This is a genomic window from Nesterenkonia sp. HG001 (genome assembly GCF_034438835.1).
GTDB lineage: Bacteria > Actinomycetota > Actinomycetes > Actinomycetales > Micrococcaceae > Nesterenkonia > Nesterenkonia xinjiangensis.
The window spans coordinates 113,759-200,903 of sequence record NZ_JAOSZD010000007.1; the positions used below are offsets into that span (position 1 = coordinate 113,759).

Annotated in this window: 75 protein-coding genes, 1 tRNA gene and 1 pseudogene (1 of these 77 only partly in view); 33 read left to right on the forward strand and 44 right to left on the reverse strand. The window is 68.4% G+C overall.

The window, feature by feature from the left end; all coding sequences use genetic code 11:
* Positions 1 to 161: the beginning of a M3 family metallopeptidase gene (locus tag ODE13_RS12705; RefSeq protein ID WP_322479613.1), read on the reverse strand. 1,990 nt of this gene lie to the left of the window's left edge; only the first 161 of its 2,151 coding nucleotides appear in the window; it begins with the start codon at positions 159 to 161; its stop codon lies off the left edge, out of view.
* 109 nt (positions 162 to 270) lie between these two features.
* Between ODE13_RS12705 and ODE13_RS12710 the strand changes: the two genes are divergently transcribed.
* From ODE13_RS12710 to ODE13_RS12745, 8 genes and pseudogenes are all read left to right on the forward strand, one after another.
* On the forward strand, positions 271 to 1,029 hold the full coding sequence (locus tag ODE13_RS12710) for a YebC/PmpR family DNA-binding transcriptional regulator (RefSeq protein WP_322479614.1): 759 nt from the start codon (positions 271 to 273) through the stop codon (positions 1,027 to 1,029).
* Between the two features lie 13 nt (positions 1,030 to 1,042).
* On the forward strand, positions 1,043 to 1,756 hold the full coding sequence (gene ruvC / locus ODE13_RS12715) for a crossover junction endodeoxyribonuclease RuvC (protein ID WP_179542788.1): 714 nt from the start codon (positions 1,043 to 1,045) through the stop codon (positions 1,754 to 1,756).
* 97 nt (positions 1,757 to 1,853) lie between these two features.
* Positions 1,854 to 2,483: a Holliday junction branch migration protein RuvA gene (gene ruvA, locus ODE13_RS12720; protein ID WP_322479615.1), complete on the forward strand. Its 630-nt coding sequence runs from the start codon at positions 1,854 to 1,856 to the stop codon at positions 2,481 to 2,483.
* Complete coding sequence (gene ruvB / locus ODE13_RS12725) at positions 2,480 to 3,553, forward strand: Holliday junction branch migration DNA helicase RuvB (protein ID WP_322479616.1); 1,074 nt, start codon at positions 2,480 to 2,482, stop codon at positions 3,551 to 3,553. The genes ruvA and ruvB overlap by 4 nt, the downstream gene beginning before the upstream one ends.
* Positions 3,554 to 3,712: 159 nt before the next feature.
* Complete coding sequence (locus ODE13_RS12730) at positions 3,713 to 4,048, forward strand: preprotein translocase subunit YajC (protein WP_179542785.1); 336 nt, start codon at positions 3,713 to 3,715, stop codon at positions 4,046 to 4,048.
* Positions 4,049 to 4,173: 125 nt separating this feature from the next.
* Positions 4,174 to 6,225: a protein translocase subunit SecD gene (gene secD, locus ODE13_RS12735; RefSeq protein ID WP_322479617.1), complete on the forward strand. Its 2,052-nt coding sequence runs from the start codon at positions 4,174 to 4,176 to the stop codon at positions 6,223 to 6,225.
* A pseudogene (gene secF / locus ODE13_RS12740) lies at positions 6,225 to 7,199 on the forward strand (protein translocase subunit SecF); the annotation flags it as partial. The gene secD and the pseudogene secF, both read left to right, overlap by 1 nt.
* Before the next feature lie 407 nt (positions 7,200 to 7,606).
* Complete coding sequence (locus ODE13_RS12745; protein WP_322479680.1) at positions 7,607 to 9,850, forward strand: bifunctional (p)ppGpp synthetase/guanosine-3',5'-bis(diphosphate) 3'-pyrophosphohydrolase; 2,244 nt, start codon at positions 7,607 to 7,609, stop codon at positions 9,848 to 9,850.
* On the opposite strand, the gene ODE13_RS12750 is transcribed toward ODE13_RS12745, so the two are convergent.
* The 7 genes from ODE13_RS12750 to lipB form a co-directional block, all read right to left on the reverse strand.
* Complete coding sequence (locus ODE13_RS12750; RefSeq protein WP_322479619.1) at positions 9,814 to 10,593, reverse strand: hypothetical protein; 780 nt, start codon at positions 10,591 to 10,593, stop codon at positions 9,814 to 9,816. The two genes, ODE13_RS12745 and ODE13_RS12750, sit on opposite strands and share 37 nt — an antisense overlap.
* 78 nt (positions 10,594 to 10,671) lie before the next feature.
* Complete coding sequence (ruvX, locus tag ODE13_RS12755) at positions 10,672 to 11,181, reverse strand: Holliday junction resolvase RuvX (protein WP_322479620.1); 510 nt, start codon at positions 11,179 to 11,181, stop codon at positions 10,672 to 10,674.
* Positions 11,174 to 13,885, reverse strand: a complete 2,712-nt coding sequence (gene alaS / locus ODE13_RS12760; protein ID WP_179542781.1) for an alanine--tRNA ligase — start codon at positions 13,883 to 13,885, stop codon at positions 11,174 to 11,176. Before alaS ends, ruvX begins: the two co-directional genes overlap by 8 nt.
* 235 nt (positions 13,886 to 14,120) lie before the next feature.
* Positions 14,121 to 14,750, reverse strand: coding sequence for a 30S ribosomal protein S4 (gene rpsD, locus ODE13_RS12765; protein ID WP_179542780.1), 630 nt, complete (start codon positions 14,748 to 14,750; stop codon positions 14,121 to 14,123).
* A gap of 363 nt (positions 14,751 to 15,113) precedes the next feature.
* On the reverse strand, positions 15,114 to 15,914 hold the full coding sequence (locus ODE13_RS12770; protein WP_179542779.1) for a DUF4191 domain-containing protein: 801 nt from the start codon (positions 15,912 to 15,914) through the stop codon (positions 15,114 to 15,116).
* A gap of 134 nt (positions 15,915 to 16,048) precedes the next feature.
* Positions 16,049 to 17,056: a lipoyl synthase gene (gene lipA, locus ODE13_RS12775; RefSeq protein WP_322479621.1), complete on the reverse strand. Its 1,008-nt coding sequence runs from the start codon at positions 17,054 to 17,056 to the stop codon at positions 16,049 to 16,051.
* A complete protein-coding gene (lipB, locus tag ODE13_RS12780; RefSeq protein WP_416210697.1) occupies positions 17,053 to 17,757 on the reverse strand; it encodes a lipoyl(octanoyl) transferase LipB in 705 nt (234 codons plus the stop codon). The genes lipA and lipB overlap by 4 nt, the downstream gene beginning before the upstream one ends.
* 72 nt (positions 17,758 to 17,829) lie before the next feature.
* Here lipB and ODE13_RS12785 point away from each other — a divergent pair, with 72 nt between their 5' ends.
* Positions 17,830 to 19,611, forward strand: a complete 1,782-nt coding sequence (locus ODE13_RS12785) for a serine/threonine-protein kinase (protein WP_322479623.1) — start codon at positions 17,830 to 17,832, stop codon at positions 19,609 to 19,611.
* A gap of 127 nt (positions 19,612 to 19,738) precedes the next feature.
* Here the strand turns inward: ODE13_RS12785 and sucB are convergent, their stop codons facing one another.
* The 3 genes from sucB to ODE13_RS12800 form a co-directional block, all read right to left on the reverse strand.
* Positions 19,739 to 21,541 carry a 2-oxoglutarate dehydrogenase, E2 component, dihydrolipoamide succinyltransferase gene (gene sucB, locus ODE13_RS12790; protein WP_322479624.1) on the reverse strand — a complete coding sequence of 601 codons (1,803 nt, stop codon included), beginning with the start codon at positions 21,539 to 21,541 and terminating at the stop codon, positions 19,739 to 19,741.
* Between the two features lie 95 nt (positions 21,542 to 21,636).
* On the reverse strand, positions 21,637 to 23,016 hold the full coding sequence (gene lpdA / locus ODE13_RS12795) for a dihydrolipoyl dehydrogenase (protein ID WP_322479625.1): 1,380 nt from the start codon (positions 23,014 to 23,016) through the stop codon (positions 21,637 to 21,639).
* A gap of 250 nt (positions 23,017 to 23,266) precedes the next feature.
* Positions 23,267 to 24,856, reverse strand: coding sequence for a leucyl aminopeptidase (locus ODE13_RS12800; RefSeq protein WP_322479626.1), 1,590 nt, complete (start codon positions 24,854 to 24,856; stop codon positions 23,267 to 23,269).
* Between the two features lie 393 nt (positions 24,857 to 25,249).
* Between ODE13_RS12800 and ODE13_RS12805 the strand changes: the two genes are divergently transcribed.
* From ODE13_RS12805 to ODE13_RS12815, 3 genes are all read left to right on the forward strand, one after another.
* Entirely contained in the window at positions 25,250 to 26,362 is a 1,113-nt protein-coding gene (locus tag ODE13_RS12805) for a PAC2 family protein (RefSeq protein WP_322479627.1), read from the forward strand.
* Positions 26,363 to 26,461: 99 nt separating this feature from the next.
* Positions 26,462 to 27,916, forward strand: a complete 1,455-nt coding sequence (locus tag ODE13_RS12810; RefSeq protein WP_322479628.1) for a DUF4192 family protein — start codon at positions 26,462 to 26,464, stop codon at positions 27,914 to 27,916.
* Between the two features lie 350 nt (positions 27,917 to 28,266).
* Positions 28,267 to 29,676: an RNA polymerase sigma factor gene (locus tag ODE13_RS12815; protein WP_179542770.1), complete on the forward strand. Its 1,410-nt coding sequence runs from the start codon at positions 28,267 to 28,269 to the stop codon at positions 29,674 to 29,676.
* Between the two features lie 271 nt (positions 29,677 to 29,947).
* Here ODE13_RS12815 and ODE13_RS12820 read toward each other — a convergent pair whose 3' ends face one another.
* Positions 29,948 to 30,169 carry a hypothetical protein gene (locus tag ODE13_RS12820; RefSeq protein WP_246348888.1) on the reverse strand — a complete coding sequence of 74 codons (222 nt, stop codon included), beginning with the start codon at positions 30,167 to 30,169 and terminating at the stop codon, positions 29,948 to 29,950.
* Positions 30,170 to 30,453: 284 nt separating this feature from the next.
* On the opposite strand from ODE13_RS12820, the gene ODE13_RS12825 reads away from it, so the two are divergent.
* The 5 genes from ODE13_RS12825 to ODE13_RS12845 all read left to right on the forward strand — a co-directional run bounded on the left by ODE13_RS12825 (position 30,454) and on the right by ODE13_RS12845 (position 36,527).
* Entirely contained in the window at positions 30,454 to 32,535 is a 2,082-nt protein-coding gene (locus tag ODE13_RS12825; RefSeq protein WP_322479629.1) for a DNA topoisomerase IV subunit B, read from the forward strand.
* Positions 32,536 to 32,695: 160 nt separating this feature from the next.
* On the forward strand, positions 32,696 to 33,685 hold the full coding sequence (locus ODE13_RS12830) for a heme o synthase (RefSeq protein WP_322479630.1): 990 nt from the start codon (positions 32,696 to 32,698) through the stop codon (positions 33,683 to 33,685).
* Between the two features lie 85 nt (positions 33,686 to 33,770).
* Entirely contained in the window at positions 33,771 to 34,169 is a 399-nt protein-coding gene (locus tag ODE13_RS12835; RefSeq protein WP_322479631.1) for a VOC family protein, read from the forward strand.
* A 70-nt stretch (positions 34,170 to 34,239) separates the two neighbouring features.
* Positions 34,240 to 34,875 (forward strand): ABC transporter ATP-binding protein, encoded by a 636-nt coding sequence (locus tag ODE13_RS12840; RefSeq protein WP_322479632.1) that lies wholly within the window; start codon positions 34,240 to 34,242, stop codon positions 34,873 to 34,875.
* Positions 34,876 to 34,892: 17 nt separating this feature from the next.
* Positions 34,893 to 36,527 (forward strand): hypothetical protein, encoded by a 1,635-nt coding sequence (locus ODE13_RS12845; RefSeq protein ID WP_322479633.1) that lies wholly within the window; start codon positions 34,893 to 34,895, stop codon positions 36,525 to 36,527.
* A 5-nt stretch (positions 36,528 to 36,532) separates the two neighbouring features.
* Here ODE13_RS12845 and adhP read toward each other — a convergent pair whose 3' ends face one another.
* Together adhP and ODE13_RS12855 are read right to left on the reverse strand one after the other, a co-directional pair.
* A complete protein-coding gene (gene adhP / locus ODE13_RS12850; protein ID WP_322479634.1) occupies positions 36,533 to 37,564 on the reverse strand; it encodes an alcohol dehydrogenase AdhP in 1,032 nt (343 codons plus the stop codon).
* A 103-nt stretch (positions 37,565 to 37,667) separates the two neighbouring features.
* Positions 37,668 to 38,879 carry a transcriptional regulator gene (locus ODE13_RS12855; RefSeq protein ID WP_322479635.1) on the reverse strand — a complete coding sequence of 404 codons (1,212 nt, stop codon included), beginning with the start codon at positions 38,877 to 38,879 and terminating at the stop codon, positions 37,668 to 37,670.
* Between the two features lie 320 nt (positions 38,880 to 39,199).
* Here ODE13_RS12855 and adh point away from each other — a divergent pair, with 320 nt between their 5' ends.
* Complete coding sequence (adh, locus tag ODE13_RS12860) at positions 39,200 to 40,723, forward strand: aldehyde dehydrogenase (protein WP_322479636.1); 1,524 nt, start codon at positions 39,200 to 39,202, stop codon at positions 40,721 to 40,723.
* Between the two features lie 97 nt (positions 40,724 to 40,820).
* Positions 40,821 to 41,219 (forward strand): DUF779 domain-containing protein, encoded by a 399-nt coding sequence (locus ODE13_RS12865; protein ID WP_416210694.1) that lies wholly within the window; start codon positions 40,821 to 40,823, stop codon positions 41,217 to 41,219.
* On the opposite strand, the gene ODE13_RS12870 is transcribed toward ODE13_RS12865, so the two are convergent.
* From ODE13_RS12870 to ODE13_RS12895, 6 genes are all read right to left on the reverse strand, one after another.
* A complete protein-coding gene (locus ODE13_RS12870; RefSeq protein ID WP_322479638.1) occupies positions 41,144 to 44,572 on the reverse strand; it encodes a DNA polymerase III subunit alpha in 3,429 nt (1,142 codons plus the stop codon). The two genes, ODE13_RS12865 and ODE13_RS12870, sit on opposite strands and share 76 nt — an antisense overlap.
* A 45-nt stretch (positions 44,573 to 44,617) precedes the next feature.
* Positions 44,618 to 45,145 (reverse strand): DUF6504 family protein, encoded by a 528-nt coding sequence (locus ODE13_RS12875; RefSeq protein ID WP_322479639.1) that lies wholly within the window; start codon positions 45,143 to 45,145, stop codon positions 44,618 to 44,620.
* A 246-nt stretch (positions 45,146 to 45,391) separates the two neighbouring features.
* Complete coding sequence (locus ODE13_RS12880) at positions 45,392 to 47,329, reverse strand: glycoside hydrolase family 13 protein (RefSeq protein WP_322479640.1); 1,938 nt, start codon at positions 47,327 to 47,329, stop codon at positions 45,392 to 45,394.
* Positions 47,330 to 47,337: 8 nt separating this feature from the next.
* Complete coding sequence (locus ODE13_RS12885) at positions 47,338 to 48,237, reverse strand: sugar ABC transporter permease (protein WP_322479641.1); 900 nt, start codon at positions 48,235 to 48,237, stop codon at positions 47,338 to 47,340.
* 1 nt (position 48,238) lies between these two features.
* The gene (locus ODE13_RS12890; protein WP_322479642.1) at positions 48,239 to 49,882 is read right to left on the reverse strand and encodes an ABC transporter permease subunit; all 1,644 of its coding nucleotides are present in this window, start codon (positions 49,880 to 49,882) and stop codon (positions 48,239 to 48,241) included.
* 6 nt (positions 49,883 to 49,888) lie between these two features.
* On the reverse strand, positions 49,889 to 51,139 hold the full coding sequence (locus tag ODE13_RS12895; protein ID WP_322479643.1) for a maltose ABC transporter substrate-binding protein: 1,251 nt from the start codon (positions 51,137 to 51,139) through the stop codon (positions 49,889 to 49,891).
* 193 nt (positions 51,140 to 51,332) lie between these two features.
* Between ODE13_RS12895 and ODE13_RS12900 the strand changes: the two genes are divergently transcribed.
* Together ODE13_RS12900 and ODE13_RS12905 are read left to right on the forward strand one after the other, a co-directional pair.
* Entirely contained in the window at positions 51,333 to 53,090 is a 1,758-nt protein-coding gene (locus tag ODE13_RS12900) for a glycoside hydrolase family 13 protein (RefSeq protein ID WP_322479644.1), read from the forward strand.
* Between the two features lie 12 nt (positions 53,091 to 53,102).
* Complete coding sequence (locus ODE13_RS12905; RefSeq protein WP_322479645.1) at positions 53,103 to 54,206, forward strand: LacI family DNA-binding transcriptional regulator; 1,104 nt, start codon at positions 53,103 to 53,105, stop codon at positions 54,204 to 54,206.
* A 75-nt stretch (positions 54,207 to 54,281) separates the two neighbouring features.
* On the opposite strand, the gene ODE13_RS12910 is transcribed toward ODE13_RS12905, so the two are convergent.
* Positions 54,282 to 55,568: an MFS transporter gene (locus ODE13_RS12910; protein WP_322479646.1), complete on the reverse strand. Its 1,287-nt coding sequence runs from the start codon at positions 55,566 to 55,568 to the stop codon at positions 54,282 to 54,284.
* Positions 55,569 to 55,653: 85 nt separating this feature from the next.
* Between ODE13_RS12910 and ODE13_RS12915 the strand changes: the two genes are divergently transcribed.
* The 3 genes from ODE13_RS12915 to ODE13_RS12925 all read left to right on the forward strand — a co-directional run bounded on the left by ODE13_RS12915 (position 55,654) and on the right by ODE13_RS12925 (position 60,926).
* The gene (locus tag ODE13_RS12915; RefSeq protein WP_322479647.1) at positions 55,654 to 58,695 is read left to right on the forward strand and encodes a DEAD/DEAH box helicase; all 3,042 of its coding nucleotides are present in this window, start codon (positions 55,654 to 55,656) and stop codon (positions 58,693 to 58,695) included.
* Between the two features lie 16 nt (positions 58,696 to 58,711).
* Positions 58,712 to 60,076, forward strand: coding sequence for a hypothetical protein (locus ODE13_RS12920; protein ID WP_322479648.1), 1,365 nt, complete (start codon positions 58,712 to 58,714; stop codon positions 60,074 to 60,076).
* Positions 60,077 to 60,191: 115 nt separating this feature from the next.
* On the forward strand, positions 60,192 to 60,926 hold the full coding sequence (locus ODE13_RS12925; protein WP_322479649.1) for a polyprenol monophosphomannose synthase: 735 nt from the start codon (positions 60,192 to 60,194) through the stop codon (positions 60,924 to 60,926).
* A gap of 125 nt (positions 60,927 to 61,051) precedes the next feature.
* Here the strand turns inward: ODE13_RS12925 and ODE13_RS12930 are convergent, their stop codons facing one another.
* The 8 genes from ODE13_RS12930 to ODE13_RS12965 all read right to left on the reverse strand — a co-directional run bounded on the left by ODE13_RS12930 (position 61,052) and on the right by ODE13_RS12965 (position 67,105).
* Entirely contained in the window at positions 61,052 to 61,396 is a 345-nt protein-coding gene (locus tag ODE13_RS12930) for an RNA polymerase-binding protein RbpA (RefSeq protein WP_179542753.1), read from the reverse strand.
* A gap of 138 nt (positions 61,397 to 61,534) precedes the next feature.
* Complete coding sequence (locus ODE13_RS12935) at positions 61,535 to 62,959, reverse strand: SPFH domain-containing protein (RefSeq protein ID WP_322479650.1); 1,425 nt, start codon at positions 62,957 to 62,959, stop codon at positions 61,535 to 61,537.
* 65 nt (positions 62,960 to 63,024) lie between these two features.
* Complete coding sequence (locus ODE13_RS12940) at positions 63,025 to 63,510, reverse strand: NfeD family protein (RefSeq protein WP_322479651.1); 486 nt, start codon at positions 63,508 to 63,510, stop codon at positions 63,025 to 63,027.
* Positions 63,511 to 63,610: 100 nt separating this feature from the next.
* A complete protein-coding gene (locus tag ODE13_RS12945) occupies positions 63,611 to 64,603 on the reverse strand; it encodes a putative RNA methyltransferase (RefSeq protein ID WP_322479652.1) in 993 nt (330 codons plus the stop codon).
* A 310-nt stretch (positions 64,604 to 64,913) separates the two neighbouring features.
* On the reverse strand, positions 64,914 to 65,240 hold the full coding sequence (locus ODE13_RS12950; protein ID WP_322479653.1) for an ArsR/SmtB family transcription factor: 327 nt from the start codon (positions 65,238 to 65,240) through the stop codon (positions 64,914 to 64,916).
* 32 nt (positions 65,241 to 65,272) lie between these two features.
* Positions 65,273 to 65,791, reverse strand: coding sequence for an SRPBCC domain-containing protein (locus ODE13_RS12955; RefSeq protein WP_322479654.1), 519 nt, complete (start codon positions 65,789 to 65,791; stop codon positions 65,273 to 65,275).
* Positions 65,792 to 65,936: 145 nt separating this feature from the next.
* A complete protein-coding gene (locus ODE13_RS12960; protein WP_322479655.1) occupies positions 65,937 to 66,476 on the reverse strand; it encodes a hypothetical protein in 540 nt (179 codons plus the stop codon).
* Entirely contained in the window at positions 66,473 to 67,105 is a 633-nt protein-coding gene (locus tag ODE13_RS12965) for a hypothetical protein (RefSeq protein WP_322479656.1), read from the reverse strand. The genes ODE13_RS12960 and ODE13_RS12965 overlap by 4 nt, the downstream gene beginning before the upstream one ends.
* Positions 67,106 to 67,199: 94 nt before the next feature.
* Here ODE13_RS12965 and ODE13_RS12970 point away from each other — a divergent pair, with 94 nt between their 5' ends.
* The 3 genes from ODE13_RS12970 to ODE13_RS12980 all read left to right on the forward strand — a co-directional run bounded on the left by ODE13_RS12970 (position 67,200) and on the right by ODE13_RS12980 (position 68,912).
* Positions 67,200 to 67,625, forward strand: coding sequence for a DUF3054 domain-containing protein (locus ODE13_RS12970; RefSeq protein ID WP_322479657.1), 426 nt, complete (start codon positions 67,200 to 67,202; stop codon positions 67,623 to 67,625).
* Positions 67,626 to 67,759: 134 nt separating this feature from the next.
* A complete protein-coding gene (locus tag ODE13_RS12975; RefSeq protein ID WP_322479658.1) occupies positions 67,760 to 68,653 on the forward strand; it encodes an SDR family oxidoreductase in 894 nt (297 codons plus the stop codon).
* A 1-nt stretch (position 68,654) separates the two neighbouring features.
* Positions 68,655 to 68,912, forward strand: coding sequence for a Rho termination factor N-terminal domain-containing protein (locus tag ODE13_RS12980; protein ID WP_322479659.1), 258 nt, complete (start codon positions 68,655 to 68,657; stop codon positions 68,910 to 68,912).
* A gap of 21 nt (positions 68,913 to 68,933) precedes the next feature.
* Here the strand turns inward: ODE13_RS12980 and ODE13_RS12985 are convergent, their stop codons facing one another.
* Both ODE13_RS12985 and ODE13_RS12990 read right to left on the reverse strand, forming a co-directional pair.
* Entirely contained in the window at positions 68,934 to 69,341 is a 408-nt protein-coding gene (locus tag ODE13_RS12985) for a sensory rhodopsin transducer (RefSeq protein ID WP_322479660.1), read from the reverse strand.
* A complete protein-coding gene (locus tag ODE13_RS12990) occupies positions 69,338 to 70,489 on the reverse strand; it encodes a D-arabinono-1,4-lactone oxidase (protein WP_322479661.1) in 1,152 nt (383 codons plus the stop codon). The genes ODE13_RS12985 and ODE13_RS12990 overlap by 4 nt, the downstream gene beginning before the upstream one ends.
* On the opposite strand from ODE13_RS12990, the gene ODE13_RS12995 reads away from it, so the two are divergent.
* The 3 genes from ODE13_RS12995 to ODE13_RS13005 all read left to right on the forward strand — a co-directional run bounded on the left by ODE13_RS12995 (position 70,479) and on the right by ODE13_RS13005 (position 72,204).
* Positions 70,479 to 70,694 carry a hypothetical protein gene (locus tag ODE13_RS12995; RefSeq protein ID WP_322479662.1) on the forward strand — a complete coding sequence of 72 codons (216 nt, stop codon included), beginning with the start codon at positions 70,479 to 70,481 and terminating at the stop codon, positions 70,692 to 70,694. The genes ODE13_RS12990 and ODE13_RS12995 overlap by 11 nt on opposite strands.
* A 68-nt stretch (positions 70,695 to 70,762) precedes the next feature.
* Positions 70,763 to 71,242 (forward strand): transporter substrate-binding domain-containing protein, encoded by a 480-nt coding sequence (locus ODE13_RS13000; RefSeq protein ID WP_322479663.1) that lies wholly within the window; start codon positions 70,763 to 70,765, stop codon positions 71,240 to 71,242.
* Positions 71,239 to 72,204 (forward strand): cation diffusion facilitator family transporter, encoded by a 966-nt coding sequence (locus ODE13_RS13005; protein ID WP_322479664.1) that lies wholly within the window; start codon positions 71,239 to 71,241, stop codon positions 72,202 to 72,204. Before ODE13_RS13000 ends, ODE13_RS13005 begins: the two co-directional genes overlap by 4 nt.
* 58 nt (positions 72,205 to 72,262) lie before the next feature.
* Here ODE13_RS13005 and ODE13_RS13010 read toward each other — a convergent pair whose 3' ends face one another.
* The 7 genes from ODE13_RS13010 to ODE13_RS13040 form a co-directional block, all read right to left on the reverse strand.
* Entirely contained in the window at positions 72,263 to 73,252 is a 990-nt protein-coding gene (locus tag ODE13_RS13010) for an aldo/keto reductase (protein WP_322479665.1), read from the reverse strand.
* A gap of 178 nt (positions 73,253 to 73,430) precedes the next feature.
* A tRNA-Ala gene (locus tag ODE13_RS13015) sits at positions 73,431 to 73,506 on the reverse strand.
* A 119-nt stretch (positions 73,507 to 73,625) separates the two neighbouring features.
* Positions 73,626 to 74,015: a ribosome silencing factor gene (gene rsfS / locus ODE13_RS13020; RefSeq protein ID WP_322479666.1), complete on the reverse strand. Its 390-nt coding sequence runs from the start codon at positions 74,013 to 74,015 to the stop codon at positions 73,626 to 73,628.
* A gap of 65 nt (positions 74,016 to 74,080) precedes the next feature.
* The gene (locus ODE13_RS13025; protein WP_322479667.1) at positions 74,081 to 75,436 is read right to left on the reverse strand and encodes a hypothetical protein; all 1,356 of its coding nucleotides are present in this window, start codon (positions 75,434 to 75,436) and stop codon (positions 74,081 to 74,083) included.
* Positions 75,433 to 76,119 carry a nicotinate-nucleotide adenylyltransferase gene (gene nadD, locus ODE13_RS13030; RefSeq protein ID WP_416210699.1) on the reverse strand — a complete coding sequence of 229 codons (687 nt, stop codon included), beginning with the start codon at positions 76,117 to 76,119 and terminating at the stop codon, positions 75,433 to 75,435. Before nadD ends, ODE13_RS13025 begins: the two co-directional genes overlap by 4 nt.
* A 65-nt stretch (positions 76,120 to 76,184) precedes the next feature.
* Complete coding sequence (locus ODE13_RS13035; RefSeq protein ID WP_179542736.1) at positions 76,185 to 76,370, reverse strand: hypothetical protein; 186 nt, start codon at positions 76,368 to 76,370, stop codon at positions 76,185 to 76,187.
* Between the two features lie 117 nt (positions 76,371 to 76,487).
* Positions 76,488 to 76,685 carry a hypothetical protein gene (locus ODE13_RS13040; RefSeq protein ID WP_322479668.1) on the reverse strand — a complete coding sequence of 66 codons (198 nt, stop codon included), beginning with the start codon at positions 76,683 to 76,685 and terminating at the stop codon, positions 76,488 to 76,490.
* A 9-nt stretch (positions 76,686 to 76,694) separates the two neighbouring features.
* Here ODE13_RS13040 and ODE13_RS13045 point away from each other — a divergent pair, with 9 nt between their 5' ends.
* Positions 76,695 to 76,826: a hypothetical protein gene (locus ODE13_RS13045; RefSeq protein WP_322479669.1), complete on the forward strand. Its 132-nt coding sequence runs from the start codon at positions 76,695 to 76,697 to the stop codon at positions 76,824 to 76,826.
* A 97-nt stretch (positions 76,827 to 76,923) separates the two neighbouring features.
* Here the strand turns inward: ODE13_RS13045 and ODE13_RS13050 are convergent, their stop codons facing one another.
* The 6 genes from ODE13_RS13050 to ODE13_RS13075 form a co-directional block, all read right to left on the reverse strand.
* Positions 76,924 to 78,267 carry a glutamate-5-semialdehyde dehydrogenase gene (locus ODE13_RS13050; protein WP_322479670.1) on the reverse strand — a complete coding sequence of 448 codons (1,344 nt, stop codon included), beginning with the start codon at positions 78,265 to 78,267 and terminating at the stop codon, positions 76,924 to 76,926.
* A 92-nt stretch (positions 78,268 to 78,359) separates the two neighbouring features.
* Complete coding sequence (gene proB, locus ODE13_RS13055; RefSeq protein ID WP_322479671.1) at positions 78,360 to 79,511, reverse strand: glutamate 5-kinase; 1,152 nt, start codon at positions 79,509 to 79,511, stop codon at positions 78,360 to 78,362.
* Complete coding sequence (gene obgE, locus ODE13_RS13060) at positions 79,508 to 81,199, reverse strand: GTPase ObgE (protein WP_322479672.1); 1,692 nt, start codon at positions 81,197 to 81,199, stop codon at positions 79,508 to 79,510. The genes proB and obgE overlap by 4 nt, the downstream gene beginning before the upstream one ends.
* Before the next feature lie 150 nt (positions 81,200 to 81,349).
* Positions 81,350 to 81,607 carry a 50S ribosomal protein L27 gene (gene rpmA / locus ODE13_RS13065; RefSeq protein ID WP_179542732.1) on the reverse strand — a complete coding sequence of 86 codons (258 nt, stop codon included), beginning with the start codon at positions 81,605 to 81,607 and terminating at the stop codon, positions 81,350 to 81,352.
* 69 nt (positions 81,608 to 81,676) lie between these two features.
* The gene (gene rplU, locus ODE13_RS13070) at positions 81,677 to 81,985 is read right to left on the reverse strand and encodes a 50S ribosomal protein L21 (protein ID WP_179542731.1); all 309 of its coding nucleotides are present in this window, start codon (positions 81,983 to 81,985) and stop codon (positions 81,677 to 81,679) included.
* Positions 81,986 to 82,228: 243 nt separating this feature from the next.
* Positions 82,229 to 85,438 (reverse strand): Rne/Rng family ribonuclease, encoded by a 3,210-nt coding sequence (locus ODE13_RS13075; RefSeq protein WP_322479673.1) that lies wholly within the window; start codon positions 85,436 to 85,438, stop codon positions 82,229 to 82,231.
* Positions 85,439 to 85,967: 529 nt separating this feature from the next.
* Between ODE13_RS13075 and ODE13_RS13080 the strand changes: the two genes are divergently transcribed.
* Together ODE13_RS13080 and ODE13_RS13085 are read left to right on the forward strand one after the other, a co-directional pair.
* Positions 85,968 to 86,621: a vitamin K epoxide reductase family protein gene (locus ODE13_RS13080; RefSeq protein WP_322479674.1), complete on the forward strand. Its 654-nt coding sequence runs from the start codon at positions 85,968 to 85,970 to the stop codon at positions 86,619 to 86,621.
* A 151-nt stretch (positions 86,622 to 86,772) separates the two neighbouring features.
* The coding region (locus tag ODE13_RS13085; protein WP_322479675.1) for an alcohol dehydrogenase catalytic domain-containing protein at positions 86,773 to 87,145 on the forward strand (373 nt) is incomplete at its 3' end.

An 87,145-nucleotide genomic window follows, 5' to 3' on the forward strand; every position in this document is an offset into this window, starting at 1 on the left:
AGCGCCGGCAGCCAGTCGGTCGAAGAGACCCGGCGCAGGTCCGGGTGCTGGTGTTCCAGGAGGAATCCCTCCCCGAAGGGATCCCCGGAGGAGGACGCCTGGGGCGCCGCGTCCGCGGTTCGTTCGGTGGGGGGTGAGCCGGGGGAGGCGGTGTGACTCAAGGCGACTGCTTTCCGATCGTGTCGACGGTAGGCTGATCCCCAGAGTACTTGTCGCATGTCACCTCGACATGCCATACCCGGAAACCGTGACTGACGAGATCGGAGAACTATGGCCGGCCACTCCAAATGGGCCAACACCAAGCACCGCAAGGCTGCTGTGGACGCCAAGCGCGCCAAGATCAACGCTCGCTACATCAAGCAGATCGAGGTCGCCGCGCGCAACGGCGGCCCTGACCCTGCCGGCAACCCGGCGTTGGATCTGGCGGTCTCCAAGGCCAAGAAGAACTCGGTCCCCAATGACAACATCGACCGTGCCATCAAGCGTGGGGCCGGCCTGACCGGCGACGCCGTCGAGTATGAGGAGATCATGTACGAGGTGCGTGGGCCGCAGGGTTCTGCGCTGCTCGTCGAGTGCCTCACCGACAACCGCAACCGCGCGGCTTCCGAGGTGCGGGTGGCGGTGACCCGCTCCGGCGGCACCGTGGCGGACCCGGGTTCCGTGGCCTACATGTTCCAGCGCAAGGGCGTCGTCACCGTTCCCAAGGAGGGCCTCACCGAGGATGACGTGCTCGCCGCGGTCCTCGAGGCCGGCGTCGAGGAGGTCCTGGAGCACGAGGACACCTTCGAGGTGCAGTCCGAGCCGCAGGATCTCCAAGAGGTCGTCACGGCGCTCGAGGGGGCCGGGATCACCTACGACTCCGATGAGGTGGAGTTCGTCTCCGAGGTCAAGGTCGATCTGGACCTCGCTGCGGCCAAGAAGTTCCTCAAGCTCCACGACGCGCTCGAGGACCTCGACGATGTGCAGAACATCCACACCAACGCCGACCTCAGCGCGGACACCATGGCCGCGCTCGACGCCGAGAGCTGACCTGGGTCCGGCGATGGCGGCATCGGCGCGCGTCGGCGGCACGGCAGGCGACTCACGGGTCGCCCAGCGGATCCTGGGAGTGGATCCGGGGCTGACCCGCTGCGGCTTCGCGATCGTGGAGATGAACCGAGACCGCACCGGCGAGTCAGTGCATGTGGAGGTCACCGGGACCCGCTCGGATCAGGAGCTGGCCGAGCGGATCCTCGCGATCCAGCGCGCGGCTGAGCGGCTGCTCGACGTCCATGCCCCTGATGTGCTCGCCATCGAGCGCGTCTTCGCGCAGAACAACGCGCCCACGGTGATCGGCACCGCCCAGGCCTCGGGAGTTGTCATCGCGGCGGCCGCCGCCCGGGGGATCCCGGTCGCGTGGCACACGCCGTCGGAGGTCAAGGCGGCGGTGACCGACGACGGAGCCGCAGACAAGGCGGCCGTCGCCCGGATGGTCCAGCGGATCCTGCGGCTGCCCACGCTGCCGAAGCCGGTGGACGCCACTGATGCCTACGCCGTCGCGATCTGCCACGCCTGGCGCTCCGGGATCGGGACGCGGCAGGACATGTCCGCCGGCACCCGGACCCATCAGGGCGCCCGAACAGCTCTCCAGAAGGCGACCGAGAGCAGAACCGGCGGCCTCACCGCCGCCCAGCAGGCCTGGAAGGACGCTGAGCGGCGAGCGGCAGGTGGCCGCGCCGGGCGCGTCGGGCGCGGGGATCCCCGCCTCGGACGGTAGTCTCTTCGAAGATGTGTACTAACGCGGCGCCGTGGCGATCGTCGGCCGAATCGGCCGCTCCTGACGGCGCACCCGCTCAAGACAGGACTGGTGGACGATGATCTCTTCTATCCGGGGCGAGGTGCTCCATGTGGGGTTGGACCATGCTGTCGTGGAGGTCTCCGGCTTCGGACTCCAGGTGACGGCCACACCGCAGACGCTCGCCGAGCTTCGCCCCGGCCAGGAGACCAGGCTGCAGACCTCGTTCGTGCCCAGGCAGGACGACGCTCCGCTGCTGTTCGGCTTCGCCGACGTCGGCGAGCGGGAGATCTTCACGACGCTGCTCGGGATCTCGGGAGTGGGGCCGCGGCTGGCACTGGCGGTGCTGAGCGTGCATGTCCCCGCCGAGGTGCGTCAGGCGATCGCCGACTCCGATACCGCCGCCTTCACCAAGGTTCCCGGGATCGGCAAGAAGACGGCCCAACGGATCCTGCTGGAGCTGGCCGGCAAGCTCGTCATCGATCAGCCCGCGGCCGAACCTGCCACGACGGTGCCCTCTCGGCTCGAGGAGACCGGCGCCCAGGTGCAGGAGGCTCTGAGCTCCCTGGGCTGGACGGAGAAGGATGCGCGGTCAGCCGTCGAGCGGGTGCTCCGGGATGAGCCTGAACTCGCCGACGCCGAGGTGGCCGTGGTGCTGCGGCACACCCTGAGGATGCTCGGCTCCACCCCCGCCGGGATCGGCCGATGAGCGATCAGGATCCGCGTGAGCTCGTCGGCTCCGCGCCGGCCGCTGAGGAGAAGGTCCTCGAAGCCGCTCTGCGTCCGAAGTCGCTGGAGGACTTCGTCGGGCAGACGACCGTCCGCGGTCAGCTCTCGCTGGTGCTGGAGTCCTCGCGTCTCCGTGAGGCGGCCTCCGACCACGTGCTCCTCTCCGGGCCGCCCGGCTTGGGGAAGACCACCTTGGCGATGATCATCGCCGCCGAGATGAACGCCCACCTGCGCATCACCTCGGGGCCCGCCATCCAGCACGCCGGGGATCTCGCGGCCATCCTCTCCTCGCTCACCGAGGGAGAGGTGCTCTTCATCGATGAGATCCATCGGATGTCTCGCCCCGCCGAGGAGATGCTCTACATGGCGATGGAGGACTTCCGCGTCGACATCATCGTCGGCAAGGGGGCGGGTGCCACCTCTATCCCGCTCGAGCTTCCTCCGTTCACCCTCGTGGGTGCCACCACCCGTGCCGGCCTGCTGCCCGGCCCGCTGCGGGACAGGTTCGGGTTCACCGGGCATCTCGAGTATTACTCGGCCGAGGAGTTGGAGCGGGTGCTCCGGCGGTCTGCGGGGATGCTGGACATCAGGGTCGACGACGCCGGATTCGCCGAGATCGCCACACGCTCCCGAGGGACCCCCCGCATCGCCAACCGGCTGCTGCGCCGGGTCCGCGACTGGGCGCTGGTGCACGGGGTCGCGGTGGTGGACAGCGGCGCCGCAGGAGAGGCCCTGGACACCTATGAGGTGGATCGGCGCGGGCTGGACCGCCTCGACCGAGCTGTGTTGGAGGCGCTGTGCGTGAAGTTCCGCGGCGGACCGGTGGGACTCTCGACACTGGCCATCCTGGTGGGTGAGGAGACGGAGACGGTCGAGACCGTGGCGGAGCCGTACCTCGTCCGGGAAGGCCTGCTGGCCCGCACCCCACGCGGGCGCATCGCCACGGACGACGCCTGGCGCCACCTGGGGCTCCACCCTCCTGACTCCGCTCAGAGCGGACGGATCCCGGGCGACGCGCCGAGTGGGCCCTGGAACGGCCGGGACAGCTGATAGTCTGTCCGGTTGAACGGCACCGTACGGTGCCTGGCATCCAGTGCGCGTCATCCAGTCGTGACCTGCCCTCCGAGCGAACAGATTGGCCCAACCGGTGAACGAACCTCAAGTCTTCGCAATGCACCCGGCAGACGTGGCGGACGGGGGTGCGCTCTGATGGATCCCTTTCTTCTGATCATGATCGCCATCCTCGCGCTCTTCATGCTGATGACCTTCCGGCGCGGGAAGAAGATGCGTGACGCGCAGTCGGCCGCCGTCAGCGGCGCCGTCCCGGGCGCCGAGGTGGTCACCGCTGGGGGGATCGTCGGGACCGTGGTGGCTCGCGACGAGGAGCGTCAGCGCGTCACCCTGGAGTTCTCCGGAGGCGACCGCGTGGACTTTCAGCTTCCGGCGGTCCAGCACGTGCTGACCCCGGCGACCTCCCCCGAGGAACCGTCCGAGGAGCCTTCTGAGGACCCCTCCGAGGAGACCTCGGAGCACGAGGACCGCTGACCCCGTGCACCCCTGCACAGCCCGCCACCTGACCGGTGCGCGGGCTGTGGCGTCTGGGAGCCATGACGGCGCGACCGCGCCCGGCCCTCGGAACATCCGACGAGCGGAAGGTTGATCAGAGCCTGATGGCGAAAAGCACACCGGTGGCCCGCGCACGCGCGGCCCTGATCGGACTGTTGGTGCTCATCCTGGGGATGGGCGGCCTGCTGGCCTACGGAGTCTCCCAGGACCGTGCGCAGTGGGCCCCGCTGCTGGCTCTGGACCTCTCGGGAGGCACACAGATGGTGCTCTCCCCGCATGTGGACGGTGACGAGCAGCTCGACAGTGAGCAGCTGGAGCAGGCGGTGGAGATCATCCGCCAGCGTGTGGACGGATCAGGTGTGTCCGAGGCCGAGATCGCCACCCAGGGTGCCGAGAACGTCGTGGTCGGGATGCCCGGAACTCCTGACCCCGAGACCCGTGAGCTCATCCAGGCATCCGCGGACATGGAGTTCCGCCCGGTGCTCCAGGCTGAGATGGACCCCACCTACGTCGACCAGCTGGTCGAGGAGGGGCTGTCCGAAGAGGAGGCCGAAGAGCTGGAGGAGGCCGCCGAGGCTCAGGAGGAGGTGGCTGAGGACGAGACTCCAGAAGGTGAGACCGCCCAGCCCGAGGACTTCCCCGAGCCGACGGCCGATCCGGAGAACCCCTCTGATCCCAACTGGATCACCCAGGAGGTGGCGGCCGACTTCGCCAACTTCTCCTGCAGCCGTGAGGTGTCGATCGAGGAGCGCCAGGCTGCCGAATCGGACGCCCCCATGGTGACCTGCGACCCGGAGACCGGGATGAAGTATGTGCTGGGCCCTGTCGAGGTGCCCGGCACCCACCTCTCCGACGCAAGCTTCGGCATGGAACAGACCCAGACCGGCCAGCAGACCGGCCGATGGGTGGTGAACCTGGTCCTGGACAGGGAGGGCACCGAAGAATTCGCCGAATCCTCCTCCCGCCTCTACGGTCTGGAGGGCGCACGCAACCAGTTCGCCATCGTCATGGACAGCCGGGTCATCTCCGCCCCGCGCATGAACTCGCCGATCACGGACGGCCGTGCAGAGATCTCCGGCTCCTTCTCCGAGGAGGAGGCCCGGGGGCTCTCCGAGCAGCTCCGCTACGGCTCCCTGCCGGTGACCTTCGAGATCCAGTCCGAGGAGCAGATCTCCGCCACCCTCGGTTCTGACCAGCTCCGCATGGGTCTGCTCGCGGGCATCATCGGCCTGGTCCTGGTGGCCGGTTACGCACTGTTCCAGTACCGAGCCCTGGGGCTGGTGACGATCTCCTCCCTGGCCGTCGTCGGCCTGCTCACCTGGTGGGCGATCGGGCTGCTCGGCTGGTCGGACGGCTACCGCCTCTCGCTCGCCGGGATCGCCGGTCTGATCGTGTCGATCGGTCTGACGGCTGACTCGTTCATCGTCTATTTCGAACGTGTGAAGGACGAGCTGCGCGAAGGCAGATCGCTGGCGGGAGCGGTCGAATCAGGGTGGGCCCGGGCTCGGCGCACGATCCTGGCCTCGAAGGCCGTCAACGTCATCGCCGCCGTCGTCCTGTACATGGTGGCCGTGGGCAACGTCCGCGGCTTCGCCTTCACCCTCGGGCTGACAGCCATTCTGGACGTCATCCTGGTGTTCCTGTTCACCCATCCCGTGATGCAGATGCTGGCCCGGCGGAAGTTCTTCGCGGCAGGTCGGCGGTTCTCCGGGCTCTCCGAACGCGAGCTGGGCGTCGACGTGCTCTACCGGGGGGCCGGGAGGTTCGCTCGGCGGGAGATCGTCTCCGCCGAGGCAGAGCCCTCGAGCGCCGACTCCCCGTCGGAGGCGAGGGCGGGCGTCCCGGGCTCCTCCTCCGCGCTGGCTCCGGGAGCGAGGGACACGGGCTCCTCCGTGTCCCCGCCCGGTCACGACGGCGACGAGAGTGACGAGGCTGACGAGCCGCGTCCTGTCCAGACCGCAGAGGCAGACGGCACGGACCCGGCTGAACCGGAGGGCTCGGCCCCAGACGCCGAGGGGGAGGGCGCCGACCTGGCCACGATGACCATCGCCGAGCGGCGCCGGGCCCGCGCACGCCGCGCCCGCCAGTCCGCTGGGACCACGGCTCAGACCGCGACGTCCCCCTCCCGCACCGACACCGATGAGGAGGCCCGCTGATGGCCGCAGGTTTCGCCAAGGCCGGCAACCAGCTCTACACCGGTGAGCGGGCCTACCCGTTCATCCAGAAGTCCAATCTGTGGTTCCTCCTGGCCGCTCTCGCAGTGCTGATCTCGATCGCCGTCCCTTTCGTGCGGCAAGGGTTCAACCTGGGCATCGAGTTCACCGGAGGGTCGCAGTTCACCATCTCCCAGACGGAGGAGACCGACATCGCCCTGGGCGAGGAGGTCGTCGCGGAGGTCTCCGGTCAGGACGCGACGGTCACCAACATCGCCGCCAACACGATGCGCGTGCAGACCGAGCAGCTCACGGATGACGAGACCCTGGAGGTCGCCGAGTCCCTGCAGCAGGCCTACGGGGTCACCCCGGATCACGTCACCTCCACGTTCATCGGCCCGACCTGGGGCGAACAGGTCTCCCAGCAGATGATGCTCGGCCTGATCATCTTCATCATCCTGGTGGCGCTGTACATGGCGCTGTACTTCCGGACGTGGAAGATGTCTCTGGCCGCAATCCTGGGCTTGGGCTTCGTGGTGATCACGACGGCCGGCATCTACTCGGCGACCGGCTTCGAGGTCACCCCCAGCGCGATCATCGGCTTCCTCACCATCCTGTCCTACGCCCTCTACGACACGATGGTCGTCTTCGACAAGATCCGCGAGAACGTGCAGTCACTGCGCCAGCAGAAGGACCAGACGTTCACCGAACGAGTCAACCTCGCGGTCAACCAGACGCTGGTCCGCTCGATCAACACCTCGGTGGTCGGAATCCTGCCTGTGGGCTCCATCCTGTTCATCGGTGCCTGGCTGCTGGGCGCCGGAACACTGCGTGACATCTCCCTGGCGCTGTTCGTCGGCGTCATCGTCGGCACCTTGGCCACGATCTTCGTGCAGGCGCCGCTCTATGCGCGGACGCGCCGCAACGACGCCGACATCGTCGCCCACACCGAGGAGGTCCTGCGCCTGCGGGCGGAGCGCGGGGTCGGCACGGTCACCTTCTCCGGCACCCCGCTCGACGAGCAGGGTCGGCCGGTGCCCTTCCCGCCCCTGCCGGAGCCCGAGCCGGAGCATGAGGAGGACGCCGAAGCGTTGGAGATCGTCATCACCGGGTTCGAGCCCGAGGGGCATACCCCGGACGGTGGCGGAGCTCATCCGGCGGGTGATGACGTACGGCGCTGACAAGCGCGCTCCGGGGGTACAATTGCCGACACACCTCATGATGATGTCGTCTCCGAGAGCAGGTTCGTAAGTTGGTGAACGACGACGGCTCCGGCCGGGGCCCGTCCGACTCCGTGACGTCGGTGACGGCGGCCAGCCCGCCCGCACCTGCGGCGGTCCGACGCGCGCGCGCCGTCGGTCTCGTCGACAAGGCGTCCTCACCGTTGCTGGAGCCTCTGCTGCGCGCAATGCGTGCCAATGGGGGCCAGCAGGACCTGCCTCTGATCCAGCGGGCCTTCGAGGTCGCCAACCACCACCACCGCGACCAGAAGCGCAAGAGCGGCGACCCGTACATCACTCACCCGGTCGCCGTGGCGACGATCCTGGCGGAGCTGGGCCTGACCGGCTCCACGCTCGCGGCCGCGCTGCTCCATGACACCGTCGAGGACACGGACTACAGCCTCGAACAGCTCACCGCCGACTTCGGCGAGGAGATCGCCCTCCTCGTGGACGGGGTGACCAAGCTCGACAAGCTCAAGTTCGGGGACGCCGCGCAGGCGGAGACTGTCCGCAAGATGGTCCTGGCCATGGCCAAAGACATCCGGGTGCTGATGATCAAGCTCGCGGATCGCCTGCACAACGCCCGCACGTGGCGCTACGTCGCGGCCCAGTCCAGTGCCCGGAAGGCCAAGGAGACTCTGGAGATCTTCTCCCCGCTGGCGCACCGCCTGGGGATGAACACCATCAAGTGGGAGCTGGAGGATCTCTCCTTCGCCGCGCTGTACCCGAAGGTCTATGAAGAGATCGTGAGACTCGTCGGGGATCGGACCCCTCAGCGCGAGAAGTTCCTCTCCGAGGTGCGCGAGACGATCGCCGATGATCTCAACGAGGCCAGCATCGCGGCCACCATCACGGGTCGGCCCAAGCACTACTACTCGATCTACCAGAAGATGATCGTGCGAGGGAAGGACTTCGACGACATCCACGACCTCATGGGTGTGAGGGTCCTGGTCGACACGGTGCGGGACTGCTACGGAGCACTGGGTGCGCTGCACGCCAGGTGGAACCCTCTGCCCGGGCGGTTCAAGGACTACATCGCCATGCCCAAGTTCAACATGTACCAGTCGCTGCACACCACGGTGATCGGTCCGCAGGGCAAGCCGGTGGAGATCCAGATCCGCACCTATGACATGCACCGCCGTGCCGAATATGGTGTGGCGGCACACTGGAAGTACAAGCAGAAGCCCGGCGGCCCTGTGGGGGCCGAGGGCGCACAGACCTCCGCCGAAGGCGCGGTACGCACTCCGGAGGTTGCCACTCAGCAGAGCCAGACCACCGCAGACATCGGCTGGCTGCGTTCGCTGGTCGACTGGCAGTCGGAGACCAAGGATCCAGATGAGTTCCTCGAGTCGCTGCGCTACGAGATCAACGCCAAAGAGGTGTTCGTCTACACCCCCAAGGGCGAGGTCATGGCGCTGCCTGCCGGAGCCACGCCGGTGGACTTCGCCTACGCGATCCACACCGACGTGGGGCACAAGACCATCGGTGCACGCGTCAACGGCAAGCTGGTGCCGCTGAACTCCGAGCTGCAGCACGGAGACTGGGTGGAGATCTTCACCTCCAAGGCTGAGGGTGCGGGCCCCAGCAGCGATTGGCAGCAGTTCGTCAAGAGTGCCCGGGCGCGGAATAAGATCCGCCAGTGGTTCTCCAAGGAGCGTCGCGAGGAGTCCATCGAGCGAGGCAAGGACGAGCTCACCAAGGCGATCCGGAAGTCCAATCTGCAGCTGCAGAAGGTGATGAACCCGGACGTCCTGACTGAGGTCGCCCAGCAGCTGCACTACCCGGACATCTCAGGGCTCTATGCGGGAGTCGGTGACAACCACGTCTCCACGCAGAACGTCATCGAGCACCTCTCCGCCCTCTTCGAGCCCGAGGAGGAGGAGTCCGAGGAACACGACACCACTCCGATCACGACACCGGTCACTCCTGCCAGCCAGTACTCGGACGCCGGTGTCATCGTCAAGGGGGTGGGGAACGTGCTGGCCAAGCTGGCCCGGTGCTGCACCCCGGTGCCCCCGGACGAGGTCGAGGGCTTCGTGACCCGCGGTCAGGGAGTCTCCGTGCACCGCGCAGACTGTCGGAACGTCCAGCAGCTGCGGCAGCAGCCGGGGCGCCTGGTGGAGGTCGAGTGGGCCCCGACGAAGACCTCGGTGTTCCTGGTGGAGATCCAGGTCGAGGCCTTGGACCGGAAGTCGCTGCTCTCCGATGTCACTCGGGTGCTGGCCGAATCCCAGGTGAACATCCTCTCCGCGAGCGTGCAGACCTCGCGGGACCGCGTGGCGATCTCCCGCTTCTCCTTCGAAATGGGAGATCCGCGCTACCTCAACCACGTGCTGAACTCGGTCCGGCGCATCGACGGAGTCTACGATGTCTATCGCACGGTGGGACGACGCCGCGATGCGCACTGATCGACGAGGGTTCTGATCCGGGCCGGCCGGTCAGGGGCATGCCGGCGGCGCCGGACCCGTGCCACCAGGTGCGCGGACAGCGTCGCGGCGTCGAGATCCTGACGGCGGGCGTGCATCAGCTCCGCCAACAGCCACCACCGCGACATCCAGGCGGGATCCGCGGCACCGGCGGCGGCACTCAGCTCGGGATGGCGGGCGTGCACGGAGCCGGCCGCCAGCAGGTCCAAGGACCGGCGGCTGTCGGTGGTGCCCACACCCAGGAACAGGTCGCCGGCAGTGCGCAGCAGCGTGGTGACGGCGACTCCGGACACTCGACGGACGTCATGATCGGAGAGCTCCACCTGGTGCACCTGCCACAGCGGGGAGCCGGCAGCCCGACCGCGGCGGAAGACCGGCGAGATCAGCGTGAGCCGGGGACCGGGGGAGCCGCCGAGCTGAATCCATGCCGCCGACTCGCCGCAGAGCACCGAGCTGCTGGCCACCGCGGAAGGAAGCAGCAACCTGGCCGCACGGGCCCGCAGTCCAGGGGTGTGCCGGCGCCAGGCCGGCGCGTAGACGTCGGCGATCAGATGCTCCAGGGCACCCTCCGCGACCATCATCTGAAGTTCTTCGTCGCTGAACGGTGCACCCGCGCGGTAGAGCTCCCGCGGTGGCTCCTTCGGCGCGCCGGACTCCCCACCGGCGGGGTGGCCGACGGGGTGGACGGAGGATGAGCGGGACGGAGCGGCAGGTGATGCGGGCATGTCTCCAGCCTGCCGCATCCGTGCCATCGAGCGGGGGGACCGAGACGGATCTGTGGAGAACGGAGAGGGTGTGGAGGATCAGCTGTCCGGGATGACCGGTTCACCGGGCTCGCGTCCCTGGGACCGGCGGATCTCCAGCGCCTGGGTGAGGATCTCCATGGCGGCGGCCTGGTCGATGCGGCTGCGCTGGTCACGGGCCTCCACCCCCGAGGCGCGCATCTTCTCTGCGGCCGACACTGTGGAGAGCCTCTCATCCACCAGGTGCACGGCGGTGGGGAGCTCGGCGGCGGCGAGCTTCTGAGCGAGTGCGTCGGCGTAGTCCCGTGCCTTCTGGGTGGAGGCGGTCTCGCCTCCGGAGAGCGAGAGCGGCAGCCCCACGTAGATGACGCGGGCCTCCCGATCGCGGGCGATCTTGATCAGCATCCGCAGGTCGGAGCGGCGCTTCACATCGCGTCGCAGCGTCATCACCGGGGTGGCGACGAGCGCATCGGGGTCCGAGGCCGCGAGCCCCACCCGGGCCTCTCCGACATCGACCCCCAGACGGACGCCTGCCCGCTCGGCCACAGGCTCCGGATGCTGGTCAGCCACGGGCGCGGACCGACCGCACGATGCCCTGAAGGGCGTCGCCGATCCGGGAGACGTCCTGACCGCCGCCCTGGGCGACGTCAGGCTTGCCGCCCCCGCCGCCGCCGAGCACCGCACAGGCCTCCTTCACCAGCGCACCGGCCTGGACGCCGGCCTCACGGGCGGCTTCAGTGGTGGCCACCACGATCAGCGGACGGCCCTTGGCCTCACCGGCCACCGCGACGACGGCCGCCCGGGAGCCGAAGCGCTGGCGCAGGTCCAGCGCCAGTGCACGCAGGTCGTCGCCGCCGGAGACCGGACCTGCGGCATGAGCCAGCACGTCGACCCCGTCGGCGTCCACGGCCTCCTTGACGAGCTCTCCGGCCTGGGCGCGGAGACGCTCAGCACGCAGGCGCTCGAGCTCCCGCTCGGTGTCCCGCAGCTTCTGCAGGGTGCTGGAGATGCGGTCCGGCACCTGCTCGGCCGGGACCTTGAGCATGTCGGTGAGCCGGTTGACCAGGGTGCGTTCGGCGGCGAAGTGGGAGAAGGCATCGAGCCCGACCAGAGCTTCGACCCGCCGGTTGCCCGATCCCACGGAGGCCTCGCTCATCAGAGCCAGCGTGCCGATCTCCGCAGTGCTGCCCACGTGGGTGCCGCCGCAGAGCTCCCGGGACCAGGCACCGTTCATCTCGACCACGCGGACCTCGTCGCCGTACTTCTCTCCGAAGAGCATCATCGCGCCCATCGCCTGGGCGTCGTCCAGGGACATCACCTGTGTGCTGACCGCGTGGTTGTCCCGGATGGCGAGGTTCGCGACCTCCTCGAGCTCCTGGCGCGCAGAGGCGCTCAGAGCGTCCTCGGCGGTGAAGTCGAAACGCAGGTAGCCCTCCTTGTTGAAGGAGCCGGCCTGCACGGCCTGCGGGCCCACGACATCATGGAGGGCCGCGTGGATGATATGGGTGGCGGAGTGGGCCTTCTGGGCGTCCAGACGGCGGCGCCTGTCGATGGCGCCCAGCGCCTGGGCGCCCGCGGGCACCTCACCGTGAAGCACCCGGGCACGGTGCACCGCGAGACCTCGGATCGGCGACTGGACATCGGTGACCTCCAGCTCGAAGCCGTCACCGGTGATCCGGCCGGTGTCGGCAGCCTGTCCACCGGCCTCCGCGTAGAACGGGGTAGCGTCGAGGACGATCTCGACCTCCTCGCCGGCGGACGCCCGATCGGTCGACCGGCCGTCGACGACGAGTCCACGGATGCTCGACTCGGTGGTGTGCTCGGTGTATCCGGTGAAGTGCGTGGGCTGCTCGCCGCGCAGCCTGGCGTAGACCTCGGTGTCGGCGTGGCCGGACTTCTTGCCCTTGGCGTCAGCACGGGCACGTTCGCGCTGCTCGGTCATCAGCTCGCGGAAGCGGCCCTCGTCGACGACGACTCCGGCCTCCGCTGCCATCTCCAGGGTCAGGTCGATGGGGAAGCCGTAGGTGTCATGGAGGGCGAAGGCATCGGCGCCGGAGAGCGGACGCTCAGAGCTCTTGGCGGCGGACACCGCGCTCTCCAGCTTGGCGGTGCCGGCTGAGATGGTGCGCAGGAAGGCCTGCTCCTCCTTGATCGCCACCTGGTGCAGGAGGTCGAAGTCCTCGGCGACCTCTGGATAGACGCCCTTCATGGCGTCCCGGGAGACGCTGAACAGATCACCGAACACCGGCTCCTCGACGCCCATCAGGCGCATGGCGAGGATCACTCGGCGGATCAGCCGGCGCAGGACGAAGCCTCCGCCCTCATTGGAGGGCCGGACGCCGTCGGAGATGAGCATCAAGGAGCTGCGCACATGGTCAGCGATCATCCGCAGGCGCACGTCGTCGGCGTGGCGCGGGTCCTCAGGGTCCTCGGTGGAGGCATAGGTGACGCCGGTGAGCTCCGCGGCGCGGTCCAGCACGGGCCGGACCTGATCGGTCTCGTACATGTTCTCCGCGCCCTGCAGCACCATCGCCAGACGCTCAAGGCCCAGACCGGTGTCGATGTTGGTGTTCTGCAGCGGACCGGCGATCTCGAACTCGGTCTTGGAATGGACCTGCGAGAGCCGGTCCTGCATGAAGACCAGGTTCCACAGCTCCATGAAGCGGTCTTCGTCGACGGCGGGACCGCCGTCGACGCCGTAGGCCGGCCCACGGTCATAGTAGATCTCGGAGCAGGGGCCGCCAGGGCCCGGCTGGCCGGTGTTCCAGTAGTTGTCGGCCTTGCCGGTGCCCACGACCCGCTCGTGCGGCACGCCGACGACGTCCTCCCAGATCCGACGTGCCTCCTCGTCACGCTCCTCGCCGTCCTCGTAGACGGTGATCCAGAGACGCTCGGGGTCCAGGCCGAAGCCGCGTATTCCGGTCTCCGGGTCACCGTCGACAGGGCTCGTCAGCAGCTCCCAGGCCATCGGGATGGCCTTCTCCTTGAAGTAGTCCCCGAAGGAGAAGTTGCCGCACATCTGGAAGAAGGTGCCGTGCCTGGCGGTCTTGCCGACCTCTTCGATGTCCGCGGTGCGGATGCACTTCTGCACGGAGACGGCGCGGTCGTAGGGTGCTTTCTCCGTCCCGAGGAAGTAAGGGATGAAAGGCACCATGCCGGCGATGGTGAACAGCACAGAGGGGTCCGGAGAGATCAGGGACGCCGAGGGGACACGCTCATGGCCCTTCGCGGCGAAGTAGTCGTACCACGTGCGAGTGATGTCCTCGGTCTTCATGGGATTCTGCGGTCCTCCTGCTGATGAAGCGGTCTGCGGGCGTCCATGACGCCGGAACAAGTCTAGAGGTTCTGCGGAGCCGACACCTCTCCGGCGCTGCGTCGATGCCTGCCGGGCCGGAGCCGCATGCAGACGTGCCGAGAGACGCAGAGCCCGTTGCGACTCGTGCGGTGACGAGGAGTCGCAACGGGCTCTGCGGTTCAGGACGCGGAGGTCCTGTGCTGCACGCTGATGGTCAGCGGGCGTAGTACTCGACGACGAGCTGCTCTTCACAGGTGACGGGGACCTCTTCGCGCTTGGGAGCACGAGACAGGGTCGCCTGCAGCTTGTCGATGTCGACGGAGAGGTAGCCGGGCACCGTGGGGAGCACGTCCTGGTGGGCGCCGGAGGCGGCGACCTGGAACGGCTCGAACTTCTCCGAGCGCTCGTGGACCTGGATGACCTGGCCGGGCTTCACGCGGAAGGACGGACGGTCCACGCGCTTGCCGTTGACCGTGATGTGACGGTGGACCACGAACTGGCGGGCCTGGGCACTGGTGCGGGCGAAGCCGGCACGCAGGACCAGAGCATCGAGCCGCGACTCGAGCAGTTCGATGAGGTTCTCACCGGTCAGCCCGTCGCGACGCTTGGCCTCCTCGAAGTAGCGCACCATCTGCGCTTCGCGGATGCCGTACTGTGCGCGCAGACGCTGCTTCTCGCGCAGACGCACCGCGTAGTCGGAATCGGTCTTGCGACGGGTGCGGCCGTGCTGGCCGGGGCCGTAGGGCCGACGGTCCAGGTACTTCTGGGCCTTCGGCGTCAACGCGATGCCGAGGGCACGCGAGGCCTTCACGGTACGACGACCGCGCAGGGGAGTGGTGGGCATGCATGTGCCTTTCTCTTGTATCGGCAGCTGAATGTTTATCTGCCGTCCGCGGCACTGCGACTCGATGCGTGGCATCGAAACGAAGAACGGACGGTCACCTGGCCTCCGGGATCCCGAACCGGAGAGCGCGAGCTGCCGAGTGCTCGCTCACTGCGGCGCCATCCGTACCCTCGTCAGCACATCCCATGGCCCCCGAGGGGGCCGGTGACGCGCATTGAGCGTGGAGGATCTCCATGGTGCGTCCCGCTCGAAGCGGGGCGCTGGACGACGCCTGCCAGACAGCGTATAACTCTACCACGCAGCAGGGCCGGCCCGATCACGGAGATCGGGCCGGCCCTGTGCTGCGGGCAGTTGCGCGGCGGGTCAGCCTCGCATCGCCTTGCGGTCGGGACGGACACGGTAGGGGTCGACACCCTTGGGGATGGGCGGACGGGAGATCGGAAGGGACGCCAGCCGCTGCTCCAGAGCACTCACCTCATGCTTGTTGAGCGCCTTGTCGAGCTTCTTCAGGTGCTTGGTGAGCTTGGGCAGCGGGACCTGGCCCTCGCCGTTGCCGGTCTCCACCACGTGGATGGGCACACCCGTGTCACGCAGGATGGGGCTGAACCTCTTACGAGTCTTGGGGACCATCTTGCGGACCGCGCCGGCGGGTCCGTCGGTGATCAGGACCAGGCCGGGTCGGCCGACCACGCGAAAGATGGCGGCCTGCGTCTTCGGGTCCATCGACACCGGCTCCTCCACGACGATCCATCCTCGGCGCAGCGTGCCCAGCGCGGCGGCGGCAGCACCGGGGCGCCCTTCGATCCGAGCGAACGCGGCCTTCTCGGCACGGCGGTTCATCAGGATCATCGCGGCCAGCAGGCCCATGGGGAGGCCGAACAGGATGCCTGTGACCCAGTTGAGGAGCAGCCCCATGAGCACCGCGGAGACGCCGAAGGTGATGAGGAAGGCCAGGGCCATCCACCAGGCGATGTTGGGATCGTGCGCGCGGGTCATCGAGAAGACCTGCTTGATGCGCGAGAAGAAGCCTTCCTTCTTGTTGGCCTTCTTCCGGGATTTGCGGGCCTGAGTCTCGGCCTTCTGCTGGGCCTTGAGCTTCTTGAGCTCGGCCTTCGCCTCTGCCTTCGACGAGACCTGGGGAGTGGGGGAGTCAGCTGGTGCCATAGTGACCTCAGTCTACCGTGCCGGGGGATCACGGCGGACCCCGGCGTGCCCGGGCAGCCTCTGTCCGGCGTCCCGTCGGTGCCCCCACGGAGTCGCCGGATCCTCGACGACCACGAGCGTGTGGCGCGCGGGGCTCAGTGGCCGGCTGCGACCAGTGTCGCGGCCTCCTGGCGGGTGGTGCCGGAGGGCTGGATGTGTGCCAGCTCCGGTGGGATCTCCCGGCCCTTCTTCTGCATGGCCTTGGCCCACAGGGAGCCGGCGCGATAGGAGGAACGGACCAGGGGTCCAGACATCACACCCAGGAACCCGATCTCTTCGGCCTCCTCGGAGATCTCCAGGAACTCCTGCGGCTTGAGCCAGCGGTCCACCGGCAGGTGCCGCGGGGTGGGGCGCAGGTACTGGGTGATCGTGATCAGGTCGCACCCGGCGTCATGGAGGTCCTGCAGAGCCTCGGTGATCTCCTCACGGGTCTCGCCCATGCCCAGGATGAGATTCGACTTGGTGATCATCCCGTGGCTCCGGCCCTGGGTGAGCACGTCCAGGGAGCGCTCATAGCGGAAGGCCGGACGGATGCGGCGGAAGATGCGCGGCACGGTCTCCACGTTGTGGGCGAAGACCTCCGGTGCCGTCTCACAGATCGCGGCGATGTTCTCCTCCTTGCCGGAGAAGTCGGGGATCAGGATCTCCACACCCGTGCCGGGGTTCAGCTCGTGGATCTTGCGGATCGTCTCCGCGTAGAGCCAGACACCCTCGTCGGGCAGATCGTCGCGGGCCACCCCGGTGACGGTGGCATAGCGGAGGTTCATCTCCCGCACGGACTCGGCGACCTGGAGGGGCTCACCCTCGTCCACCGGCTGCGGACGACCGGTGTCGATCTCGCAGAAGTCGCAGCGCCGGGTGCAGGCGGAGCCGCCGATGAGGAAGGTCGCCTCGCGGTCCTCCCAGCACTCGAAGATGTTCGGACAGCCGGCCTCCTCGCACACCGTGTGCAGCCCTTTGGAACCGACCCGCTTCTTCATGGCGGCGAATTCCGGCCCCATCTTCACCTTGGTGCGCATCCACTCGGGCTTCCGCTCGACGGGCACCTCGGAGTTCCGCGCCTCCACGCGGAGCATGCGACGGCCTTCGGGGGCGAGAGTCACGACAGGGCTCCTTCTGCAGCAGGGGTGATGTGTGCGCCGCCGAGGAAGCGAGGCAGCTCGGCGGCGAGCTCCGCGGCCACGGCGTCGACGACGTCGGCGGGAGCGATCTCCTCACCCACCTCGGCGCTGATGGTGGTGGTGTCGGCATCGCTGATGCCGCAGGGGACGATGTTCTCGAAGGGCGTCAGGCTGTTCGAGCAGTTCAGGGCGAATCCGTGCATGGTCACGGAGCGGTGGACGCGCAGCCCGATGGCGGCGATCTTCCGGTCGCGCCCTCCGTCGACCAGCCAGACACCGGAGCGCCCCTCCACGGTGGTGGAGGTGATGCCGTATTCACGGCGCAGCACCCGGATGAGCAGCTCCTCTAGGGACGCCACGTACTCCTTGACCATGGCGCGCTCGGCGAGCTTCAGGATGGGATATCCCACGAGCTGTCCGCGCCCGTGCCAGGTGATCTTGCCTCCACGGTCGACGTCGACCACGGGCGTGCCGTCCTTGGGCCGGTCCTCCGGTTCGGTGCGGCGACCCGCCGTGTAGACGTCCTGATGCTCTAGGAGCAGCACGGTGGAGGGAGACTGATCGGCGAGCACGTCGGTGTGCAGCTGCCGCTGGATGGCGAGGGCCTCGGCGTAGTCCACCAGATCGGGGTGGAGGCCGAGCCTCCGGAAGGCAAGGTCCATGAGATCCAGCCTAGTCCGTATCGGGGACCGCCGGGGACGGGCGCCTGTGGAAAACGCCTGCAGAACCTCGTCGACTGCGGCAGGCTGGTCGTCATGAACAGCAACACGACGCGCCCCCACGCAGCCACTCTCTCTGAAGCCGGCCAGCTGCCCGTCGGGAGCCGCATCGAGGAGGTACCCCGCCAGGGCACCTCGGGGAGCCTCTCCGCCCCGCGGCGTGGGGCACCTCCTCGTGCCGCGGGCCTTCGGGTGATCAGGCTGCTCGGGGTGGGAGCATCGTCGTCGGTGTGGCTCGCCCGTGTCACCGGAGACGGCCCGCGCTGGACCGGTGGTGAGCCCAGGGGGGACACCGTGGCCATCAAGATCGTCGGCGGGCTCGCCGCGCCCCGGCCGTCGGGCGGTCCCTCCTGGCAGCCCGGACGGGAGCACAGAAAGGAACACGGACAGGAACAACGCGTCGGCGGTCGCAGTCAGCTCACTGCCGAGCTGCAGGCGATGCGCCGTCTGCGCCATCCGCATGTGGTGAGCGCCTACGGCTGGACTGAGACGTCCTGCGGCCCAGGGCTGCTGCTCGAGCCGTTCACCGCTGGATCTCTGGGCCGGATCCTCGCCGCTCGGGGCACGCTCAGCCTGGGGGAGGTGGTGACAGCGCTGAGTCCGATCGCGCAGGCGCTGGAGCATCTGCACCGGGGCGGGATAGCTCATGGGGACGTCTCACCCGGCAACGTGCTCTTCGCACCCGACGGGCGTCCGGCACTTGCGGATCTCGGAGACGCGCAGCTGCTGGGCGACTCCCGCGGTGCAGCGGCCACCGCCGGCTTCGCCGCGCCGGAGCGGCTTCGGGCCGCTCGCGGAGCTCATCGGGACGCCGGCGCGCGAGCCTGGGAAGCGACCCTGGCTCCCGAGGCCGATGTGTACTCCCTGGCAGCCGTGACGTGGTATGCGCTGACGGGCTCCTCGCCCGGACCGGAACGCAGCCGCACGCCCCTGGGCACGCTCTGTCCCCGGGTGCCGCCACGGCTGATCCGGCTCCTCGAGGAGACTCTCGCGGACGATCCCGAGGCCCGGCCCGGCGCGGGGGAGTTCGCCGCCGGGCTCCATCGCAGTGCGGTGCCTCAGCCGCTCGATCTCTCGCCCCACGTGGACGACGAGGTGATCCCGGAGCTGCCCACCGTGGGTCCTGGCGACGGGTCCCTGAGCTCAGGCCTGTCACATGGCCGGCGGCTCCTCATCCCTCTATGTGCCGGAGGGCTGCTTCTCGCCGTGGGCATCGTCCTGCTCGGAGGACTCGGTGCAGACGTGCCGGAGCCCTCCTCGGCGGAGGGCGGCGTCGCCGACGATGGGTCGGAGCCAACGGAGCCAACGGAGCCAACAGAGCCAACGAAGCCGGTTGTCGGGCAGGAAGAGGAGCACCACGGGACGCAGGACCGTCCGGAGGAGGAACCCGTGGCCGACGTCGCGCGCGCCTCCGAACTGCTCGACGACGACGATCCGCTGCGCGCCGTGCAGGCTCTGGGAGTGCTGCGCACGGCGGCGCTGCGGGATCCGGAGCAGGCGGCGGTCCGAGACTACGTCGCCGCGGACTCGCCGGCTGAGGGGTCGGAGGAGGAGCTGCTGCGCCGTCTCGCGGAGGCCGGACGGGAGTATCACGGCACGACCATGGCGATCCGTCCGGCGGGGGAGCCTCAGCCCGCTGAGGGCACACTGGACGTCGGCGGGGACGACGCAGCGGTGGTCATACCCACCCACGTCACCATGGACGCCTTGGACGGTTCCCGCGCCGAGGTGCAGGACGTCCGCCTCGTACTCAGCCGGCCGGACGGATCCTGGCGCCTGCACGCGGTGCAGGAGGCCACAGAGGAGACAGGCCCGTGAACCGGGCACGGACCTTGGGCCGGAATGGACCCTGTGCCGCGGGGTGAGCCGCGGAGACACATGGAGGGCCCGTCCTGGTCAGGACGGGCCCTCCATGCTGCGGCAGAGGAGACTCAGGCGGTGGTGCTCACAGACCCAGCTGGGACTCGAAGCTGCCGTCCTCTAGGCGTGCCTTCAGCGTCTGCATGAAGCGGCCAGCGTCGGCACCGTCGACCAGACGGTGGTCGTAGGTCAGCGAGAGGTACATCATGTGGCGGATGCCGATGCTCTCGTTGCCCTCCGCATCTGTGACGACCATCGGGCGCTTGACGATGGATCCCGGGCCGAGGATCGCCACCTGCGGCTGGTTGATGATCGGAGTGTCGGTCAGGGCACCGAAGGAGCCCAGGTTGGTGATCGTGAAGGTCCCGCCCGAGAGCTCGTTCGGGCCGATCTTGTTGCTGCGTGTCCGCGCCGCGACGTCGGAGATCTTCTTTGCCATGCCGGCCAGGTTCAGGTCGCCGGCGTCGGAGATCACCGGAACCATGAGCCCCTTCTCCGTGTCCACGGCGAAGGACAGGTGCTCGGCATCGTGGTAGGTGATCTGCTGCTGCTTCTGGTCATACTCGGCGTTCAGCTTCGGGTGCTGCTTGAGCCCCTCAGTGACGGCCACTGCGATGAACGCCAAGTAGGAGAGGTTCACCCCGTTGGCCTGCTTGAAGGCAGATTTGGCCTGGTTCCGGAGGTTCACGATGCGCGTCATGTCGACTTCGTGCACCTGCGTCAGCTGAGCACTGACCTCGAGCGACTCGTTCATCCGCTGAGCGATCACCTGCCGGATGCGCGGAGCCTTCTCGGAGGAGCCTCGCTTGGTGGTGTCGACCTCGACCTCAGGGCCGGAGGCAGCCGCAGGCGCCGCCGCGGAGGCGGCCGGTGCTGCCGATGCCTTCTTGGCCTCGGCGGCCTCGACGACGTCCTGCTTGCGGATGCGACCCCCGACGCCGGTACCCGTGACGGTAGACAGATCGATGCCTTCCTTCTTCGCCAGCCGGCGGACCAGCGGGGTCACGTAGCCCTCGGCACCACCGGTGGTCTCCTGAGCCGGAGCCTCCTTCTGTGAGGCCGCCTTCGGTTCGGCAGACGCTTCGGAGTCGGACGGCTCGTCAGACTCCTCCTCGGGCTCAGGCTTCTTGTCGGCCTCAGCCTCGGCCTCGGGCTTCTCCTCGGACTTGGGCTTCTCCTCGGCAGGGGCATCCTGCTCCGGGGCGGCGCCCGAGCCGACCAGTGCCAGCACGGCACCTACCTCGACCGTCTCGTCCTCGCCGACCTTGATCTCCTGCAGAGTTCCGGCCACGGGCGAGGGGACTTCGGTGTCGACCTTGTCGGTGGAGACCTCGAGCAGAGGCTGGTCCACCTCGATCTCGTCGCCGACCTCGACCAACCACCGGGTGACGGTGCCCTCAGTGACGGACTCGCCCAGCGCCGGGAGGGTGACCTCCTGGGATTCGCCGTCGCCGGAGGAGCCGGTGTCCTCGGCAGGCGAGGACTCCTCGGGAGTGGCCTCAGCCCCCTCCGCCTCGCCGGCGGGCTCAGAGGCTTCTTCAGCGGCTTCCTCAGTGGGTTCCTCGGTGTCGCCAGCAGCCTCTTCCGTGGCCTGCTCGTCGTCGCCGTCGGCAGCGTCGTCGGAGCCGGTGTCCTCAGATCCGCCGCCGGAGCCGTCGCCGATCTTCACCAGGGGGGCGCCGACCTCGACGGTCTCGTCCTCGCCCACGAGCAGCTCCTCGATGACGCCCGCAGCAGGGGAGGGCACCTCGGTGTCGACCTTGTCGGTGGAGACCTCCACGATCGGCTGGTCGACCTCCACCTCCTCCCCGACCTCCACGAGCCATCGGGTGACAGTGCCTTCGGTGACTGATTCACCGAGGGCTGGAAGGTTCACGGTCTCAGACATGATGTCCGGCTCCTACTCTTGAATGCGTCGCACCAGGCGGACGTGGTGCGTCTTCTCAGATGTGTTGAATTCTCCGGGTGGATCACAGGCGCCGCTCAGCCGTGCAGCGGATGCCCGAAGAGCGCCATGGCCGCTTCGCCGAGCGCCTCGTTCTGCGTCGGGTGGGCGTGCACCAGGGTGGCGACGTCCTCCGGGTAGGCTTCCCAGTTCACGATGAGCTGCGCCTCGCCGATCTGCTCCCCGATGCGGGAGCCGATGCCATGCACTCCGACGATCGGGCCGCCTTTGACGCTCACCATCTTGATGAGCCCCCCGGTGCCCAGGATCGAGGACTTGCCGTTGCCGGCGAGGTTGTACTCGGTGACCTCGACGTTGTCCTTGCCGTACTCCTCCTCAGCCTTGGGCTGGGTGTAGCCGACGGACATGATCTCCGGCTCGCAGAAGGTGACCTTGGGAATGTTGATGTCCTCGACCACCACCGGGTTGTTGCCGACGATCTCTTCGGCCACGAAGATGCCCTGCTGGTAGCCGCGGTGGGCCAGCTGCAGGCCCGGCACGATGTCGCCGACGGCGTAGATGCTGCCGACGCCGGTGTGCAGCCGCTCGTCGGTGATGACGAAGCCGCGGTCAAGGGTGACGCCCTGCTCCTCGAAGCCGAAGCCCTCGGTGACCGGGCCGCGGCCGACAGCGACCAGGCAGATCTCCGCGTCGAACGTCTTGCCGTCCTCGAGGGTGACCTTGACGCCGTCGTCGGTCTCCGTGACGTCCTTGAAGAAGGTGCCGGTGTTGAACGTGATGCCGCGCTTCTTGAAGCTGCGCTCCAGGTTCTTGATGATGGCCGGGTCCTCGTTGGGGACCAGAGAGGGCAGCCCCTCGATGATCGTGACGTCCGTGCCGTAGGAGGTCCACGCGGAGGCGAACTCGCAGCCGATGACGCCTCCGCCGAGGACGATGGCCGACTTCGGTGTGTGGTCCATCTCCAGGGCCTCTGTGGAGGTGATGATCCGACCACCGATGGGCAGGCCCATCGTCTTGGACGTGGAGCCGGTGGCCAGGACGATGTTGCGGCCGGTGTAGCGGGTGCCGTCGACCTCGATCTCCTGCGGCGAGACCAGACGGCCCTCACCTTCGATGACGGTGACCTTGCGCATCTTCAGCAGACCCGTGAGCCCCTTGTGCTTGCCCGCGACGATGCCGTCCTTGTATTCGCGGACCTTGGCCATGTCGATGCCCTCGAAGGTGGTCTTCACGCCATACTTCTCGCTGGACCGGGCCTCGTCGGCGAGCTCCGCCGCATGCAGGTAGGCCTTCGTCGGGATGCAGCCGGTGTGCAGGCAGGTGCCGCCGAGCTTGGACCGCTCGATCAGACCGACCGTGAGTCCATGCTGCACCGAGCGAAGCGCCGCGGCGTAGCCTGCGCTGCCTCCGCCGAGGACGAGTACGTCGAATTCCTGTGCCTGGGGCTGGTCGGCCACGGTCGTTGCTCCCTTGGGTCGCGTGAGTCTTGTGGTGTGAAGTTGTCGGCGGGCTGCGGAGACCGGGAGTCCCGCGGACACAGCTCCGTGCCTGCAGACCCGGCACGGCACCCGTGCGCACGGGTGTCAGCCTATCGCTTGAACGTGCGAGGCTTCCACCGACGTCACGGGTGCCGTGAACTGTGACGCCGTCGCCCCGAGGTGTCTCTGGGGTGTCTCTGGCCCCTCGGGCCGACGGCGTCGTCACTGGTCAGCGGGAGAGGCTCTCGAGATAGCCGATCAATGTCCGAACCATCACACCGGTGCCGGCCTTGGGCGTGTACCCGTAGGCGGACTTCTCGTTGAATGCCGGTCCGGCGATGTCCAGGTGCGCCCAGGGGATCCTGCGCGCCTCGGCGTCGAGGACGTCCTGGTCGGCGTCGGCACGTTCACCGACGAACTCACGCAGGAACGCGGCCGCACCCAGCATGCCGCCGTGGCGATCGCCGAGGTTGGTGAGATCGGCAACCTCGGAGTCGAAGCCCGAGCGCACCTCCTCAGGGATCGGCATGGGCCAGACCTTCTCGCCGGCGGAGTCAGCAGAGTCGACCAGCGCGGAGCGCAGCTGCTCCTCGCCCATCACTCCGCTGGTGCGCAGCCCCAGGGCGACCATCTGGGCGCCGGTCAGAGTGGCGACGTCGATGAGCGCGTCAGGCTGTTCCTCGGAAGCCACGACCAGACCATCGGCCATCACCAGGCGACCCTCAGCATCGGTGTTCAGGACCTCGACGGTCTTGCCGCCGCGGATGGTGATCACGTCCTCCGGACGCTGCGCGGTGGAGGAGGGCATGTTCTCGGCCAGGCAGAGCCAACCGGTGACCTTGATCGGCAGGTCGAGGTCGGCGGCCGCCCGGACCACGGCGAGCACTGTGGCGGCGCCACCCATGTCGAGCTTCATCGTGGTCATCGCGGAAGCCGGCTTCAGCGACAGGCCGCCGGAGTCGAAGGTGATGCCCTTCCCCACCAGTGCCACGTGGGCCGCAGGCTTGGAGGGGGAGTGCTCGATGCGCACCAGGCGCGGGCCGCGCGAGGAGCCGCCTCCGACGCCGAGCAGTCCACCGAAGCCGCCCTTCTCGAGGTCCTTCTCCTCCCAGACCTTGACCCCGAGCTTCGGAGCCTTGGTGGTGGAGCCGTTCTGAGCCGGTGCCTTGGTGCGGCCGGCCAGGTCCGCGGCGAGATCAGCGAAGGTCTCGGGGTAGAGGTGGCTCGGAGGAGCGTTGACGAGGTCGCGGGTGGCGCGCACGGCGGAGCCGACGACGGCTGCGCGGTCCAGCACCGACTTCGTGTGACGGTCCTTGAGATCGGTGAGGATGAGGATCTCCTCCACCGGAGTCTTCGCGCGGGCCTCCTCAGAGCTGCGGAAGGCCGTGAAGGAGTAGGCACCGATGGCGGCACCCTCGGCGACGGCGGCGACCTCCTCCGGGCTGGATGCGGGCAGCGCCAGGGCCACCGAGTTCAGCGACCCCAGCTGACGCACCGCGGAGCCGGCCGCGCGGCGCAGCGCCTCCAGCGACACGCCGCCGGTGGGCTCACCGGTCAGCTCGCCGACGCCGATCAGCACAAGGGTCTCGCTGCGGAAGCCGTCGACGCCGGGCAGTCGAAGCAGCTGGTCGGCCGCACCGGTGGCGCCGAGGGCCTTCAGCGAGTCGGCCACGCCGCGGGCGGCCGTGTCCGCCAAGGGGTTCGGCAGGAGGATGGGGCCTTCAGGCCCCTTCGCCACGCCGAGCACGAGGGCGTCGGTCTGGGTCTTCTCGACAGCCGTGGCGACAGCGGAGAGTGTGGGCTGGAAGTCGTTGATCACGTGAATCCCGTCTGATCCCCGGTCCGGGGAACGTCGAATCTTCTGTGGATGCATCCGCCGACGCGCTGCCCGTGTGTGGAAGCCCTCGGCGGCCTCAGGATTCGATCCTATCCGAGATCCTGACGCCCGCGCCCCTGACGTGGGGTGCGGATCACCGGGCCCACACACGCGATGAGCGCCTCGGTGCGGAGCGCGTCAGCCCGGGCATGTCACCGGCTCCGAGCCCCAGCGCGCACCGGTTGCCGCCGCCCGCCCCTTGCGGGGAATTTCTCCGTACGGTGGGGTCGTTACATCTGTGTTCACCTGGGGTGACCTCCTCGCAGGAGGCCCCCGTCGCCGATCATCCGGGCCCGGATGACGTGTCGAGATCGCACGGAGAGGAGCCTCAGCTTCATGAAGGAACCCCTGGATCTGCTCCATGTGCACCCCGCCGAGCCCGAGGAGGAGCATGGAGGTTTTCCCCGCCCTGGCAAGTCGGACTCCACCGTGCAGGCCCAGGGCGGTGACCTCGTGCTGCGTGACCCGCAGGCGGCGCGCCCGGCGGAGAATTTGACGATGCTGGTCTCCTGGGCAGGGCACACTGACGCAGGTGCGCTGAGCTCCCAGCTTTCCGAAGCTCTGCTGGGGGGCCTGCCGCACAAGCTGCTGGCCAGCTTCGACCTCGATGAGCTCTTCGACTATCGCTCACGCCGTCCTCGAGTGACGTTCCTGGAGGACCGCTTCACCGACTACGACGGACCTGAGCTCGACCTCTACGAGGTGCGCGACGCCTCCGGCAGGCCGTTTCTGCTGCTCACCGGCGACGAGCCTGACTTTCAGTGGGAGCGCGTCTCCGAGGCGGTGCTGGAGCTGGTGGAGCGACTGAACATCTCCCTGGTGGTGCTGGTGGATGCGTTGGGCCTGCCCGCCCCACACACCCGGCCGTTGGGTGTGACGGCCCATGGCAGCCGCAAAGACCTGATCACCGGCATCTCCACGTGGAGCCCTGCCGCGCAGATCGAGGCGGGCCTGGGACAGGTGCTTGAGATGCGTCTGGACGAGGAGGGGCACGACGTCGTCGGGTACACCCTGCACGTCCCGCACTACCTGGCCGGCGGTCGGTATCCGCAGGTCGCAGTCTCTGCGCTGGAGTACATCGGCGCCGCCATGGAGCTGATGCTGCCTACTGATGAGCTGCGTGAGTCTGCCCGCATGGTCGACCAGGACATCACCCGGCAGGTCAGCGGCAACAGTGAGATCCAGGGACTGGTGCACCGGCTGGAGCAGACTTTCGACGAGCACGCCACGACCGAGCAGCGATCCCTGCTGGTCAATGAGGACGACGCCGTCCCCGACGCCGAGGAGCTCGGTGCCGCAGTGGAGGCGTTCCTGCGTGCTCAGCCGACGCCAGAGGACACCACGACAGAGGACACCACGCCAGAGGACACCACGCCCGAGGGGATGGGTGACGAATCTTCCGAGGACGACGACACCTCCTCCGGCGAAGGCCTGCCACGCCTGTTCTGATCCTCCACAGCTGACGTGGTCCCAGCGCGACACGCGGCCCTCTCCACAGACCACCTGGAGGCCCTGGCAGCGGCCGCGTGTGCACTCAAGACTGACGTCATGAGCACATACAGCCACCGCCCGGACGACCTCGCCTCCACCCGGAACCGCACATCGCCTCCGCCTGGCTCCGGCTCGGCGGACGACACGCCGGAGGAGGTCATCAGCATCTCGGGCGCTGGTGACGCCCTGGCTCTGGTGCAGCACACCTTCGGTTTCCTGCCCGAGGACTCGCTCGTCGTCGTCGGACTCCATGGCACGCGCGTCGGTGCGCACCTGCGCATCGACCTGCGCGCCGGCGCCGACCATCCGGAGGGACTCGCGCAATGGGTCTGCGACCACCTGGCCGGCCCGCGGGTCAGCCCCAGGCCCGATGGCGCGGTGATCTATCTGTTCGTCGGGGAGGCACCCGCTCCGCCCACCTGGGATGACCCTTCCCTGCGCCCGTACGCGGCCCTGCATGCCTCACTGACGGCGGCACTTCGCGATCAGCACGAGATCCGCGTGGAGCAGAGCTGGTGGGTGGGCGACGGACACATTCGGGACTATGACTGCCTCGACTCTCGGTGCTGCGCCTATCCCGGGCAGGACGTCCAGGCCGCGGCAGCCAGCGTCCTGCATGCGCATATGGTCTACCGCGGCCGGATCCTGCGCACCCCACGGCAGGTGGTGGACGACTTCCTCGCTCCGGCGGCATCTCCCTCGGATCAGACCGTCGATGCTGTGGCGGCTGAACAGGCGCACCTCGGTCTGGACGTCGCCGACTCCCAGGGAGCACAGCAGGCCCTGTGGGTCTGGGATCAGATGATCCAGGACGAGGTCCGTGAGAGGGAAGGCCGAGAGCCGCCGGAGAGGCCTGGGCTGCCAGCCGGGGACGAGTCCGAGCGGATCGAGGCATGGGCGGATGAACATCGCGACCAGCTGTCGATGATGGTCGGGTCCCTCTCCCAGGGAGACGTTCCCGATGCGGTGCTCGTGCTCGCCGCAGACGGGCTGGATGTGGCGGCGCTGGGCCACGAGGTGATCCGAACCTGTCGCGACGTCCCAGGAGCGGCTGGAGAGGATGCGGGCGCGGCAGGAGGTCTGGCGGCGTTGGCTCGGCGTTGGGCCGAGCACGCCCAACCCTGCCGGGAGGGCGCTGGCGCGACGGCGGCCAGTATCGAGGACCAGCGGCGGCTCATCGAGGCTCATCTGGAGAGGTTCCATGCGACACTGCAGGGCGCGACCGGTGAACGCCCGCGCTGGGAGAGACTGGATGCCCTGGCGGGGATCCTCTCGCAGCTGCAGCCGATGCTGGTGGCCGAGCAGAAGGCTGAGACACTGGCGCTGATGTCCTGGATCGAGTGGGCGCGCGGCAGAGGGACGCTCTCCGGCGCCTATCTCGACCGTTGCCTGCACCTGGTGCCCGGGCACCAGGTGGGGCGCATGAGGAAGACAGACCGAGGCATCGGGCGGATCTGCCCCTGGGCGATGGTCAGGGAACACTCCTGGGGTATCTCCCGCACGGGGGCGTGAAGGTGAGGCGGCAGCTTCGTCGGGCGGGAGCCGAGCTGGGGCCTGGTCTTCAGCGACCGAGGAGAACTGGGGAGGGTCTTCGGGCATCCGGCAGGAGAATTCTTGGGAATTTATTTGCGGCGGGCGGGAATGATCCGGAGATAGCTGGCGTTGTGCCCTGCTGAGACCCTGCAACCATCGTCAGGTCGCTCGCCACGTACCGGCAGATCGGCGCCGCCAGTTCCCTCGGGAAGACGGTCGGAGGCCGCCGGGACGGTCAGCGTGAGCGAGGCGATGGAGTTGACAGGGTCATAGGTGTGTTGACCCTGGGTCAGCCCATCGCCTTCACACGTCCGAGTCGGAAGGTCATCGTGCCCACTACTGCGTCCAAGTCCACCGAAGAGAACGCAGCCGCGACAGAGGGGGAGCAGTCCTCCGCTGCCAGCGGGAGTTCAGCTTCGCGCACCTCCGCGCCTGGCGACAGCGCCGCGGCCAAGAAGTCGAGCTCCACTGCGAAGAAGTCCACCGCGAGATCCGCCACCAACGGCCCCGCCAAGAAGACCGGCGGGCGCAGGAAGGCCGCGGACCCCGTCGACGAGGTCCTCGCCGAGGCGGAGCAGGAGCAGGCCGCTCCGACCGAGGTGCTCGAGCAGGCCGTGGCCAAGGCCCTCCAGGACGGCGACGAGGAAGAGGTCGCCAAGAAGGTCGCCGCCGCCACAGGCGACCAGGGCAACGCCGAGGCGATCCTCGAGAACGCCAAGAAGGCGGCCAAGGGCGAGGACGCCGAGGAGGAGGAGACGCGAGGCCGAGGCTTCGTCATCTCCAACGCCGATGACGACGACGCTCCCGCCGTCCAGGTCGTGTCCGCCGGAGCCACCGCAGATCCGGTCAAGGACTACCTCAAGCAGATCGGGAAGGTGGCACTGCTCAATGCGGCCCAGGAGGTGGACCTCGCGCTGCGCATCGAGGCCGGTCTCTTCGCTGAGCACAAGCTCGCCAAGGATGAGATCGCCGATCGGCGGCTGCGCCGGGACATGGAGCTCATCGTCGCCGACGGTCGCCGAGCGAAGAACCACCTGCTGGAGGCGAACCTGCGTCTGGTCGTCTCTCTGGCCAAGCGCTACACCGGCCGCGGAATGCTGTTCCTGGATCTGATCCAGGAGGGCAACCTGGGCCTGATCCGCGCAGTGGAGAAGTTCGACTACACGAAGGGCTTCAAGTTCTCGACCTACGCGACGTGGTGGATCCGTCAGGCCATCACCCGCGCGATGGCCGACCAGGCTCGCACCATCCGCATCCCGGTCCACATGGTCGAGGTCATCAACAAGCTGGCCCGCGTCCAGCGACAGATGCTGCAGGACCTCGGGCGGGAGCCCACGCCGGAAGAGCTGGCCCAGGAACTGGACATGACGCCCGAGAAGGTCGTGGAGGTCCAGAAGTACGGCCGCGAGCCGATCTCGCTGCACACCCCCTTGGGTGAGGACGGGGATTCGGAGTTCGGTGACCTCATCGAGGACTCCGAGGCAGTGGTCCCCTCCGATGCGGTGAGCTTCACGCTCCTGCAGGAGCAGCTCCACTCCGTCCTTGACACCCTGGCCGAGCGTGAGGCGGGTGTCGTGGCGATGCGATTCGGCCTCACCGACGGCCAGCCGAAGACTTTAGACGAGATCGGAAAGGTCTACGGCGTCACCCGGGAACGCATTCGACAGATCGAGTCCAAGACGATGTCGAAGCTGCGCCACCCGAGCCGCTCGCAGGTGCTCCGCGACTACCTCGACTGAGCATCGGCGACGCGCCCTGACCGTGGAGCCCCGGCATGCGAGAGCGGTCCGGAGCTCCGGCTGAAGAGGCCCGATCATCATCACGTCAGCTGCTGGGGTGCGCCTGCGCGCCCCAGCAGGACTGTCACGAACTTCCCTGCAGACAAAGACGATCTGACTGACGACATGCAGACGACGAAGGGCCCGGAGGATGATCCTCCGGGCCCTTCGCCTGTGCCGGCGACCGAGGTTGCCGAACCTATGCAGTGGTGATGATCGCGGGTACCGCGCCTCAGCGCGCTTCCGCAAGGCGGGCCGACTCATCGACCCACTCAGAGGTCTGTGGACGCAGCGTCTCTTCCACATGACGTGCGTGGTGAACGCAGAAGAGCAGAACACCGGCGCCGGAGGAGAGAGCCGCTCGCACATAGGCCTGTGCTCCGCAGCGGTCGCAGCGGTCGAGGGCAGTCAGAGTGTTCGGGTGTGCTTCGAGTGTCCCAGTCGTGCCGGTCATGCTCTTCGCCTCCTCACGTGAATGGTAGATACCTATACAACCATGCCGGGGGCCGTTTCATTCGCAGTCGACCGCCCGTTTCCCGGGCCTTTCGCTCACCGCGTACGCGGTGAGCGGCCCATCTGGACGGATACGACGGTCCTGCGGCGGTTCTGAAGGCAGTGTGAGGTTCCGCCGGATACGCTGGCAACGTCTGTGTCCTATGCGGCACGCGCCGTCGCCGCGAAGGCGAGATGCTGCGACGTCGAGACGGTGCGCGACCCGAGTCCAGCAGGAGGAGATCCGTGGCAAAGCGATCCGAGTACGACGCTCGGCATCTGTCGGTGCTCGAGGGCCTGGAAGCGGTCCGGAAGCGACCGGGGATGTACGTCGGCTCCACCGACTCCCGTGGTCTCATGCACTGTCTCTGGGAGATCATCGACAACTCGGTGGACGAGGCGCTGGCGGGCTACGCCTCGACCATCACCGTCGTCCTGCATCCGGATGACTCGGTGGAGGTCACCGACGACGGCCGAGGCATCCCCGTCGACGTGGAGCCTCGCACCGGCCTCTCCGGGCTCGAAGTGGTCTTCACCAAGCTCCACGCCGGCGGCAAGTTCGGCGGTGGCTCTTACAACGCCGTCGGAGGACTCCACGGGGTCGGCGCCTCGGTCGTCAACGCGCTGTCCGCGCGGCTCGACGCCCGGGTCACGCGTGGCGGCAAGGTCTACCAGATGTCCTTCCGCCGCGGCGAGCCGGGCATCTTCGCCGGCAGCAGGGCGGACCCGGATGCCGATTTCACGCCGGCGGCGGAGGGCTCCCCGGTGGAGGTGGTCGGCAAGGCCAAACGAGGCACCACCGGCACCACCATCCGATACTGGGCGGATCGCCATATCTTCACCCCGGATGCACGCTTCGACGATGAGGAGCTCAGCAATCGCGCCCGGCAGACCGCATTCCTCATCCCAGGGCTGCGCATCACAGTGCGCGATCAGCGCGGGGAGACTCCCTCGGAGGAGGTCTTCCAGTACGACGGCGGGATAGGGGAGTTCGTCGACTTCCTGTCCACCGATTCTCCCGTCACCGAGATCTGGCGGATCCAGGGTCAGGGGAGCTTCACCGAGCGTGTGCCGGTGATCGGCGATGACGGCCGGAGCCACATGCAGGACGTCGAGCGGGACTGCGAAGTGGACATCGCGATGCGCTGGGGCGTGGGCTATGACGCGAACGTGCGCAGCTTCGTCAACATCATCTCCACGCCGAAGGGCGGAACCCACCTCACCGGCTTCGAGCAGGCGCTGCTGAAGACCTTCCGTAAGAACGTGGAGGCCAACGCCCGGCGGCTCAAGGCCGGCAATGACAAGCTCGAGAAGGACGACGTCCTGGCGGGGCTGACCGCCGTGGTGACGGTGCGCATCGCCGAGCCCCAGTTCGAGGGCCAGACCAAGGAGATCCTCGGGACCTCTGCGGCACGTCAGATCGTCTCCAAGGTGGTGGAGAAGGAGCTCGGCCAGCGGCTGACCTCCACCAGGCGTGGGGAGAAGCAACAGGCCACCGCCGTGTTGGAGAAGGTCGTCTCGGAGATGAAGTCGCGCATCTCAGCGCGCATGCACAAGGAGACCCAGCGTCGGAAGAACGCCCTGGAGAACTCCTCGATGCCGGCGAAGCTGGTGGAGTGTCGATCAAAGGGTGTGGAGAACACCGAGCTGTTCATCGTGGAGGGGGACTCCGCGCTGGGCACGGCCAAGTTGGCCCGTTCCTCTGACTACCAGGCTCTGCTGCCGATCCGAGGCAAGATCCTCAACGTGCAGAAGGCCTCCGTCTCGGACATGCTCTCCAACACCGAGTGTGCCGCCCTCCTGCAGGTGATCGGCGCCGGTTCGGGCCGGACCTTCGACGTCGACTCCGCGCGCTACGGCAAAGTGGTGCTGATGACAGACGCCGACGTCGACGGCGCCCACATCCGCACCCTGCTGCTGACGCTCTTCTTCCGATACATGCGACCGATGATCGAGGAGGGACGGGTGTTCGCCGCCGTGCCTCCGCTGCACCGAGTAGAAGTGGTGCACGCCGGAAAGAAGCCCAACGAAGTGCGCTACACCTATTCGGAAGCCGAGCTGAACCAGCTGCTGGCGCGTCTCGAGGCCGAGGGTCTGCGCTACAAGGAGCCCATCCAGCGCTACAAGGGACTGGGTGAGATGGATGCCGACCAGCTCTCGGAGACCACCATGGATCCGGCCTTCCGTTCCCTGCGGCGCATCCGGGTGGAGCACGCGGAGAACGCCGAGCGGGTCTTCGACCTGCTGATGGGCTCAGTCGTGGCGCCGCGCAAGGACTTCATCATCGAGGGTTCGCAGGCGCTTGACCGCGAACGCATCGACGCCTGAGGCGGATCCGGCGTACCAGTGCGCCGCGCCTGCCATCAGTTCTTCTACAACGTGTCGAAATACTCTGCCTCACTGGCGCGTGACAGCGCGGGGGACGGCGATCTGACGATAGACTGGGCCCCGACCGCGACTGCACCTTGACCCATTGTGAGCATCAGACGTGACCCAGAACCCCTCCGGCGCCCTGTCCGGCGCGCCCGCGCCGCCCGCTTCTTCACCGACCCCGGGACACCCGGCCGGTGAGGCACGGCCGCAGTGGCGCCGCAAAGCGGCGGCCTACTGGTCGCTGACGAAGCCGCGGGTGATCGAGCTGCTGCTGGTCACGACGCTTCCCACGATGATCTTCGCCCAGCGGGGATTCCCTGACTTCTGGCTGGTTCTCGCCACCATGGTCGGCGGCGCCTGCGCAGCCGGCTCTGCGGGCGCGTTCAACTGCTACATCGACCGGGACATGGACAAGCTCATGAACCGGACCAAGAAGCGTCCGCTGGTCACCGGGGAGCTCACTCCGCGGGAGGCGTTCGTCTTCGCCTCGTTGCTCGGCGCGGTGGCGATCGCCATCCTATGGATCGGCGCCAATCCGCTGGCAGCCGGTCTCGGAGCGGCGGCCATGTTCTTCTACGTGGTCATCTACACGATCATCCTGAAGCGGCGCACCGAACAGAACATCATCTGGGGCGGTCTGGCTGGATGCTTCCCCGTGCTCATCGCCTGGGCCGCGGTCCGCGAGAGCGTCGAGTGGCCCGCGCTGGTGCTGTTCTTCATCATCTTCCTCTGGACCCCGCCCCATTACTGGCCACTGTCCATGAAGTACCGCACCGACTATCAGACGGCCGACGTCCCCATGCTCGGCGCCGTGGCCACTGCCAAGACCGTCTCCGTGCAGGTCGTCCTCTACGCCTGGGCGACGGTGGTCTGCTCACTGCTGCTGATCCCCATGGGCTGGGCAGGCATCACCTACACCGCCTTCGCGGCGGTCTCCGGAGGCTGGTTCCTCTACGAGTGTCACGTGCTGCACCGTCAGGCTCAGCGGGAATCGCTCACCGACAAGAAGGCCATGAAGGTCTTCCACCTGTCGATCATGTATCTCACGCTTCTCTTCGTGGGCCTGGCCCTCGATCCCTTCATCGGCGCCCCGTTGATGAGCTAGCCTGAACTTCCAGCCGCCGCCCCGTGCGACGGCGCCTGCCTCGGCGGCAGAGCAGCCACCGGCGGCATGGTGGGGAGGGAGGACGATGTCTCTGCGCTGGTATTCCACGGTCGTCGAGGCGAGAGACCACCGAGCTCTGGCCCGGTGGTGGGCTGAGGCTTTGGGCTGGGACGTGGCCTTCGAGACGGAGAAGGAAGCCGCGGTCCTGCCGCCCTGGGCGAAGGACTTCGTGGAGATCCTCGACTTCCATCGCGTGCCTCCGGGCATGCTCTTCGTGCCGGTGGGGCACGAGAAGAACACCAAGAACCGGCTCCACTGGGACTTCGCACCACACATCAGCGATGACCGTGACGCCGAGATCGAGCGGCTGCTCGACCTCGGAGCCCGGATCGTCGACGTCGGCGCTCCGGATGACGCCACCTGGACCGTGCTGGCAGACCCGGAGGGCAATGAGTTCTGCGTCCTCTCCTCCCGGGACATGTGAGCACGCCCCCGCACGTCCCTCACTACGTTGACGACGCAGTTCACTGACGCGCGCTGGTACGCTGACTTCGATGGATGTCCTCTGCCGACGTGCCGCTGTCTCCGCCAGTGGCGTGACGATGCTGGCACCCCTCGACGCAGAGCTGCCTGCAAGACTGCTCACCACAGTGAGCGGCCCCAATGGGTCAGGAAAGTCCACCCTCCTCTCGGTGATCGCGGGCAGACGCACCCTCACCTCCGGCCGCTGCCTCGTCGACGGGAGCCCTCCCGATGAGTCGAGTGGGCGATTCCGTGAAGCCGTGGCCTCCTTCATCGACACGCCTCCGCTGGCCCGGGACCTCACCGTCCGGGAGCAGACGGCGGTGGTGGGTGCATCCTGGTGGCCATATCGTGACCCGTGGGCCGGAGCAGATGCCCAGCTCACTGCTCTGGAGGCCGCTCATCTCTCCGGGCGCTTCGTGCATGAACTCTCTGCCGGAGAGCTGCAGCTCGTCATGCTCGCTCTGACCTGTCATCGCCCATCCCGTCTGTTGCTTCTCGACGAGCCTGAGCGCCACCTGGACGAGGAGCGGATCTGTCAGCTCGGAGACCTGCTGAAGCAACGGGCACAGGCAGGGACCACGGTGGTGCTCGCGACGCATGACCACAGACTCATGGAGCAGGCCGACTGCTGCATCTCCCTGGCGGCGGCTGATCGGACTCCATGAGCGTCAGGGAGATGCGGATGCACGAGAGGGCGACATATCAACTCCGCCTGCGCCGCACCCGAGGGGTCCTGCGCAGCCTCCGCCGTGACGGCGGGACAGGGCTGGCCCTGTACGTCGGCGGGATTCTGGTGGTCTTCGGGGTCCTCCCCGCCCTCTGGGTCCTCGGAGAGCTGCTGGCGGAGCCGCTCCACGGCGTCATCGCGGCCGGAGCTGATCGAGTCGCCTTGGGAGCCTCCGCTGTGCAGGCGTTCGGGCTCTGGGTCGGGACCCGCTGCGGTCCCGCTCTGTTGCCGTCCTTCAGGGCGCACGTCCTGCTGGCCACCGGCATCCCGCGCCCTAGGGTGCTGGGTCCCGCTGCCCTCAGGAACATGACACTGGGCATGCTGATCGTGGGCCTCACTTCAGCCAGCCTCACCTTCAGTGCCTCCGGCGGGTCTCTGGGGCAAGGTGCCACCGGGATCCCGCCCCTGCTGGTGCTTCTGACCGGTCTGGTCCTGGGCGGGCAGACGAGCCTGGCTTGGGCTGTGGGGCAACGATTGGCCCCAGGTGTCGCCAACGGCATGGCTGTCCTCATCCTGGTGCTCACGGGCGTGGCGACAATGTGGTTCCCGACCATTCTGCCCACCACCGGAGGCTGGTACGGGCTGCTGGTGACAGGGGAGCTCGCCGCCCCTGCGGACTGGATGCTGCTGGCTGCGGCTGCAGCGCTGACGGCATTCGCCTGGGCGTTGTATCGGGGGCTGCCTTCAGGCCTCGGCGCGGTGCCGGCCACCAGGATCATGGCTCAGGCGCAGCGTCTTGAGGCCGTGCTGTTCCTGGCTGGAAGCGGAGATATGCGCCGCGCCGCAGAGGCGACACGGTCCCCGCCGCGGCGGTATCCACCCATGAGCTTGGGGCCTTCGCTGCAGAAAGCGAGGCATCGCAGGCTCAGCGCCTTGTCGGTCGGATGGCGACAGGATGCAACGGCCTCCCTCCGGCATCCTGGACAGGCACTACGGAGCGTGGTGCTGCTGATCGCCGCAGGCATGGTCGTCGGACTCATCGGCCCGGCGACCGGGTATGGCTCTGGGGACGTCGTCGCAGGCGCCGCAGCAATGCTGGCCCTCTGCCTCTTGCTCGACGCCGGTCTCGTCGGAGTAAGTCCGGGGCTCCGCGGACTGCAGGAGGAGCTGCAGGCCGCTCCGCTCTACGGCTGGTCCCGGCGCGAGTCGACGATGCGACACTGCCTGTGGCCCCTGGCCGTCGCTTCGCCCAGCGTGATGATCGGTTGCGTCGTCAGCCTCTCGCGGGCTGTGCCCGAGGGAGGCATCGGTAGCGGACGCTGGTCTTCTCTCGATGCCGCAGCGCAGGGGACATGCTGGGCTCTGGCCGTCGCCGTCATCATGTTCAGCTGTCGGCTCCTGCAGGAGGTCAGTTCCGGCGACACACCACTGGCGGGGATCCCGCCCGTCCCTACGCCCTTGGGGGACCTCACCGGGGTGCTCCTGCTGCTCGGGAGCGTCCGCGGAGCCCTCGCCGCCACAGCGGCACTGGCAGGCGTCGCCGTGCTCGTCCACGAGCCGTGGACGCAGGTGGCGGCGACGGCGGTCCTCGCCGCCGTCGCCGCCCTGGGGTGCCTCGTGGCAGCCCCGCGTCTGGCTCAGTCCTGTTGAACGGCTCAGTCCTCCTGCGCGAAGTCGATGACCACGCGGCCGTCGATCTTGCCATGCTGCATCTCGTCGAAGACGGCGTTGATGTCTCCCAGCGGGCGTGTGGAGATCGTGGGATGGATCTTGCCCCGCGAGTAGATCTCCAGAGCTTCGACCATGTCCTGACGCGTTCCGACGATCGAGCCGCGGATCGTCAGCCCCTTGAGGACGATGTCGAAGATCGGGGCCGGAAACTCGCCCGGCGGTAGGCCGTTGAAGACGATGGTCCCACCTCGACGAGTCATCGAGATGGCCTGGCGGAAGGCATCCGGGTGGACCGCAGTCACCAGAACGCCATGGGACCCTCCCACCCGGCGCTGGATCTCCTCGGCCGGGTCGGCCCCCAGAGCATTGAGCGTGATCTCCGCCCCATGCCGTTCCGCCAGGGCGAGCTTGTCGTCGGCGATGTCCACCGCGATGACGCGCATCCCCATGGCCGCGGCGTACTGGACGGCCAGGTGGCCGAGACCGCCGATGCCGGAGATCACCACCCATTGACCGGGCCGCACCCCGGTCACCTTCAGGCCCTTGTAGACCGTCACTCCGGCACAGAGCACCGGAGCGACCTCGAAGGGGTCTGCTCCGTCGGGGATCGCCGCGGCGAACTTGGCGTCGACCAGCATGTACTGCCCGAAGGAGCCGTCGACGGCGTACCCGCCGTTGATCTGCTGCTCGCACAGGGTCTCCCATCCGGTGCGGCAGTGCTCACAGGCCCCGCAGGCGCTCCAGAGCCACGCATTCCCGACCGTCTGACCGACTTCCACCTCGGTCACGCCGGGGCCGACCTTCTCGACGACGCCCACGCCCTCATGGCCGGGGATGAACGGCGGGGTGGGCTTGATCGGCCAGTCCCCCTCCGCGGCATGGAGGTCGGTGTGGCAGACGCCCGAGGCCTGCAGCTTCACTAGGGCCTGCCCGGGGCCCGGCTCCGGCAGATCGTGTTCACGGACATTCAGCTCGGTGCCGAACTGCTCGACGACTGCTGCTGTCATGGTGCTCATCGTCACTCCTCGTGTGTTCGTCCGATGATGGCACATGTGACGATATTCACACTGAGGTTGCAGGGGAGTTGCGCCGCTCGGCGCCTCAGGCGGATGTCCAGGCTCACGTGGCGGAACGCGCCACGAGCAGGGCTCGCTCGGGAGAGTCCGGAGGCAGCAGGCGCAGAGCCTCCCGGAGGGCGGCCTCGTCGCCGCCCGCCTCGGGAAGCTGCAGGTAGCGGCAGATCTCCAGGGGGGAGCCGTCCTGCAGCACGGCCTCGCGAAGCATGGCGGAGAGCTCCCACCGGATGCGGGTGATGCCGGGGGACTGGGACCGGGGGAGGAGGTCTCCGGCATAGAGGTCCAGTGCCGTGGCCCGGTCACCCCGGCGTAGCGCCTCGTAGACGTCCACCGCATCCAGGGGGAGCGGCTGTGAGAGCCGGTAGGGGCGAGACAGCAGCGTCAGGCCGGGCTCCGGGGCGGGAACTTGCGTCAGGACTCGGCGCAGGCGATTGACCTCGGCGCGCAGGGCCACCTCGTGCCCGGGTTCGCCGAAGAGGTCCTCGGCCAGCTGGGCGGCATTCATTCCCGCCTCGGCTCGACCCCGGGGTCCTCCGGTCTCCCAGCCCAGAAGCACGAGCAGATCGGCATGTCGGGGGCTGAGGCGCCACGAGGCGGGGCCCCGGGCGAGGGACGGGGACTCCTGGCCCAGGGTGATGAGACGCGGCAGCCCCTGCCCTGCCGCGGTGGAGCGCAGCTCCCCCTGAGCCGCGGCGATCGCCGCGACGACCAGCGGAAGGGAATGGGTGGCCACCGCTTCTCGCCCTCCGGTGATGTCCACCATGCCGAGCAGTCCGCCGGTGTGTGGGCAGTGGACCGGAGCCGCGGAGCAGGAGAATCGGTGCGCCGCGACGGCGAAGTGCTGCTCCTGATCCACCTTGACGGCCCGGCCGCTGGCCAGTGCGGTGCCAGGCGCAGAAGTGCCGATCGCTCGCTCCGACCAATTGGCCCCCGCCTGGAATCCCTGGGACTCAGCACGGCGGAGCGTCGGGCGATCGCCGTCGACCCAGAGGAGTCGCCCCTGGGCGTCTCCGACGGCGACGATGAGACCTGCGTCCCGCGCTGGCTGGATCAGCAGACGATCGAACACCGGCATCGCAGCCGACAGCGGGTGCTCCCGGCGGGCGCCCGGAAGGTCAGACTCAGACAGGTCGATGGGCGGCGACGCATGACCCGGGTCCTTCAGATATCCCGAGGAGCGACGCCACGACTCGCGCAGCATCGGGGGCAGCGCCTCCCACGTCTGCGGCTCGTCGGGGACGGCCTCACGCATCATGGAGCCTCCTGAGGGGCGCATCGTCAATACTCCGCCGCGGATCGGGCAACGGTTCACCGGCTGTCGCGTACGTGATACAGCACACATGGGATCGACTTTCAGGATAGGCCATGAACCCAGGCGGCGAGGCCTCTCCATCCGGGGCGGAGCTGCAACGTCGATGCAACGGCCCGTCCATTAGCGTCATCACTGTGTGAATCAGCTCACATGCTGGGTCAATGTCACTGGTGCCGGCTCACCGACGGAGGCGTGCTCCTCGTGGCGAGACTGATCTGGCGGTGACACAGCTCTGACATGCCATCCCTGACGAAGGAGTCCCCATGAGCGTCTACGCGCAGCCCGGCCACCCCGAGAGCCTGGTGAGCTTCAAAGCCCGGTACGAGAACTGGATCGGCGGCGAATGGGTCGCCCCGGTCAAAGGACGCTACTTCGAGAACCCGTCCCCGGTCACCGGGAAGACCTTCACCGAGATCGCTCAGTCCGACGCCGAGGACATCGAGCTCGCCCTCGACGCCGCACACCAGGCGGCTCCTGACTGGGGCCGGACCTCCGCCGCCCAGCGTGCGCTGGTACTCCACCGCATCGCCGACCGGATCGAAGAGAACCTCGAGATGCTCGCGGTGGCCGAGACCTGGGACAACGGCAAGCCGGTGCGTGAGTGCCTGGCCGCCGACCTGCCGCTGGCCGTTGACCACTTCCGCTACTTCGCCTCCGCCATCCGCGCCCAAGAGGGCGGGATCAGTGAGATCGACGGCGACACTGTGGCATACCACTTCCACGAACCGCTGGGCGTGGTCGGCCAGATCATCCCTTGGAACTTCCCGCTGCTGATGGCCACATGGAAACTCGCCCCCGCGCTGGCCGCCGGCAACACGGTGGTGCTCAAGCCCGCCGAGCAGACGCCGACATCCATCCTGGTGCTGTCCGAGCTGATCGCCGACCTGCTGCCGACCGGGGTGCTCAACGTGGTCAACGGCTTCGGCGCCGAGGCCGGAGCCCCACTGGCCTCCAGCCCGAGGATCCGCAAGATCGCCTTCACCGGAGAGACCACCACCGGCCGACTCATCATGCAGTACGCCTCCCAGAACCTCATCCCGGTCACCCTGGAGCTGGGCGGCAAGAGCCCCAACATCTTCTTCTCCGACGTCGCCCGGGAGAAGGACGCCTTCTATGAGAAGGCCCTGGAGGGCTTCACCATGTTCGCGCTCAACCAGGGTGAGGTCTGCACCTGCCCGTCGCGCGCCCTGATTGACGAGACCATCATGGACGGGTTCCTCGCCGATGCCGTCGAACGCACCAAGAAGGTCGTGCAGGGCGACCCGCTGGACACCAGCACCATGATCGGCGCGCAGGCCAGCAACGATCAGCTGGAGAAGATCCTCTCCTACATCGACATCGGCAAGCAGGAGGGCGCGGAGGTGCTGCTCGGCGGCGAGCAGGTGGACCTCGGCGGGGATCTCTCCGGGGGATACTACGTACAACCGACGATCTTCCGCGGCAGCAACTCCATGCGGATCTTCCAGGAGGAGATCTTCGGCCCCGTGGTTTCGGTGACCGGTTTCTCCGGCTACCAGGATGCCATGGACATCGCCAATGACACACTCTACGGACTGGGAGCCGGGGTGTGGTCCCGCGACGGTGCCACCGCCTACCGCGCGGGCCGGGAGATCCAGGCCGGACGGGTCTGGACCAACTGCTACCACCAGTACCCCGCCCACGCCGCCTTCGGCGGGTACAAGCAGTCGGGCATCGGCCGGGAGAACCACGCGATGATGCTGGGCCACTACCAGCAGACCAAGAACCTGCTGGTCAGCTACTCCGAAGGAGCTGCCGGCCTGTTCTGATCAGCAGGTCGCCACAGAGCCGGATGACGGCCCGCCGCCGGGGGAGCCCCGGGCGGCGGGCGTCTCCGTCCCAAGGACGCCCCACCAGGAGAAGGGAATGAGGACGATGCCCCATGCACGTGTCGCCCTGACCGAGGAGGCCGCAGCCCTGCTGCGCCGCCTCCGCACAGAGCATGACCAGCCACTGATGTTCCACCAGTCCGGAGGCTGCTGCGACGGCTCCGCCCCCATGTGCTACACCCAGGGGACCTTCCTCACCGGCTCCTCGGATGTGCTGCTCGGCGAACTCGACGCCGGCACCGGCGAACCTGTCCCGGTGTGGATCTCCCAGGCTCAGTTCGAGTACTGGTCCCACACCCACCTCACCATCGACGTCGCCGCTGGCCGTGGGGCGGGTTTCTCCATCGAAGGGCCCACCGGTCACCGGTTCGTGATCCGCTCCCGCCTCTTCACCGACGAGGAGTCCCAGGATCTGGAGCCGGTCCGCACCGGCTGAGCCCTCCGCCGGGCCGGGGGAGGGCTCAGCCGCAGCCGCTCCAGGTGGTCCTCGCGCCGCAGGTCCCAGGCGTCGGCTGCCTGGATGCTCACCGCCCGCGGTCCGGTGCGGCGGATCGTGCCCTCCACCAGCATCAGCTGGGCGGTGAAGAGGATCTCCCCGGCGTTGCTCTGGGCCTCCTCGAAGAACGCGACGTCAGCGCAGCCGGTGCCGTCGTCGAGACTGATGAACACCACCCGCTTGCCGCTGGCCATCGGCGGGGTCTGGGTGGCCACCCGAATTCCGGCCACTCGCACGGTGGCGCCGCTGCGCAGCTCCAGCAGGTCCTCCGCCCGGGTCACCTCGAAGCGGTCCAGCGCCGCCCAATGGTTCTCCATCACATGGCCGGTGACGTCGATGCTGGTCAGTCGCAGCTCGTCACTGATCAGCTCCTCCCTGGTGGGGGAGGGATGCGTCTCCGGCAGGGAGGAGACCTCCACGTCCGGGAGGGGCAACGGCAGCTGGCCGGCCACCTCCCGGCGTCGCGGCGAGGAGACCCGCGCCCGGGTCCGGTCCGCGACGGCGGCGATCAGGTCCCCCCGTCGGCCCAGGCCCCCGGGCATGAGTGAGTCCAAGGCCCCCACCTGTGCCAGTGCGCGCAGCGTGGGACGCTTCGGACGCGCCCGATCCCGCAGGTCCGCCAGCGAGTCGAAGGGCTGGGCCTCCACGATCCTGTCGATCTCCGCTTCGCTGATTCCCTTGAGGCTGGTCAGCGCCATGCGGATGCCCGCTGCGGCCGGCTCATCCAGCTCCTCCAGCACATAGTGCCGGGTGGAGCGGTTGACGTCCATGCCCAGCAGCGGCACTCCCAGACGCCTGGCCTCGGCCACCAGCAGCCGCAGCGGATACATGCCTGGATCATGTTCGAAGAGCCCGGCGAGGAAAGCCGCCGGATGGTGGGTCTTCAGCCAGGCGGACTCGAAGGTCGGGACCGCGAAGGCCGCCCCATGAGCTTTGCAGAAGCCGAAGGAGCCGAAGCTGTCCAGGATCTCCCAGACCTCCTCGATCACCCCGTCGGCATACCCGCGCGCTGCGGCCCGGGTGCGGAAGAAGGTCTTCACCGTGTCATGGGTCTCGCCGCCCAGTGCACGGCGGAGCTCATCGGCCTTGGCCAGTCCGCAGCGGGTCATCGTGTCGAAGATGCGCAGCACCTGCTCGTGGTAGATCGTCACCCCGTGGGTCTCGGCCAGGACGTCGGCCAGGTCCGGGTGCGGGGAGGCCACCTGTTCGAAACCATGCCGCCGCTCCAGATAAGGGGTCACCATGCCGGACCCCATCGGCCCCGGTCGGAACAGCGAGATGTCCACCACCAGGTCAGAGAAGCGTCGTGGCACCAGCTTGCCCACCAGCTCCCGCTGCCCCGGAGACTCGATCTGGAAGCAGCCCAAAGTGTGGGTGGACTGGATGAGTCGATAGGTCGCCTCGTCGTCGCGGTCCACCGCCTCCAGCTCGATCCGTTCCCCGGTGGTGCGCCGCACCTCCTGCAGGGCGTAGGCGATGGTGGACTGCATGCGCACCCCCAGCACGTCCAGCTTCAGGAAACCCATCGGGTCCATGTCGTGCTTGTCGAACTGACTCATCGGCAGTCCGTCCACCCCGGAGGGCTGCACCGGCGTGAGGTCCAGCAGCTGCTCATCGCCCAGGATGACCCCACAGGGGTGGGTGGAAATATGCCGGGGAAGCCGGTCCAGCCGCTCGGTGAGATCCACCAGCAGGTCCAGCTGCTGGCGCCCCTGCGACCGCTCGGAGTCCAACCGGGCGGCCAGGGTGCGCAGCTCCGGCTTCTCCGCCAGCGCCTCTCGGAACCGACTGGCCGGGAAACGCCACATGGTCTCAGCGATCTGCGCGATCTCCTCCTCCGGCAGTCCCAGAGCGAGGCCGGCGTCGCGCACGGCTCCGCGGATCCGATAGCTGTTCTGCATACTCATCAGCGTGGTGCGCTCACCACCGAACCGCTCGAATATCCGGTGGTAGACCTCATGGCGGCGGGCCGACTCCACGTCGATGTCGATGTCCGGCAGGGTGGAACGGCGCCGTGAGAGGAAACGTTCGAAGATCAGATCATGCTCGATCGGGTCCACCGCGCTGATCCGCAGCAGATGATTCACCAGAGAGGAGGCCCCTGAGCCGCGCGCCGAGACCCGCACCTCCATCTGCTCGACCATCTCGACCACTTCTGCGACCGTCAGGAAGTAGCTGGAGAAGCCGAGATCCTCGATGATCGTCAGCTCATGCTCCAACCGCCCCCTCACCTGCGCGGCGGCTGAGGAGGACAGCCGGGGGAACCGCGCGGTGAGCCCGGCCTCGCAGCGCTGGCGCAGCTCGCGGCGCGGATCTGTGCACCGCCCCTGCCTGCCCAGCCCGATCACCCGGGCCTCCGGGACCTTCGGCACGCGGAAGCTCATGTGCGCCACCGGGTCCAGGAGGCAACGCTGCGCCAGCGCCCGGGTGTGCTCGAGCAGGTCCACGGCGTCGATGTGTGCCGCCGAGCTGGACGCGCAGATCTCCCCGGCCAGTCGTTCCATCGTCCGGGCAGGCTTGAGCCAGCCCTGGCCGTTGGGCTGCAGGGTCTCGGTGACGTGGAGACTGGAGAGCACCCGGACCGCGTCGAGCACATCGGCGGTGGTGGCGTCGTCCTCCTGGGCGAAGCGCACCATGTTCGTCAGCACCGGGTCCACTGCACAGTCCTCGGCGATCGCGAGCATCCGCGCGGCATGGGCGGTGGAGAGCGCCTCTCCGGGAGGGGCGAGGTGGGAGACCACCTCGATCCGCAGCGGGGCGGCCCCCAGGGCCGATCGCCAGCCGTGCAGCAGCCCCCGGGCCTGGGCGTAGCGTCGGGTGGCCGCAGCGGTACCGACGTCGCTCTCCGGCCCCAGCAGCACGAACAGTGCCGGATCAGCCTCCCCGGAGGCCACGGTCCGCACCCCTGCGGGGCAGGCCAGCTCCACCAGCCGAGCGAGGCCGAGGCGGGGCCCTGCGCCGGTGTCCCGCAGATGGGCGGCAGAGACCGCCCGACACAGCGCCGCATACCCGGCCGCCGAACCGTGGGCGAGCAGAACCACCCGCCCGCGGTCCGCCAGGCCGCCGTCGGGGAGCTCCTCGATGACCTGCAGGTTCACCCCGAGGATGGGGGAGACGTCGTGGACGCGGCAGGCGGTGACATGCTTGATCGCCCCGTACAGGCCGTCCCGGTCCACGCAGGCGATGGCGTCCGCATCGTCCGCGGCGGCCGCCGCGACCAGGTCCTCCGGCCAGCTGGCACCGTAGTGGGCGCTGAAGGAGGAGGCGACGTCGAGATGCACGAACCCACCCATCAGCGTGCTCCCCGAGGTGGGGTGAGCCGGTCAGGGGCGGTGAGATCAGGCCGCCGCATCGTGGACTCTCAGCAGCCGCCATCGTCCGGAGCCGGCGTGACGGCTCAGGTCGACGGTGCGAGGCACGGCCCGGGAGGCGGCCTCCAGGCGGATCTGGAGCCGCCAGATCTCATGGTCGACGACCCCTGCACCGCGACCGCGTTCGACCCGGGCGTCCTCGAGCCACCAGCGACGGCGCTCGAACCAGCGGACCGGCTCCTCCACGACGGCATGCCAGCGATCCCGCCAGCACAGTCGGTGCGGGATGCCGGTCTCGTCGCACTCGACGGTCAGCTCCTCGGTGAGGGCCCGCGACAGCGGGATGACGGCTGCATCGTTCCGGGATCCTGCGCCAGAGCCAGAGGCAGAGCCAGAGGCAGAGCCAGAGGCAGAGCCAGAAGCAGAGCCAGAAGCAGGGGCCGAGGATCGGCTCGCGGCGCTCTGGCTCCTCGCGGCGGCGAGGCGGCGAGCCTCCTCCGGGGCGACGAGGCGGACGACGCCGGGAAGGGCGGGGGTGGTCGAGGTGGTGCTCATCAGCTCTACTCCCTAGGTCCAGCGCCCGAAGGCGCGCAGGTGCAGTGTTCGCTGACGATGGGAAGGAGCGAGCGGGGAGCGAGGCACCGCCTCTCGCCCCTCCATCGTAGTTCGAACACAGTTTCGAATACAAAGGGAGGCTACGGCGGACCGCTGACATGCGAGGCAGGCGGGCGTGCGACACCGCAGGCAGGCGCCTGCCGAGGTGCCGGAGTTATCCTCCGACACCGCCGGCAGGCGCAACGCTCAGCGCGCAGCGGGGGCGGGCACCCCGGGCAGCCGCCACACGGTGAAGGACGGGCCGAGGGCGGAGATCCGCATGGTCTCACCGGAGAGGTCGCACACAGATTCACCGGTCAGACGCGAGATCGCCGGCTCATCCCGCTGACCGCAGGACGCCGCCAGCCCCGGCACGGCCACCACAGGAAGCTCCATCTCACGCTCAGCCATGGTGGCCAGCACCAGCAGGCTCTCCTGGGCCGACTCGCGGAGGAACACCACGGCGTCGTCGTCAGCGTGGACCCAGCGCATCCCGCCGCGGGCCAGCACCTCATGACCGCGGCGCAGACCGACCAGCTCCCGGCACAGTCGCAGTTGCTCGGCGACCTCCGGCTGGGACTCCGTGCCCCACGGCATCGGAGTGCGGCTGAGTTCGCCGTCGGCCCCGGTGAGCCCGAACTCGTCCCCGGCGAAGAGCACCGGCACCCCCGGCAGGGTCATCGCCAGCCCCAGTGCGAGCGGCATGGCTCCCTGGGCCGCGTGCGTGGAGAACCGCGCGGTGTCATGGGTGTTCAGCGGCTGCATGTTCCCCAGTCGGATCCGCCACGGGATCCCGGCGGAGAATCGGGTCACCGCCTGGGCGAACTCCGCGGCGGTGATCTTCGGGATCCCGCCCAGCGGCAGGCCGAAGAACCACGGCTCGGTGCACTGGGAGCCCTCCGCTGTGGTCCAAGGTTCCCCGGTGGGATCGCTCAACCAGGACCACAGCGGTCGGGTGAAGGCCGGATACGTCATGGCCCCGTGCCAGGCGTCTCCCTGCAGATCCTCAGTGGCGTCATTGGTGGACTCGGCCAGCAGCACGGTGTCCGGGCTGACCCTCTCCATGGTGCGGCGCAGGATCTGCCGCACCTCGGCGTTGAGGTCGACGTCGCGCAGCCGTCCGGTCATGTTCGCCACATCGATCCGCCAGCCGTCGGCCTCGAAGGGCGGCAGCAGCCAGCGGGCGACCACCGAGTCCGCCCCCTGGATGAACCTCTCGCGCAGCTGCTCGGAGGACCAGTCGAACTTCGGCAGTGACGGCGTGCCCAGCCAGGACTCGTAGGAGCCGTCCTCGGCGAAGTAGTAGTACTGCCGCTCTGGGGCCCCAGGATCGGCAAGAGCGGCCTGGAACCACTCGTGGCGATCCCCGGAATGGTTGCTCGTCAGGTCCCCGATGACCCGCATGCCTCGGGCGTGGGCGGCCCGGACCAGACGCACATAGGCCTCATCGCCGCCGAGCAGCGGGTCCACCCGCTCGAAGCTCGCCGCGTCGTACCGATGGTTCGAGGCCGCCGGAAAGATCGGCGTCAGGTAGATCAGGTCCACTCCGAGCTCGGCCAGATGGTCCAGCTTCTCCACGATCCCGTCAAGGTCACCGCCGTAGAGCTGCTGGCTCCTGCACGGCATCACGGGGTCCACCGGGTCCTCCCAGGCGGCCGGGATCGCCCACTCAGGAGTCTCACGATCCGCGGCCTCTGCGGACCGGGCGAACCGGTCCGGGAAGATCTGGTACATCACCGACTCTGCCAGCCAGGCCGGAGCCGCCGGGGTGGCCAGCAGGACGAAGTCATCGGCGTCGCGGACCTCCCCGGGGTGCAGACCGGACTGGTTCAGCCAGTGCACACGGCCGGCGCCGCGCAGCAGCCAGCGGTAGCCATGGCGGGGGTTGTGCACGGTGACCTCGGCCTCCCACCACTGCCAGCCGCCCGCAGCACCGAGCGGCTCGGCCTCGTCCCATGTCGGCTCGCGGTCCGGGTTGGACCGCACCATGACCGCCTCCAGCGGGCCGAAGCCCTCCGGCACGCGCAGCCGCACCCGCACGCGCTCGCCCAGAGCGGGGGCGCCGTCCGAGACATGCAGGGGTGAGCCGTCGTGATGGGGGAGCAGGTCGGCTGGAGCCGGGGACGGGTGGGCGGGTGCTGGCATGGGTCTCCTCACTTCACGCTTCCGGCGGTCAGTCCACCGATGATGTACTTCTGCAGGGCCAGGAACAGCGCCACCGGGATGATCGCGGCCAGCACCGCGCCCGCGGCGAAGATCGACCAGTTCTGCGAGGTCTCCTGGGAGATGAACTGATAGAGCCCCACCGCCAGAGTCTGCTTGTCCGGGTCGATCAGCAGCACCGAGGCCACCACGAAGTCGTTGGTGGTCGCGATGAACGAGAGCAGCGCCACCACCGCCAGGATCGGAGAGACCAGCGGCAGGATGATGGTGAAGAATATCCGGGCGTGACCGGCGCCGTCGATGCGTGCGGCCTCATCGATGGACTGCGGGATCGTGTTGAAGAACCCATACATCAGATAGGTGTTCACCCCCAGCGCCCCGCCCAGATACACCAGGATGAGTCCCATCTGGCTGTTCACCCCGATGGCCGGGAAGATCTCCCCGATGGAGAGCATCAGCAGGAAGATCGCGACCATCGCCAGCAGCTGCGGGAACATCTGCACCAGCAGCAGGGTGATCAGCCCGACCCGCCGTCCGGTGAACCGCATCCGGGAGAACGCATAGGCGGCCAGTGCGCCGAGCAGCACGCTTCCCGCCGAGGAGGTCAGGCCGATGAACAGCGTGTTCCCGAACCAGGCGGCGTAGGGCTGCTGGGGTCGGTCGAACAGCTCGACATAGCTGTCCAGACTCATGTTCCGGAACAGCGAGTTGGCGGTGATCAGCGTGCCGCCGGGGTTCAGCGAGGCGGAGAACACGTAGACCAGCGGGAAGATCGAGAAGACCACGATCACCGCACCGACGAGATGACGCCAGCCGGTCTGGCGCATCCAGACGCGGAAGGGCCGGCCGGTGCGGAGGGGGCGAGGGGCGCTGTCAGTGTCGACACTCATGTCAGTTCAGCTCCTCGAGTGACTTGGTCTGCCGGAAGGCGATCACCGAGACGGTGCCGACGAGCAGGAAGATGATGATCGCGAAGGCGCTGGCCAGCCCATAGTCTCGATCGGCACCGACGAAGGCCACCTTGTAGACCAGGGTGATGAGGATGTCGGTGGCACCGACATTGATGCCGGCGTCGAGATCGCGGGGCCCGCCTCCGGTGAGCATGTACACCAGGGTCAAGTTGTTGAAGTTGAAGGCGAAGGCCGAGATCAGCAACGGTGCCAGGGAGACCAGCAGCAGGGGCAGCTTGATCATCCGGAAGGCTTGGAAGGGCCTGGCGCCGTCCATCTGCGCGGCCTCGGTGAGTTCGTCGGGTATCGCCTGCAGCGCGCCGGTGCAGACCAGGAACATGTAGGGGAACCCCAGCCAGAGGTTCACCAGCAGGATCGAAACCTTCGCCAGGAGGGCATCGGTCAGCCAGGGGATCTGGGCGCCTCCGAAGATGACGTTGTTCACGAAGCCGAACTCCTGGTTCAGCATGCCTGCCCAGACCAGTGCGGAGAGGAACCCGGGGAAGGCGTAGGGCAGGATCATGATCAGCCGGTAGTACTTGCGGCTTCGCATCCGGGCGTCGTTGAACACGATCGCCAGGAACAGGCCCAGGACGAAGGTCGTCGCCACCGAGAGGAACGCGAAGGCGAAGGTCCAGATCGTCACCGAGAGCAGCGGGCCACGAATCGTGGGCTCGGTGGCGGCACGCACGAAGTTGTCCAGGCCGACGTGGATCCGCCAGCCCGGCATCAGCTCCTCACCCTGCGGGGAGCTGAACGCGCCCTCACCGGTGTCGGCGTAGACCGTCCCGGTGTCTGAGTTGGTCATGGTGTCGGCCTCGGCGTCGTAGACATACCGAGAGGTGTAGAGATAGGCCGACTGCGCATCCTGGGTGCGGAGCATGCCCGCATTGGGGTCCTCGCTGAAGGGCACCGCCAGCTGGGTGATCTCCCCCTGGCGCTGGAGCACCTCGGCGAAGTCCAGGACGTCATGTCCGGGGACGTCGACCACGCGCCCGGCATCGACCACGGCTCCGTCGACCTGTTCCAGAGGCTGCTCCGCGGAACCGATGAAGACATCGCCTGCCGGGTCGGTGACCACGAAGGAGAGCTCGCCGAAGCGCTCCGCCACAGCGAGCGAGTAGGTGGGGGAGTCCGGCACGCGCTCCTGGTTCTGCAGCATGATCGCGTGCACCGCGTCGTCCTTGTCGCTGTTGTGTCCGGTGCCGTAGTTGGTGAAGGCGACGTACCCGGAGTACAGCACCATGAAGATCTGGAAGATCAGCAGGAACGCCACACCGGGAAGCAGGTACTTCGCCGGCAGTCCGCCGCGGCGGAAGTAGATCCACGAGATGAGGATCCCCGCGACGACGACGACGCCCCCGACCAGCGGCTGGTCGCTGGCGAACAGCACCAGGGCCGCGTAGACGGCGACGGCGTTGAGCACGCCCAGGATCAGGATCTTGACGACGAGCAGCTTCCATCCCACGGAGGCGGCCTCGGCCAGGCGCTCGGCCTGCCGATGCCTCCTCCCGGGGGGCCGGCGGCCGCGGGGGTGTTCCGCGGCCGCCGGGGACTTCTCAGGGGCGGGAGAGGTGGTGGTCATCACGGGTCAGTCGATGGCTCCGGCGATGTCATCGGCCATGCGCTCCCAGAGCTCGGCCGGGTCGCCGTCGCCCTCGATGATCGCGGCCTGGGTGGTGCCCCAGAACTCCCAGACGGCTCCCATCTCCGGGATGTTGGGCATCGGGACGGCCTCGGCGCCGACTTCGCCGAATCCGGCGACGATCTCGTCATCGGCCAGGGCGGCGTCGAAGGACTCCGTCAGCGCCGGGGCCCGGCCACCGACCTCGTAGAGGGCGGTCTGGATCTCGGCGGAACCGATGTATTCGGTGAGGAACGTCGTGGCGGCGACGACGTTCTCGCTCTGCGCGGAGAGGAAGAAGCCCTGCACTCCGGCGAAGGGTTGCGCCGCGTGATCGCCCGCGGCCGGGATCGGGTCCACCTGCAGGTCGATGTCGGCGTCCAGGGCGGCGGGCACGTTCCACGGGCCGGTGATGAGGAACGGCGTGTTGCCGTCGACGAAGTTCTCCCGGGCCAGGTCGCCGTCGATGTTGGTGTTCAGCAGCCCTTCAGAGCCCTGTTCGGCGAGCCACTCGGCGAAGTCCACTCCGCCCTCCTCGCCGATGCGCAGGTCGGCGGCGTCATAGCCGCCCTCCGAGTCGGTACCGAAGACCGGGGCGTCGAAGGACATCTGGAACGGGTAGAGGTGATAGGGATCGGCCTCAGTCGGATCGAGACCCACCAGGTAGGGGTAGTCGACATCGGCGTCCTCCCCGATGGCGACCATCTCCGCGTAGCTCTCCGGGGCATCCGGTGCGAGCTCGGCGTTGCGCAGCAGGGCGATGTTCTCGATGGAGTAGGGCAGACCATAGAGGTTGCCCTCATAGGACCACGCCTCCAGGGCGACGTCCTGGAACTCCTCCGCCTTGTCGCCGATCTCGATCGGCGCGACGACACCGTTGGTGACCAGTGTGCCCAGCCAGTCATGGGCGCCGACGGCGATGTCGGGGCCTTCGCCGGTGGGGACCTGCGAGACGAACTGGTCCCTGACGTCGGCGAAGTCCTGCTGGACCAGCTCGACGTCGATTCCGGTGTCCTCGGTGAAATCTGCGGCGGCGTCCTGGAGGACGTCGGCCCGGTCGGCATCGACCCAGACGGTCAGGCTTCCGGTGGCCTCGGGGCCCTCGGCGTCACCGCCGCCCTCAGCGGTCGCGTCATCGGAGCCGCAGGCGGTCAGCAGCAGCGCTCCGGCGGCCAGGGCGGCGCCGGCGCCGCGGGCTCGGGTGGTGTTGGGCCTCATGGTGTGTCCCTCTGATCGTCGATGTGCATGACAGGTGCGATGGAGGAGGCCACGTGAGCCACCTCACTGCAAGCGCTTCCAGTATGAGTCAGGTCACCGGTCATTGCAAGCATCGAGATTGGCTTCCCAAGCCGCAGCGATACCAGTCCTGCCGGAGGTGTGAAATGTAAACGCTTGCCAGTACAGTGTGATCATGCACACCAGCCACGAGGCACGCCACACTCCCCAGGCCCTCGCAGCCCCCGAGTGGTGGCGCACCGCCGTCATTTACCAGATCTATCCGCGCTCCTTCGCCGACGCCTCCGGCGACGGGGTGGGTGATCTGCGCGGCATCACCGGCCGACTGGATGCGCTGGACGAGCTGGGCGTCGACGCCCTGTGGCTGAGTCCCTTCATGGTCTCCCCGCAGAAGGATGCCGGCTATGACGTCGCCGACTACTGCGACGTCGACCCGCTCTTCGGCACGCTCGCCGACTTCGATGAGCTCCTGGCCGCAGCCCACGCCCGGGGGATCCGCATCATCGTGGACCTGGTGCCCAACCACTCCTCGGACCAGCACCCCTGGTTCCAGGCGGCGCTGACCGCCGCGCCGGGCTCGCCGGGGCGTGCGCGATACATCTTCCGGGAGGGCCGCGGCCCCGAGGGCGACCAGCCGCCCACCAACTGGGAGTCCATCTTCGGCGGCCCCGCCTGGACCCGGGTTACCGAGGCGGACGGCAGCCCCGGACAGTGGTACCTGCATCTGTTCGACACCAGCCAGCCGGACTTCAACTGGGACTCTGAGGACGTCCGGGAGGAGTTCCGTCGCATCCTGCGCTTCTGGCTGGACCGGGGGGTGGACGGGTTCCGCGTGGACGTCGCACACGGCATGGTCAAGGACCCGACCTTCCCGGACTGGACCCCGGACCCGCAGGCCGCCTCGATGGGCGGCGACGCGACGCCGGCACCCTACTGGGAGCAGGTAGGTGTGCATGACATCTACCGAGACTGGAACCGTCTGCTCGCCCAGTACGACGGGGACCGCGCCCTGTGCGGGGAGGCCTGGGTCTCCACCATCGAGAAGACCGCCCTGTGGGTCCGCCCCGACGAGATGCACCAGACCTTCAACTTCCACTACCTGGAGACTCCGTGGGACGCCTCGGCGCTGCGGCGGACCATCGACGACTCGCTGACCGCCTTCAGCTCCGTGGGAGCGCCCAGCACCTGGGTGCTGTCGAATCACGACGTCGTCCGCCACGCCACCCGGCTGGGGCTGACCGCCGAAAGTCCGCAGGGCGCGGGCATCGGTCCAGACTCTCCGGGGCTGCCTGACCGCTCCCAAGCCCTGCAGCGGGCCCGGGCGGCCACCGCACTGATGCTGGCCCTGCCCGGCTCCGCCTACCTCTACCAGGGGGAAGAGCTGGGTCTGCCCGAGGTGCTCGAGATCCCTGACGACGCCCGCCAGGATCCCACCTGGTTCCGCACCTCCGGTGAGCGATACGGCCGTGACGGGTGCCGGGTGCCGATCCCGTGGGAGGCCCACGCTCCGGCTCACGGCTTCAGCGCCACCGGACGCTCCTGGATCCCGCAGCCGCAGGGCTGGGGGGAGTATGCCCGCGACGGACAGCGCCACGACGCCGACTCCACCCTCTCGATGTACCGCCGGCTGCTCGCGCTGCGCCGGACCCACCGGCTGGGGGAGGGGTCGGTGGAGTGGCTCGATGTCAAGGACCTGCTGGGCGCCGAGGCCGCCGAGGTGCTCGCCCTGCGCAACCAGGGCGTCGTCGTGCTGGCGAACCTGGGTGCGGACCCGGTGGCACTGCCCGCCGCCGCGACGGTGCTGGCGGCCAGCACCCACCTCCCGTCGGCTCAGCACGGCGTCGAACGGAGCTCCGTCGGGGGAGCGGCCGCCCTGCTTCCGTCCGACGCCGTTGTATGGTTGGTCTCGCCGGAGAGCCCCGAGTTCAGCTGAGGAATCGAGACCGTGGTCAGCATCGATGAGGTTGCCCGCACCGCGGGAGTGTCGTCCGCGACGGTGTCCCGCGCCCTCAGCGGGCGTGGACACGTCTCTCCCTTCACCCGGGAGAAGGTCCTGCGGGTGGCCGGCGAGCTCGGCTACGTGGTCTCCTCGGCTGCTTCGAGCCTGGCCTCGGGACGCAGCCGCAACATCGGGGTCATGCTCCCTGACCTGCACCGCTGGTTCTTCTCCACGGTGCTCACCGGCATCTCGGAGGAGCTCAGTCGGCGCGGTTACGATCTGACGCTGTACAACGTCTCCGATGATGAGGAGCTCCGCCGCGAGATCTTCTCCTCCTTCCTCCGTCGGCGCCGGGTCGACGGGCTGATCGTGGTCGCCATGGAGCTGGACACCGAGGAGATCGATCAGCTCACCCAGCTCGGCATCCCGGTCCTCACCCTCGGGGGCTCGAACCCTCGCCTGTTCGGCCGAGCCGTCGACGACCATGCCCTCGCCAGGCTCGCCGTGGAACATCTTCTGCGGCTGGGGCACACCCGTATCGGCCGGATCGGTGCCGAGGCCAGCTTCAACCGTGACTTCCACATCCCTGCGCGCCGCGAGGCCGGCTTCCGTGACGCTCTCGCCGAGGCCGGGCTGGAGGCCGATCCACGGCTCTGCGTGACCGCCGACTTCACCATCGAGGGGGGTCACCGCGCCGCGAAGCTGATCCTCGGACGTTCGGAGGCGGCGCCGACCGGCCTGGTGGCCTTCTCCGATGAGATGGCGATCGGTGCACTTCTGGCAGCCAGGGAGCTCGGGCTGGAGGTCCCGCAGGACATCTCCGTCGTCGGCATGGACGGCCATGACCTGGGGCCGCTCTTCGGGCTCACCACGGTGGACCAGCACCCGCTGAACCAGGGCGGGCAGGCCGCCCGGGACATTCTGGAGCGCATCGAGGACCCCCGTCCCGCCGGCTCGGGCTCAGATCCTGCCGATGGTCCGCCGGTTCCGGACTCCGCCGCGACCTCTGCGGAGGCGTCCAGGTCCCTGGCCGGGCCGGAGCAGGTGCCTGGGCCCCTGCCCTATGAGCTGGTGGTGCGCAGCAGCACCTCCGCACCGCGCATGGCCTGAACGCGTTCTGCAGGGGCCCCACCGACGTGTCCCCATGGTCGAGGAAACCCTCCATCTCTGAGAGCGGCCCTGGCCTCAGAGCAGTCCGGCTCGACGCCGCGTGGTGCGATTCGCGTGCACCGACCAGCGTGGCAGCCAGCGCTGCAGAGCGGCACCCGCCGCGGGCCCCATCGCGGCGGCCACCCAGATGCCGGCCGCCAGCGAGCCCAGCGCCGCACCTGCGGCGATGATCAGAGGGCCGGCGGCGATGCCCAGGTCCTGCAGGAGCCGCCAGGCACCGAGGAACTGGGGTCTCCCGGCGGAGGGTGCGACGTCGGAGGCGACGGTCATCATGATCCCCGAGCCCAACCCGTTGCCCAGGCCGAGTGCCACCGCCACCCAGGTCAGCTGAGCGGCTGCCTGGGTCAGCGGCACCAGGGCCATGGCGAGCCCGAGGACCACCATCGCCGGCACACCCATCCACAGCCGACCGAAGTGGTCCATGATCTTGCCGGCCGGATAGAACAGCAGCATGTCGATGCCGCCGGCGATCCCGTAGATGATCGAGATCGTCGCCGGATCCAGTCCGAGATGCTCTCCCCAGAGGGGGATGACCTGTTGCCGTGCACCTCGGATGCAGCCCACCAGCAGCACCGGCACCCCCAGGGTCAGCAGCAGGGCGCGATGATCACGCAGCACCGTGCGCAGGCTCGGTCGCACAACGGCGTCCTCGGCCTCCGAGTCGGAGCGTCGCTGGTCCGGGTGTCTGCGTCGCTCCTCCGGTCGGGAGAGCGCGACTGTCACGGATGCGGCCGCCGCCGTCGCCGTGGCCAGCAGGAAGACCAGGCGCAGGTCCCCGGTCTGCAGCACCAGCGCTCCGATGAACGGGCCGACGAACTGCCCGATCCTGTGGACGCCGCCCAGGGTGGAGAGCACCCGGGCCCGGTGCATCGGCGGGGTGATCTCAGTCAGATACGAATGTCGGGCGAGGTGGAACACCGCGTTGGCGGCGCCGACGAGCAGAATGGCCAGCGCGAGAGCGATCAGCGAGTCGGCCAGGGCAGCGCCCAACAGGCCCAGGCAGGCTGTCCCGCCCGCCAGCAGCATCGCCGGGCGATCACCGATCCGGGAGGCGAGAGCTCCCGCGGGGATGTCCGCCAGGATCTGCCCGACCGGCAGCATCGCGGCGATCACCCCGGCCACGGCGAGCGTGGCTCCCTGCTGGACGGCGTGCGGGGCGATGATCGGCAGCATGGCACCGATCCCGATGCTGAAGATGAAGGCCGGGATCAGTGCCCCGAGCACCACAGTATGGAAGGGGAACAGACGCATATGATGCTGCGGGTTCCCCGCGGCTGCGGGAGATCGAGGGTCGGCAGGCACGACCGCCAGCCTACTCCCGGACCCTGGGAAGGTTCCGCCGGGCAACTTCATATGACAGGCCTCGCGATGCCATAGGCTGGGAGGCATGAGTTCACCGGCCGAGCGATACGCCCAGGCTCGACGCCGCACCGCAGACGCCAAGACCGAGCTGGGAGCCTTCCGCCGTGAGCAGGGCTTCGAGCTTGATGAGTTCCAGCTGGAGGCCTGCCGACATCTGGAGGCGGGGAAGGCCGTCCTGGTGGCGGCCCCCACCGGAGCCGGAAAGACCATCGTCGGCGAGTTCGCGGTCCACCTGGGCCTGGCCACGGGCACCAAGACCTTCTACACGACGCCGATCAAGGCGCTGTCCAATCAGAAGTACCAGGATCTGGTGGCGGATCACGGCGTCGACCGTGTCGGACTGCTCACCGGAGACACCTCCATCAATGCGGGCGCACAGATCGTGGTCATGACCACCGAGGTCCTGCGCAACATGCTCTACTCGGACTCCGAGGCGCTGCAGAACCTCAGCTACGTGGTCATGGACGAGGTCCACTACCTCGCCGACCGGTTCCGCGGAGCCGTCTGGGAGGAGGTCATCATCCATCTCCCCGAGCACGTGCAGCTCGTGGCGCTCAGCGCCACGGTCTCCAACGCCGAGGAGTTCGGCGCCTGGCTGGACACCGTCCGGGGAGAGACCGCGGTGGTGGTCTCCGAGCATCGGCCCGTGCCGCTCTGGCAGCACATGCTGGTGGACCACCAGCTCCATGACCTGTTCATCACCGACGACGACCAGCACGACGCCGCCGAGGGTGGCCAGCTCCTGGTGAATCCGGAGCTGCAGCGCCTGGCCCAGCGCCAGCAGGCCCCACCGTCTCGCCGTTCCGGCGGGCACCGCTCTCGGGGCCGGGGACGCCGGGACCCTCGCCGCGAGCGTGCCTCGGAGCGTCGTTCCTCGACCCAGATGAGCGCTGGAGTCTCCGGCATCTCGGGCTCCTCGGGTGCACGAGCACGGGTCAACCGCCCCAGGATGATCCGCGCTCTGGACCGGGACGGGCTGCTGCCCTGCATCAGCTTCATCTTCTCCCGCGCCGGCTGCGAGGCCGCCGTCGAGCAGTGCTTGAGGGCCGGCATCCAGCTGACCACCCGTGAGGAGGCCCGTGAGATCGCATCTCGCGTGGAGCAGATGGGCTGGGAGCTGCCTGCCGAGGATCTCTCCGTGCTGGGCTACGACAGCTTCCGTGAGGCGCTGGTCAACGGCGTCGCCTCCCACCACGCCGGAATGCTGCCCCCGTTCAAGGAGCTCGTCGAGTCGCTCTTCGCGGAAGGGCTGCTGAAGGTCGTCTTCGCCACGGAGACGTTGGCCCTGGGCATCAACATGCCTGCGCGCACCGTCGTGCTCGAGAAGCTCGACAAGTTCAACGGTGAATCTCATGTGGACGTCACTCCCGGCGAATACACCCAGCTGACCGGACGTGCGGGCCGACGTGGCATCGACGTCGAGGGCCACGCGGTCGTCGTCTGGCAGCCCGGAATGGACCCCCGTCAGGTGGCCGGTCTGGCCTCCAGGCGCACGTATCCGCTGAACTCCAGCTTCCGCCCGAGCTACAACATGGCGGTCAACCTGACCGCCCAGTTCGGCCGGGACAGGGCACGCACGATCCTGGAATCCTCCTTCGCCCAGTTCCAGGCCGACCGTTCCGTGGTGGGTCAGGCCCGTGAGGTCGCCCAGCGGGAGTCATCCATGAAGGGGTACGCGCAGGCCATGACCTGTCACCTGGGTGACTTCCGGGAGTACGCCGAGCTGCGCCGGCGTCTCGCCGAGGTGCAGAAGGGACAGGCCAAGGCGAGGAACCGTCAGCGTCGCCGCGAGCTGGTGCGGGTGCTGGCGGCCCTGCAGCCCGGCGATGTCGTCGAGGTGGCCGGACGGCGCCGGATGGGGGAGTGCCTGGTGGTGCACAGCGCCCCGGAGCATGATCCACGGCCCAATGTGATCACCGCGGCGGGTCAGCTGCGGCGACTCACCGTGGAGGACTTCAGCCAGCCGCCCGAGGTCCTGACGAGCATCCGACTGCCGCGGAAGCCGCAGGTCAAGGTGCCCAAGGTGCGCCGCGATCTGGCCGCGGCGATGCGCAGCGCCCTGCGCGATCGTGTTCCGCCGCGCCGTGACGCTCCCGCGCCCGGCTTCGGATTCGTCGATGAGCCCGACGAGGACGCCGTGGACTCCCTGGAGTCTCAGCTTCGCAGGCATCCGTGCCACAGCTGCGGGGAGCGCGAGGAGCATGCCCGTTGGGCCGAGCGCTGGTGGCGGCTGCGCCGTGAGACTGATCAGATCAAGGAACGGATCAATCGCCGCACCGGGTCCATCGCCAAGACCTTCGACAGGATCTGTGGGGTCCTGGTCGAGCTGGGGCATCTGGTGCCGGAGCCGGAGTCGCTGCCCGGGTCCGCCGCAGAGTCGGCGTCAGGGGGTGCTAGAGCAGATGTTCAGGTTCCCTCCTCGCAGGGGGAGTGGGATGCGCCGGAGTTCGCCGTCACCGAGCGGGGGCAGCGTCTGCGCCGCATCTACGGGGAGCGGGATCTGTTCACCGAGATGCTCCAGCAGCGCGGCGTCCTCGCCAGCCTCTCTGCCGCGGAGCTCGCCGCCTTCTCCACGGTGCTGACCTACCAGGCGAAGCGGGACGATGAAGGTGCCATGCCGCAGATGCCCACTCAACGGCTGAACGCCGCGGTCCGTGCCGCCGTCGACGTCCATGACGAGCTGGAGGCACTGGAGAAACAGCACCATCTGGAGCCCACACCGGCCCCGGAGATGGGACTCGTGGTGCCGATGCACGCCTGGGCGTCCGGACTCAGCCTGCGTCAGGCCCTGGAGGACTCTCCGCTGGCCGCCGGAGACTTCGTCCGCTGGGCGAAGCAGTGCGTCGACTCGCTGGACCAGCTTGGCCGTGCCCCACACACTGCCGCCAGGCTGTCAGCCCGCTGTCATGAGGCGGTCGATCTCGTGGCCAGGGGAGTGGTGGCCTACTCTGCGGTGGCCGCTCTGCCTGGCCTGGACGAGGGCGACGCCAGCGACGTCACCGACGACCTCACCGACGAGGCAGAAGACAGCCGGCTGTCCGCCGGCCCCGAGGACGAACGACTGTGAGGACGGGACCATTCCGATGACGAGCGCACAGGCCGGGCAGGAGCCCGACACCCTCCCGCTGGTGCACCAGGCGCGCGAGAACATCCCGCGGCTGCTGATCGACGGCACCATCCACAGCATCGCCGAGCCGTACTCCGAGGCGATGGTCGTCGACGATGGGCTGATCTCCTGGCTCGGCGACCCGGACACTGCGGGTCGGCTGACCGACCGTCTCGAGCGTCAGGAGCTGGGCCGTGCTCTGGTCGCCCCTGCGTTCGTGGGGCGCCTGGACCGGGATCTTGAGTCGCTGGACGCCGGAGGAGCGGCCGCGGCGCTGGATGTGGCGGCCGCCCATGGCCAAGGAGCCCTGCGCCTCATGCTTGGAGTCTCGGCTGAGGAGCTGGACGACCCGGCCGGCCAGCTTCGGACCCGCCTGATAGAGGTGGTGAAAGCTGCCCGCTGGCATCCGGTCGTGGTCCTCCCGGCGGTACGGATGACCGGCCTGCCCCTGGACGACGGCCCGCACGCCCTCCACGAGGTACGAACCGCCGTGGGGCGCCTGCTGGACCTGCTCGAGCATGTCGACGACGCCGCCGGAGCTCCGGTGGGCGTGGAGCTCCGACTCGCAGAGCTCATCCCTGAGCTCACCCCGCAGGACTCCGCGGGCACCTCCCTGAGCTCCGGGGACGTCCGGGAACTGGCTGTCGAGCACCTGGTGACGGTCTCCGCCGCCGTGGCGGAAGAGTCACGTCAGCTGCTCCTGGAGGTCGGGGGACACCCTCCCGCCGCCGTGGCAGCCCTGGTCGCCGAGACGCGCCGCCGACTCCAGGGCCGCGGAATGACGCCGCGTCCCGACCGACCGACTGTCCTGGTGGATTTCGACTCGGCACACCGCCAGGATTGGGAGGCGCTCGTCGGCACTGCCGTCCATGTGCTGCTGTGCCGCCCCGGGCACCTCGGCCTGGCCCTGAGCGTGGGGATCCCCACCTCCGTCGCGCCGTCCGAGGCCGCTGACCCGTGGCAGCTGGTCGCGGCCCACGTGCACCGCGAGGAGTCGGCGGTCTCGGTGCGGGCGGCCTTCAACGCTCAGACGCGGGCGGCCCACCGCTCCCTGCCCGCCGCCGATGGTGCGGCGCCTGCGCTGGCCGCCCTGGCGCCGCAGCTCGACCCCGGCGCGGCGGCGAGCTACACCGTCTGGGAGGCGGAGACCCTGGCGGTCCAGACCCCGGATTCGCGCACCGCGGCCTGGAGCACCGACGCGCGGGCCCGCACCCCGCTGCTGCCCTACCTGGGCACGGTGGACGAGCCCGCAGTGTCGCCCGTGCTGCGGGCGACGGTGATCGGAGGTGTCGAAGTTCACGGCACCGCCGAGGCCCGACACTCCGGGACAGAGGATTCCTGAACCGGCCCGGATGGGTGCACAATACATCGAGTGCTGCCGTCCTCGGCGGGCACCCGTGCCCGACGACCAGAGTCGGCACGAGACAGTCTGAGACAGAAGGGGCACGAGTCCACCCGTGAAGATCCTGACGATCATCCCGACCTACAACGAGATCGAGGCTCTGCCGATCACGGTGCAGCGGTTGCGCGCCGCCGTGCCCGAATCTGACGTGCTCGTGGTCGACGACAACAGTCCCGACGGGACCGGTCAGCTCGCCGAGCGCATGGGGCACGAGGACCCGCAGATCCATGTGCTGCACCGAAGGGCGAAGAACGGTCTGGGCGGAGCGTATATCGCAGGTTTCCGCTGGGGCCTCGACCGTGGGTATGACGTGCTCGTCGAACTCGACGCCGACGGCTCCCACCAGCCAGAGCAGCTGCCGGACCTGATCGCGAAGATCGATGAGGCCGACCTGGTCATCGGATCCCGCTGGGTGGCCGGGGGAGCCGTGGTCAACTGGCCCCTGCACCGTGAGGTCATCTCCCGCGCAGGCTCTCTGTATTCACGGACCCTGCTGGGCCTTCCCGTGCGGGACATCACCGCGGGCTTCCGGGTGTTTCGCCGTTCCACCCTGGAGGACATCGACCTCAACAGCATCGAATCGGTGGGCTACGGCTTCCAGGTGGACATGACCTTCCGCGTGGCACGGCAGCGCAAGACGATCGTGGAGGTGCCGATCACCTTTGTGGAACGCACGCTCGGGGCCTCGAAGATGAGCTCCGACATCGTCGTCGAGGCCATGCTGAACGTGACCCGATGGGGTCTGGGGGCCCGCGCCGAGGCGCTGTCCGGGAGGTTCGGACTGCGCTGACCCGCCGTGATCAGCCTCGACGTCGCGTCAGCGGTCTGAGGTCAGAAGAGCCCGCCACCGCTGTTCCGGTGACGGGCTCTTCTGACAGGATTATGAGGCGGACGCGTCCGAGGGCGTGACCAGGGTCAGGAGACCTTCTCGCCGCGACGCTCACGGAGCTGCTTGAGACGCTCGGTGAGGATCTCCTCCAGCTCCTCGACGGAGCGACGCTCCAGGAGCATGTCCCAGTGTGTCCGGACCGGCTTCTCCGGGGTGTCGTCCGGCTTGGAGCCGTCCATCAGGACGCCCTCCTTGCCGGTGGGCGAGGTCCAGGTGGACGGGACATCGGCTTCGGCCGAGAAGGTCACCGTGATCTTCTCGCCGTCCTCGCAGACGTACTGGACGTCCTGACGAGGTGCCGGCTCCACGCCCTGCTCCGTCTCCATGGACTGCGCACCCAGGCGCATTCCGCGCAGACTGCGATCGCTCATCGGCTTTCTCCTCCACTGCTGGGGACACAGGTTATCGAGATGCACAACAGCAGCTGGCGCCCGGATATTCCGGGCGCCAGCTGTGAGCTGGCTCCCCTCAGCGCAGAGGGGGTGCAGGCTCCGGGACCTCTCGCGGCATCAGCCCCGCTGCGGAGGTCGGCCGCCCTGCTGGCCGTGCGGTCCCTGACCGGGCTGCGGCCATGGCCGACCCTGAGGAGGCTGCTGGCCCTGCTGGTCGACCTGCTCCTGCGGGTGGCCCTGATTCGCGTAGGGATCGTAGGCGGGGCGCTGAGGGTTCTGCGGGAGTGCCTGCTGGGCAGAGTCCTCGCCGATCCCGCGGCCTGATCCGATGGACGGGTCAGCCTCGGGAGGTGCCGATTCGGCGATCCGCTTCAACGTGTCCGTGCTCGACTCCCTGTCGAGGCTGGGCGCGTCTCGTCCTCCGCCGCTGGTCTGTGCCCGACGTGCTTCAGCCTCGATGTCCCGGGTGCCCTCATAGTGCGGGTGCTCGTCGGTCACCGAGGTGGATCGTGCCGAGGAGGCCATGTCTGCGATGGCGTCGGAGATCGCTGGCTTGCCCCGGCGTTCCTTGGCCTCCTGCTCCTTGCGTTCACGACGCGCCCGCAGTCGCTCCTCGCGGGCGGCACGCTCGGCCTCACGCTCCTCGGGGCTGCGGCCGTCGGTCGCCTCGGTGTTGCCGCCGAACGCTCCGGAGAACGCCTTGAGCGCATCGCCGAACTCGCCGGGGATGACCCACATGGTGTTGGAGTCACCCTTGGCCAGCTCGGGCAGGGTCTGCAGATACTGATAGGAGAGCAGCTCCGGACCTGGCTCGGAGTCGTGCACGGCGCTGAACACGGTCTCGATGGCCTGGGCCTCCGCGTTGGCGGCCAGGATGCGGGCCTGGGCCTCACCCTCTGCCTGCAGGATGGCGGCCTGGCGCTCACCTTCGGCTGTGAGGACTGCCGACTGCTTGGTGCCCTCGGCGGTGAGGATCGCCGCGCGGCGGTCGCGCTCGGCGCGCATCTGCTTCTCCATCGAGTCCTGGATGGACAGGGGTGGCTCGATCGCCTTGAGCTCCACTCGGGCCACGCGGATGCCCCACCGGCCGGTGACCTTGTCCAGCTCGCCGCGAAGCTGCCCGTTGATCCGGTCACGGGAGGTCAGTGCGGCCTCCAGGTGCATGCCGCCGACCACGTTGCGCAGCGTAGTGGTGGTCAGCTCCTGGACTGCGTGGATGTAGTTCTGGATCTCATAGGTCGCCGACTTGGGGTCGGTGATCTGGAAATAGACCACAGTGTCGATGGAGACCACCAGGTTGTCCTCGGTGATCACCGGCTGCGGCGGAAAGGAGACGACCTGCTCGCGCATGTCCAGCAGCGGCACGAGCCGGTCGATGAAGGGGACCAGCAGGGTGAGCCCGGGGCCCTGAGTCCGCTGGTACTTGCCGAGGCGCTCGACGATCCCGGTACGCGCCTGCGGGATGATCCGCACGCTGCGCACCAGGATGATGACGACCAGCGCCATCAACGCCAGGAGGACGACGAGAATTGCTACATCCATGGGGCTTCCGATCTTCGTTTCTGTCGCGGGGAACTTGACTGGTCTCTGGGGTCTGGCAGTGCCGCTCAGGTCTCGCGGGGTTCAGGATCCTGCCACTCGATTCCGGGAACAGGCCGCAGGTAGACGATGGCGCCCTCCACGGACTCCACGACGGCTGCCATGCCCGGCTCGATGCGGAAGTTCCCGGCAGTGCGGGCGGTCCAGGTGTCACCGTCGACCTCGGCGAGGCCACCCTCAGCGGTGATCGTCTCGAGGGGCTGTGCGTCCAGGCCGGCCATCCGGTCCACATTGGTCAGCTGCTCCTCAGAGCCCTTCTTCATGTGCTTAAGCGCGACAGGTCGCACGGCGCCGAGCATCAGCAGGGCCGTGGCGGAGCCGATGACGACCTGCATCCAGCCGGGCCCGCCGGCCAGGGCCACGGTGGTGGCTCCGGCGGCTCCGGCGGCGAGCATCAGGAACAGGAGATCGAGCATGAGCAGCTCGAGCACGAGCAGCACGAAGGTCAGGGAGAGCCAGGCCGCCCAGAGATTCTCGCCGAACCATTCGATCATGCGCGAACCTCCTCGAGAGCCTTCTCCACCATCTGCTCACCATGCGCCCGGTGATCGGAAACGCACAGGTGAGCCGCGTGTCTCCTTCATTCTGCCTGACTCACGGGTTCCCGTCACCCCTGTCACACTCGTGCGCGGATCCCCGGCCGCCGGCGGGTCGTCGCCACACGGTCACATCCAGGTCGACGGTGACGCGATCGACGCCCTCCTCGGTGATCCGGGCGGTGACCTCGTCGGCCTCGCGGTGATGCCCGGCAGGCCCCATCATGACCAGATCGCGGGCCGAGTCGCCGCTGACCGGGACCTGCGCGGTGACGACGCGATGCTCCACAGGCTCGAGGAAGCGACGGTGCATCTGTGTCCTGAGATCTGCGAGCTTGTTCGGCTGCATCCCCAGGAGCCCGAGGCCCGAGAGCTCACGGAGATGCGCCGGACGAGGCGTGACGACGATCGCCGGCGCCCCGGGGAGCAGGACGCGGAAGTACTCGTCGACATTCCGCGGCGCGAAGATGTCTAGGAGCAGCTCCACGGTGCCGTCCGCCACAGGCAGCGGCCTCCACAGATCCCAGGCCAGGGCGAGGGTGCGAGGATGCCGCGCGGCGCGCTTCAGGCCGGCGGGGGAGAGGTCCAATGCCACTGCGCGTGCCTGTGGTCGGGCATCCAGCAGGCTCTGCAGATGATGGCCCGTCCCGGCTCCGCAGTCGAGCATGATCTCGACTCCGCCGGGGTGGCGCATGGGGGCCCAGAGCTCCGCCAGCTGGTCGAGTGCGTCGGTGAGGACCGAGAAGACTCCGGCGCTCTGGACGCGTTCGCGCGCCATGATCATCGCCGGGGAGTCAGGCGTGACGGATGATCCGCGGCCGACGAGCAGATTGACATAACCCTGCTTGGCCGCGTCGAATCGGTGTCCGGCAGGGCAGACGAGCCCTTTCACCCGTGGGTCCGAAGCCCCCCGCAGAATGGTCAGGGGCTGATTGACGGACGACGCCTGAGGCCCGGCCTCAGGCGAGCCATCATGCAGCGGGCACGTCACGGGCCAGCTCTCGTCGCTCATCAGCTCAGGACCAACGGGCTCCAGCGGTGACTGACTCATGTCCAGAAGCGTATCGGCTCACGTGGCCGGGACTGTCTCGGTCGAAGCCGCCTTAGTCGAAGCGTCAGCGCTCTGCATGCCTGACGCGCTCAAATCCCTCGGGACCGGCCATGGACGGCATCGCCTCAGCGCGACGGGGACCAGACAGAGAGCCTCCCTCACATCATCCTCAATTGCCCGATAATCTACATTATGTCAAGCTAGCGATTGACCGGCTGCCTTTGCCCCCGGGCGCCTCAGCGCATCGCCTCAGCACGTCACGTCCGGTGCGGCCACCCCAACCAGACTGTCCCGTCACGGCCCCCGCGGTTCAGTTCTGTCGTGAACGCTCGATCTCCTCGGCGATCTGCTTGATCCGACCCAGGCGCTCGTCCCAGTGACGCCCCACCTCATGAAGCTGTGCCGTGGCCCGCGCCAGTTGCTCGGAGTCCACCGAGAACTGCCGCTCCCGCCCCTCCTGACGCGCCCGGACCAGCCCGACCCGCTGCAGCACAGACAGGTGCTTGGCCACGGCCTGCCTGGTGACCGACACCCGCTCACTGAGCCGAGTTGCGCTGCTGGGCCCGCCGATGAGCATCAGATCCAGGAGAGTCCGCCGCATGGGATCCCCGACGGCGTCCCACAGGGCGTCATCCACGCCAACCCGGTCCGGCCGATGCTCCCCTCGGCTCATGCGGCGGACACCAGCTCAGCGGCATAGGACTGCAGGCGCGGAAGGAAGACGCCCCACCCCTGGACATGATCCCGATGTTCCGCCCGGGCGACGGCCTCGCTCCAGCCACGCTCCCTGAACCCGGACTCAGTCATGGTCACAGTGGATGCCTGGGCTCCGCGCCGCGGCGCGATGTCAAAGGTCACCAACAGGGAGTTCCCGGGTGCGGCAGGCGATTCGTCGTAGACCCATCGGAACGAGAAGCGCCGGTGCGGGTCCGCCTCGACGATGGTCAGGGGCACGGTCTCAGCCTGGCCACAGCCACAGGACTCCCCGAAGACCAGCGTGCCTGTCTCCCCCGCCTGGGAGGTGAAGTCCGCCTGCTCCGGCCACCATTTCGCCATATGACCCGGCTGGCTGATCACCTCATAGACGGTCTCCGGAGACGCCTCGATCTCCAACGTCCGAGTGATGCTTCCCTGCTCGGGCTCTGCGGTGCCCGGCGTGTGGTCTGACGAGTGCGTGTGGTCTGACATGACCGGCCCCTTCGTGGCGATGTCGGTGATCTCGTATCTTCCATTTTATGCAACCAATGGTTGCTGATAGTGGAAGAATACCTTGAGCTGCCGCAATGTGCAACCGTTTGTTGCATTCGAGGCGCCTGTGCGACCTCCAGGACTCTCATCCCATGAGGCCGAGTGTTGCCACGCCCGCACAGGCGGAGGCCCATAGCACCGAACAGAAGGTGCCGATGATGAAGCGCTCGGCCGCGCCGTTGGGATGCTTGAGCTCCGAATATCTGGCCAACCCTTTGACCGCGAGCACCACAGCGAGGCCCTCCGGCCACCCCATGAGCAGCGTGGATGCTACCGCCAGGCGTTCCAGCAGGCCTATCCAGGCACCGCCGCGCAGCACCGGCGGCCCCTGGTCGGCGTGCGGCCGCGCGTCGAACCTCGTGGCGGTGTCCAGCACGGCGACGGACACCCCTGAGCCACCCAGACAGGCCGCCGCCGTCGCGGCGATCACCAGCGCGGGTCGCCAGCCGTCGTCGTCCACTCCGGAGACCTGCAGCGCACACAGCCCGGCGGCCGCCAGCAGCGCCAACTGCGCCAATGCCGTGATGTTGAGCAGCCCCAGGGAGGGACGCGCCGCACGATGCGGAAGGGATGCCGCAGCCGGCACAGCGGCGAGCAGGAGCAGGACGGTGGCAGCGATGATCACTCGTGGAGCTCCTGATCCTCTTCCTGGTGCACGTCCTGGTGCATGGCTTCCATGATCTCTGCCGCCACTGACATGACCCGCCGCGTCTCCGTCCAGAGCCCGCGCCGGAGCCTGCGAGAGACCGCCTGCTGGCTGGTCCCCAGCTGCTCAGCGGCCTGAGCCTGGGAGTATCCCTGCTCGATCAGCTCACCTGCCTCCTGGCTGGAGTCAGTGCGCCGGCGTTCCAGCTCACCGAGCATCTGCAGCAGCGCCTCCGCCTGCTCGGCGGCATGCCCCTGGGGCTCCCCGGCGCTCAGCGCCACTCCCCCTGAGGCGCGCTTGGCGCGGGTGACCGCCTCGCGCGCGGCCTCGAAGGCCCGACCGCTTCCGGCACGAGTCTCCTGCGGCAGCGGCGTGCGTACGGTGCCCACGCCGATCCCGATGCTCCACTGCTCGCTGCGTGCCACCCAGAGCGCGACGACCAGGACTGCCCCGGCGTCGTCGAGGACCCCCTGGATCTCATCGCCGGCGGTGCGCTGGAAAGGCCGCACCAGGTGCTCCGCGGCGCGCGTGTCGAGCTCGGCGGCCGCCTGATCCACGAGATCGGGCTGACGGCGGGAGCCCTTCTGGTCCAGGGTCATGACGAACATGGTCACAACTGTAATCGGTTGTGAACAGGGATACAACGTTTAGGAGTTGTTCATGGGCTCACAACCTTTGGAATCCATGCCTAAGCTGGCCCTGATGAACACCCTCGACACCGGTCACGACGACAGCAGTCACGCAGGCCACCGCCCCGGAGGCCTGCGCGGCGCCTGGTGGATGCTGCTCCTCGACGCCGCGCTGATCATCCTGTTCGCCGCACTGGGCAACCGCACCCATCTGAGCGGACTCGGGCTGGTCGACATCCTCTCCACCGCCTCGCCCTTCCTCCTCGCCTGGGCCCTGAGCGCCGCGGCCCTGCGGACCTGGCACCGGCCATCTCGTCTCTGGCCCGACGGCGTGATCATCCTCATCGCCACGGTGACGTTGGGTATGGCGCTGCGCGTGGTGCTGGGTCTCGGGGGCGCCCCGGTCTCCTTCGTGCTCGTCACCGCCGGGGTGCTGACCACTTTCCTCCTCGGCCGCCGCCTGCTCACCGGGCTCCTGGTCTCACGCAGCCGAGGATAAGAGGACTGCGGGATCTCCACGTCGCCTCCGCGATTCCTCAAGATTCCCCGAGAATCCGCCCCATTCCGTTGACTGCCCCCACGACCGGCGTAAGTTGGAGGGTGTACGCGCCAGCTTTCGACAGGAGGCAGCCGATGACCACCGAGGAGACTCAGCGCGACCCGCGGACCATGCACCGCGAGAATCCGCTCCCGGCTCAGCAGCAGGACGAGCAGCCGGGACTCACAGCACCGACCTCGCCCACGCCTGATCACGGCGAGGACAGCTGGATCGGGCACGGTCGGCTCACGGGCAGGAAGACCCTGATCACCGGAGGAGACTCCGGCATCGGCCGAGCCGTCGCCCTCGCCTTCGCCCGGGAGGGCGCCGACATTGCCTTCGTCCATCTGCCCGAGGAGGCCGAGGACGCCGAGGAGACCACCAGGCTGGTCCGCGAAGCCGGCCGGACCTGCGCGGCCTACGACGCAGACATCACCGACGAGGCTCGGGCCGTGGAGGTGGTGCGCCGTGCCGTGGATGACCTCGGCGGCCTGGACGTACTCATCCTCAACGCCGCCTATCAGCGGCAGCGTGAGGGCATCGATACCGTCCCCACCGATGAGGTCCGCCGCGTCTTCGACACGAACCTGCTGGCTCACGTCGTGATCACTCGGGAGGCCGTCCCCTATCTGAAGCCCGGGTCCTCGATCATCACCACCACCTCCATCCAGGCCGTCGGCCCCAAGCCGCCGCTGTTCGACTACGCGATGACCAAGGCCGCCCAGATCGCCTTCACCGAGGCGCTGGCGCTTGAGCTCGGCGAGAAGGGAATCCGCGTCAACGCGGTGGCCCCCGGCCCGATCTGGACTCCGCTGATCCCGGCCACCGGATTCCCCGACGAGGCCGTCGAGGAGTTCGGCCAGGACACTCCCCTGGGCCGTCCGGGACAGCCTGCCGAGCTGGCCGGCGCCTACGTGTACCTGGCCAGCGATGAGGCCTCCTACGTATCCGGCTCCGTCATCCCGGTGACCGGAGGAAAGGGATTCTGACATGGCACGAGACAGCATCAAGGACGAGGAGCTCTACGAGCGTCTGCGGGACGAGGGCGAGTCAAAGGAGAAGGCCGCCCGCATCGCCAACCAGGCAGCCAAGGAGAGCCGCAGCGAAATCGGAGAGAAAGGCGGCCAGGCCTCCAACTACGAGGACCGCACCGTCGACGAGCTCCGTGAGCGCGCCAAGGAGCTGGATGTCACCGGCTACTCCGACATGACCAAGGACGAGCTCATCTCCGCACTGCGCAACCATTGACCGACCCGCGGTCATCCGAGGTCAGCCGCCCGGAACCCCGTTGAGCAGAGCCCCGCTCCGCTGGCCGTCCCGCGTGTCCAGGTGGGCCAGCTGCGCCACCACCGGCACGTCACTGACCAGCACCAGGCCATAGGGCTCGCCCAATGGCACCGCCTCGGGGTCGATGAGATCGTTGAGGCGCACGTGCTTGACCCGCCCGGCGCCCACACTGATCCGGTAGGGGCCCACCGGGTCGCGGTCGGAGTGGTGCACGGTCGCCTCCACGCAGGCCTCCCCGGGGTCGGTATTCAGCAGGCACAGCACATCTCGGCTGGTGAATGCCGGCTCGTGACCTGTGCTCTCGGGCGGGATCCAGCCCGCCGAGAAGGCCCAGCGGCGGCTGCCCGGGCCGTTGCCCGGCTGGGCTGCGGGCATGTGTCCTTCGCTCATCTCTGCTCCCTCCGCGCTGTCCCCTGAAGTCCGAGGAGTTGGGCCAGATGGTCGTTGATGTAGAGGCGTTCCGGGTCCAGCCGCTCCCGTTGCCCGAGGAAGTCTTCCCATTCGGGGTAGAGCTGGCGCAGCTCGGGCGCCCGCAGGGAGTGCTTCTTCCCCCAATGGGGCCTGCCGCCGAAGGCGCGCAGCAGCGGCTCCAGGTCGGCGAAGTACTCCTGGTGGTCCAGGGAGGCGTTCTGCAGCAGCGCGATGGTCATCGTCGGGCGATGCTGGGCATTGCTGATCATCGCGCGGTCCGGGGCGATCGTGCGCACCAGGACCCGCCATCCGACCCGGTGACGGTGCCGGTCCTTCACCCGCTCACGGACCAGCCGGAAGGCCTCCAGCGACGGGTCCAGCGGCAGCATGTACTCCATCTCCTCGAACCGCAGATCACGGGAGTTGGGGATGATCTCGTAGGAGGGACCGGTCTCATCGGTCTTCACCCTCCCGGGCGGCACGGCGCCCGGAAGATCCGGGTCAGGCTCCTCCCCCGGCTTGTTCAGCATCCGCACCTGGGCCAGGTCGCTGCGCGGATACCAGTAGAAGTCCACGCTGCGGTGCGCCGCGATCAGCTGCTCGAAGTGCTCCAGCACCCAGTCGACATGAGTCATGACGTTGACGCGGTGCAGCTCATAAGCCGACTCCAGGCGCAGGGTCAGGCGGGTGAGCACGCCCAGCGCACCCAGGGAGACCTGGGCGGCCCGCAGCAGCGGGTCATCCAGCCCTGCACCGGCGTCGACGCCGAAGCTCACGAGCTCTCCCCGGCCGTCGAGCAGCTGGCCGCCCACCAAGGTGGAGGACAGGTTGCCCAAAGTCGCCCCGGAACCATGAGTGCCGGTGGCGACCGCCCCGGCGATGGCCTGGTAGTCGACGTCGCCGAGATTCTCCATGGCCAGCCCGTGTTCCGCCAGCTGGGCTCCCAGCTGTGCGAGTCCCGTGCCCGGCAGCACACTCGCGATTCCGACCTCGGCGTCGGCCTCCACGACCCCGGAGAGCTGGTCGAGGCTGATCAGGACGTCGTCAGTGGTCATCAGGGGCAGCGAGGAATGTCCGGAGCCGACCGGCCTGACAGTCTCACCGGCGGCAGCCGCGGTGGAGATCACCTCGGCAAGCTCCTCGACGCTGTCAGGACTGCTCCGCAGCCTCGGTGTGCAGGACACGCTGCCGGACCAATTCGTGAACGTGGTCCTCGACGGTCCGGATGTCATGGACGTGGGGCAGGACGACGGGTTGGACTCGCTCATGGGCCGCTCCGTGGACTCGGGATGGGTCTCGGTGGGTGACGCGCTGTCATGGCCGTGGTCATAACCCACCCTACCGGCCTCGGCGATACAGTTCTGCTGTCAGCATGTGCACCTCGCCAGGAGGGAGACATCATGGTCCGCATCCCGCGCCCCGACGCCGGCACCGGGGCCATCGCCTGCATGCTGGGCGTCTCCGTGATCATCTCCGGATGCGGGATCCCCCGCGATCCGGAGCAGAGCCTCGAGGCCGCTCGAGGAGCGGAGCTCTCCGCCGGCGCGGTGCACAACCCGCCGTGGGTGTCTGTGGAGGACGGCGAACGCCCCTCGGGGCCCGAGGTCGACCTGATCGAAGAGTACGCCGAACGGATCGGAGCGCAGGTCGCCTGGTCCACCGGCAGCGAGAGCGGTCTGGTGGGCCGTCTCCATGATCGTCAGCTCGACGTCGTCATCGGCGGCTTCGACGAGCACACCGTCTGGGATCATCATGCCGCGGTCACCCGCCCCTATGAGGTCCCGGAGGAAGGACCTGGGCGAGTGGTGCTCATCGAACTCGGAGAGAACGCCCTGCTCCACGACCTCGAGTCCCACTTCATCACTCGGGACGACTCATGAGCAGCCCTTCCATGCTACGTCCAGCCTCCGAGGGCTCACTGCCCGAAGAACAGCGCGGCGCGCTTCGTGAGGCCCGCCGGCTCCAGTGGATCTGGCTGAGCATCCTGCTGGTCACCGTCCTTGCGATGGCCGCGGTGATGGGGAGCTCACAGGCCATGCGCACCGCCTGGATCGAAGACCTGCTCTCGGTGCTTCCTCCGGTGGCGTTTCTGCTGGCGGCCCGGCTGGCGGCCCGTCCGCCCACGGTGCGGCATCCCTTCGGGCTTCGCCGCTCCCTGGAGATCGGTCATCTCGTCTCCGGGGTGACGCTGGGCGGAGCGGGGATCTTCCTCCTCGTCGACGGTGTGACCAACCTGCTCCAGGAGGAGCGGCCGCCCTTGGGAGCCCTGGATCTCTTCGGCATCCCCGTCTGGGAGGGATGGCTGATGATCAGCGTCGCCCTGGCCAGCTGCGTGGCTCCGGTCATCCTCGGCCGCCGCAAGCGGCACCTCGCCGAGGTGCTCCACGACAAGGTGCTCCGTGCCGATGCGGACATGAACCGGGCGGACTGGATGACCGGACTGGCGACCGCCGCCGGAGTGCTGGGCATCGGAGTGGGACTCTGGTGGGCTGACGCGGCAGCCGCCATCGTCATCTCCACCAGCATCACCAAGGACGGATGGGCGAACACCCGCGACGCCGTGCAGGACATCCTCGATGCCCGTGCCACCACCTTCGACAACACCGGGCCCCATCCTGTGATCCATCAGGCCGAACAGATGATCGCCGCCGAGGAATGGGCCGACGACGTCGTCGTGATCGCCAGGGACCAGGGCCATGTGCTGCACCTCACCGCCCGGGTGCGCTGCCCCTCAACGGCGGTCCCCGTCGAGGCGATCGACGAGATCCGACGACGCTGCCGCGAGATGGACTGGCGCGTCCACGACGTGGACATCACGGTGACCCGCCAGGCCGGACGCTGAACCAGCTCCGCCGCAGCGTCGCCCCTGGACGCCCGCCGGGGCCGAGCGCTGGACGCACTCACCAGCGTGGGTGGATGGTCTCCCTGAAGGTCGAGTTGTAGAGGTCCTGGACCGCGTCCAGGAAGTCCTGAGGCAGCGGATCGACGTCCCCGGCGGTGGCGTTCGCACGTGCCTGCTCGCTGGACCGAGCGCCAGGGATGACCGTGGTGACGCCCGGCTGCTGCGCGACCCAGGCCAGTGCGGCGGTGGGCGGCTCGAGGCCCAGCTCGCGGGACAGGGCAGTGAAGTGCGCGGCCGCCTCGACACCGGTCAGGTAGTCCACTCCGGAGAAGGTCTCCCCGATGTCGAACGCCTCGCCGCGCCGGTTGAAGCTGCGGTGGTCGTTCTCGGTGAAGCGGGTCTGTGCGGTGTAGCGGCCGCTGAGCAGGCCGCTGGCCAGCGGCACCCGGGCGATGATGCCGACTCCCGCCTCCTGGGCGGCGGGCAGCACCTCGTCCAGCGGCTTGCGACGAAAGGCGTTGAGGATGATCTGCACCGTGGCCACGTGGGGTCGCGCGATCGCATCCAGCGCCTGCTGGCAGGTCTCCACGCTGACGCCGTAGGCGGCGATCGCCCCCTCCTCGACGAGACGGTCCAATGCCTCGTACACCGCATCCGAGGTGATGACGTCGTCGGTGGGGCAGTGCAGCTGCACCAGGTCGAGGGTGTCGACGCCCAGATTGCGCCGAGAGCGGTCCGTCCAGGCTTTGAAGTTCTCGTAGCTGGCGTGCTCGAGACTCGGATCGGGCGCGCGACGGATCATCTTCGTCGCCACGGTTCCGCCCCAGGAGGGATTCTCCCGGAGCCAGCGACCGATCACGCTCTCGCTGCGTCCGTCGCCATAGACGTCGGCGGTGTCGAAGAAGCTCACACCCGAGGAGGCCCCAGCGTCGAGCACCTTGAGGGCCGCCGACTCCTCCACCTCGCCCCAGTCCGCCCCCAGCTGCCAGGTGCCCAGCCCGATGCTCGAGACTTCGCGGCCAGTCCTGCCCAGTGTCCTGTGCTCCACGTCGTGCTCCTCCGTCGTCTCAGGGGTACCGGTCAGAGCGATCTCTCACCGGTGCCACTCTAGCCCGCGCGCCGTCAGGACCGGCGAGCCGCGTCCGGGGATTCAGCAGGTGCTGCAGAGGCGGAGACCCCGGAGACGACTCAGGGCCGACACCTTATGGTGTCGGCCCTGAGTCTCGTGGTGGAGGTAAGGGGACTCGAACCCCTGACCTTCTGCATGCCATGCAGACGCGCTACCAGCTGCGCCATACCCCCGTATTCTCTTGTTCACGTCGCTGCGACGACTCCTATACTTTACTCACCCCTCGAGCACCGATGCAAATCGACCCCGTGTGCTGCTCATCACCCTCACACCTGCGTCTGACCTGGGGCGATCAATCGTCCTGGATGGCGGGCCCGGCCTGGGGAAGATGCAGGTCAACGCGGTCCACCTCGGCGTAGAGACGGTCCAGCCCATAGAGGACGCGCTCCTGCTCGTGCTGGACGTGGATGACCATATGGCCGTAGTCGAGCAGGACCCAGGTGCCGGAGTCACGGCCTTCCCGGCGCAGCGGCGCCGAGTCATGCTTCTCTTTGAGCTGATGCTCGATCGCGTCGACGATCGCGTTGATCTGACGGTCCGACGGCGCCGAGCAGAGAAGGAACGCGTCGGTGATGCCGATACGCTCCCCCACGTCGAGTCCCACGACATCTGTGGCGAGCTTGTCGACGGCGGCGGCTGCCGCCGTCCGCAGTTCAGTGAGGACCGGCTCCGGGATGGTCACGTCGATTCGTCGCTCCTAGGTCGCCGACGCGTCAGCGCCGGATGAGTGTGGATGATCTGGTGATGTCAGAGGATGGTGAAGAGCACGACACCGACGGCGATGAGCAGGAGCACGGCGAGGATGATCACCAGCCAGAGCAGCAGAGCCTGCCGTGACGCCTGCCGTGACGTGTGCTCGACCATGTCGTCGAGCTCAAGGCCGTGCGCGCCCCTGGCGTCGATCGGATCAATCTCCCCAGTGGCGACGTCTGTGTACTCCTGATCATCCGAGGACGCATAGGCGCGCAGCGCCTTCCGTGTGATGACCTCGGACTCTGGGCGCTCCCGACGGCGACGGACTTTGTCCCGCGCCGCCTCCTCCATCTCGCGACGACGCCGCTCCTGGTTCACCTGCATGGCCTTGGCCGCCAACGCCTGCTGCTTCTTCAGCACCTCCGGGTCCACCCGGTGCGGGTCCTGGACCGGCTGGGCAGCGATCTCCGAGGTCAGCTGGTCGATCTCCTGGAGGCGTTCATCGGTGAGAGGGTCCAGGCTGCCGGTCTCCCGCAGCAGACGCCGAGCCCTGCGCGAAGCCGGGATCGGCGCGGAATCGTCAGCGGACACGTCATCGTCATAGTCGTCGTCCTCGAGGTCCTCGAGCTCCTCACCCAGACCGTCATCCTCAGCGTCATCCTCGGCCGCGTCGTCAAGGCCCGTCTGCACGTCCTCGGACTCTGCGACGAGCTCACCGCTCTCCGGCGACTCCATCTCCTGAACGGGATCCTCGACCTCAGCCAGGTCCTCTACGTGATCGTCACGCTCCTCTGCGGCGTCATCAGAAGCCGCCTCATCAGATGCGACGTCCTCAGGCTCGGGACCCTCCTCTCCCGCAGAACCGGCCTCGTCTGAGTCGGCGGCGATGCCATCCTCCCCGGCAGGCTCAGCCTCATCGTCGTTCTGAAGGTCGTCGAGCTCCTCCGGGTCGGACTCGTCCTCCGGCGGCACGGGGGCGAGGTTCACATCCGTGGCCTCGACAGCCGGGTCTGAGAGATCAGCGACGGCGTCGGAGGTCACCTCGGGACTCTTCTCCTCCCCCTGCACGTCCGTCGATCCATCGGAGCCGTCCGGGAGGATGTCCTCCGAGCGGTCGGGAGAGACCACAGGCGTGTTCGCGCTCTGCGTCTCCTGATCGATCACGGCGGAGACGGAGACCGGAGCCGCAGGTGCCAGGTGCTCGACGGCCGCTTCGGCTTCGTCATCCGTCTCGTCAGCCGCGTCGTCAGCCACGTCGTCGGTGGCGTCAAGAGAAGGTGCAGGACCGCCGTCCTTCATCGCTGCCAGCTCGGCCTCGCGGCGTCGACGCAGCTCCTTGCGAGACACCGGAAGGTAGCGGGCACGGAGGTCGGGGCCTCCGTCGCCCTGCTCCGGATTCTCTGCTGTCATCTCGTAGCCTCCTGCGGACTCTGTGCGGTCCATGATCGCGGGGTTTCGTCCATGCTATGCGGCGGCTCGCCCTCGAGCCTGACCGCCTCGCCGGTGGGGTCGGAGGCTTCCCGAGCGGCGCTGAGATCCTGGTAGAGCCGGTGCTTGGCGATGTACTGCACCACGCCGTCAGGCACCAGGTACCAGACCGGCTTGTTGCCCCGGACCCGCTGCCGGCAATCCGTGGAGGAGATGGCCATCGCGGGGATCTCCATCAGTGAGATCTCTTCGGTACGCCCGAAATCTTCGGAGTCATAGCCCGGGCGAGTGACTGAGACGAAGTGCGCGAGCTCCCACAGCTCGTCCACTCCCTTCCAGGACATGATCTGAGCCATGGCGTCGGCCCCGGTGATGAAGAACAGTTCCGCCTCGGGATAGAGCCGACGGAAGTCGCGCAGCGTGTCGATCGTATATGTGGGGCCGGCACGGTCGATGTCAACGCGCGAGACCGTGAACCGCGGATTGGCTGCGGTGGCGATCACCGTGAGCAGATACCTGTGCTCCGGCGCGGTGACATCTCGCTCTGCCTTCTGCCAGGGCTGTCCGGTCGGGACGAACACGACCTCATCTAGCTGGAACTCACTGGCCACCTCACTGGCGGCCACGAGGTGCCCATGGTGGATGGGGTCGAAGGTCCCGCCCATGACGCCGAGCCGCATCCTGCGGCGTCCGGGATCAGAGGTGGCGGCTGACTGGGGAGGCACTGCGTTCAGTGGTCCTCATGCTCCCGGGCTGCGGGGCTCTTGCTCTTGCTGGAGAACGCCACGGTGGTCAGCAGCAGCAGCATCAGCACGATGAACATGATGATGCCGAACCACTCGGCGGGCATGAAGAGTGCGATCTCTTCTTCACCCTCGGCGGCCAGCACCGGGGCGGCGAACGGCAGGTTGAGCATGCCTCTCCCTCTACGGACGTGTCAGAACACGGCAAGTCTACGCGACAAGGGGCCCTGCTCGCCCCTCGCCTCACCGGTGTCCCCCGATGGGCCCAGGGGCGCACCCGTCAAGCTCCCTCAGCGTGCGGGCTGCGGTATCCCGCCGCCCAGGCCGAAGGCCAGCGCGGTGGCGAGTGCGCCGCCGACGACCACAGCACCGAAGGCGAAGTTGGTGATCGAGCCCGCGATGCCCACGTACTGCAGACCCATCGCGACGACGAGCGCCGAAGTGCCAAAGTGCCGAAGTGCCGAAGTGCCGAAGTGCCAAAGTGCCAAAGTGCCAAAGTGCCAAAGCGGATGATCGTGCTCGCGATGCCGACTTCGATGACGATGACCGCGAACGTCACATTGGCGATCGCGGCTCTGCACCGGCGCGAGGACCTGCAGCACAGCCACCAGCCCCCGAAAGGTGTCTGACATCACATACGCTACCGAAGGGCCTAGCACAGGTCCATGGATCGCAGGACGGCCCCTGGGGACTTCGTCACGCCCGGCGCACCGAGGCGCCGCCCGGTCAGGCGCGCACCTGACCCTCCCCACGGACGATCCACTTGGTGGTGGTCAGCTGTCCCATACCCATCGGACCGCGGGCATGCATCTTCTGCGTCGAGATCCCCACCTCCGCGCCGAGGCCGAACTGGCCGCCGTCGGTGAAGCGTGTGGAGGCGTTGACGATCACTGCGGCGGCGTCGATCTCGGCGACGAAGCGATCTGCATCGGCGACCGAGTCCGTGATGATCGCCTCGGTATGACCGGTGGTCCACCGGCCGATGTGCTCGATCGCCTCGTCCAGGGAGTCCACCACCCCCACGGCCATCTGCAGGTCCAGGTACTCGGTGGCGTAGTCCTCATCCGTGAGCTCGAGCACCTCACCCTGGGTGCGGTCCTGTGCCGGATCCTCCGGTTCGGGGACCGGCAGCCAGTCCCGGGCACGCGGGTCCAGATGAAGGTCGACGCCGACCCGCAGCAGTCCGCGCAGTACCTCGCGACCGGCCTTCTCTGCGTCGCGGTGCAGCAGGAGTGTCTCGGCGGCGTTGCACACGCTGGGCCGGTGGGTCTTGGCGTTGACCACGATGTCGCGTGCGGTATCGGGGTCGGCGGTCGCGTCCACGTAGACGTGCACGTTTCCCTCACCGGTCTCGATCACCGGCACCCGGGAGTTCCGGACCACGTGCTGAATCAGCTCTCGGCCACCGCGTGGAATGAGCACGTCCACAGAACCGAGCTGGGTCATCAGCTCGGTGGCGCCCTCCCGCCCGTAGGAGTCGATGCTCACTACCGCGTCCACGGGGGCGGCGGTGGAACGCAGCGCCTCGCGCATGATCGACAGCAGCGTCTCATTGCTGCGTAGGGCCGCAGAGCCGCCCCGCAGGAGAGCAGCATTGCCGGATTTCAGGGCCAACGCAGCGATGTCCACGGTGACGTTGGGGCGGGCCTCGTAGATGGCTCCGACCACCCCGAGCGGCACGGTGACCTGGGTGAGCCGCAGCCCGTTCGGCAGTGTGCGGCCCTGCACGACCCGGCCGATCGGATCCTCCAGACCGATGATCTCCTCCACCGAGGCGGCCAGCTGCTCGATCCGAGCCTCGTCGAGGGACAGCCGGTCCAGCAGCGCACGGCTGAGCCCGGCCTCTCGTCCGCGCTCCAGGTCCTCACGGTTGGACTCCAGGAGCGCGACACGCGACTCCCGCAGTCCTTGGGCCACGGCTCCGAGCGTCCGGTCCTTGTGCTCACGATCCATCTGCGCCAGGCGCTTGGAGGCCGCCCGGGCGCGGTGGGAGAGGCTTCGGATCTCCTTGCCGAGGTCCTGCTGCTGCTCGGTGGTCTGCTGCTGCTCGGTGGTCTGCTGCTCGCTCATGGTCTCCAGCCTAGTCGTCGTCTCCCGTCCGGAGACCAGGTCTCTCGGACGTCTCAGCCTATGAATGTCGTCTCTTCGTGCAGACCCGCGGGTCAGAGGACCGGGACTCTGACCATGTCGTCGGTGTGGACTACGGGGCGCTCATAGTCGGCGCCCAGGTCCCTCCCGAGATCCGCCGTGGACCGTCCCAGCATGTTCGGCAGCTCCGTGGAGGAGTAGCCGACCAGCCCTCGAGCACGCACCACCCCTCGCAGATCGGCGATCTCCACAGGATCCGTGGCCTCGAACTCCCCGCTGACGCGTGCGATCCCCGCCGGCAGCAGGGACCTCCGGCCCTCGACGACGGCGGCCACGGCCCCCTCATCGATGGTGAGTCGGCCTTTGACATGGGCCAGGTGGGCCAGCCAGGCAGACCGTGCCCCACGACGACGGCCCTGGGCCACGAAGTAGGTCCCGACCCCTTCCCCCGCGAAGAGGCGCGGAGCCTGGTCTGCGGATGTGAGCATCGCGGGAATCCCGTTGGCCGCGGTGATCTGCGCGGCCTCCACCTTGGTGACCATGCCCCCTGTGCCCACGCCAGCCTTCCCCCGCCTGCCCAGGGTCACGCCCACGAGGTCCTCCGGACCGCGCACCGTGGAGACCGGACGTCCGCCCTGGTCGGGCGGCCCGTCGTGGAGCGCTTCCACGTCGGAGAGCAGCACCAGCCCGTCGGCTCGGATGAGGTTGGCGGTGAGCGCGGCGAGCCGGTCATTGTCCCCGAAACGGATCTCATGGGTCGCGACGGCGTCGTTCTCGTTGACGATCGGCACTGAGCCCAGGCTCAGCAGCTTCTCGATGGCCCGCAGCGCATTCGTGTACTGCGTCCGGCGGATCAGGTCCTCCACCGTGAGCAGGACCTGGGAGACAGGGGTCCGGTAGCTGGCGAAGGCGCGGTTGTAGTGGGCCAGCAGCAGGCCCTGCCCCACGGCGGCGGCCGCCTGCTGGGTGGCGAGATCGTGGGGCCGCCGCTCCAGGCCGAGCGGGGCCAGGCCCGCAGCGATCGCGCCGGAGGAGACCAGGACGATCTCAGTGCCGCGCGCCCGCAGCAGCTGCAGGGCGTCCACGAGCCGGTTGAGCGCGTCCACCGAGATGCCGCCGTCGATGGTGGTCAGAGATGAGGAGCCCACCTTCACGACCAGCCGGCGGGCCCGGATGATCTCGGCCCGCTCGGTGATGAGCGACTGGGTCAGGCGGGGAGTGCTCATCGGGAGTCCTCCCCCGCCCCCTCGGACGCATCCACGGACTCGTCGGACGCCTCGCGCTCATCGACCTCGCGCCAGGTGCGCCGGTCCTCCACGCGCAGGTCTTCCTCCGGGTCACCGTGGGTGTAGACGATCTCGACGTCTTCCTCGTCCGGGGCGTCATCGGCCTCCTCGGAGTCCCAGTGGGCGTACTGGGCGTCCATCTCGGCGCGCACCGAGGCCTTGGCGTCGCGGCGAGCCTGCTGCTCGGCACGCTTCTGCTCACGAGTGGGACGGCTGGTGTCATCGAAGCGCAGATCGCTGCCGCGCGGACCGGCCAGGTGCTCCGCGCCGCCGACCATCGTGGGCTCCCAATCGAAGACGACGCCGTCCTCCCCGCCGATGACCACGGCGTCGCCCGGGGTGGCGCCCTTGCGGAAGAGCTCGTCCTCGATGCCGATCTTGGCCAGACGGTCCGCCAGGTAGCCCACGGCCTCGTCATTGTTGAAGTCGGTCTGCAGGATCCAGCGTTCCGGTTTCGCGCCGTGGACGCGGAAGAGCGGTTCTCCGCCCTTCTCCTCGCGCGTGATGGTGAACGGCTTGGTGTTGACCGCCTTCGGCCGGACCGTGACAGGCACGGGGGCGGGCTCCACCTCGCGCTGACGGCGGGCATTCTCGACGATCTCCGCCATGGCGAAGCCCAGCGCACGCAGCCCGGAACGATCCAAGGCGGAGACGTCGAAGACGCGCAGACCGCGCGACTCCAGCTCCTCGCGGACCATGTCCGCCATCGCAGCACCGTCGGGGAGATCGGTCTTGTTCAGCGCCACCAGGCGGGGCCGCTCGTTGAGCGGCACCGCGACCTCGCCCGCGTTCCCGGCGACATCGACGACAGCGTCAGGGCTGTAGGCGGACAGCTCGGTCTCGATGGCTTCGAAGTCGCTGAGCGGATCACGCTCGGTCTCCAGAGAGGCGCAGTCCAGGACGTGCACCAGCGCGGCGCAGCGCTCCACATGGCGCAGGAACTCGTGACCCAGGCCGCGGCCCTCGGCCGCTCCCGGGATGAGTCCCGGCACGTCGGCGACGGTGAAGCGGGTCTCGCCGGCCTGCACCACCCCGAGATTCGGGACCAGCGTGGTGAATGGGTAGTCGGCGATCTTCGGCCGGGCGGCGCTCATCGCGGCGATGAGGCTGGACTTCCCCGCCGAGGGGAATCCGACCAGGGCAATGTCTGCGACGGTCTTGAGCTCGAGGACGACCTCACGCGCCTCGCCCGGGGTGCCGAGCAGGGCGAATCCGGGCGCCTTGCGGCGCTTCGAGGCCAGCGCCGCGTTGCCCAGGCCTCCCTGCCCACCCTCGGCGATCGTGTAGCGGGCGCCCTGACCGATCAGGTCGGCCAGGACGGCACCGTCCTGATCCTTGACGACGGTCCCGTCAGGCACGGGCAGCTCCAGGATGGGGCCGCGTCGGCCGTGCCGCAGTCCTCCCTGCCCGACGCCGCCGTTCTCGGCGCGCCGATGCGGCCGATGGTGGTAGTCGAGCAGCGTGGTCGTCTGCGGGTCGACCACGAGGACGACGTCACCGCCGTCACCGCCGTCGGCGCCGTCGGGTCCGCCGAGCGGCTTGAACTTCTCGCGGTGGACGGACACGCAGCCGTGTCCCCCGTCACCGCCGAAGGCGTGCAGCACGACGCGATCGACGAAGTGTGCCATGGTGATGCTCCTGTCAGGGCCGGTGCACCGGTGCTCGACCGGCTGTTAAGACAGATCGAGGACGGACCGTGTCGGCCCGTCCTCGATCTCGTGTCGTTCAGTCGCCGGGCCCGCGGGACGCGTGGCGCCCAGCTCAGCCCGGCGCCGCACTCACTGTGCGGCTGGGACGATGTTGACGACCTTGCGGCCGCGACGGCTTCCGAACTCCACAGCGCCGTCAGCCAGGGCGAACAGGGTGTCGTCCCCGCCGCGTCCGACGTTGGTGCCGGGGTGGAACTTGGTGCCGCGCTGGCGGATCAGGATCTCGCCGGCGTTGACGGCCTGACCCCCGAAGCGCTTCACGCCGAGGCGCTGTGCGTTCGAGTCACGACCGTTGCGAGTCGAGCTCGCACCCTTCTTATGTGCCATGGGACTGCCTGCCTCTCAGCTGAGTGGGTTGTTGAACGGGTTGAGCGTGCGTCGTCGTTCCGGCGCCGCTCAGGCGATGGAGGTGACCTTCACACGGGTCAGCTCAGAACGGTGACCCTGGCGCTTGTGGTAGCCGGTCTTGTTCTTGAACTTGTGGATGACCACCTTCGTGCCGCGGATGTTCTCCAGGACCTCGGCAGTCACAGTGACCTTGGCCAGGTCGTCGGCCGCGGTGGTGACCTCGTCCCCGTCCACCAGCATCACTGCCGGCAGCTCAATGGTGCTGCCTGCCTCGCCCGGGACGCGGTCAAGGGTCACGAGGTCTCCGACGGAAACCTTCTCCTGGCGGCCGCCAGCGCGGACAATCGCGTACACCACTTGGGACTCACTTCTCTCGATGACAAATACGGTCAAATTCTTGATCTGGTCGGAGACGAGGACTCGACGACGGCCAGGCGGGACTCGCAGAACGGCTGAGGAGCTCAGGCGTGCGGGTCGTCGGACTGCCGGTGTACTCGTTCGCTTCCGAGCGCAGAAGACGTGCTGGTGCCGATGACACCAGGGATCTACTTTACGGGAAGAAGCGCCCTGCAGCAACCGGACAGCCCTGCGACACGCCTGTCACTCCGAGGTGGCGACATCCCCGTCGTCGTTGACCCTCTTCCCCGATCCACCGACGGCCTCCGCATCGTGCTCACGGGGGCCCGCGGCGCCCTGATTGAGCTTCTCAGCGCTGACCCCGACACCGAGCATCACTGGCTCCTCCGCGGCAGCGGAGGGCTCCGGAGCCTTCGAGGCCCCGGCCGCGGTGCTGCTGAAGGTGCGACTGGGTCCGGAGACCTCGGCGGACACCTCCCGCACCTCGCCGCCGGCACCCTGAGCCGAGCCGGCAGCCCGCCGACGACGGCGCCCCTTCGGGCGTCCGGCCGAGGAGCCCGTGGACCCCTCCTGCTCTGCCGCAGCATTGCCGCCGGAGCGCGAAGCCAGCGCCTCGTCCAGCGAGTCCAGCGAGACCGGGCGCGCCTCGGCGTCGTCTTCGGTCGCCTTGGTGGTCTGTGCCGCACCGCCAGCCTCACCGCGCGGCACCGGCACCGGCTCTCCCCCGATGGTGAGCACCGGGGTCTCGACTTCGCCGGACGTGCGGTTCCCGGGACGCGTCCCGGAGCCGTCTCCGGAGCCAGCCCCGGAGGAGTCCTGAGCGCCCGAGGCCTCGTCGACGTCCACGCGACCTCCGCCGGTGGCCCGACGCGGCTTACGGCCGCGGCGACGACGCCCTGAGCTCGGCTCCTCCTCGGTGGCACCCCTCGTGGAGTCATCCTTCGCGGAGGAGCTGCCGGATCCGTGGGAGCTCTCGCCAGACCCGTCGTCGGTCTGTCCGGTGGTCGCAGCGGCGACCTGGGCCAGAGCCTGGCGGGCCTTCTCCTGCTTCTCCCGCTCCTCGGCGCTCGGCTCGCTGTGCTGCTCACCGCCGGAGGGCCCCTTGCCGCCCTTCTTGCTGCGCCGCTTCTTTGAGCCCTTCCCGGAGCGCACCTCGCCCTGGGACGTGTATGACGGGGTGTGCCCCACAGGCTCCCCATGGGTGAGCACTCCGCGTCCGGCGCAGTGCTCGCATGGCTCCGAGAAGACCTCGAGAAGGCCGGTGCCCATGCGCTTGCGGGTCATCTGGATCAGCCCCAGGGAGGTGACCTCGGCGACCTGGTGCTTGGTGCGGTCCCGCCCCAGGCATTCGACCAGGCGGCGGAGCACCAGGTCCCGGTTGGACTCCAGGACCATGTCGATGAAGTCGACGACGATGATGCCGCCGATGTCGCGCAGCCGCAGCTGACGCACCAGCTCCTCAGCCGCCTCCAAGTTGTTCCGGGTGACGGTCTCCTCGAGGTTCCCGCCCGACCCGGTGAACTTGCCCGTGTTGACGTCCACCACGGTCATCGCCTCGGTGCGGTCGAAGACGAGTGAGCCTCCGGAGGGCAGATTGACCTTGCGGTCCAGCGCCTTGGCCAGCTGCTCATCGATGCGGTGGTGGCTGAAGATGTCCTCGGCCCGCTGCTCCTCCGGCTCCCAGCGGCGAAGCCTGTCGAGCAGGTGGGGCGCCACGTAGGTCACGTAGGCCTCGACGTTGTCCCAGGTCTCCTCCCCCTGGATCTCCATCGAGGAGAAGTCCTCGTTGAAGACGTCGCGAACGACCTTGATGGTCAGGTCGGGCTCGCTGTAGAGCAGCTCAGGCGGCAGGACCTTGCGGTCGCCCTTCTGCGTCTGGATGGTCTCCCAGAGCGCCCGCAGGCGGTTGATGTCGTTGGTGAGCTCCTCCTCCGAGGCACCCTCGGCGGCGGTGCGCACGATCACCCCGGCCTTGTCAGGCATGTGTTCCTTGAGGATCTTCTTCAGACGGGAGCGCTCGGTGTCGGGCAGCTTCCGCGAGATCCCGGTCATGGAACCTCCAGGGACGAAGACCAGATACCGGCCCGGCAGTGACACCTGACTGGTCAGCCGCGCGCCCTTGTGGCCCACCGGGTCCTTGGTCACCTGCACCAGCACGGAGTCGCCGGACCTCAGCGCATTCTCGATCTTGCGCGGAGCGCCGTCGAGGTTCGCCGAGTCCCAGTCCACCTCACCGGCGTACAGCACCGCGTTGCGTCCGCGGCCGATGTCCACGAAGGCCGCCTCCATGGAGGGCAGGACGTTCTGCACCTTGCCGAGATACACGTTGCCGATCAGCGAGTCCTGCTGGGTGTTGGAGACGTAGTGCTCGGCGAGCACGCCGTCCTCCAGGACGCCGATCTGGATCCGGTCGCCCTTCTGACGGACGATCATCTGGCGGTCCACCGACTCGCGGCGGGCCAGGAACTCAGCCTCGGTGATGACCTGCCGACGACGACCGGTCTCCCGTGACGCGCGCCGCCGCTGCCGCTTGGCCTCCAGGCGGGTGGAGCCCTTCAGCCCGGTCACCTTGGTGGGAGCGGCGGGCTCGGCGGCCTCCCGCGGGGCTCGGACACGGGTGACGGTGTGCTCGGGGTCGTCGCCGTCGCCGCCGGAGACCTCCATGTCCACGGAGCCGCGTCGACGCCGACGACGCCGACGGACCACCTGGCCGTCCTCGTCACGGGCCTCCTCGCCCTGGTCCGAGTCCTCCCGGCCGCGCTGCTTCCCGGCGTCCTCACCAGAGTCTGCGGAGGACCCGTCCTCAGAGTCGGACTGCTGTCTGCTGCGACCTCGTCCGCCACGGCGACGCTTGCGCCGGGAGCGCCGCTGACCGCCCGAGGACTCGCCGTCCTCGGAATCGTCACCAGCGTGGTCACCAGCGTCTTCGCGGGCTTCCCCGGCCTCGTCGTACTGAGTCTCCTCGGCCGAATCTCCACGGTCGTCCTCGGTGGAGCCGCCCTGGCGGCTCTGTACGGTCCGGCGACCCTGACGAGGCGAGTCATCTCCGGATTCGTCGTCGCGGGAATCGTCGTTCCGGGAACTGCTGTCTCGGGAGCCGCCGTCCCTACGACTGCGGGCCGGCGCGTCGTCCTGCTGGTCGTCCCGCTTCGACGTGGGCCGGGAGCGGCGGACCTGCTCCACAGCTGTGAGGTCCGGGGCCTGGAAGAGCACGGCCACCGGGTCAGCAGGGGCGGACTGCTCCGCCTCTGCTGCGGTGGTGTCCGCCTCCGAGGGCTCGGTGGCCTCCTCGACCTGGTCCTGAGCGGCGGGCTGGGCGCGCTGCTCAGTGTCCTCCGCCGACTCCTGGTCAGTCCCGATGTCCTCGGCGGGCGGGCTGAACGGGTTGAAGATGTCTGCGCCCGCGGTGTCCTGTGTTGACGCCGTGTCGTTCGGCGTGTCTGTGTGCGACATTGTTCGGTTGCTCCATGCCGACGCCGAGGCTGCCACACCCACCCTCGCGCCGGCCGCTTGTACGGTCATTCCTCCGGCCGCCGTCCCCCGCTCTCTCACAGCGGGTGCGGCCGAGGCACATCGTCGATGTCTGCAAGTTCTGCTCTTGCAGCCTCGCGGTCCACGCCGGGCGCTGACAACGGGTTTCCGCTGTGCGCTCTTCACGGCCTGTCCGCGAACATTCACTCCGCGCTGCGTCCGCACCTGCGCAGGCTCGGGGCCGTGCAGGACTCCCGGGGCGTCGGCGGCGGCATCTTGCGCCTTCTCGTCCATCGTCTCGTCGGATCCGTGCGGACTCGGGCTCGTCGCCTCGTCCACGACGGGTGCCGGCTTCGCCTGGGCCCATGCGTGCGGTGCGGTTGTGCAGTTGTCGGAGCAGTCAAGCTCTTCCGACGTCCGGGTGTGGTCCGCACGTCGGTGATTCTCAGTATCGCACATCGTGGAGCCGTCCCCGAGGAAACATGCAGGCATCCCCCGTACAATCTGAGCCATGTCAGTGGACACCACCCCTCCCTCCGGGACCGATGATCGCGCCCGCCTAGTGCCGCCTGAGGCTGCGGAGACCAGCCGCGCATTCAGCCGTCGCACCATGGCGATCTGGCTGATCACGACCGGGCTCGTCGGTGCCGCGGCCAGCTTCCTGCTGCTCCATGAACGCATCCTGCTCTGGCAGGATCCCGAGCACTCCACCGCATGCGACATCAATCCGTGGGTGTCCTGCGGAGAGGTCATGGACTCCTGGCAGGCGGCCACCTTCGGCTTTCCGAACATCTTCCTCGGCGTGGTGGGTTTCCCCGTCGTGATCGCTGTCGGCATCACGCTCCTGGCAGGACTGCGGCCACCGCGCTGGTACTGGCTCGGGCTGCAGGCCGGTGTGCTGTTCGCCTTCGGGTTCTGCGTCTGGCTGTGGTCCCAGGCCGTCTACACCATCGGTGCACTGTGCCCCTACTGCATGGTCGTCTGGGCCGCTGTGATCCCGATGACCGTGGCGGTCACCGCCCGGAACATCCTCACCGGGACCATCCCGGCATCCGGGGCCGTCCGCCGGGTGACCGCCGACTGGTGGTGGGTCGTGTTGGTGCTGATCTACCTGCTGGTCGCCGCCAGCATTGCGATCGAGCTGCCGCAGGCGCTGGGCATCTGAGCCGACGCGGCAGGTGACATGTGCAGACCCCTGCCTCCGAGCAGGCCGCTGACCTGCAGTCTTGGACGTGCTGACCAGGTTCTCGCTCTTCCCGGACCGGGGTCGATGATGCCATGATGAGCGGACCACCTGCCGAGTCTCGGAGAGCCTGATGCCTCATACCGTCAATGCTGTCGTCGTCACCGCCCAAGACGCCCCAGCCACCCTGGAAAAAATCATCATCCCCGACCCCGGCCCCGGAGAAGCCCTGGTGGACATACTCACCTGCGGGGTCTGCCAAACCGATCAGCACTACCAAAAAGGCCTCATCGGCCAGAACTACCCCTACCTGCTAGGACACGAAGCCACCGGCCGCATCACCGCCATCGGCGAGGGAGTCACCTCGATCAGCCCCGGAGACAAAGTCATCCTGAACTGGCGCGCCGTCTGCGCAGACTGCCGCGCCTGCCGCAAAGGCCAGCCCCAATACTGCTTCAACACCCACAACGCCACCCAAAAAATGACCCTGACCGACGGCACCCCCC

What these genes read in the sequence shown, in the direction of transcription:
- ODE13_RS12710 (WP_322479614.1), top strand. Translation starts at nt 271, where the DNA reads ATGGCCGGCCACTCCAAATGGGCCAACACCAAGCACCGCAAGGCTGCT.
- ruvC (WP_179542788.1), top strand. Translation starts at nt 1,043, where the DNA reads ATGGCGGCATCGGCGCGCGTCGGCGGCACGGCAGGCGACTCACGGGTC.
- ruvA (WP_322479615.1), top strand. Translation starts at nt 1,854, where the DNA reads ATGATCTCTTCTATCCGGGGCGAGGTGCTCCATGTGGGGTTGGACCAT.
- ruvB (WP_322479616.1), top strand. Translation starts at nt 2,480, where the DNA reads ATGAGCGATCAGGATCCGCGTGAGCTCGTCGGCTCCGCGCCGGCCGCT.
- ODE13_RS12730 (WP_179542785.1), top strand. Translation starts at nt 3,713, where the DNA reads ATGGATCCCTTTCTTCTGATCATGATCGCCATCCTCGCGCTCTTCATG.
- secD (WP_322479617.1), top strand. Translation starts at nt 4,174, where the DNA reads ATGGCGAAAAGCACACCGGTGGCCCGCGCACGCGCGGCCCTGATCGGA.
- ODE13_RS12750 (WP_322479619.1), bottom strand. Translation starts at nt 10,593, where the DNA reads ATGCCCGCATCACCTGCCGCTCCGTCCCGCTCATCCTCCGTCCACCCC.
- alaS (WP_179542781.1), bottom strand. Translation starts at nt 13,885, where the DNA reads ATGAAGACCGAGGACATCACTCGCACGTGGTACGACTACTTCGCCGCG.
- rpsD (WP_179542780.1), bottom strand. Translation starts at nt 14,750, where the DNA reads ATGCCCACCACTCCCCTGCGCGGTCGTCGTACCGTGAAGGCCTCGCGT.
- ODE13_RS12770 (WP_179542779.1), bottom strand. Translation starts at nt 15,914, where the DNA reads ATGGCACCAGCTGACTCCCCCACTCCCCAGGTCTCGTCGAAGGCAGAG.
- ODE13_RS12785 (WP_322479623.1), top strand. Translation starts at nt 17,830, where the DNA reads ATGAACAGCAACACGACGCGCCCCCACGCAGCCACTCTCTCTGAAGCC.
- sucB (WP_322479624.1), bottom strand. Translation starts at nt 21,541, where the DNA reads ATGTCTGAGACCGTGAACCTTCCAGCCCTCGGTGAATCAGTCACCGAA.
- ODE13_RS12805 (WP_322479627.1), top strand. Translation starts at nt 25,250, where the DNA reads ATGAAGGAACCCCTGGATCTGCTCCATGTGCACCCCGCCGAGCCCGAG.
- ODE13_RS12810 (WP_322479628.1), top strand. Translation starts at nt 26,462, where the DNA reads ATGAGCACATACAGCCACCGCCCGGACGACCTCGCCTCCACCCGGAAC.
- ODE13_RS12820 (WP_246348888.1), bottom strand. Translation starts at nt 30,169, where the DNA reads ATGACCGGCACGACTGGGACACTCGAAGCACACCCGAACACTCTGACT.
- ODE13_RS12835 (WP_322479631.1), top strand. Translation starts at nt 33,771, where the DNA reads ATGTCTCTGCGCTGGTATTCCACGGTCGTCGAGGCGAGAGACCACCGA.
- ODE13_RS12840 (WP_322479632.1), top strand. Translation starts at nt 34,240, where the DNA reads ATGGATGTCCTCTGCCGACGTGCCGCTGTCTCCGCCAGTGGCGTGACG.
- ODE13_RS12845 (WP_322479633.1), top strand. Translation starts at nt 34,893, where the DNA reads ATGCACGAGAGGGCGACATATCAACTCCGCCTGCGCCGCACCCGAGGG.
- adhP (WP_322479634.1), bottom strand. Translation starts at nt 37,564, where the DNA reads ATGAGCACCATGACAGCAGCAGTCGTCGAGCAGTTCGGCACCGAGCTG.
- ODE13_RS12855 (WP_322479635.1), bottom strand. Translation starts at nt 38,879, where the DNA reads ATGATGCGTGAGGCCGTCCCCGACGAGCCGCAGACGTGGGAGGCGCTG.
- adh (WP_322479636.1), top strand. Translation starts at nt 39,200, where the DNA reads ATGAGCGTCTACGCGCAGCCCGGCCACCCCGAGAGCCTGGTGAGCTTC.
- ODE13_RS12865 (WP_416210694.1), top strand. Translation starts at nt 40,821, where the DNA reads ATGAGGACGATGCCCCATGCACGTGTCGCCCTGACCGAGGAGGCCGCA.
- ODE13_RS12870 (WP_322479638.1), bottom strand. Translation starts at nt 44,572, where the DNA reads ATGGGTGGGTTCGTGCATCTCGACGTCGCCTCCTCCTTCAGCGCCCAC.
- ODE13_RS12875 (WP_322479639.1), bottom strand. Translation starts at nt 45,145, where the DNA reads ATGAGCACCACCTCGACCACCCCCGCCCTTCCCGGCGTCGTCCGCCTC.
- ODE13_RS12880 (WP_322479640.1), bottom strand. Translation starts at nt 47,329, where the DNA reads ATGCCAGCACCCGCCCACCCGTCCCCGGCTCCAGCCGACCTGCTCCCC.
- ODE13_RS12885 (WP_322479641.1), bottom strand. Translation starts at nt 48,237, where the DNA reads ATGAGTGTCGACACTGACAGCGCCCCTCGCCCCCTCCGCACCGGCCGG.
- ODE13_RS12890 (WP_322479642.1), bottom strand. Translation starts at nt 49,882, where the DNA reads ATGACCACCACCTCTCCCGCCCCTGAGAAGTCCCCGGCGGCCGCGGAA.
- ODE13_RS12895 (WP_322479643.1), bottom strand. Translation starts at nt 51,139, where the DNA reads ATGAGGCCCAACACCACCCGAGCCCGCGGCGCCGGCGCCGCCCTGGCC.
- ODE13_RS12900 (WP_322479644.1), top strand. Translation starts at nt 51,333, where the DNA reads ATGCACACCAGCCACGAGGCACGCCACACTCCCCAGGCCCTCGCAGCC.
- ODE13_RS12915 (WP_322479647.1), top strand. Translation starts at nt 55,654, where the DNA reads ATGAGTTCACCGGCCGAGCGATACGCCCAGGCTCGACGCCGCACCGCA.
- ODE13_RS12920 (WP_322479648.1), top strand. Translation starts at nt 58,712, where the DNA reads ATGACGAGCGCACAGGCCGGGCAGGAGCCCGACACCCTCCCGCTGGTG.
- ODE13_RS12930 (WP_179542753.1), bottom strand. Translation starts at nt 61,396, where the DNA reads ATGAGCGATCGCAGTCTGCGCGGAATGCGCCTGGGTGCGCAGTCCATG.
- ODE13_RS12935 (WP_322479650.1), bottom strand. Translation starts at nt 62,959, where the DNA reads ATGGATGTAGCAATTCTCGTCGTCCTCCTGGCGTTGATGGCGCTGGTC.
- ODE13_RS12940 (WP_322479651.1), bottom strand. Translation starts at nt 63,510, where the DNA reads ATGATCGAATGGTTCGGCGAGAATCTCTGGGCGGCCTGGCTCTCCCTG.
- ODE13_RS12945 (WP_322479652.1), bottom strand. Translation starts at nt 64,603, where the DNA reads ATGAGTCAGTCACCGCTGGAGCCCGTTGGTCCTGAGCTGATGAGCGAC.
- ODE13_RS12955 (WP_322479654.1), bottom strand. Translation starts at nt 65,791, where the DNA reads ATGTCAGACCACACGCACTCGTCAGACCACACGCCGGGCACCGCAGAG.
- ODE13_RS12965 (WP_322479656.1), bottom strand. Translation starts at nt 67,105, where the DNA reads ATGTTCGTCATGACCCTGGACCAGAAGGGCTCCCGCCGTCAGCCCGAT.
- ODE13_RS12970 (WP_322479657.1), top strand. Translation starts at nt 67,200, where the DNA reads ATGAACACCCTCGACACCGGTCACGACGACAGCAGTCACGCAGGCCAC.
- ODE13_RS12975 (WP_322479658.1), top strand. Translation starts at nt 67,760, where the DNA reads ATGACCACCGAGGAGACTCAGCGCGACCCGCGGACCATGCACCGCGAG.
- ODE13_RS12980 (WP_322479659.1), top strand. Translation starts at nt 68,655, where the DNA reads ATGGCACGAGACAGCATCAAGGACGAGGAGCTCTACGAGCGTCTGCGG.
- ODE13_RS12985 (WP_322479660.1), bottom strand. Translation starts at nt 69,341, where the DNA reads ATGAGCGAAGGACACATGCCCGCAGCCCAGCCGGGCAACGGCCCGGGC.
- ODE13_RS13000 (WP_322479663.1), top strand. Translation starts at nt 70,763, where the DNA reads ATGGTCCGCATCCCGCGCCCCGACGCCGGCACCGGGGCCATCGCCTGC.
- ODE13_RS13005 (WP_322479664.1), top strand. Translation starts at nt 71,239, where the DNA reads ATGAGCAGCCCTTCCATGCTACGTCCAGCCTCCGAGGGCTCACTGCCC.
- ODE13_RS13025 (WP_322479667.1), bottom strand. Translation starts at nt 75,436, where the DNA reads ATGACAGCAGAGAATCCGGAGCAGGGCGACGGAGGCCCCGACCTCCGT.
- nadD (WP_416210699.1), bottom strand. Translation starts at nt 76,119, where the DNA reads ATGGGCGGGACCTTCGACCCCATCCACCATGGGCACCTCGTGGCCGCC.
- ODE13_RS13035 (WP_179542736.1), bottom strand. Translation starts at nt 76,370, where the DNA reads ATGCTCAACCTGCCGTTCGCCGCCCCGGTGCTGGCCGCCGAGGGTGAA.
- ODE13_RS13050 (WP_322479670.1), bottom strand. Translation starts at nt 78,267, where the DNA reads ATGAGCGAGCAGCAGACCACCGAGCAGCAGCAGACCACCGAGCAGCAG.
- proB (WP_322479671.1), bottom strand. Translation starts at nt 79,511, where the DNA reads ATGAGCACTCCCCGCCTGACCCAGTCGCTCATCACCGAGCGGGCCGAG.
- obgE (WP_322479672.1), bottom strand. Translation starts at nt 81,199, where the DNA reads ATGGCACACTTCGTCGATCGCGTCGTGCTGCACGCCTTCGGCGGTGAC.
- rpmA (WP_179542732.1), bottom strand. Translation starts at nt 81,607, where the DNA reads ATGGCACATAAGAAGGGTGCGAGCTCGACTCGCAACGGTCGTGACTCG.
- ODE13_RS13075 (WP_322479673.1), bottom strand. Translation starts at nt 85,438, where the DNA reads ATGTCGCACACAGACACGCCGAACGACACGGCGTCAACACAGGACACC.
- ODE13_RS13080 (WP_322479674.1), top strand. Translation starts at nt 85,968, where the DNA reads ATGTCAGTGGACACCACCCCTCCCTCCGGGACCGATGATCGCGCCCGC.